This window comes from Flavobacterium sp. NLM (assembly GCF_002210235.1).
GTDB classification, from domain to species: domain Bacteria; phylum Bacteroidota; class Bacteroidia; order Flavobacteriales; family Flavobacteriaceae; genus Flavobacterium; species Flavobacterium panici.
Window position 1 is genome coordinate 173015 of sequence record NZ_LIAC01000001.1, and the last position, 115343, is coordinate 288357.

Genomic DNA, 115343 nt, shown 5'->3' on the forward strand with positions numbered 1-115343 from the left:
AAAGAATGTTCATCACATTTTTCACTTAAACATTTTTCAGAACTTTCTTTTTCATTGGTGTATAATTCTATTTCAAAATCTCTTTCTGATTTAAGAAAAACCAGCCGTAAGTTTTTAGAATAAATTACAAAATGCATCAAAGAATTTTCTTTGATTTGAAAGCCAATGTTTTCAAAAAAGAGCTTTGTCGTCTTAAGAACAGGTGTCTTGAAAACAATGGCTTTAATTTCAGATGCCATTATCTTTTTTTGTTAAGTTGAAAAGAATATCCAATGCTGACATTGACTACAAGCGGCGTAAATTTTGTTCCGGGATCCAGCGTTTTTATTTCTTCAACTTTTCCCGTTTCTCTGTTCTGATAAATAAATTCGCCGCCTTTTAAACTTGAACTTACCGTGGGCCAAAATCGAACACTTGGTGAAATAATAAATCCTTTTAGGAAATTGTCTTTCTTTTTAAACGGAAGATAACTGCCATAAACTCCTAATCCGAGACTGAAGGTGTTGTAAGAAGTAATTTCGTTGCTTTTTGTCTGCGGATCTCCTTCGTAATAAAACTCAAATTTGTGCCATTTTGGTTCAACGCGAATGTTGATCCATTCCTTAATTCTGTAACCAATACCAAATCCCGTTGTCCAGGGTTCGTGAACGGCAAGATGTTGGTTTTTTAAATCATCAGGCAGCAGGTTGCCTGTAAACTCAAGTGAAGCGCCGTGCGAATAATCAAAAATAAAGCGGTTGTGAATGTAGTTTCCTTCAACATTTATTCCTTTTGCTATCGCCGTTTGTGCTACTCCAAAAAGAAGATTAACTCTTTTCTCGGTTTTCCAGTCTTGTGTTTGCGCATTTGTGTGACTTACTACAGCCGTTATTACGACTATTGTTTTTAGTAGTTGTTTTTTAAAATTTTCCATCATTAATTTAGTATAAAAATTATGATGCAAAATTGGCAGCTACAGCGAACAGTTTCGTTCACATTTGTTAATAAAAAACGGTAGGTTTATTTTCGTATTCTGCTGAGGGATTGGGGTTTAATTCCTAAATAAGCAGCAATATAATATTGAGGAACGCGATTGGCAAGATCTGCTTTTTCTTTCATGAATTTATAATAGCGCTGTTTGGCGTCAAGCATGGCAAGATCGGCAGTGTGGCGTGTATTACTGATAAAAGAAAGCTCTGTATAATAATCTTTTAAGATCATAAATTTAGGTTGAAACATATAAACGGTTTCAAAATCTTCTGCAGATAAAAGAAGCAGCTGTGTATCTTCTAATACTTTGATATTCATATCAGAAACTGTTTTGTTTGTAAAGCTGTTTAAGTAACCCAGCCATTCATTTTCAACAGTAAAATCAGTCGGAATTTCTACGCCTTCATAATTCCTGTAATGCATTCCAATTCCCGAAACAATAAAGCCTAAATGCCTGCTGACTTGACCTTCCATCAGGAAATGTTCTCCTTTTGGAATAAAGCGTTCCTTGAGTTTGCTGATAAAAAAATCAATCTCTTCATCTGTAAAAGAATGAATGGTTTTTATCTTTTTTATCAGTTGGTCGTACATGGTAGTGGATTTATATTTCAAAGATAAAAAAACTAATACAGAAAATAAAAAAGCATTTTATTTCCCAATGTTAAGCCGGCATGCTGCAGCGATGCGGCTGTTTCATTAGGGTTGTTAGAAATTCGGATTAATTACCGGAATTTTTTAACTGCCATAAATTTCCATTTTTTGAAGTAATCTTTTTTAATTTATTCTGATGCGCCAATTCGCTTAAAAACTTTTCGGCTTCACGAGTTGATTGATTGCTTAAAACAGCATATTCTTTAGTTGTCAATGTTGCATATTTATCAAACAAATAACTATAACCTTTATTAAGATCTGTTTTTTCAGCATTTGGGTACAATTGCAAAATGGCATTTTCGAAATTTTGATAAGGCTGAAAACCATTAATTACAAGTTGATTATTCTTTTGATTGCTCAAAAATAAAGTTGGAAATCCTCTAACGTCGTATTTCCTGGTAACTTCTAAATCCTCATTGAATAATTCCTTTGCCGTTCCTTCATAATCGGTTTTGAATTTTTCGGTATCTAAACCAACTTCTAAAGCGGCTTTTTGAAGTATTTCAAACTTCGCAATATTCTTCTTTTCCAGAAAAACCATTTCTCTGATTCTTCTTAAATACTCAATTGCCTTTTCCTTGTTTTGTATTTGAGCGGCTTTAAAAGCGATAGAAGCAGGGTAGGAAGACGCTAACGGATCTTCTAACCAAACATCGCCGTCAATTGGCATTTCATAATACAAACTTACTTCGTCCCAATGATGCGCCACATCGCTTGGTTTACTTATTCCGCCACTGTTGTACGACCAGTCTTTTAAAAGTCCGCCCATGCGATATTCGATTTCAAAATCAGCCCCATATTCTAATTTCAATCTTCGCAATTGAGGTTCAATTCCCCAGCACGAAGAACAAATAGGATCAGTAAAATAAACTATTTTGATCGGTTTTTCAGTTTCTGTTTTTATTTCGTCTTCTTTACTTTTTTGATACGAAGGCATTTCGCATATTCCGCTTTCCGGATCACACAAAAGCGGATTGTTGTTTTCTTGTTTCATTTTTGAATTTTGACTGTTACAATTAATAAATAGGAATGTTGTGATTAAGATTAACTTATACATAATCCGTATATCCTTTTTCATCCGGCATATAAAAAGTACTTGGATCTGCCGGAGTCAATTCCAGATTATTTTCTAATTTATAAGGTAAATTCGGATTTGAAATAAAGCTTGAACCAAAAGAAATTAAATCGGCTTTATCATTTTCTAAACCAACTTTTGCTCTTTCTTTTGTATAACCGCCATTCAAAATCAAGGCGTTACTGAAATTGGTTCTTATTTTTTGAATTAAGTTCAAACCTTCTTCAGATGCTCTTGCCGCGTAATCAATAAGATGTAAATAAGCGATATCTAATTTGTTTAGTTCGGCAGACAAATAATCGTACGTTTTAAAGATTTCATCATAAACCGGCATCGTGTTAAAAGTTCCGTACGGCGAAAGTCTGATTCCAACTTTGTTTTTACCAATACGTTCTGCAGCAGCTTTCGTAATTTCTAAAATGAAACGGCTTCTGTTTTCAACACTTCCGCCATATTCATCCGCTCTTACGTTTGAATTTGGATTTAAAAACTGCTCTAATAAATAACCGTTTGCACTGTGAATTTCTACACCGTCAAATCCTGCTTCGATTGCATTTTGCGCCGCCTGAACAAATTCCTGAATCAGGTTTTGAATATCATCATGAGAAAGTTGTTTCGGCGTTTCTGTTTTTTGCATTCCGTTAGCATCTGTCCACATATCGGTTTCAGCAGAAATTGCAGAAGGCGCTACAATTATTCCGTCTGTAGGAAGATTGTCTTTGTGGGCGATTCTCCCAACATGCATAAGTTGCATAAAAATCTTTCCGCCTTTTTGATGTACCGCGTTTGTTGTTTTTTTCCAGCCTTCAATTTGTTCCTGATTGTAGATTCCGGGAATTCTCGCATATCCTAAAGCATTGGCAGATGTTGCAGTGCCTTCGGTAATTATTAATCCCGCTGTTGCTCTTTGTTCATAATACAAAGCCATTAAATCATTCGGAACATTATTAATTGCTCTTGAACGTGTCATAGGAGCCATTACAATTCTATTGTTTAGTTTTAGACCGCTAAGATCTAATGCACTAAAAAGTTTTTCAGTATTCATAATTCATTTATTTTAAATAATTTTACGCAAAGTTCCAGCAACAATTTATATTACACAATAAGTCAAAAATTTATGACTACTAAAAAAAATGAAGATAAAATCGATAACTGCCCAGCCGAAGAGGTTTTAAAGCTTTTTACAGGAAAGTGGAAACCGCAGATTTTTCGCTTGGTGGTCGATAATACCGTTCGGTTTAGTAGTCTTTTGCGGGAAATTGAAGGTTCAAACAAACAATCTATCGCTTCTTCATTAAAAGAAATGGAGCACGATGGTTTGCTTGAAAGAAAAGTAATTAAGCTGAAACCGCTTCATGTAGAATATGAATTGACAGAAAAGGGAAAAGAACTTACCGCAGTTTTCTATCAATTAGAGCGTTTTTTATAACAACAGCATTTCTTCTAAAAATAAAAAAATCGGAACAAACTGCGCTCCGATTTACTTATAATTATGATCTAACGTTTTCTTGGATCAATATTTTTATTTTTTTGTTTTAAAGTTTCAAACATTTCCAGATCAACAGGTTTTAGGATTATTTCTGTTTTTACAGGATTTTTTATAAGAGATTGTGCCGGACGCGTCGGCCTTTTTTCAAAACCACCTCCGCAATTAGGGCAGACATTTTCTAATACATTTGTTACACAGTCGCTGCAAAACGTACATTCAAAACTGCATATCATTGCTTCTGAACTATCGTTTGGCAAAGCTTTGTTACAATGCTCGCAATTGGTTCTTATTTCTAACATAATGTTTCGTTTTATTAATTAAAAATGGAATACAAAATTAGAAAATGAATAAATGCTTTTCGTTCACATTTGGTAAGAATATCAAATAAATAAGTTTAGTATAAAGCATCACATATTGAAATAAAAAATCTAATTTATTAACAAATGTGAATAAATTACTTTTAATATGCTGTTAATTTTGTGATCTAACCATGTAAATTTGAGCTATGTAAAAATCGCAATTTTTAATTGTACAAAAGCAAACCCCCGGCTTTTGAGCGGTTTTTTTACCGAATCTAACAAAAACAAACTTAACCAAATCTTTACACTATGAGGCATCGAACCTTAAAAACCACTATTTTAATTTTTTGTACATTTTTATCTTTTCAATCGCTGCTTTCTCAACCCTCGACATTTGTTTCGCGGGGAATTGGCGGAGGCGGTGCCATGTTCTCGATGGCATTTAATCCTGCTAATGACAATGAGTATTATGCTTCTTGTGATATGGGAGAATTGTTTCACACGACTGATTTCGGACTGAATTATTCTCAGGTTGACCACCGACAAATTTGGGGCGGGCACAACTCAAAAGTGTGTTATACTTCGACTCCGGGATTGGTGTACACGATTAGTTATGCTAATGATATGCAGCGCCCCATGAAAAGTACAGATAACGGAATTACCTGGACGCCGTTAACCGGAAACCCAAATAATTCTGAGGAATTATACAGCATAAACGCTGATTACGATAATCCAAACCGAATTATAATTTCGCAATACAACCGCATTTATTTTTCCAACAACGGCGGAACAAGTTTTACCAGCATTCATACTGCTGCAACCGGAAATGGTATAGTTGTAGGAGGTGTTTTCTTTGACGGAAACAATATTTATATTGGTACTAATAATGGTGTTTTGGTTTCTGCAAATGGCGGTACAACATGGACAACGGCTCCATTAGTTGGAATTCCTGCTACAGATAGAATCTGGTCTTTTGCAGGCGCAAAAGTGGGAGGTGTAACACGCTTTTTTTGTATTACGGCTTTAAATAATAGCATTTATGCAGGAATGCCGGGTTCTGATTATTGGGGATTTCCAAAAGGAATCTATTCTGTAGATTACGGATCAGGAAACTGGGTTTCAAAAATGACAGGAATTACGCCGGGTGTTGATTTCCCTATGTTTGTGGGAATGGCTAAAAATGACATTAATACGGTTTTTTTATGCGGAAGTAATTCGAGTGCAAGACCTACAGTGTTTAAAACTATAAATGCAGGAACGAATTGGAACAATACTTTTATAACAACGAATAATCAAAATATAACGACTGGATGGAGCGGGCAAGGCGGCGACCGTGGCTGGTCTTACGGTGAATGTCCTTTTGGGATGGCTGTTTCTCCAAACAATTCCAGTAAAGTTATTTTTGGTGATTATGGTTTCATACATAAAACTTCAAATGGAGGAACTTCGTGGCAGCAGGCTTATGTTGCCACTGCTTCACAAAATCCTGCAAATGCTGCAACACCGCAATTTCGTTCGTACCAAAGTAACGGATTAGAGAATACAACCAGCTGGCAAATGCATTGGATTAATGCAAACAAAGTTTGGTCTTGTTTCTCTGATATTAAAGGAATTAAAAGTGATGATGGGGGTTCGTCTTGGTCATTTAATTATACGGGACATAATGCTAATACAAGTTATCGAATTGCGGCGCATCCAACAAATGGAACTTTGTTTATGGCAACGTCTGACATTCATGATATGTACCAAAGCACGAGATTGTTTGATGAAACATTAGATGCCGATGATGCTAACGGAAAGATTGTTTATTCGACAAATCAAGGGCAGACATGGCAGAATCTTCACGTTTTTAATCATCCTGTTTTTTGGATTGCTATTGACCCAAATAACCCAAATACGGCTTATGCAAGTGTGATTCATTATGCAAACGGAAATGGTGTTGGCGGAATTTATAAAACAACGAATCTAAATCTTTTAGCTTCTTCAACCTGGACACTTTTACCGAATCCGCCGCGTACACAAAAACATCCGGCTTGTATTAATGTTTTGAATGACGGAAAAGTAGTTTGTTCGTATTCCGGACGTCGTGTTGAAGATTCTGGATTTCAGCCGAGTTCTGGTGTATTTGTTTACACTCCGGCAAATAATTCATGGACAGATGTTTCGCATGCAGGAATGCAATATTGGACAAAAGATGTTATTATTGATCCTAATGATGCGGCGCAAAATACGTGGTATGCGTGTGTGTTTAGCGGCTGGGGAGGTGCGCCAAATGGTTTAGGCGGTTTATACAGAACTACAAATCGTGGTACGAGCTGGACTAAATTATCTGGTTCGACAATTGACAGGGTAACTTCGATTACATTTAATCCAAAGAATGCAAATCAAATTTACTTGACTACAGAAGGGCAGGGATTATGGATTTCTTCTAATATAAATTCGGCGACGCCTACTTTTTCTATGGTGGATTCTTATCCGTTTCAGCAGCCGGAACGTGTTTTCTTTAATCCGTATAATGCCAATGAACTTTGGGTAACGAGTTTTGGAAACGGAATGAAGGTGGGTAATCTTTCTAACCTTGGGACTAAAGATGAAGTTTTTGAAAACGCATATTTGGTACTTCACCCAAATCCAACTTCAAATATTGTAACGATAGACAGCAGCGATGAAATTCGAAATGTAAAAATTTACAATTTATTGGGTTCGCTTATAAAAGAATATCCTTCAAATAGTTTTTCGGTTTCTGATTTATCAACGGGAATTTATTTAGTGGTTGCTAAAACAGATAAGGGATCGTTTACAAAGAAATTAATAAAACAATAAAGTACAGCCTGATTCAAACATTTTGCCCCAAGTAATGATTAATTAGGTCAAAGAGCTCAATTTTATATTGAGCTCTTTTTATTTAGAATTATTTCTTAACAATTGTGAATCAACAAAATGTGTTATGATAGTAACTTTGCATCATTCAAAAATCAAATTAACTTAATTCATAAAATCATGAAACCATTTCACTTACTTATTCTGTTGTCAGCAATTGTGGCAACACCTTTACTGTCTTTTTCTCAAGACTCTTTGGTAACTAATTATGTGAAGAAAAATGCCATGACTTTTGTCGTAAATGAAACAGCTTTTATCGGAAATGGCTGGGATAATCTGATTAATGAAATACAAAAATCAGATTATGTATTACTTGCCGAAGATCATTTTACAAATGAAATTCCATTTTTTACATCGGCAATAACGAATAAAGTTAAGTTTGATAATTTCTTTTGTGAAATAGATCCGTATTCGGCAGAAATAATTACCTCAAAAATCAAAATATTATCTAATGCACAATTAGAAAAGTATGTTGACGATTTTGGCAATGTTTTTTCTTTTTTTGCGATGGAACCGGAATTTAGACTGTTGAAAAAGCTCGTAAAAGCCAATACTTCTGTTTATGGAATTGATCAGGTTTTAATGAATGCCGACCGATTAATTTTCAGCGAACTTAAACTTAAAACGAAGAATGAAAAAGCAAGAAAGATTTATGAAGATATTGAACTAAAATCAAAAACATATTTTGCTGATTTCTTAAAAAATCCAAGTAAGCCAATGTATTTAATGACAGATGATTTTGAAAAACAAATTGCCGAATTACTAAAACTAAATGTAAGCCAAAAGGAAAAAGAACAAATCGAAGCGCTAAAACTAACTGCAAAAATTTATAAAGAGCAAAATCATCATTTAAGAGTTCAATTAATGAAGAATAATTTGATGAACGTATATGATAAATGGGCAAACAAAAAAAATCTTTTTAAATACGGAGCAGGACATTTGCCAAAAGGCGAAAGCTATTTGAAAATTTATGACATAGGTAGTTTAGTTAGTAATATTGCTGATAGCCAATTTAAAAACTCGTTACACATTTTGGTTGTTGGGAAATCAGGAGCGCTGGGTTCGCCATTTAAAGGATTTCCAGAACAACCAATAAACGAAAACAGCAACAACACAAAGGTTTTAAAACCAATATTTAGTGCTGTCGAAGGTAATCAATGGTATTGTGTTGATACGCTGCCTTTAAGAAATGCATTAGAAAATAAAGAAATAATAGTAAGTGATGTTACGCTGTCAAGAATTATAAATGGATTTGATTTTGTAGTGGCTATCCCGAAAGTTATGGCTGCAAAATTCCCCAAAACAGAATAAAATAGGATGTCATTAAAATTGGAATCATAGACCAGAAAATGTTTCATTAGTAGTCCAGTTTTGTTATATTTGAATGGCTGTAATTGAGTAATAAACAGACTTCAAAACTTTCCTATGCTTCCTTATAAAAACCTGATAATTATTGATAAAAAAGACAGTCTGCCGGTTTACAGACAGATTTCATTACAGCTTATTTCCTTAATTCAGGAAGGAAAACTTCCTCCCGGCGGTGTACTTCCAAGTACCAGAACGCTTGCTTTTGATTTGCAGCTTCACAGAAAAACGATTGTGGCGGCTTACGAAACCCTTGTGTCTGAAAACTGGATTGATAATTTACCCCGAAAAAGTTACACCGTATCGCCAGATCTGCCAATGGTTAGGCCGAGATCTTACAACAGTAAAAGAGTAAGCCCATTTGCAGAAGCAGGAACTTTTGATTTTGATCATTTTGAACTTGTAATGCCTTTATCTCGTTCCTTAAATAACCATCGCTTAGAGATTAATGACGGTTTTCCGGATATTTCGCTGCTTCCTGTTCAGGCAATATCAAGGCAGTTTAAGAAGACTTTAGAATCTTCTGCAACGAGCAAACGTTCTGGAGTAAATTTAGATGGCGGTTCTTCAAATTTCAAAACTTCGCTGCGTTCGTTTCTTAATCAGACACGCGGAATTGATATGGGAGAAGAGAACTTATTTACAACACGCGGCGCTCAAATGGCGATTTATATTGCGGCATCGCTTATTATAAAACCCGGTGACAAAGTTGTAGTGAGCGAACCGACTTATTTTATAGCGGAGGCGCTTTTTGAGAAACTGGGCGCCGAACTTATCCGTGTACCAATGGATAGCGACGGAATGTGTACAGAAAAACTGGAAGATATTCTGAAAAAAAATGTCATCAAAATGCTTTACATCATTCCGCATCACCATCATCCAACAACGGTTACAATGAGTGTGGAAAGAAGAAATCATTTGATGAAACTTATTACTGCTTATAATTTTGCGGTTATCGAAGATGATTACGATTATGACTTTCAGTTCAAATATGACCCTTATCTGCCTTTGGCCAGCGGTGATCATGGCGGCAGAATAATTTATATAGGCTCGCTTACCAAAGTTCTGGGTTCGCCTTTTCGTCTGGGTTATATAATTGCGACTGCTGATTTTTTACAAGCTGCTGCAAGATTGAGAACTCTTATTGATTTGAGAGGAGATTTTATAATGGAAGAAACGATTTCGGGAATGATTGCTAATGGCGATCTGGCGCGACATATTCAAAAAACAAATAAATTATATTCGCAAAGATGTGATTTTCTATCTGATTTGGTAAGTTCAGAAATGGGCGATATGATTGATTTTACAAAACCCACAGGCGGAATGGCTTTATGGCTGAGAGTAAAACCCCAATATGATTTATCAAAAATTATTAAAAAGGCCGATCTCAAAGGTCTTACTATAAAAGGCAGTACCTATTGTATTGGAAAAGATGCGCATTTTAATGCTTTTAGATTTGGTTTTGCTTCCTTAAATGAACAGGAACTCACAGAAGCAGTTCATATTATCAAAACGGTTGCTCAAAACCTGTAATTCTAAATTTATACTTCTGTTTTATTTTCGTCTTGGACTAGCTTATTATTATAATCTGGTCTCTGCACGGCGTTTCTATGGTATCTAATTTTGTGTCATTAATAAATAAAATGAAATTATGGATATATTAAATGTTCAGACAACAGCAGAAATAGAATTTGCCAAAGAAGCAATTTTAGAATTCAGAACCAATTTAGAAGCGGAAAATGTAGTTGAACAGGTTCTCGAAATGATTACCAGCGGAGGTTTTGAATTGGCCTGCATTCCATCAGACGATGGCAGTAAAGCCGCAGCGTTTGTAGGCTTCAGGGTTATAAATATGCTACGAACCGGAAAGATGATTTATATTGATGATCTTTTTACACTTCCTGAATATCGCGGACGCGGTTATGCCGGAAAACTTTTAGATTATGTAGATCAGCTTGCAGTAGAGAGAGGTATAAAATCTGTACACCTTGACAGCGGTTTTGCGCTGCATCCTGCTCACAGACTTTATTTGAGTAAAGGATATTTTTTGGCATGCCACCACTTTGCCAAAATGATGAAAGAATAATCAAATTTTAAATTGAGAGAAGTTCGATTGCTTCTTCAACTAGATTAACTTTTAAAATAAGCCGGGAGGCTAGATTTGCATTAAAATTATCATATGAAAAAAATACTAGTAATTAACGCAAGCCCGCGTGAGGAAAGATCCAACAGCAGAAGGCTTACGGATGTTTTTATTGAATATTACAAAGAGCATAAACCGGAATCAATTATACAATTCAGGGATTTAGGCAAAAGTAATATTCCGCATGTAAACGAAAAATGGATTGCTGGAGCCTTCAAGCACGAATCTGCCAGAACGCCTGAAGAAATTGAAACACTAAAATTCAGTGCAGAACTTATAAAGGAATTGAAAGATGCTGATGTTATTGTTTTAGGTTCGCCAATGTACAACTGGTCTGTTCCGAGTTCATTAAAAGCCTATATAGATCAGGTTTTGAGAGTAAATGAAACTTGGGAAGTCAATCATGAAGACCAGCGTAATCCGTACATCGGACTATTAAAAAATAAATCTTTGTTTCTGCTTCTTTCAAGAGGTGCGCAGGGATATGAAAAAGGAGGTTATAATGAGCACATGAACTTCCAGTCGGATTATTTGAGAACGGTATTTAATATCATTGGCATAACCGATATTCAGGAAGTAAGTGTTGACGGTGAAGCTTTTGGTACAGAAGCATTTGAATTGGCAAAAAACAATTCAAATGCAAGAATAAAAACGCTTATAAAAAGACATTTGTCATAATTCTTTTTTTGCCCGCAGCATACTCATAAACTGCGGTGTAAAACCTAAAAATGATGCAAGCATATATTGTGGAACAATCTGTACAAAATCAGGAAAGGAATTTATAAACTGTAAATATCTTTCTTCTGCAGATTCACAAAGAATGAGTTCCATTTTCTTTAAGGACGCAGTATATGCTTTCTGCATCATCAATCTGAAATAAGTATTCAGTACAGGAACTTCAGTAAACAGTTCCTGATAATCTGATCGCTGCAGAATCAGCATTTCTGTATTCTGAACTGCCTGTATAAAATATTCTGATGGCTTTTGAGTTTCAAAACTCTGGAAATCGCTTAGCCACCAACCTGGAATAGCGAACTGTAATATCTGCTCAAATCCATTCTCTGTATTTCGATAAAAACGCAGACATCCTTTGGTTACAAAATAATAACACGAACAGACTTCATATTCTTTTAGCAAAAAATCTTTACGGTTTACTTTGCGGTATTTTAATTTCGAAAGTAATAACTGTTCCTGATCTGGACTTAAGGTTGTAAATCTTTTAATATGATTGAATAGTAATTCGTGCGGATTCATAATGCTGAATGTTATTTGGTTGGCTTAAGATATTTCCTCGACAAAGGTATTTTTTGTCTAAAATTTATTTCTTAAAGTACTTTAATTTTTTAGAACGCTGCTATAACCAATTTTGATCATTAATAATTTAAATACATAAAAAAATGAGTAAAAGAGTAGTTATTAGTGAAGTGCAGCCTCAGGCTTATGAAGTAATGTTTGGGTTTGAAAAATATCTTGAAAAATCAAATCTGGATGCTTCATTAAAAGAGCTGATTAAAATTAGAGTATCGCAGATTAACGGTTGTGCGTTTTGTATCAATATGCATACAAAAGACGCCAGAAAAATGGGAGAGACAGAACAGAGGATTTATGCTTTAAACGCATGGAGAGAAACTTCTTTTTTTAGTGAGCTTGAAAAAGCAGTATTAGCACTTGCCGAAGAAATGACTTTTATAAACAAAGGCGTTTCTGAACAGACTTATAATACTATAGCTAAACTCATGGATGAGGTTACGCTTTCTCAAACAATTATGGCCATAATTACCATAAATGCCTGGAACAGAATCGCTATTACAACGCATCAACAGCCTGATCTGGATGAATAGTTTTTTTATTAGTTCTCAGTCGCAGTCGCAGTTTTCAGTATTTACTGTGACTGAAAACTGCGACTGAAAACTCATTAATTAATTAATTAATTAATTTGGTTTATTTATATAAGTATCAAGACTCCATTTAAAATTATCTAATGTTGAAAGCAGTAATGCGCCTCCTGTAAAAACAAATACCGGATATTGAAACGGAGCACCAATTCCTGATGCGAAAATCATAAATACAGCAAAAGTAGCTGTTATAAGCGCTGCACCAATCGCGGCTAGTTTTATCTTAAGTCCAGCTATTAAACAGATTCCTATAATAACCTCTGCAATAGTAGCGGTAAGTCCAAATATATTGGCAACAGATCTGCTGGCAAATGGAATAAGTGTGTTAGTATAATCTATAAAATGTTCCCAGTCGCCCCAGGCTACTTTCCCTGAGCCGGGCAGTCCCATTAATCCAATTCTGTCCATTACAGGTAAAATAAAACCTAATCCTAATGCGATACGAAGAAACAATTGTGGTATTCCGTTTGAATTTTTCATTTATTGATTTTTAAAATAGTTAGGAAATTTTTATGCTTTTTTATTTTGGCACATCAAAATTAAGAAGGCACAAAGGGAGCGTTTTAGACCAGTTTTGGTTTGTTAAGTAGTCCAGTGTTAAACTTCTGTCTGATTTTTTGAGAATATATTTTAATTGCCCATCAATTTGCAGTTTACATAATAGGGCCAGAAGATATTTTTTGTTAATGATTGCCGCAATAAGTAAAATAAAAGGAGAATTGTTTTGTATACTAAAACGTTTTAGTATATTTGTCCCAACTGTTAATTTATTTATTTAGAAACTAGTTATAATGTTATTTGTTTAATGATAACTAGTTTTTATAGTTAAAATATTACTGCTTTAGTGTAATGAGAGTGAAGTATGTTGTTTTTTCTGTCCGGTGACAAAATGCGTATAATCACTTTTTAATGTTTTAACCCAAAGTATATATATCCGAATAGCTGTGAGATAAAATTCTGATGTACGAGGTAAATAGTATTGCTTTTTGATAATAAAGTATTGGATTTTGTAATTCTTTCCTTTTAGGTTTGAACCTTACATCAGTACAAAAAAACTTTAGTTAACAAGTCTAATTAGTATTAAAAATAACTACTAAAAAATAATGAATAAATGTCAATAATAATAGGAGTAGATATTGGAGGAAGTCATATAAGCAGTGCAGCAATACAAAGCAATGTTTTTACAATAATTGACGGAACGTATTTCAGCGGAGCGGTAAACAGCAAAGCTTCCAAAGAAGTTATTTTAGAAAAATGGGCAGAAATAATTAACCATACCATCGATGTAGTTCACAATATCCCGGAATTTGATACTGATGAAAAAATAGGAATAGCTTTTTCTATGCCTGGGCCTTTTCAGTATCAAAGCGGAATTGCGATGTTTGAAGGAAATGATAAGTACGAATCATTATATAATGTTTCTGTGCCGGATGAACTTTTAAAATATTTAAAAACGCAAAATGTAAGTTTTAGATTTCTCAATGATGCCAGCTGTTTTGGAGTTGGAGGAGTTTTGAAACAAGAACAGGAACCAGAAAATAAAAAGGTTATCGCTATAACTTTAGGAACAGGTTTTGGGGCCGCTTTTTTAGATAATAAACTGCCTATAACACAAGGCGATAATGTGCCCGATAATGGCTGTCTTTGGGATAAAAAATATAATGACGATCTTGCAGATAATTGTTTTTCAACCAGATGGTTTTTAAATCAATATGAACAAAATACAGGCGAAAAGCTAACAGACGGCGTTAAGGAAATAGCAGATATTGAAAATGAACACGCAGTAAAAATCTTCAAGAATTTTGCTTTTAACCTGGCCGAATTTTTAGCGCCTTATATTATTGACTTTAATGCCGGGTTACTGGTTATTGGAGGAAATATAGCAAAATCACATCGTTTGTTTTTAGCTCCTTTTGAAGAAAGCCTAAAAAACAGAAACATAGAATTAGCGGTCAGCATTGTTGATAATACAGAGCAGACCAGTATTTTGGGTTCGAGTTATCTTTTTAATGAGTCGTTTTGGGAAAAGATAAAAGAAGAACTGCCGCTTTTTTAATCTGGCAGTAAGCAATTGAGAAGTCTGAAAATGTATTTTGAAAGTTCTGTTTTTTATAAGTATTTGTATCACACTAATTTAAGTTCCTGCTATTTAGGAAACAATAAACTTTACTATATTTGACGAAAAATTATAGGTTTTAAAGTAAAAATAATTCACACATGAAAAAAAAACCTGTTTCTATTAGGAATATCGCAGAAGAGCTGAAAATATCTGTTACAACTGTATCTTTTGTGCTAAATGGAAAAGCAAAAGAAAAGCACATCTCTAAGGAGCTTACAAAAAAGGTTTTAGATTATGCAAAACTTATAAATTACAGACCTAATCAAATTGCACAAAGCCTTAGAACAGGAAAGTCGAAACTGCTTGTTTTTATGGTTGAAGATATTTCGAATAACTTCTTCTCAAAACTAGCCCGAATTTTTGAAGACATCGCTTACGAAAAAGGATATAAAGTTATTTTTTGCAGTAACGAGAATGATGATGAAAAATCAAATGAATTAATCACATTATTCAATTTTCGTCAGGTTGACGGATTCATTATTGTACCGTCTCCGGGAATAAAAGACACAATCGAAAATTTAATAAAGGATAATATTCCGGTGATTTTACTGGACAGATTTTTTGAAGGATTAGATTGTAATAGTGTGGTTATTGATAATGAGCAGGCTTCTTTTGATGCAACGCAGCATTTGATTCAGAATAAATTTAAAAATATCGGATTTGTTACTACAGCTTCAGATCAAAGCCAGATGCACGGACGCTTGGTTGGATATGAAAGAGCGGCACAAGAAAACGGTTTAAAACCCAATACACTTCAAATTCCGTTTAATGAAATTATTAAAGGAAAAGGGAAGGAGTATATTAAGGAGTTTATAGATCAGCATGCTGATTTAGATGCTATGTTTTTTGCCACCAATTACCTTGCACAAAGCGGACTTGAGGTTTTGAAAGAAAACAATCCAAGATTAATTAAGGATTTAGGGATTATTGCTTTTGATGATAATGATATGTTCAAGATTTACGATCCTGCCATTACATCAGTTTCCCAGCCTTTACTGGAAATAAGTACAAAATTAATGGAAGTGATGCTGCCTCTTTTAAAGAAAAAAGATGTAACCGAAACAAGCCATAAAGTGATTTTAAAAACAGAATTAATAATTCGGGAATCATCATTACAGAAGTAGTTAATTACTAAACATCTTCCTAAAAAAAATACTTAATAAATCTGATTATCAATACTTCAATTGATAGTCAGATTTTTTTTTATGTCATTTCTTACTTAAATTTTAATTTTCTTCAAATATCCATTTTTTGAAAATTTTAAGATTCTTCTTTTTACTATTCATTTATAACGTTTTCGTAGATTTTCATTGAATAATACTCAATGAATAACCTGAAATAAACACATATCTTATAAAATTAACATTAAAATTATATTTAACAAAAAATATTTTTTTATACTAAAACGTTTTAGTATGTTTGTTAAAGAATTAATATGTTAATCTAACTAGATAAAATTTAACGATTAAAAATTACCGGACTTTTAATCGATGCGCAAAGATTTTTCTACGTTGATTTTTTTTTTAAATAATCAGGCTGGTGAGAGAAGCCTTTTTAAACTTCGGGATTAATTCGATAAAAACTAACTAACCAAATTTTTTACATGATGAAACAATCAAATTGCAGAAAGAAAAAGATGCTCTGTATGCATTTTTTTCTCACAATTATTCTCATTTGTGGGGGCCTTAATAATCTTGCTGCCCAGACCCAAAAAACTCAAGTTACGGGAGTTGTTACTTCTCTTTCAGATCACTTGTCTCTTCCGGGAGTTTCAATTAGTGATGTAAGTGATCCAAGAAATGCTGTTAATGCAGATTTTGACGGACACTATAGTATATCATTAAAAAACGGAACTGGTTCTTTGCGCTTTACAATGATTGGTTACAAACCAGTAGAAGTAAAAGTAAATAACAGAAGTGTTATAAATGTAGAAATGGACTTAGATGTATCGGCTTTAGATGAAGTTGTAGTAGTAGGTTACGGTACGCAGAAAAAGAGAAAAGTGGTCAGCGCCATCGATCAGGTAAATAAAGATGCATTTAATGGTAGACCAAACGTAAATGCAACACTGGCCTTACAGGGTAAAGCGCCTAGTTTAACTATTCAGCAGACTAATTCTGAGCCGGGTGCGGGTATAAACCTAAACATTCGTGGTATTAGTACATTAGGAAACAATAGTCCGCTGATTGTTATTGACGGTATAGTAGGAGGCGATATTAATTCGCTGAACCCTGCCGATATCGAAAGTGTATCAGTATTAAAAGATGCGGGTAGCGCGGCTATCTACGGATCAAGAGCAAGTAATGGTGTTGTTTTAATTACGACCAAAAGAGGAAGTAAAAGCAAACCAATGTCAATTCAGTACAACAGTTTAACCGGATTTAATACACCAAAATTCTTTACTAAACCGGTTCACGGATATGAAAATGCAATGCTTAGAAACGAAGCCGCATTTAACTCTGGTGAAACAACTGCCGTATTTACTGCTGCCCAAATTGCAGATTTAAAAGCAAAAGGCGACACAGAATGGTTTGCAGAAGAAATTGTAAAACCGGCAGCACAGTTAAACCAAAGTCTTTCGATCTCAGGCGGAAGTGAAAACTCAACCTATTTAGTTTCCTTAGGATATTTAAATCAGGGAAGCAACTTTGTTGGGCCTACGAAAGGTATGGAACGTTATAATTTTAGAATGAACCTTACTAATGAGTATGGTAAATTTAAACTAACGTCTACTTTGGCCTATTCAAAACAATTAATTAATGACCATTCATCAAACACAAGTACCTTAATGGTTGATGCCTTCAGGGTTCCTTTATATTATACTCAAAAAGATGCAAATGGAAATTATTTAACAAATGATGTTTTACAACAGTTTAACTCATTGGGTATTTTAGAGCAGGGAGGTTTTAGAAAATACGATAATGATGATCTTTTCGGGGCTTTAAATGCTGAACTTAAGTTAACAAAATCGTTCAAAATTAAAGGAGTTTTCGGAGGACGTTTATGGAACGGAAGTATGTTCAGCCGAGTGAAAAAAGTGCAGTTTTCTCCACAGGGAGTTTATGGTGCAGATCGCGATACCAGAGATGAAACTACAAAAGCGCTTGACCTGAATACACAGTTTATGGTAGAGTACAACAAAGCGTTTGGAAATCATAATGTAGGTGCTTTAGTTGGGGTTTCTAACGAAAACCATTCTGAAAGACGAATTGGTATCTACAAGAAATTTACAGATCCAGATTTAGGAACGCCAACGAGTGAAACCGTTATTGGACAAGATTCTTATAACTCAAACGGAAGCGACCCAAACAAGAATCCGGCTTCTCCTAAAAACAGCCTTAATTCTCTTTTCGGACGTGCTTCTTACGATTACAACGATAAATATTTTGCTGAATTCAGTTTCAGATATGATGGTTCATCAAAATTTAGAAAAGAAATTCGCTGGGGATTCTTTCCATCTGCCACAATTGGTTATGCTTTAACTAAAGAAGGTTTCATGGAAAACTACAGCAATAAAGTTGGTAATATTAAATTGAGATCTTCTTATGGACTTGTAGGGAATCAAAACGTTAATAACTACCAATATCAAACAACGTATTTTTCTTTCCAAAACGGTTACGGATTTGACAACAAACCAGTAAGCGGTGCAGGATTTAACTTTGCAAACGCTGATCTTCAATGGGAAAAAGCAGCAACTTTCAATGCGGGACTTGATGCAGATTTCTTTAAAGGAGCTTTATCGGTTTCATTCGATTTCTTTGATAAAGTAACATCAGATATTCTTGTTCCGCCGCAGGTACCAGGAGTTTACGGAACATCGCTTCCAGATTTTAACGCTGCTAAAGTAGGTAACAGAGGATGGGAATTCAGCGCTACTTACAGACATAAAGGAAAACAAGTAAATCAAAGTTTGACTGTAAATATTGGAGATTCTAAAAACAAAGTTTTGGATTATAATAACGGACAAGAAAAACTAACAGGGGTTGAGGAACTTCAGGTTATTCTTCGTGAAGGACTTCCTTTCAATTCATATGTTGGTTTAAAAAGAGACGGCTATTTCCAAAATGTTGAAGAAATTCAGGGAGCAGCAGTTCCGGCCGGAATTACAGTACATCCGGGAGACAACCGTTATGTAGATTTAAATAAAGACGGAAAAATCGATGACAATGATAAATTTATCTTTGGTAATCCTTTTCCAAGATACACATACGGAGCTACATACAATATAGATTACAAGAATTTTGATTTAAGCATTTTTATACAAGGAGTTGGAAAAAGAACCATGATGATTAGAGGTGAGCTTGTAGAGCCATTTCACTACAATTATGGTATGACAATGTACACACACCAATTAGATTACTGGACTCCGCAAAATCCTGATGCAAGATATCCAAGACTGGCAAACAACGGTACGCAGTCTAATACAAACAATTTCAGAAGAGGTTCTGATATGTATTTGTATGACGGTGCATATGCAAGGCTGAAAAATGTACAGATAGGATATTCATTATCAAATGATGTTGCAAGCAGTTTAGGAATGAGTGCATTCCGTGTTTACGTTTCAGGACAAAACCTGCTTACCTTATCTAAAGTAAAATTTGTTGATCCTGAACTTTCAGAATTCAACAACAGCATGTCGACTTCAGGAGCTAACAGCGGAAGAGCTTATCCAACGCAGGTGTATTACGGAATGGGTATTGATATCAGTTTTTAAAAAAAATCAAAATGAAAAATATATTTAAACACATAAAATTCATACCATTAGTATTCTTACTACTGGTAAGCTGCGAAGATCTTGATCTTGCACCAGAAGATCGATTTACAGATTCTAATTACTGGACAAGCGTAGAAAAAGCACAATTGATGTTGAATACAGCTTATTCGCAAATGCAAAAAAGCCAGTATTTCTTTTATAACGAAGCACTTTCTGATAATGCCTACAACGGAAGAGGCGATAATGCAGGTGCAGCATCTATTGGAGCAGGACTTTACGATCCTTCTTTAGGAAGAATAAAAGAAGAATGGAACGACAGATACGGCGGAATTAAATCCTGCAATCTTTTATTAGAAAATATTGACAGAGTGCCAAATGCAGACCCTGGAGTAATTACAAGAATGAAAGCAGAAGCCCGTTTTATAAGAGCATTTCAGCATTTTCAGTTAACAACATGGTTTGGAGATATTCCTCTTTTACAAAAAGATCCGTCTCTTTCTGAAGCCACTACAATTTCGAGAACGTCGCATGCAGAAGTGATTCAGTTTGTATTAGATGAATTGAATGCTGTCATTCCGGCATTGCCAAAAAACACACAGCTTGCCACTGCAGACAGAGGAAAAATCACAATGGGAGCTGCTGTAGCCTTAAAAGCAAGAGTACTTTTATACGAAGGAAAATGGCAGGAAGTAGTGCAGACATTAGAGCCGTTTTTAACAAATACTTACGGAACGTACAGTTTGTTCCCTTCTTATGAAGGTCTTTTTCAACAGCAAAATGAGTACAACAGCGAAGATATTTTGAGTTTACAATATGTACCAATAGACAGAACATGGAGTGAATTTTTTGACATGGCGCCAATTTCTGCAGGTTCAAGATTAAATGCTCTTGCTCCAACTCAGGAATTAGTAGACAGTTATTTAATGCTTAACGGAAAAAAGATCAACGAAACAGGTTCAGGATACAATGAAAATGATCCTTATGTAAACAGAGATCCAAGACTTACTTATACAGTAGTTTACGATCAATACAACTGGAAAGAAGCTGATGGAAGTTCACACATTATTTACATTAAACCGGGATCTTCTCCAACAAATGAGCATCCGGATGAATTTGCGCAAGGTTCTTCATCAACACCAACGGGTTATTTTACACGTAAATATTACGATGTACAACACGGAACTGATTTAAAATCAGGAATCAACTTAATGTTGTTTAGATATGCAGATGTTTTATTGATGTATGCAGAAGCTAAAAATGAGTTAAGCCAAATGACCAGCACAGTTTGGGATCAGACTATTAAATCAATTCGATCTCGTGCAGGTTTTACAGATGCAGCAGCTTTAAATTATAATGGTGCATTAGGACAAGCCGGACTTAAAGAAGTAATAAGAAACGAGCGTCGTACAGAATTTGGAATGGAAGGCTTAAGAATTTTTGATATCAGAAGATGGAAAATTGCTGAAAATGTTTTAAACGGATATGCACACGGAGCCAAATTTGGCGTATCGTCTGTAGACAATGGTTACTTAAGAGTAAACTTAAGAACTTTTGATCCCGGAAAACATTATTTATGGCCAATACCAAGAGACGAACGTTTGATTAACACCAATTTATCTCAAAACCCAAACTGGTAAAAACTAACTAACAACCTAAAATAAAAAACATGAAAAATATATATTCAAAATTAGTATTAATACTGTGTACAGTATTTCTTGTAAGCTGCGATAATGACGAAATGAGTCATACCAATGTAAGCGCAGTGAATACTCTTTATTCTCCGGCAAATAATAAGTTCTTTGATCTTAACGCGCAGAGTTCTGCGGTTTTTGAATGGGAAGCAGCTAAAGCAGAAGACAACGGAGTGGTGCTTTATGATGTGGTTTTTGACAAAGAAAACGGAGATTTCTCTAAACCAGTTTACACAATGCCATCTGATGGTAACGGATTTCAAAAAACACTAACGCTTTCTTTTTCAGATTTGAATAAAATTGCAGGATTAGCAGGTATTCCAACCGAAGCTGTCGGGAAATTAAAATGGACAGTTCATTCGTCTAAAGGAATTAACGTTCAAAAATCAGCAGCATCTGGTATTTTCGAAGTGCTTACAGCAAGCGGATTCCCAACTCCAGATCAGCTATTTATTACAGGAACAGGTTCTGAAAACGGAACAACAGTTGCTAATGCTCAGGCTTTCAAAAAAATAGGAACAACAAAATTTGAAATTTACACGAAGTTAAGTGCAGGTACTTACAAATTCATTACAACAAAAAATGGTACTCCGGTAGTTTACTATGTTGATAACGGAAAATTAAAAGAAAATGGTGAAACCACTGTTACTGGAGATGCAAAAGTGTATAAAATTGTACTTGACTTTAGTACAGGAGTAACAACTATGACAGAGATTAAGAAAATCGAATTATGGTTCCCTCCACTTAGCCAATATCTTTTTGAATATACATACGCAGGCGGCGGAATCTGGAAAGCAGCAAACAAACACATTTCTTTCAAACAAGAATCTTGGGGTAGAGATGAGCGTTACAAATTCAAATTTACAGTGGTAAACGGTGCTGCTACAACCGAAGAATGGTACGGAAGTATAAACGGAGACAACAACAGACCAGATGCAAATACAGCAGCATCATTCTGGTACATGGTTCCGGTAACAAGTGATTTCTGGAACAACTGTTTCAAATTTGCTTCAGCAGTAGACAATGCTAATGTAAATGCAGAAATTAATTTCAGTGCAGCTTCACCAGCATACACACACAGTTTCACAATTCTATAAATAACCCAAACGTCTCTTAAAAAGATGTTTTTAAGAGACGTTTTTATCAAATGAAATATATCATGAAAAAATTATTTTCAACACGTTATACGGTCTTATTGCTTTGCGTAGTAGGATTTGGGTTATTGTCTGTCTCTTGTGATGATGAAGCAATTCCGCTGCGTGACCCAAACGGACAAACAGGCCCTGAATTTAAATATACATGGGCTCAGACAGCCGATTCTTTACAGCTTTCAACCTACAATAATTACCTGGGATCAAACGGGACATTTGTACAAAACAATGCCGGAAACAGTACATTCAATTATTGGCCAAATGCACACGCTCTGGATGTTTTGGTAGACGGTTATTTAAGAACAGGCAATGAAAATTATAAAACCAAAATGAAAGCTTTGGTACAAGGAATCAAAATTAAAAACGGAAATAATACCTACAACAATGTTTTTAATGATGACATGCTTTGGCTTGCTAATGCCTGCGTTCGTGCTTACAATGCAACAAACGATCAGGAATACAAAGACGTTGCAGACTTTTTATGGGAAAGAATTAAGCTAAGCTGGAGTGATGTTTTTGGAGGAGGAATCACTTGGAAACAAGATACACCAAAACAAAAAAATGCCGTATCAAATGGTCCGGCCGTAATTCTTGCTTTAAGATTATATGAAATAGATAATGATCCGGATGATTTAGTTTGGGCAAAGAAAATTTATGCATGGCAGAAAAGCAATTTAGTTGATCCGGTTTCGGGAGCAGTTTGGGATAATATCTCAGAAGTAAATGGAGCAGTTGTAACCAACAAAGACTGGGTTTTTACCTATAACATGGGAACATGGATTGGTGCAGGTTTAAGATTGTACAAAGCTACAAACGAACAGACTTATCTTGACGATGCCGTAAAATCCGGAAGAAATGTTTTAACCAATCCAAAATTACTTTCGGAAGGACTTTTGAGAGACGAAGGACAAGGCGACGGAGGATTGTTTAAAGGTATTTTAGTACGCTATTTTACAGAACTTATAGAACAGCCAACCATCAACTCTACAGATACAGAAAAATTTGCCTCATTTTTGAAATTTAATGCAGAGACATTCTATAAAAAAGGAATTTTAAGACCTACAATGCTTTCCGGAAACAACTGGAAAGTAGCGCCAGCAGCAGGAGGAAGCGTTGATTTAACGACTCAGCTGAGCGGTGTAATGTTAATAGAAGCAGCTGCCAAGCTGGATAAAGATGGCTTTTTTGATTAATTAGTAAGTTAGTATTTGTTAGTAATTTTTGTAACACCTGAAGGAAATAAACAGCCTTCAGGTTTTATACTATTTAACCATTCAACAGAAAAGCAGTTCTGCAATTTCAAAAAAATAAAATATTATAATGAAGAATAAAATCACAATTATATTTTTTCTTTTGGTAAGCCTTACATCCTTTGCACAATGGAAACCACAAGGAGATAAAATCAAAACAAAATGGGCAGAGCAGGTAGACCCAAACAATCCGCTTCCTGAATATCCCCGTCCTATAATGGAAAGGAACCAATGGAAAAACCTTAATGGTTTATGGAACTACGCCATACAACCCGCAGGACAAACAGCGCCAAAAGGCTACGAAGGAAAAATACTCGTTCCTTTTGCTGTTGAATCAAGCCTTTCGGGCGTAATGAAAAAAGTAGGTTCAGAAAACGAATTATGGTACGAAACCAATTTTACAATAGACAGCAACTGGAAAAGTAAAGACATTTTACTGCATTTTGGAGCCGTAGACTGGAAAACAGAAGTTTGGATTAACAACGTAAAAATTGGAACGCATACCGGCGGATATGTTCCTTTTAGTTTTAATATAACACCTTTCCTAAATGGAAAATCCCAAAAACTGGTTGTAAAAGTTTGGGACCCAACAAGCGACGGAACACAGCCAAGAGGAAAACAAGTTAAAAATCCTGAAAGTATCTGGTACACACCTGTAACAGGAATCTGGCAGACCGTTTGGTTGGAACCAGTTAGCAAAAAACACATTACCAATTTAAGAACAACACCAGACATTGACCGCAATACCATCACTATCAATGCAGAAGTAGAAGGAACTTCAGCAGGCGATATTGTTGAAATTACCGTATTTGACGGAACAAAAACAATTGCCACAGAAAAAGCAGTTACAGGACAGCCTTTAGATATTGTAGTAAATAATCCAAAATTATGGTCGCCTGATTCTCCATTTTTATATGATATCAAAGTAAAATTAATCAGCGGAAACAAAGTAACCGACGAAGTGAAAAGCTATTTTGCAATGCGTAAAATTTCTTCAAAAAGAGATGATAAAGGCATCGTGAGAATTCAGTTAAATAACAAAGACTGCTTTCAGTTTGGCCCGCTTGACCAGGGATGGTGGCCTGACGGATTATATACCGCACCAACAGACGAAGCTCTAAAATACAATCTTGTGAGAACTAAAGAATTAGGTTTTAATATGATCCGTAAACACGTAAAAGTAGAACCGGCAAGATGGTATACACATTGCGACAGAATGGGGTTTTTAGTATGGCAGGATATGCCAAACGGGGATGACGGTCCAATTTGGCAAATGCACAAATACTTTGAAGGCACAGAATTAAAAAGAACTGCACAATCTGAAGAAACATACAAAAAAGAATGGAAAGAAATAATGGATCATTTATATTCTTATCCAAGTATTGTAGTCTGGGTTCCGTTTAACGAAGCTTGGGGACAATTTAAAACCGTTGAAATTACAGAATGGACAAAAAATCATGATCCAAGCAGATTAGTAAACTCATCAAGCGACGGAAACCATTTTCAAACCGGAGATATGTTAGACATTCACCATTATCCAGAACCAAACTTAAAATTGTATGACGCACGCCGAATCACAGTTTTAGGTGAATACGGCGGAATCGGTCTTCCGGTTACCGGACATTTATGGCAGACAGATAAAAACTGGGGCTACACTCAGTTTAAAAATAATGACGAAACAACAGCCAAATACAGAGAATACGCGGAACAGTTAAAAACATTAGCAAAAGTTGGTTTTTCGGCAGCAGTTTACACGCAGACAACTGATGTTGAAGGCGAAGTAAACGGTTTTATGACCTACGATCGTAAAGTTGATAAAATGAATTTTTCGGAAGTAAGTAAAATAAACAAAGAAGTCATTAACGCTATTAATAATTAAGTTTTGATAAAAGACAGATATAAACTTTTTAGCTTATTTGCGTTATTTGTTTTTACTCAAATCAATGCGCAAAATGTAACAGTATGCGAATCTAAACCTCCGGTAGATTGGGTAAATCCATTAATAGGAACAGATTCTGATTACGGAGTTTCAAACGGAAATACCTATCCCGCAATTGCAATGCCGTGGGGAATGAATTTCTGGACACCACAAACTGCCGGAATGGGCGATGGATGGGTTTATACCTATAAATCAAGCAGAATAAAAGGTTTCAAACAAACCCATCAGCCTTCGCCGTGGATGAATGATTACGGTCAGTTTTCGATAATGCCCGTTACAGGTGCATTAAAATTTAAGGAAGAAGAAAGACAAAGCTGGTTTTCGCATAAAGCAGAAATCGTAACGCCATATTATTACAGCGTTTATTTAGCAGATCATAATGTAACAACCGAAATTACGCCAACAGAAAGAGCAGCCAGATTTAGGTTTACATTTCCCGAAACAGATCAATCGTATGTTGTTGTTGATGCTTTTGATAAAGGATCGTATGTAAAAATAATTCCGTCTGAAAGAAAAATTATCGGTTTTACCACTAAAAACAGCGGCGGAGTTCCGTTAAATTTCAAAAACTACTTTGTCATTATTTTTGATAAAGATTTTGAAGTACATTCTACCTTCAACGGAGATATTTTAGGAAACGCTTTAGAAATGCAGGCAGATCATGCCGGAGCCGTAATTGGTTTTAAAACAAAAGCAGGAGAAAAAGTAAACGCACAGGTAGCTTCATCATTTATAAGCTATGAACAAGCAGAACGAAACCTGAAAGAAATTGGAAAAGACGATTTTGACGAACTTAAAGAAAAAGGAAAACAAACCTGGAATAAAGAATTAAGCCGAATAAAAGTAGAAGGCGGAACACAAGACCAAATGGGAACTTTTTATTCCTGTTTGTACAGATCGCTTTTGTTTCCGAGAAAATTTTTCGAATTTGATAAAAACAAAAAGCCAGTGCATTACAGCCCTTACAACGGAAAAGTTTTGTCGGGTTATATGTTTGTCGATACCGGTTTCTGGGATACTTTTAGAGCCTTATATCCTTTCTTAAATTTAATGTATCCGGAATTGAATGCCCAAATGCAGGAAGGACTTTCAAACGCATACAACGAAAGCGGATGGCTCCCGGAATGGTCAAGTCCCGGTTTACGTGATATTATGGTGGGAAATAACTCCGCATCAATTGTATCCGAAGCCTATTTAAAAAGCGGAAAAGGAAATAAATACCACATCGAAAATTTATACAAAGCCGTAATTCATGGCGCTAATAATGCCGGACCGCTGCGAGCAGTTGGACGTGCAGGAGTAGATGCGTACAATACTTTAGGTTATGTACCGCAGGATGTTGTAAACGAAAGTGCAGCGAGAACATTAGAATATGCATACGATGATTTTGCGATTTACCAATTGGCGAAAGCCCTGAACAAACCGCAGTCAGAAATTGATTTGTATAAAAAGAGAAGTTTAAATTATAAAAACCTTTTTGATCCGAAATACAATTTAATGCACCCAAAAAACAGCGACGGAAAATTCATGGAACCTTTTGATCCTTTTCAATGGTTTAACGGATTTACAGAAGGAAACAGCTGGCATTATTCATGGTCTGTTTTTCACGACGTACAAGGTTTAATTAATTTAATGGGCGGAAATCAGGTATTTGTTTCACAATTAGACAAAGTATTTTCTGCGCCTCCTGTTTTTGCAACATCAAATTTTACAGGCGGAGTAATTCATGAAATGCGAGAAATGCAGATTGTAAATATGGGACAATATGCACATGGAAACCAGCCAATTCAGCATATGATTTATCTTTACAATTATGCGGCAGAACCTTGGAAAGCACAATATTGGGTAAGGGAAACCATGAACAGAATGTACCACGCAGCGCCAGATGGTTATTGCGGAGACGAAGATAACGGACAAACTTCGGCCTGGTATGTATTTTCTTCTTTAGGTTTTTATCCCGTTACTCCCGCCTCAGATCAATATGTTGTTGGAGCGCCATTGTTCAAAAAAGTAACAATCGAATTGCAGAACGGAAAGAAAGTAGAAATCAACGCTCCTGAAAACAGCGATCAAAACATATACATTAAAGAGCTGAAATTCAATGGAAAATCATACACAAAAAACTGGTTAAGCCATTCTGAATTGATGAATGGAGCAACATTAGATTTTGATATGTCAACATCGCCAAATTTAAACAGAGGAACAAGTAAAGAAGACGTTCCATACTCATTAACAAACGAATAATAAAAGGTTTAGGCCTTTATAATTTTAAAATATACAACAAATGCAAAGAAGAAAATTTATCCAAAACGCGGCATTATTTGGCAGTTTAGCCCTTATCGATCCTATGGAAATTATTGCAGGAACTAAAATGGTCAAAGATTTCCCTATTGTAAGGGTTGCAAAAGGCAAAAGAAACTTTGAAAGTGATTTTATCGAAAAAACAATTGCAGAATTTCAAAAGAATGTAAAAGACAAAGAACTGGGCTGGTTATTTAATAACTGTTTTCCAAATACACTTGACTCCACAGTAACCTTTTCTCAAAAAAACGGAAGGCCAGATACGTATGTAATTACCGGAGATATCGATGCAATGTGGCTTAGAGATAGTTCTGCGCAAGTTTGGCCGTATATGGCTTTTGCAGGAAAAGATACAAAACTAAAAAACCTGATTGCAGGTGTCATAAATAGACAAACTGAATATATCCTGAAAGATCCGTATGCCAATGCATTTTATAACGATCCCAACAAAAAAGGCGAGTGGACAACAGATCACACCGATATGAAACCGGGAGTTCACGAAAGAAAATACGAAATAGATTCACTTTGCTACCCAATTAGATTGGCTTATAATTATTGGAAAAATACCGGAGATACCTCTCCATTTGATGAAAATTGGGTAAAAGCCATTAAAACAACATTAAAAGTATTTAAAGAACAACAGCAAAAAGACGGAAAAAATCCATACACGTTTCAAAGAACTACACAATTTGCAACAGATACAAGACCATTAAAAGGTTACGGATATCCGGTGAAACCAGTTGGTTTAGTGTGTTCGGCATTTAGACCAAGTGACGATGCAACTGTTTTTTCTTTCCTGATTCCTTCAAACTTTTTTATTGTAGCAAGTATGAAACAAGCTGCAGAAATGCTGGAATCCATTAAAAAAGATACCGCTTCTGCACAGGAATTAAGAGCTTTAGCACAAGAAGTAGACAAAGCAATTAAAGATTACGGAGTAGTAAAACATCCAAAATACGGTGATATTTTTGCTTTTGAAGTAGACGGTTTTGGCGGTCATTTATTGATGGATGATTCCAATGTACCAAGTTTATTAAGCCTTCCGTATTTAGACGCCATTGATGTAAACGATCCAATTTATCAAAACACAAGAAAATTTGTTCTTTCAGAAGACAATCCGTTTTTCTTTAAAGGAAAAGTAGCCGAAGGAATAGGAGGTCCGCACGTAGGTATGGATATGATCTGGCCAATGTCATTGGTTATGAGAGCCTACACAACATCAGACCAAAATGAAATCAAAGAATGCATCAAAATGTTGAAAGCATCGCATGGCGATACCGGATTTATGCACGAATCTTTTCATAAAGACGACGCTAAAAATTTCACCAGATCATGGTTTGCCTGGACAAATACCTTATTTGGTGAACTATTATGGGACACGTATCAAAAAAATCCAAAATTACTGGAGCTATAACTTATTTGTAAAACGTTTTAATTTTATATAAAATGATAAAATTCAACAAGAATATCGTTCTTGCAGCACTTTCCATATCATTTTTTGGCTATAATGCGGCGGCACAAAAATCGGGCGGCGGACTTGCAAAAGGAAAATATACAGCACTCGTAAATCCGTTTATTGGAACTGCACCTTTATTAGATACCAAAATAATTGGGTATACACCGCCCGCAGACATGCGTGTATGGGCAGGATTAGTATTTCCGGGTTCATCAGTTCCCAATGCAATTGTTCAGTTAAGTCCAATGACAAAATACAGATCCGGTGCAGGATATGAATACGAAGACACTGAAATTTTAGGATTTACACACACCAATAAAGGACATTGGAATTTATGTCATATTCCGCTTTTACCCGTTCCAGATGGAGCTTCATTTCCGTATAAATCATCCTTTAGCCACAATCAGGAAAAAGGAAGTCCTGCGTATTACGAAGTATATTTAAAAGATTATAATGTACAGGTAAAATTAACTTCGACATTACGCTGTGGTATTCACGAATATACTTTTAAAAACAACAAAGGACGAAAAGTACTTTTTGATTTAGGAAGAGCCAATAATCATGTAGACGACTGGCAGATTAAACAGGAAGGTTCAAATACCGTAAGCGGTTTTCAAAGAACCGGAGGCGAAAAAATATATTTCTACGCCACTTTAAGCAGTCCAATTGACAAAGTAGATATCAAAGATATCGCTAAAAGCAACGGTTATGCATTGGTAAACATAAAAGACGGAGATACAAAACCCGTAACGGTAAAAATCGCTTTATCATTTGTGAGCGTAGAAAATGCAAAAGAAAATTTAAAAGCCGAAGTAGGAGATAAAACCCTGACCAAAGTTTTTGAAGAAGGAAGCACACAATGGGAAAACCTGCTTTCTAAAATTCAGGTTAAAGGCGGAACAGAACAGCAAAATGTAATGTTTTACAGCATGTTGTACAGATCGTTTTTATGGCCTGCCTTACGAAGCGACATAAACGGACAATTTAAAGACGAAGCAGGGAAAGTAAGAAAAGAGAATTATCATTATTACACACTTCCTTCATTATGGGACGATTACAGAAATAAACTCGTTTTATTAAGTATTTTTTCTCCGGAAGTTACAAGCGATGTAATCAGTTCCATTATCAACGAAGGAGAAATAAAAGGTTTTATTCCAACATTTTTTCACGGAGATCACGCCGCATCCTTTATTGCAGGTTCATACATGAGAGGAATTAGAAATTACGATGTTAAAAAAGCATACGAATTATTGCTGAATAACGCTTATAAAGAAGGCGGAACAAGACCTCATATTGCAGAATATATTGCCAAAGGATATGTGCCGGAACAAGATATTAAAGATCCAAAGATAGAAACCGTAGCAAATGCCGGCGTTACAAAAACGTTAGAATACGCTTACGACGATCACGCGCTTTCCTTATTAGCCAAAGAACTAAACGATACAGAACATTACAATGATCTGGTAAAACGTTCTAAAAATTATGCAAACGTTTTTGACAAGTCGACCACTTTTATGAGAGGAAAACTGGCAGATGGTTCTTGGGTTACGCCATTTAATCCGGAGTTTCCATATTATGAATACATGTACAGAGAAGCAAATGCATGGCAGGTTTCCTTTTTTACACCGCATGATATGCCGGGATTAGTACAGCTTTACGGAGGCGCAAAACCTTTTGAAGCAAAATTGGATGAATTGTTTACAAAACCCTGGAACCCAAATTATATCGCCTGGAACATTTCTGGTTTTATTGGGCAGTATTGTCACGGAAATCAGCCGGACCACGAAGCTCCGTTTTCGTATTATTTTGTAAACAAGCCAGAAAAATCACAGCAAAGAATAGACGAAATATTAGAAACTATGTACGGAATTGGTCCTGAAAAACTGGCCATGAGCGGTATGGATGATGCGGGCGAAATGTCTTCGTGGTATGTGTTTGGAGCATTGGGACTTTACCCGTTATCACCAGCCGATCCTGAATATATTGTAACCGTTCCTATTTTTAAAGAAGTTTCGTGGACAACGCCGGCAGGCAAAAAAGTAACGATTAAAAACCCGAATGGAAAAAGAAATCTGGAAACGATTAAAGTTAACGGTTCTAAAATCGACGGTTATTTCATTTCTCATGATTTGTTTAAAAATGGTGGTGAAATACAACTTACAACAAAATAACAGCATTTTATAAATAAGAGATAACGTCCCATTTTTGTGGGACGTTATTCATATAAAAACGTTTTTTATGAAAAATATAAAATTATTTACGTGCTTATTATTGCTTTTGGGAATTTCAAATGTGCATTCGCAGCAAACTAATTTTGAAATCACATCGCCAAACGGAGAATTAAAAGTTTCGGTTAATTTGAGTGATAAAATTTATTATTCAATTACAGCAGGAAACGAAGTTTTAACCTCAAAAAGTCATTTGGCTTTAATTCTCAAAGATGAAACTTTAGGCACAAATCCAAAATTAAGCGGAAACAAAACAGGAAAAATAAAAGAAGAAATTAAACCCGTAGTTCCGCTGAAATTTTCATCTGTTTCTAATAATTATAATTATTTATTGCTGAATTTTAAAGGAAACTATTCCGTAGAATTTAGGGCTTTTGATGAAGGAATTGCATATCGATTTATAACCGCAAAAAAAGGAGAAATTGAAGTAGTAAACGAGGATTTCACAGTCAATTTCCCAGATGATTATTTGCTTCATTTACAGCAGACAGGAAATTTTAAAACTTCTTATGAAGAAGCCTATTCACAAACGACAGTCAAAGATTGGAAACCTTCGGATAAAATGTCTACACTTCCCATTTTAGTCGATTCCAAAAAACAATACAAAATCCTAATTAGCGAATCTGATCTTTCTGATTATGCAGGAATGTTTTTAAAAGGAACAGGAACTGGAGTTGTATCGACTTTTCCAAAAACACCTTTAGAATTTGGCCCAGACGGTGACCGAAGCCTTAAAATCCTTAAAGAAGCCAATTATATTGCAAAAACTTCAGGAACAAGAAATTTTCCATGGCGTTATTTTGTCATTACAAAAAATGACAAACAGCTGATTGAAAACACAATGACGCTGAAACTAGCTCCAAAAAGTGAACTCAAAGACGCATCCTGGATAAAACCCGGACAAGCAAGCTGGGAATGGTGGAATGGTGCAACACCTTATGGTCCAGACGTAAATTTTGTTTCAGGATATAACTTAGATACGTATAAATATTACATCGATTTTGCATCAAAATTTGGCATAAAATATATCATTATGGATGAAGGATGGGCAAATAGTACAGAAGATCCCTATTCGCCAAATCCGAATGTAAATGTTCAGGAACTTATTCGCTACGGAAAAGAAAAGAAAGTAGGCATCGTATTATGGCTTACGTGGCTTACGGTTGACAAAAATATGGAGCTTTTTAAAACTTTTAAAGAATGGGGAATTGCCGGAGTAAAAATTGATTTTATGGATCGCAGCGATCAGGTAATGGTCAATTATTATGAAAAAGTAGTAAAAGAAGCAGCCAAACATCAGATTTTTGTAGACTTTCACGGCGCGTTTAAACCATCTGGTTTAGAATACAAATACCCAAATTTAATCTCTTACGAGGGCGTAAGAGGAATGGAGCAAATGGACGGCTGTAAACCAGACAACAGTTTGTATTTTCCTTTTATGCGAAATGCAGTCGGCCCAATGGATTATACGCCGGGCGCCATGATCAGCATGCAGCCGGAAGTATACCGATCTGAAAGACCAAATTCGGCAAGTATTGGAACAAGAGCGTATCAGCTGGCTTTGTTTGTAGTGTTTGAAAGCGGTCTGCAAATGCTGGCAGATAATCCAACTCTTTATTATCGCGAAAAAGAATGCACCGATTTCATCACTTCTGTACCAACAACCTGGGATGAAACCAAAGCATTAGAAGCCAATGCCGGAAAGTACGCCATTGTAGCCAAAAGAAAAGGAACAAAATGGTTCATTGGCGGAATCACAAACAGCGCCGAAAAAGAGCGTTCTTTTGAAATAAAATTAGATTTTCTAACGTCAAAAAAATACAAAATAACCTCATTTGAAGATGGAATTAATGCCGGATATCAAGCGATGGATTACAGGAAAAAAAGTACCGAAGTCAGCAAAAATGATATCCTGAAAATCAAAATGGTTAGAAATGGAGGATGGGCTGCAGTTTTAGAAGAGATTTAAAATTAAAGAATTTTAATGGTTGTAGCCAATTTTTAATTGTATTTATTTCAGAGCTATATGTTTAGTCCCTAACGGGACAAATAATTACGGGCATTGATATATTTCTACCGATATTAAATCCCTACGGGATAAACTAGTCTGGGCGTTTGTGTTGTTATCGATATTAAATCCCCTACGGGACAAAGCAAATAAAATGTTGCATAATTTTTTGTAAACATTTCAATCGATTGTGTGCTATCCCGTAGGGATCTAATATCGGTAGAAATATATCAATGCCCGTAATTATTTGTCCCGTTAGGGACTAAACAAATAGTCTTGAAGTAAATACAATTAAAAAAAATAATTAATTGAGGTTTTATCCCAAAGGGATTTTATATGTGGAGCAATATGATAAGACTAGTTTATCCCGTTAGGGATTTTATATCGGTAGCAAACATCAATTACCGCAATTATTTTGTCCCGTTAGGGACTACACCTTTAAAACGTATTAAAAAATAAAACCTAATGATAATACAGAATAAAAAAATCAATAAAACGCTATATCTGTTTTTCCTTTTTCTGTTAATGAGTTTTGCAGGCCATTCACAAACGCCTGTAAATCTCAAATGCGAACATTTAGTAAATCCATTAGGAATTGATGTTCAGGAACCAAGATTTTCCTGGCAGTTAAGCGGTAACAAGAATAATGTATATCAAACCGCATATCAAATAGAAACCGCAACAGATTCAATCGCTTTAATAAAAGGAAAAGCAACAGTTTGGAATACCGGAAAAGTAATTTCATCAGATATTTTAATTTCTTATAAAGGAGAATCTTTACAATCTTTTACCACTTATTTCTGGAGAGTAAAAATTTGGGATCAGAATAACAAACTGCAAATTTCAAAAATTCAGCGTTTTGAAACTGCCATGATGCAACCCAATGATTGGAAAGGAAGTTGGATTTCAGATTCTCATGATATAAATTACAAGCCCGCTCCGTATTTCAGAAAAGAAATTTCCACATCAAAAACAATAAAAACAGCTCGTGTTTATGTTACAGCCGGAGGATTATATGAGTTTTATGTAAACGGAAAAAAAATTGGAAACCGAATGCTCGATCCAATGTTTACAAAATTTGACAGCCGAAATTTATATGCCACTTTAGACATTACATCGCAATTACAAAAAGGAAAAAACGCTTTTGGTATTTTATTAGGAAACGGTTGGTACAACCATCAATCGACCGCTGTTTGGAAGTTTGATAAAACAATTTGGAGAAATCGTCCGCGTTGTTTGGTAAACATCAGAATTACCTATTCTGATAATACAACGGAAACTATTGTTACCGATGAAACTTGGAAAACAGCAGACAGCACAGTAATTTTCAACAGTATTTATACAGGCGAACATTATGATGCCCGTAAAGAAATTAGCAATTGGAACAAACCTGATTTTGACGACAGCAATTGGAAAAAATCTACAATTGTAAAAGCGCCATCATCCAATTTGGTTTCGCAGCAATTGCATCCTATCCAGATTACAGCTCAGTTAAAACCAACAAAAATTAATCGGGTAAATGATACTTTAACCGTATTTTCATTCCCAAGAAATATTGCAGGAACCGTTCGTTTTTCGATAAAAAATGCTGCTCCGAAGACTATTTTCAGAATAAAACATGCAGAACGTTTGTATCAAAACGGAATGGTTGATCTTTCTAATATCGATTTACATTATCGTCCTACAGACAATTCAGATCCTTTTCAAACGGATATTTATATTGCAAAAGGAAATGCTGAGGAGAGTTTTTCTCCAAAATTCAATTACAAAGGATTTCAATTTGTAGAAATAACCACAAATAAACCTTTTAAATTAAATGAGGATTGTCTTTTAGCTCTGGAAATGCACAGTGACGTTCCTTCTGTCGGAAAAATAAAAACTTCAAATGAGGTTTTTAATAAAATTTGGGAAGCTACAAACAGCAGTTATTTGGCCAATTTATTTGGTTATCCAACCGATTGTCCGCAGCGCGAAAAAAACGGGTGGACAGGAGATGCGCAAACCAATGTAGAAACCGGATTATATAATTTTGACGGCATTACGATTTACGAAAAATGGCTTGCCGATCATCAGGACGAGCAGCAGCCAGACGGCGGAATTTCTAATATTGTCCCAAATCCGGGAGCTTTTGGATATGAATTTGCAACGGGTCCGGACTGGACGAGTTCGATTGCAATTATTCCGTGGAAAATATATGAGTTTTACGGAGATTCCAGTTTGCTGAACAAGATGTATCCCAACATCAAAAAATATGTAGATTTGATTGATCAAAAATATCCAACAGGTATTACAGATTGGGGATTAGGCGATTGGGTTCCTGTTAAAAGCCAAAGTTCTAAACCGCTGACTTCGACAATGTATTATTATGCAGATGCTTTGATTTTAGCCAAAACAGCAAAATTATTAGGAAAAACAAGCGATGCTGAACATTATTTTAAATTAGCAGCAAAAATTAAAACGGCATTCAATCAGGAGTTTTTTAATCCGTCAACAAACTTATATGCGAGCGGAACACAAACCGAATTATCAGGCCCGCTTTATTGGGGATTAGTTCCTGATGAATTCAAACAAAAAGTAGCCGATAATCTGTATAAAAAAGTACAGGAAACTAATTTTCATTTGGATGTTGGTTTATTAGGAACGAAGTCTTTACTGAATGCTTTAAGCGAAAACGGTTATGCCGATGCTGCGTATAAAATTGCTTCACAGGAAGATTTTCCTTCGTGGGGTTATTGGATAAAAAACGGGGCTACAACTTTGTATGAAAACTGGCCATTGCATGTTGAAAAAAACGACGCATCTTTAAATCATATTATGTTTGGAGAAATAGGAGCGTGGATGTACAAAGGTTTGGGCGGAATTTTTCCAGATGAAAATGCACCGGGTTTTAAGCACATTCTATTAAAACCAAATTTTGTAAACGGACTTGATTTTTTTGAATCGGAACACATATCTCCTTACGGAAAAATTGTATCAAACTGGAAACGGGAAAATAAAAATATACTTTATAAAGTAGTTGTTCCGCCAAACTCCAATGCGAGTTTTTATTTAGGCAAGAACAGCACTTTTACTTGTAATTCAAAAGATATTAATGTTGCAAATGAAGGAATATATAAAGTGATTCAACTTAAATCCGGTTCTTATTCTTTTAAAATTACCGAAGAATAAAACTTTAGATTCTATTAAAATAAAAAAAAGCATTAGTAACGATTACTAATGCTTTTTTTTATTTCTGGTTAACGGATTAAATTCTTATTTCGAATTCAAATCAATTTCATAATTAAACGAAGTTGCTTTTGCATAAACCAAATATTGTTCTAAAGGTTTTGGCCCGCAACCCCAGGAACCAACGCCTAAGGTTTTATGCGAAACACACAAAACAGTTCCTTTACTTTTAGGTAAATCTATTTTGTATTCTACATTTTCCATTTCTTCATCGCTGTAGGGCAGCGCAGCAACCTGCAGTAAATCATCGCCCTGTTTAACAGTTAAACCTAAACCATTTTGAGATTTTACATTTGCCCATCGTACATCTTCATGATTTCCGGCTTCCATAGGTTTTTCATAAGGCGTTAATTGTTCGTTTACAGAACTGTAATAATGACCAACATCAAAACCACTTTTTCTATCAGGATAATTTTCCATTGGCCCGCGTCCTAAATAATCAAATTGGTTTAAATCTTTATCTAAAAACATACGAACACCAATTCGGCCTAAAATTAAATTGGGATCATTAAAACTCACATCATTCGTGATTTTAATAGAACCGTTTCCGCTAATGGTATAAAAAACGTTGTGTATTACTCTAAAGTTTTGTTTGCCCGTTCCGGTTAAAGTCGCTTTAATTTCAAAACTGCCGCTTGATATTTTTTGCGTTTTTATGTTGCTTGCTGTCCATTTAATGTTTTGTAAACCATATTTGTCCCAATTTTCATAAGCCCACATATCATCTTTTCTGTGCGGTGCGCGCCATAAATGCAAAAGCGGTCCTCCGTTTTCCTGTAAAAGATTTTTACCGTTTTTTTCAATTTTAGAAAACGTCCCTTTGTTTTTATCAAATTCAATTTTAAAATTACTTCCAATAAGCTGAATAAAGTTTTTACTGTTTTTTACAGATAAATCTGCTTCTACAATATGTTGTAAAATTGGCGGAATATTTACCGGAAGTTCAAATTGCTGTGAAGCTACTTCGTAACCTTTATTTGCCCATAATTCATCTTCTGCAAGAGCAAATGAAATGCGTAAAAAATATTCTGAACCAGGTTTATACAAAATATCTAAAGGGATTTTGATCTCTTTTTCTTCACCAGGATTGATAGAACCGGTTTTTAGATCCCCTGAAGCTCTTAAATTGCCGTCTTGCGTTAATTCCCATTTGGCAGTAAGACTGTTTAAGTTCTTGGTTTCGTAACGGTTTTTAATCGTGAAAAGTCCATTTTTACTGTCTTTATCTACAATCGAAATCCATTGATATGCATGTTTTAATTCCGGATAATGTGGTTTTATTGATCTATCTGAAAAAACAACACCTTTATGAATAAAATACTGATCGTTTGGATATTCGCCAAAACCACCACCAAAAGCCGTTATAGGATGTTTAGGATCACGATTATTATAAATTCCCTGATCCTGCCATTCCCAGATAGCACCGCCAAGTAAAGCCGGATATTTATCAAATAAATCATTGTAGATATCTACAGAACCCATCGAATTAAACATCGCATGCGCATATTCGCATAAATAAAATGGTTTGTTTAAAGAGGCATCATTAGCATGTTTTTCTAAATTAAAAACATCCGTATACATCTGGCTGTCAATATCTGCCGGATTATTCAACGCAATGCCAAAACCTTCATAATGAGTAGGTCTGGTTGGATCAATTTCCTTAATTGTTTTTAGAGCCGTTCTAAAGTTTACACCGCCCGTTCCGTTTTCGTTCCCCAAAGACCAGATCAATACCGAAGGATGATTTTTAAAATTTTCTGTATTCGCCACATTTCGATCAACAATTGCCGCTTTCATTCGCGGTTCATCATTAAATTCATTCATCGCTCCGTGGCATTCAACATTGGCTTCGGCAACTAAATAAAGACCATATTGATCACATAATTCATACCATCGCGGATCATTAGAGTAATGACTCGTTCTGACATGATTACAATTGGCTTGTTTGATTAAAAGAATATCTTTTATCATTTGTTCTTCGGTAACGGCATGCCCGTCGTCTGGCCAGTTTTCATGGCGATTAACACCTTTCAGTTTTATCGCAGTGCCATTTACAGTAAACAATCGGCCTTTAATTTCAATTTTTCTAAAACCTGTTTTTGATGATAAGGTTTCGATTGTATTTTTTCCTTCTTTTAAATTGATGACGGTTGTGTAAAGAGAAGGCGTTTCTGCAGTCCATTTTTTAGGATTACTGACATGAAAAGCCACGTCAACCGTAATTTCCTGACCGGGTTTCAAAGCCGGAATATTTTTCTTCCCAGCAGCTTTACTCACAGGATTATCTCCATCATAAAGAACAGCTTCAATAAAGCGGGGTTTTGTTGCTGTATTTCCATAGTTTTTAATTTTTGTTGTGACCAAAACATCGGCATCTTTATAATTTTTATCCAGATTTGTTTTAATGAAATAATCTCGAATATGTTGCTGCGGCGTACTCCAAAGCGTTACATTTCTAAAAATACCGCTTAATCGCCACATATCCTGATCTTCTAAATAACTTCCGGTTGTAAAACGATATACTTCGACAGCAAGCGTATTTTTTCCGGCAACAAGATATTTCGTTAAGTCAAATTCTGCGGCATTACGGCTGTTTATGCTGTAGCCGACTTTTTTTCCGTTTACCCAAATAAAGAAACCCGCATCAACACCGTCAAAAGTGATTAAAATGCGCCTTCCTTTCCAGTTTTCGGGAACGGTAAAATCACGGCGGTAACTTCCCACAGGATTTCTTTCGTGAAACGCCGTAAATTTTTCAGGCGGAGTACTCATAACTTTTGGAAAGTCTTTCTGGAAAATATAATTGTAATTGCTGTAATAAGGCGTTCCGTAACCTTCAATCTGCCAGTTCGAAGGCACTTTTATTTCCTTCCAACTAGATACATCGTAATCTGTTTTGTAAAAGTTTACCGGACGTTTTTGCGGCCAGTCGACCCAGTTGAATTTCCACATTCCATTTAAACTTTTACTAAAAGTAGAAGCGTGTCGGTTAGCTGTAAGCGCTTCTTTAAGTGAAGCATAAGGCATTAAGGTTGCATGAGCAGCTTCTTTATTTATGCCAATGTTTTCCGGGTCTTCAATTTCTTTTGGAACTTTGGCAGTATCCTGAGCAGAAAAATTTTGTTCTAATTTTTGAAACGCAAAAATTGAATTTTGGTTCAGGATCAGAATTAAAAATAATAAAATTTTGGAAGCTTGATTTTTTAATAATGGTGGCATCATAAATTTAAAATTTCGGTCATTAGTTATCATTATGCTGTTTATTAATTTAAAGTAATAGTTTCTTTTAATCGAATGTCTTTTGATGAAGCACCAATTAAAATTTCAAACTCTCCCGCATCATAACCAAAATCTTTTAGCGCTGTTTTGTAATACGAAAAAGCACTTTCGTCCAGCGTTATTTTGAATTCTTTGGTTTCGCCTTTTTTCAGAAACATTTTGCTAAATCCTTTTAATTCTTTCACAGGTCTTTCGACTGGAGAAATGATATCGCGAACATATAATTGTGCCGCTTCTGCGCCATCTGCATTCCCTGTGTTTTTTACCTTAAAAGTAACATTAGCAGATATTTTACCCTCGTTTTGCTGTATGGAAACTTTAAGATCGCTGTATTGAAAACTCGTGTAAGATAATCCAAAACCAAAAGCAAACTGCGGTTCAATATTATTTTTATCATAATGTCTGTAACCTACAAATAAACCTTCTTTGTATTGCACTCTTTTATCATTATCGGTATCATAATAATTGTTGTAAGTAGCATTGTCTTTCCAGTTTTTTTCGAAACTTACCGGAAGTTTTCCACTCGGATTTACTTTTCCCAATAGAATATCCGCCAATGCTGCACCGCCTTCCTGCCCGGCATAAAAAGTATGAACAAGGCCTTTAATATTTGGAAGCCAGTTTTGCATATACACATTTCCTCCGGCATTTAAAACCACAATAGTATTAGGATTTGCTTTTGTAACCACTTTTATCAATTCTTCCTGAGCTTCCGGAAGTTCAAAAGGTCTTTCATCTCCTTCATGCTCAATCTGCTGATTAAAACCAACGCAGAGAATAGCAATATCGGCTTCGGAAGCTAGTTTTATAGCTTCGTTGAAATTTTCTTCTTTTGGTTCAAACCAGGCAAACGTTATGGAAGCGTCTCCGTTATTTTCATAATATTCAAGTCTTACTTTGTATTCTGTATCAGCATTTAAAGTAAGTTCAGCATTTTTTTCAATAGGGCCGTGATCGCTCCAGTAATCCAGCACAATTTTGTCGTTGATAAACAGTCTGTAGCCATCATCGCCTCGAACAGCAAATTTATAAACAGCAGTTTTTGTTGGTTTGATAACGCCTGTCCATCTTACAGAAAAATTATCCTGACCCATTCCGATAACATTTGGAGTCTGAACCCACGAAAAATCAACAATTTTATCCTTTCTAACTTCCAATGGAATTCCCGATAACTCTTTATTATTGAAATATTCTGCTTTCAAACCAACAGTTTGAGAACCCGGTTCTAAATAAAAAACAGATTGTTCAGACAAGGCATTCAAACTCGGAATCCCCATTGCATACGTTACAGTGCTGTTTTTTGCAGCAGTTTTAAATCCGTTATAATATGAGCTAAAATGAAAAGGTTCTGTTTGAGAACTTCCGCCGCCTGCATTAAATGAATTGGCATTTGGTCCGATAAAAGCAATTTTTTTAGTTTTTGCCAAATTGATAGGGAGAATGTTATTCTCATTTTTTAGAAGAACAATTCCTTCCTGAGCTATTTTTAAAGCAACTTTGGCACTTTTAGGATCATCTTTCGGAATACTTTCATCAGTTTGTTTTTGGTCAAAAAAACCGTAGCTGAAACAAACTTTTAAAATTCGTGAAACCTTATCATTTAAAGTTGTTTCCTGAATTTCACCATTTTTTAAAGCGGGCAAAAGTAATGTTGGAAGCATATGTTCATCGCCCGGCATTTCGAGATCTGTTCCGTTTTTAAATGCAGCGATTCCGTCATGAACGCCGCCCCAGTCAGACATTAAAATGCCGTCGAATTTCCAGTCTTTTTTTAGAATATCTAAATTCAAATGGGCATTTTGCGAAGTATGTTCGCCGTTTAGCAAATTATAACTGTTCATAACTGCGCCGACTTTTGCTTTTTGAACCGCGGCTTTAAAAGCAGGTAGATAGATTTCCTGAAGGGTTCGTTCATCAATATCCGAAGAAACAAAATTTCGATCGTATTCCTGATTGTTAGCGGCAAAATGTTTTACAGTTGCCACCACACGCTGACTTTGAACTCCTTTTATATAATTAACGGCTAACGCTGCTGAGAGAAACGGATCTTCTCCCAAATATTCAAAGTTACGTCCCGTCATTGGCGCGCGTGCAATATTTACGCCAGGCCCTAAAAGAAAATTGATACCTCTGGAACGTGAATCCCTTCCTAATGCAACGCCCAGATCGTAAACCAAACTGGTATTCCATGTGGCAGCATTCATTACGCTGGCAGGGTAGGCAGTGCTTTTTCCGTAGGATTTAGTTCCTACAGGGCCGTCACTCATTTTAAATTGTGGAATTCCTAACCGTTTGATTTCTTTGGTATACATCCAGTTGGTACCGTTTATGTAATTTACTTTTTCCTCCAGCGTCATGCGGCCGAGTAAATCTTTGACCCGCTCTTCAACGGGCGCTTTGGGGTCTTTGTAGACTTGTGCATTCAAGGCAAATGTTGTGGTTAACAAGCCTATGATAATTGTTTTTTTCATGTGGTTTATTTTGCGGTAGTAGTTTTAAGTTTTGTTGAACAGCAATTTTTTGGTTTTGAAAAATTAGACATTTAATAATTCAATAAAAATACTAAAACGTTTTAGTATTTGAAAATATTTTTTTTACATTTGATAAAAAATTATGTAATTTTTTTTAGTTACTATAGTTTTTTGTGAGTTTTTATATGGATGATACTAACAAATACTTATTATGAATAAAATACTATTATGGTCTGTTACCGCCGCATTGGCCGGTTTTTTATTTGGTTTTGATACCGTTGTGATTTCTGGTGCAGATACTAAACTACAGGAATTATGGCATACATCAGATGTTTTTCATGGTTCTGTTGTTATGGCAATGGCACTTTGGGGAACGGTTGTGGGAGCTATTTTTGGCGGTATTCCAACTAATAAATTAGGACGTAAAAAAACGCTGATCTGGATTGGTATTTTATTCCTCGTTTCGGCAATAGGTTCTTCGTTAGCAAATGATCCGTGGACTTTTGCTTTCTTTAGATTTTTAGGCGGATTAGGAATTGGCGCATCAACTATTGCGGCTCCGGCTTATGTTTCTGAAATTGCTCCGGCAAAAGACAGAGGACGTTTGGTTTCGCTCTATCAGTTTAATATTGTCTTGGGAATTTTAATGGCGTTTTTATCTAATTATTTACTGCGTGATGCGGGCGAAAATGCCTGGAGATGGATGATTGGAATAATGGCTTTTCCGGCATTTTTTTATACGATTGTTGTATTTACAATTCCCGAAAGTCCGAGATGGCTGCTTTCAAAATCCAGAATTTCGGATGCTAAAACAGTTTTGGAAAAAATAGATCCTAACGCCAAAATTGAAGATTTACTGCACGAAATGCATTTGGGAAACGATAATGAAAACAACAAAGGCGAAACTATATTTTTAAAGAAATACCGATTTCCGCTGCTATTAGCATTTCTAATTGCTGTATTCAATCAATTTTCGGGGATTAACGCTTTTTTGTATTATGCTCCAAGAATTTTTGCAGAAGCAGGATTGGGCGAAAGTGCCGCTTTAATGAGCAGCGTAGGCATCGGAATAACGAATTTGGTATTTACCCTTTTCGGTGTTTTTTTAATTGATGTTTTAGGAAGAAAAATTTTGATGTACATAGGATCAATCGGCTATATAATTTCCTTAGGGTTGGTTGCAGCGGCATTTTTCTTTAAGTGGGAAGGTCTGCAGGTTCCAATTTTTCTGTTTTTATTTATAGCTTCACACGCTATAGGACAAGGTGCGGTAATTTGGGTTTTTATTTCAGAAATTTTTCCAAACCATTTAAGAGCCAGCGGTCAGGCATTTGGTTCCTCCACGCATTGGGTTTTGGCTGCTATTATTCCGTCGATGATTCCGTTTTTATTCTCTACAATTGGAGCAGCCGCCGTGTTTTTGATTTTCGCCATTATGATGGTATTTCAGTTGTTTTTTGTCATTTTCATGATGCCGGAAACCAAAGGAAAAACGCTGGAAGAACTTCAGGAAACAATTCTAAAATAATGGTTAATTGTTAATGGTTAGTTGTTAATTATGGAAAAACAACTAACCATTAACAATTAACCATTAACAATTAATTTTCATTTGCGTTAATAAATTCCGATGGCGACATCGAGAAGCTTTTTTGGAAATTTCTGCTGAAGCTTGACTGCGAATTGTAGCCTACAATTTCCGCAATTTCATACACTTTGTATTTTCCTGAAAGCAGTAATTCTGCAGCTTTTTTCAAACGGGCGTTATTAATCAACTCGTTTGGACTTAGGTTCGAAATGTCTTTGATTTTTCGATATAAAGTCGAGCGGCTCATATGCAGAATATCGGCAAGAGATTCAACACTTAAATTCGTGTCAGCCATATTTTGATCGATAATATCATCCAGTTTTTTAATGAATTCTTCGTCGATGGTATTATGAGCAATAGATTTTAAATGTGACAGCGGAGAACTCGCATAATACTCCATAACGTGGCGTCTGTTTGATAGTAAATTATCAATTTGTGCCAGAATAAAATCCATTGAAAATGGTTTCGGAATATAAGCATCAGCTCCGGATTCCAGACCTTTAATACGTGTTTGGATCGCACTTAAAGCAGTCAGTAAAATTACCGGAATATGACTGGTTTCGATATTAGATTTAATACGGCTGCACAATTCAATTCCGTCCATTACAGGCATTGTAATATCGCTTATGACAATATGAATTGTTTGATTGTGAATAATCTTTAAAGCTTCTTCACCGTTTGCAGCTTTATAAATTTTATATTCTTTACTCAATTCTTTACTCATAAAATTGAGCAGTTCCAGATTATCTTCCACAATAAGGATTTGGGTTTTTACGTTTTTAGCCGTAATCTCATTTTCAAATTCTTCATTATTATCTTTTACCGTATCAGCGGAATCTTTATACAAATGAAATTCGCTTTGCTGACGCAGCGGCAGTCGCAAAACAAACGTATTCATCGAATCGTCTACAAACTGCAGTTTTAAAGTTCCGTTATGCAGTTCCGTTAAAGAGTGGGCAAGAGACAATCCAATTCCGGTTCCGGTTTGTGTTTCAGAACCTAGAATTCTAAAGAAAGGTTCGAAAATTTTACTTTTAAGACTTTTCGGAATTAAATTTCCATCGTTCTTAACGATAAATTCCAGTGAATCTTCATCTCGGAACAAAGTAATAATCACTTCTTTTTTAGCATATTTAATGGCATTGCTAATTAAATTGGTCAGGATTTTTCGAATGGCTTCTTCATCAACAAAAGCGTAGATGTTTTTTTCGCCCAATTCTAATTCCAGATGAATATTTCTTTCTTCAATTAAAGGTGTAAACTGCGAATGTAATTGTCTCACTAATAATGAAATATTTGTTTCCACAAAAGTTAATCCCAAACCTTCCATTTCTGTTTTTCTAAAGTCCAGAAGTTCATTAACCAAATTCAATAAACGGGAAGTATTTTTCTCCATTATGGATAAATTCGGTATAATTTCCGGAGACTCGTACGTTCTTTTTAGTAAGCTTTCTAACGGACTTTTAATCAGCGTTAAAGGCGTTCGTATTTCATGCGCTACATTCGTAAAGAATTCAATCTTAGCATGATAAATTTCTTTCTCTTTCTCGTTATTCAGATTGGCAATTTTCTGGTTATTTTCCTTGATATTCATATGATGATATCTACGCAAAAGCCAGTAAAGACATCCCGCAATAATTAAAAAATAAAAGAAAAAAGCATAACCGCTTGCCCAAAATGGCGGTAAAATAGTAATTTCTACCACAGCTTCTTTACTCCAGATTCCGCCAGCGCTTAACGATTTTACCCTGAATTTATAGCTACCGGAAGGAAGTTCCGTAAAAAACACTTTATTGTTTTTATTCAGATAAACCCAGTCATCGCTGATGCCGTCCAGTTTATACCAGTATTGTGTAAGTTCGGGTGCAGTATAACTTAACGAAGCAAAATCGATATTAAAATTAGATTGATAATTTTTTAAGGTAATTTTTTTGATATACGAAACAGATTCATCAAGCGGAGAATCTTTATCATTTACAATTACATCCTGATTATTAATTTGAAGTCCCGTGATGAAAATAGGAGGATTGTATTTGTAAGTGCTGAAATTTTTAGGATTAAAACTAATCATCCCGTTCAGGTTCCCAAAATACATATCGCCATTTGAATCCCTGAAAGCAGAGCTGTAATTAAACTGATCGCTCAATAAACCGTTTGCTGTCGTGAAGATTTTAACCGCTTTTGTTTTATAATTAAATTTGACTAAACCTTTTGAAGTGGTAATGCATAAATTCTGATTTTCATCTTGTAAAATAGAATAGATCACATTGCTCGAAAAACCATCTTTAGTCGTAAATTTTTTGAATGCTTTCGTTTTAAAATCAAATAAATTCAAACCATTTTCGGTTGCAATCCAAAGGTTGTTTTGCTTGTCCTGAAAAATCGAAGTAATAAAGTCATTGCTGATACTTTTATCCTCTTTAAAATCGTGTCTGTAAACTGCTTTTTCTTTCGTTTTTGGGTTATAATAAAACAATCCGTCGCGGTAAGATCCTGCCCATAAATTCCCGTCTTTGTCGTTAAACATACAGTTAAAATGTGTGCTTTCTGAAAAATAATCACAGATTTTAAAACTGTCATTTTTCTCATCATACAAATAAATTCCAACAGATGTTACTACGTATAATTTCTTATCGGGAGTTTCGTAAAACGTAACAATAAAATCACTTTTAAAACTGCTTGTCGTATGGTCATAATGTTTGATAACCCTTCCGGTTGCAGCGTCCATAACGTCCAGTCCGTGTTCAAAAGTTCCAATCCAGATTTTATTACCTCTGGGTAAAACGCCGTGTATATTATAAAACGAAAGTCCTGATTTTGTTCCGTCGGGTTTAAAATTTACAAATTTCTTAGTCTGCAAATTAAACTTGTTGATTCCGGCATCTTCCGTACCAATCCAGAGATTCCCTTGATCGTCTTTGTGAATTTCCCTAACGGCACTTCCAACAATGGCATTTTCACTTTTTCGCGGGAAATATTTCTTAAACTGATCGTATTGTTTTTGATGATAATTGACACCGCCAAAATAAGTCCCAATCCAGACACCGTTTTCTTTATCAATCGTAATACAATACGCCGCATTGTCTGAAATGGCGTAAGGATCACTCGGACTTTTGCGTAGATTTCGGGTTGTTTTATCTTTTAAATTATAAATATAAACACCGGATTCGCTGGCAATCCACAATTCATTTTTATTTCTTTTAAACTGACGGACAAAAACCGGTTTTTCGACATCATTGATAAAAGGTGCAGTTTTTCCCGTTGCGACATCATATTTGTAAATACCGTGATCACGCGTTCCAATTAAAATGGAGTTGGCATCTAAAGCATAAATTACAGAGATTGAAAAAGTACTGTTGGGCATTTGCACCTTAATCTTATCAAAACTCTGAGTCGCTTCAGAATATCGGTATAAATCATCGTAAGAAGAAACCCAGATCACACCATTTTTATCACAGGTTATCGAAGTGGCATAAAAGGAATTTCTGCCGTCGAACATTCTGGTTTCTTTCGTGTCAACATTATATTTTATTAATGTTCCAATAGAAATAAACCATAAATTATTCTTTAAATCATTATCAATATCATTAATACGGTTGTTGATCGCTTCATTTATAAAGGTAAATTTCTCCAGTTTTTTATCATAAGAATACAATCCTTTATCAGTTCCTACCCAGATATAATTTTTGAATTCATGCAGCGACTGAATGTAATTTATTCCTAAGGAAGTTTTAGGATCGGCGCCGCTTCGGAAGGTTTTAAAATGATAACCGTCAAAACGGTTCAAACCATCTTTGGTACCAAACCACAAAAATCCGTCTTTGTCCTGAATAGAAGCCAAAACGGTATTGTTAGACATTCCGTTTTCGACCTTATAATGTTTAAAATAATATTCCTGACTAAAAATGGTAGTAGACAAAAAGAAAAAGTAAGTTAATGTCCCAAGTTTTAAAAAACGCTGCATGTATATGTCTTTATTAATTTTTTATAAAAATAGTTTCCCCTTTTGTGTCACAAGCATTCATTTTGATTTTTATCTCGCTTTTGCCTTGTTTTTAAAGGGTATTTGAACCATTTGAACACAATTGTGAAACAAAATGAGATAAAAATAAAGTGAGCTGTGTGCTACTTTGGTCAAAAATTAAATTGATATTTTTTTAATATATAAATTATGGAATTGTTGAAAAATAAGCAAAATATTTTGAAAGGACTCAAAATAAACAGCAATAGAGCGATTGCAATATTACTTATATTTTTAATAATACAAATGAAATTCTTAAAAGTTATTTTTTAAAATCATATCAAATAATCTAACCTAAAAACCAAAAACAAAAACGACCAGCAATGGATCAAAAAAACACCAAAAGTTATTTATGAAAAGAAAAAAATCCATACTAAAACAAACACTGTTGTTAATGTTGTTTGGTATCGCAGGCAATATTGCATCGGCGCAGCAAACCTTTTCGAATCCTATTCTGGATTATGGACCAGATCCTTACAGTACGTATCATGATGGCTATTATTACTACACGCACACCATGCAGGATCGTTTGGTGCTTTTAAAATCTAAAAATCTGGCGGATTTAAAAAATGCCGAAAAGAAAACCATTTGGATTGCGCCTAAAAACACCGATTATTCTGCTGAAATCTGGGCGCCGGAATTTCATTTCATCAACAACAAATGGTACGTGTATTTTGCTGCTGACAACGGTTCTAACAATACACACCGAATGTATGTTTTAGAAAATGATTCGAAAAATCCGATGGAAGGAGAATGGGTTTTTAAAGGAAAAATTGCAGCCGAAACAGATAAATGGGCTATTGACGGAAATGTGTTTACGTATAAAAAACAGCTGTACATGATTTGGTCTGGCTGGGAGGGAGATACCAACGGACAGCAGAATATTTATATTGCCAAAATGAAAAACCCGACCCAAATTGACGGAGACAGAGTACGAATTTCAAGTCCGTCAAATCCTTGGGAATTATTTGGTGCATTGCATGACGATGTAAATCCGCCGCAGGTAAACGTAAACGAAGGCCCTCAATTTTTATCTCATAAAAATAAAGTTTTTATCGTTTTTTCTGCAAGCGGATGTTGGACAGACAATTATAGTTTAGGACTTTTAACCTTTACAGGAAAAGATAATTTACTGGATGCTTCGGCATGGGTAAAATCGGATAAGCCTATTTTAGGTCAATCCGATAAAAATAAGGTTTATGCACCGGGACATAATTCGTTTTTTAAATCGCCAAACGGCAAAGAAGACTGGATTTTATACCATGCTAATTCTAATCCGGGAGAAGGCTGCGGCGAAAAAAGATCACCAAGAATGCAGCAGATCAAATGGGATAAAAGCGGAAATCCGGTAATTGGAGATCCAATGTCAGAAGAAGCTGTATTGGCTATTCCGGCTATGTAAGAGCGCTAAATTTAATACAAAATAAAACTGCCTTTTGGCTTGTCATTTTTCGACGGGACAAAAGGCAGTTCATAGCTTATAATTGAAAAACACAAAATTTGTCAATATTTTTATAAATATACTAAAACGTTTTAGTATATTCGCATATGTTGATTCATAACCGTTTATAACATTTAACTTACTAACATGAATTTAAAACCTATCTTATTTTCCTTTTTTATTGCAGCAGGAATAACCACAACAACTGCTCAGGAAATTTCAGTATTAAAATCTTCATTAGTCGGGAACAGAATTGCAGAATTTATTCCTAAAGGATTTGATAAAAACAAAACGCCATCGTTAATTCTTGCTTCTGAACCAAAAGCAAAAGGAAAGCTTCCATCAGACTGGTCGCTGGTTCCTGAATTTACTTTCAAAAATGAAAAAGCAAGTGCCGTTCTTAATCTTAAAGGCGATGTAAGTCTTTATGGCGGAGGAGAAGTTACAGGCCCGTTGTTGCGCAACGGACAATCGATAAAATTATGGAATACTGATACCGGAGCTTACAGCGTTGAAGGCGGAAAAAGATTGTATCAAACACATCCGTGGGTTATGGGAGTTCGTGCAGATGGTTCTGCTTTCGGAATTATCTTTGACAGTACATGGAAAGCGGAATTAATTACAAACTCAAATCAGATTATTTATAATTCTGAAGGCGCTTTATTCAGAGTTTATATTATTGATAGAAAATCACCTCAGGAAGTTATAAAAGGGCTTTCAGAATTAACGGGAACTATAAAATTACCGCCTCGCTGGGCATTAGGATATCACCAATGTCGATTTTCTTATGACAGCGAAAAACGTGTTATGGAAATCGCCGATACTTTTAGAGAAAAGAAAATTCCGTGCGACGTAATCTGGATGGATATTGATTATATGCAGGGTTACAGAGTTTTTACTTTTGACAGTATTCGATTCAAAAATCCTAAAGTTTTAAATGATAATTTGCATAAAAAAGGCTTCCGTGCTGTTTATATGATCGATCCTGGGGTAAAAGTAGATAAAGATTATGCTGTTTATAATTCGGGAACACAAAGTGATGTTTGGGTGAAGCAAAACAACGGAGAAGAATATCACGGTAAAGTATGGCCGGGAGATTGTGCTTTTCCTGATTTTACAAGTCCGAAAACAAGAAATTGGTGGGGCGGACTTTACAAAGATTTCTTAGCAACAGGAATTGACGGCGTTTGGAACGATATGAACGAACCTGCCGTAAATGATAATGACTTCCCAGAAGACAAACGTTTGGGAACAATGCCATATGACACACCGCATAAAGGAGGCGGAAATTTACCACAAGGTTCTCATTTGTTGTATCACAATGCTTACGGCCGTTTAATGGTAGAAGCATCTTATAACGGAATTTTAAAAGCAAATCCATCAAAGCGTCCTTTCCTGCTTACAAGATCTAATTTATTGGGAGGACAGCGTTATGCAGCAACCTGGACAGGAGATAACTATGCGGGCTGGGATCATTTAAAATTATCGGTTCCAATGTCCCTTACTTTGGGATTATCAGGACAGCCGTTTAACGGACCGGATATTGGAGGTTTCCTTGGCAATACAGATGGCGATTTATGGGCAAACTGGCTTGGTTTTGGAGCTTTTATGCCTTTTGCACGCGGACATGCCTGCGCTGGAACAAACGATAAAGAACCTTGGGCTTATGGTGCAGAAATTGAAAAAACATCACGTATTGCTTTAGAAAGACGTTACCGTTTATTGCCGTATTTGTACACTCTTTTTTATGAATCTTCACAAACAGGATTACCTGTTATGGCTCCGGTATTTTTTGCAGATTCTCAGGATTCACGTTTGAGAGCCGAAGAACAGGCCTTTTTATTAGGTGAAAATCTTTTGGTAGTTCCGGCTTTCGCCAAAGACCCGATACTCCCTTCAGGAATTTGGGAAAAATTAAGTTTAGTTGAAGGAGATAAACAAGATAAATATCAGGCTAAATTGAGTATAAAAGGCGGAAGTATTATTCCGGCAGGAAAAATTATTCAAAACGCTGGAGAAAATTCATTCGATCCGTTGAGCCTTTTCGTATGTCTTGATAAAGATGGGAAAGCAAATGGAGATTTGTATCTTGATGAAGGAGACGGTTTTGGGTTTGAAAAACAAGATTACGCTTTGTTAACTTTTAGTGCTCAAAGAAAGGACAATTCTGTTGTGGTTAAGGTTTCTGATCAAATTGGGAAAAGAAATAGCAGCAAGGATGTAAAAAATATCATTGTAAATGTACTACTTGACGGTAAAACGTACACAGGAAATGGAACTCTTAAAGATGGAATTACGATTACTTTAAAGTAGATTTCATTAGAATAAAAAAGCAAATAGAATAATAAGATTTTAGATTATGAAAAACATTCTGGTAAAGCTCTGCATTATAACTGTTCTTTCATTCCTCAGTAATACAACTTTTGGGCAGTCGACAAAAAAGTGGTCTGATTATGTAAATCCGAATATAGGAACAGCACACAGCCGCTGGTTTTTTTATACTCCGGGCGCAATGCCGTTTGGACTTGCAAAACTGGGACCTTCTACAAATGGACATCTTGGAAATGTACAAGGTTGGGAAGCTACAGGTTATGATGACAGAGATACTTCTATCGAAGGTTTTGCTTGTCTGCACGAATTTCAGGTTGGCGGTATTGTGCTTGCACCGTCTGTTGGTAAACTTCAGACAATACCGGGAAGCCTTGAAAACCCTGATGAAGGTTACAGATCGAGATTTGACCGAAAAGATGAATATGCAACATCAGGATATTATTCAGTTTTGTTGAAAGATTATAAAATTAAAGCCGAATTGACAGCAACAAAACGTGTAGGTTTTCAGCGATATACCTTTCCAAAATCTTCACAATCGAATATAATTTTTGATATTGGAAACAGACAAGGCGAAAGCGGTGCTGTTAAAGAATCAAAAGTTACGATTACTGAAGACGGAAGAATTGAAGGTTATGTAATTACCATACCAGAATATGTGAAAAAATATCAGGCTGGAGCCGAGGTGTCGATGTATTTCTCGGCAGTTTTAGATAAAAAGCCAACTGGTTTTGGGACATTCAATAAGCAGGGAATTCAGGCCAATATAAAAGAAATTGCCGGAGAAGGCGCGGGAGTTTACCTCACTTTTGACACTAAAGAAAATGAAATGATTACCGTAAAAATAGGTTTATCGTATACATCTGCAGCTAATGCCAGACTTAATCTTGAAACGGAAGCCAAGAGTTTAAATTTCGCAGCAGCGAAAAAACAAAGTCTTGCAACTTGGAATGATTATTTAGGAAGGATAGCTGTAGAAGGTAAAAACGAAAATGATAAAATTAAATTCTACACAGGATTATACCACGCTTTATTAGGACGCGGACTGGGAAGCGATGTCAACGGCGCGTATCCGATGAACAATGGTAAAATAGGTCAGATTCCTTTGGATGCAAAAGGAAAACCGCAGCACAATTATTATAATACCGATGCTATTTGGGGAGGATTCTGGAATTTAACGCAATTATGGGCACTTGCATATCCTGAATATTATGCAGACTGGGTTCAGGGACAAATTCTGGTATACAAAGATGCGGGCTGGCTTGGTGATGGAATCGCGAATAGTAAATATGTATCTGGCGTAGGCACAAACTTTACCGGACTTGCAATAGCCTCGGCTTATAATTCTGGCATTCGTAATTTTGATGTAGAAAAAGGATATGAAACCGCTCTAAAAAATGAATTAGAATGGAAAGGCAGAATTGAAGGCGCAGGAAAAATGGATGTGAAACAGTTTGTAGAACTGGGGTATTCGCCGTATTTGGATAATATGGATTATCAAACGAATACCCAAGGTTCAGGATTTTCGGCTTCGCATACTTTAGAATATTCTTATAGTGCTTATGCGGTAGCGCAATTTGCTAAAGCTTTGGGCAAAACGCAGGACTATGAAAAACTTATAAAATTAGCCGACGGATGGAAACTAATTTACGATAAGGAAACAACATTTATCAGGCCTAAATATGCAAACGGAGAATTTATAAAAGATTTTGATCCGTCGCAGCCGTGGAGAGGTTTTCAGGAAGGAAATGCGTGGCAGTATACTTTTTATGTTCCGCATAATGTTCCGGAATTGGTTTCTGTTTTAGGAAAAGATATTTTCAACGAACGTTTGAATACTATTTTTACAAAATCTCAAAAAAATGTTTTTGGAGGAGGAACTACAATCGACGCATTTGCTGGATTATCTGGTTTTTACAATCATGGAAATCAACCTAATCTGCATATTTCATGGCTTTTTAATTTCTCCGGAAAACCTTATCTCACACAAAAATGGGTTCACGCCATTTGCGATGAATTTTACGGAACCGAAGGAATTCATGGTTACGGCTACGGTCAGGACGAAGATCAGGGACAATTGGGAGCGTGGTACGTTATGTCATCGATTGGATTATTTGATGTGAAAGGATTAACTGATATTAACCCGTCATTTCAAATTGGAAGTCCTTTGTTTGATAAAATCACCATTAAGAAATTAGGAAAAACGCGCAATACTAATTTTGTTATTGACGTGAAAAATAATTCTAAAACGAATATTTATTTACAAGAAGTAAAACTGAATAATACTGACTTAAAGCAGCTTTCAATTGACTTAGAATCCATTAAAAAAGGAGGAACTTTAAATATGAAAGTAGATTCAAATCCGGCAGATACGTGGTCTAATTAATTGTTAAACTTCGTAAATTGCTGTAACTAACCTTAAACCAAACCAAATGTTATGAAACAAGTATTATATTTTCTGCTGCTTATTTCGTGCACAAAAACAATCGCACAAGAAACAGTTTCAAATCAGAAAAAAAACAATAATCCCATATTTAAAGGCTGGTATGCAGATCCTGAAGGAATTATTTTTGATAAAACCTATTGGGTTTATCCGACATTTTCTGCCCGTTATGAAGATCAGGTTTTTATGGATGCTTTTTCATCAAAAGATTTAACCAATTGGACAAAACATCCCAGAATTATAGATACTTCGGCAGTTAAATGGGCAAAAAAAGCAATGTGGGCGCCATCGATTATTAAAAATAAAAACAAATACTTTTTGTTTTTTGGCGCAAATGATATTCAGAGCGATAATGAAATTGGCGGAATTGGTGTTGCCGTTGCCTCAAAACCAGAAGGCCCTTTTAAAGATTATTTAGGAAAACCGCTCGTTGATAAATTTTATAATGGTGCGCAACCAATTGATCAGTTTGTATTTAGGGATAAAGACGGACAGCATTATTTAATTTATGGCGGATGGAGACATTGTAATATTGCCAAACTAAAACCTGATTTTACCGGTTTTATTCCTTTTGAAGATAAAACGGTTTTTAAAGAAATTACGCCCGAGAATTATGTTGAAGGCCCTTTCATGTTTATCAGAAATAATAAATATTACTTTATGTGGTCAGAAGGTGGCTGGACAGGTCCCGATTATTGCGTAGCCTACGCCATCGCCGATTCGCCAATGGGACCGTTTAAAAGAATTGGAAAAATCCTGGAACAAGATTTTAAAATTGCCAATGGCGCGGGGCATAATTCCGTTATTAAAAAAACAGATTCTGACCAGTATTTTATAGTTTACCACCGAAGACCACTCACAGAAACCGATGGAAACTCCAGAGAAACCTGCATTGAAGAAATGCATTTTGATGAAAATGGTTTTATTAAACCCGTTGTTATCACCAACGAAGGCGTAAAAGCTAATGTGATTAAATAATTTTTAGTGATAGTTGTAGAACGTAAAAATAACGCAGTGATGCGTTATTTTTTTGCTTTGAAAGTTTTGAGTTATGATTTGTGTTAGTCTTTATTCCTTAATAATACTTATTCTGAAATCATTCTGCGTCTCAAATATCACATTCACAAATTATAGTTTTTAGCTGTAATTACTTACTTATAATTTACAACTCACAAACCCAAAATTACCAATTCACAATTTACATTTTATAATTAACAATCCATTTCGTCTCACATTTCTAAATTTCAGTGTTTTCAAGGTCTCGTGAATCATTTGAACACAATTATGACACGAAATGGGATTAAAATAATGTTACCAATGCGCTAATTTGGTCAAAAATTAAAATGAAATTTTTAAGAGATAAATTGAAGTATCAATAAAAAAGTATATGATATTTTATCATCTATTAAAAAATAAGAGGGTATAATCTATTATTTGTATTTACAAGATTAATCTTATTTTTTTTAAAGGGCACTTCAAAAAATCTTTAGAATGAATTTTTAATTCGATAAAACTAACTTTTAACCAACCAAAAAAATTAACCAAATGGAAATTAAAACGACTTGGAAAATGTCATCCAATCTTTTAAGCTTTTTTACCCCGGGTAAAATAAAGTTTAGGAGTGCCGGATTGATTTTTTTATTGTTCCTGGCGCTCTTTGCAGAGACCAGTTATGCACAAAATGGTAATTCTCAAAACCCCGTAAAAATTACCGGAAAAGTAATTGATTCAAAAGGATTAGCATTACCCAGTGCTACCGTGATTGAAAAAGGTACTAAGAATGCAGTCACGGCAGACTTTGACGGAACTTTTACCATTACAGTATCTTCTCCGCAAGCGATACTTGTATTTAGATTTATTGGAATGAAAGAGGTCGAAAAACCTTTAAATAATGGCAAAACAATAACCGTAACCATGGTAGACGAAACCAGCGACCTTCAGGCCGTTGTAGTTGTAGGTTACGGTACACAGAAAAAAGCCTCGGTTGTAGGAGCGATTGGAACTATAAAGCCTTCGTTATTGCAAGTAGGAACGGCACGTACATTAGGAAACAACCTTGCAGGTCAGATTACGGGAATTATGGCCGTACAGCGTTCTGGTGAACCGGGCTATGATCAATCTGATATTAAGATTCGTGGAATCTCTACATTTAAAGGAGGAACTAATCCGCTTGTATTGGTAGACGGAATCGAAAGAAACCTTAACGATCTTGATCCTTCAGAAATAGAATCTTTCTCTGTTTTAAAAGATGCGGCCGCAAGTGCTGTATACGGAGTGAGAGGAGCAAACGGAGTTATTTTGATTAATACCAAAAGAGGTTTTGTTGGTGCGCCAAGAATTCAGGTAAGAACAGAATATTCGATTCAGGAACCTACAAAATTACCGGAGTTCATTAAAGCAGGCCCTTATATGCGACTTTTAAATGAATTGGCGGTAGAGCAGGGAAAACCGCTTTTATTTTCTGAAGACCGTATTTCAAAAACAGAAAACAAATACGATCCGGATTTATATCCAGATGTAAATTGGGTTGATGCCATAACTAAAGATTATGCTTTTACATCAAGATCAAATTTAAATGTTGCCGGAGGATCAGAAATTTTAAGATATGCCTTAACCGCTTCTTATTACAGCGAAAAAGGAATCCTTGCCGCAGATCCAAAACAAACCTACGATTCTGAAACAAACTTAAACCGAGCAAACGTTCGTACCAATGTCGATGTTAACGTATCTAAAACAACTTTATTAAGAGTAAATATTGGAGGATTTTTGCAAAACCTTCAAAAAGGAAACAGCAGTACAGATGCTTTATTCAACACAGCATTTGAAACAACACCGTTTGTTCATCCTGCTATTTACTCAGACGGGACTATTCCGAGAGTTTTTGCACGTGAAAATCCATGGGCGATGAGTACGCAGCAAGGATATTACAGACAAGGCGGAAGTAAGATTGAAAGTCTGGTATCGTTAGAGCAGGATTTCAAAGATATTATTACACCGGGTTTAAAAGCAAAATTTACTTATTCGTTTGACTCTTATTCAGAAAACAGAATCACACGTGGTAAATCACCGGATTATTATAATGTAGCAACTCAAAGAGACCTTGACGGAAGTTTAATTCATGGAACGGTTCAGGCTTATGGACAGGAATATCTTGGTTATGAAAGATCGGCGGAGTTTGGTAACAGACGTGTTTATCTGGAAGCGAATACAACGTATAACCGCACTTTCGGGAAACATGATTTAAGCGGACTTTTATTGTACAATCAGGATAGTTATAATGATGGAACAGCGCCACAAGCTTTTAAACATCAGGGATTAGCGGGAAGAACTTCGTATACTTTTGATAGAAAATATATTGGGGAATTTAACTTTGGTTACAACGGATCAGAAAATTTCGCAAAAGGAAACCGATACGGATTTTTCCCTTCTGTAGCCTTGGGATGGATTGCATCTGAAGAAAAATTTATGGAACCTGTTAAAGATATTTTTAATAAAATCAAACTTCGTGGTTCTTATGGATTAGTTGGAAATGACAACATTGGAGCCAACAGAAGGTTTGCTTACTTAACTACAATCAGCGATAATAACAATTCTGATTACTGGTTTGGTACAGGACAGGGAGTAAAATTTGAAGGAATTGAAGAAGGTCAGATTGGAGTAAACGATTTGACTTGGGAGAAAGTGGCAAAAGCTGATATTGGTATCGAGTTAGGAATACTGAATATGATGGACTTAACCGTAGATATATTTCAGGAGAAAAGAAAAGACATTTTTGTAGAAAGAAATACGGTTCCTACTCAGGCAGGATTTATCAATGCGCCGTGGGCCAATTTTGGAAAAATGGAAAATAAAGGAATCGAGATAGGTCTTAATATCAATAAACAGGTAACTCCGGATTTCTTTATGAGCTGGCGTGCGAACTTCACTTTTGTTGAAAACAAAGTAACAGAAAGAGACGAAGCCGAAGCCGTAAAAGGGACTTACCGTTCTGGAACAGGAATTCAAAACAATACTTTATACGGTTATACTGCAACAGGATTATATACGAACGAAGATTTTACATCGCCGGGAGTTTTAGCGCCGGGACTGCCAATTCCAACTTTTGGTACAGCGTTACGTCCGGGTGATATTAAATATGAAGACAGAAACGGTGACGGAATCATCAGCGGTTTAGACGAAGGTTTTATTGGCGGAACAACAGATCCTCAGATTGTGTACGGTTTTGGAAACAATTTAAAATACAAACAATTCGATTTTAGCTTTTTCTTTCAGGGTGTAGCCAAATCGGAGCGCATCATTGGCGGAGCGAACTTTATTCCGGGAAGCGGAACAGGAACTTTAGGAAATATTTATTCTAATTACAACGATCGCTGGACAGAAGAAAATCCAAGTCAGGATGTGTTTTGGCCAAGATTAAGTTATGGCCCTAACGTAAACAATTCAGTTGCCTCAACATGGTGGAAAAAAGACATGAGTTTTGGACGTTTAAAAACGATGGAAGTTGGATATACATTAGATAAAAAACTAATTGAAAGATTCTATCTGCAAGGATTAAGAATTTACATCAGCGGAAATAATTTATGGTACGCTTCTAATTTTAAACTATGGGATCCGGAATTGGATACAGGAAATGGTTTAAAATATCCATCAACAAAATCAGTCCTTTTTGGATTATCAATCGGACTATAATTTAAAAAGAAATTAAAATGAAAAATATATACATTAGATCGATTTTCCTTTTTCTAGGATTATTATTATCGTCATCCTGTTCTGATTATCTGGACAAAGAAAGCGATACCGAACTTACTTTGGATGGTGTTTTTGAGAGTAAAACAAAAACAGAAAATTGGCTGGCAGGCTGTTATTCCAGAATTCCGGACCCTACCTGGGGATATGCACGAAGCTTAGGATGGGAAATTTTAGGAGATGATATGACCCCGTCAGAAAGATGGCGTCAGTACGACTGGCAGGTAATTCCTTTTATTTTAGGTGACTGGTCAGTAGGTTCACAATGGAGCCCTGGATATTGGAACAATCTTCCGCAAAGAATTAGAGAATGTAATCTGCTAATACAAAACATAAAACCATTACCGGAACAAAATTTAAATGAAGATGAAGTTCGTTTAATGATTGCTGAATGCCGCTTTTTAAAAGCGTATTATTATTCTTTATTGATCAATACGTATGGCCCAATTCCTTTTAGCCCGGATGAAATTACGCCTGTAAATTATAACCTTTCAGACTTACAAGTTGGACAAACTCCGTATGATGACATTGTAGCGTGGATTAATAAAGAACTGAAAGAGGTTGAAACAATTTTGCCCGCAAATTATTCAGACGGAAGAAAGTTTGGACGTGCTACATCAATTATGTGTAAAGCCGTAAGAGCCAGAATGCTGCTTTTTGCCGCAAGTCCGCTTGTTAATGGAAATTCAGAATATGCAAACCATGTTACAAAAGATGGAAAAGCATTATTCAACTCTACTTATGATGCCAACAAATGGAAAATTGCCGCAGATGCCAGTAAAGATTTAATTCTAAGTGCAGAAGCTGCAGGACATAAATTATACACAGAAACAAACGCTGCAGGAAAAATTGACCCGTTTTTATCTTGTCAAAACTTACATCTTGTTGAAGCAAGTAAAGGAAATGGAGAAGTACTTTTTGCCCGTGTAAATGTAGAATCTAAAGAATATGACAGACATACCGCACCGGGCGGAGCAGGTGGAGCCGGAGGTTATGGTGTAACTCAGTCTTTAGTTGATGCCTTTTTTACCGCAAATGGTTTACCAATAACAGATTCTAATTCGGGATATGTTGAAAATGGTTTCTCTTCTCAGGATGGATATTGGCCAAATGGAATAACCAAATTTAATGAAGTAAAAAGTCCGGGACTTGTAACGCTTGCAGGGACTTACAACATGTATTGTAATCGTGAACCAAGATTTTATCTGGCTGTAAATTTTGATGGTGCATGGTATACAGACGGTGATAATGCCGGAAAAGACAAAGGTAGAAAACTGGAATTTTTTAACGGTAAAAAAGACAATAACAATACTCATGATGCCCCACAAAATGGATATTTAGCCAGAAAAAGAACAGATCCAACAAGAAATCCTACTATTGGTTATTTTGCCCCTCGTCACGGAATTTTATACCGCTTAGGCGAAGCTTATTTAAATTATGCAGAAGCCCTTAACGAGTCTGATCCCGGAAATCCAGAAATCCTGCTTTATCTAAATAAAATTAGAACAAGAGCCGGAGTAAGAACGTATACAACAGGCGGAACAGATGTTGACAATATTCATGTAAACAGCGATCAGGAAAGTATTAGAAAAATTATCAGAATGGAACGCAGAGTAGAGCTTTGTACAGAAGGAATTCGCTACGATGATTTAAGAAGATGGAAACTGGCAGAAACAGTGTTGAATGGGCAATTCTACGGAATGAACTTTAACGGTAAAAATGCTGATGAATTCTATAAAAGAACGGCGTATCAAACGAGAGTATACAGAAAATCTTTCTATTGGTTCCCGATATACTTAGCAGAGATAGAAAAGAACCCTAATTTAATTCAGGCTCCTTTCTGGGACAAATAACTAAAAATCAAAACAAATGAAAAATATAAAAAATATTATCTCATTTATAATAATGAGTTTGGTTTTTGTCTCCTGTGAAGACAGCGGACTTGAAAATCAGGATTGGCTTAAGCAGCCTAATTTTGCCAATCCTTTGACTATGACACTTTCGAGCAAAGAAATTGTATTAACTAAAGAGAATGAAGCGGCAAACGCCATAACATTTACATGGACACAAGGAAATGACAGAGGAGCCGGAACCAGCCTGACGTATTTTTTCAGAATGGATATTGCAGGAAATAATTTTGGCGAAGGCGCAGCACCCGGAACAAGTACAACAATTACCGAAGAAATTCCAGCAGGCGTTTTTACCAAATCGTATACCGTAGGGCAGTTAAATGGTTTATTGCTCAAAAACTTTAAACGTCCGGGAGGTGTTGTTACCAATCTTGAAGTGCAGATTATTGCGAGAGTCGATAATTCAGCACAATATCAGCTGCCGGAAGTATCTACCTCAAGTTTTGCCGTAACCAGTTACAGCCCGGGGCCATTACCATTGTTTATGGTTGGAGATGCCATAAGCGGCGGCTGGGATTACAGTGCAGGTAAAATTTTACCGGAAAAAACAGAAAGAACCATTTACAATTTCATCGGAGATTTTTCAGTAGGTTCATTCAAAGTGATTGAAAAACCGGGCAGCGAATTACCATCTTATGATCCTATTGCCGGAAACAAAATTGTGTATAACGAAACCGAACCAAGAAACAATGATAATGTCTTTAAAGTAACTCAGGCAGGCCGTCATTCTTTCTATCTGGATATTGATCAGGGAACTTATGCTTTTGGATATGTGCCTTATGAAAATGTTTATATGGTTGGAAACGCCATAACCGGTATAGGCTGGGATATTGGAAAAGCAAAACCAATGAATTGGGATCCTAAAAACCCTGAAGTATTTACCTATAAAGGGCAATTTGATGCCGGAGAATTTAAACTTGCTTTAGACTTAGGCAACTGGGGCGGCAGATTTTTAATGCCTCCTGCAAACGGAACTGTGATAAAAGGAGAAGCATCGGATAATCCAACTGTAATGTTAATGCCAAATGGATCACCGGATAATAAATGGATTATTGAAAGCGCAGGACAATATGAGCTTACTATAAATCCGGCAAAAATGACTATTCTATTGAAAAAACTGTAATAAATTAAGTAGTTAAGTGGAAGAAGACAAAACTTTTCAGTCCCGGTTGGACTGGAGAGTTTTGAATTCTTTTTTTAACTTTTTTCAAGAACTAAATAAGGCATGCTTTATAGATTTCCGTTAAAAGGAAAACGAAAAAGTTAGTAGTAATTCTTATAAAAAAACAAGTTATGATACAATTTAAAATAAATAGTTTCTGTCTTATGGATTCCGTAAGACTGCGTTTTACATTATTTTTAATGTTTATAAGTTTAGCCAATACCGTTCAGGCACAAACAAGCGGCAATCCCTTGTTTACAGGAGCCGATCCCGAAATTCATTACTTCAACAATAAATATTACATCTATACCACAGCCATTTACGGCACACAATTTCACGCCTATTCCTCAACTGATTTGACCAACTGGCATGACGAAGGACTTATTTTCGATCTCTTTCCCGATAGTCCGTGGGCACAATACAACGGCTGGGCTCCGGCAGTAGTTTTTCGCAATAACAAATATTATTTCTATTATACTGCCGAAACCAAAATTGGTCTTGCAGTAGGAAATACTCCGATAGGGCCTTTTACAGATATTGGCGCACCGCTTATTGCCACAGATCCATACACCGATGATATTATCGATGCCAATGTTTTTGTTGATGATGACGGACAGGCTTATATTTATTACGGAGGATCAGGCAAAAGCCGAATGGTCGTTCGTAAATTAAATGCAGACATGGTTTCATTAGCCACAGGCCCAACCGATATAACACCTCAAAATTATACCGAAGGTCCTTATATGGTAAAACGAAAAGGAATTTATTATATGATGTATTCCAATGGATCCTGGTTTAATGATACTTACAATGTGCAGTATTCCACTTCAAATACACCAATGGGACCCTGGACTTATAGAGGAAAAGTATTAAGTTCTAATGTAGAAGATAAAGGCCCGGGTCATCATGGTGTAATCAAAATAGGAAACTGTGATGAATACTACATGGTTTACCATCGTTACGAAAATGGCACATCGGGAGATCGAAAAATTGCGATTGACAGAATGTATTTCAATTCTAATGATTTGATTGAACCCGTAAACATGACCAATTATGGTGTGGCACCAAGAATACCGGATCAATCATGTCCAACACAAAGTATCGTTTCGGGAGGAATTTATAAATTAACCCACAAAGGGACTAATCAATGTCTGGATGTTGTTAATAACAGCAGTCAGTCGGGAGCAAACGTGCAGCAAAGTACAGACAATGGTAATGATGCACAACGCTGGGTGATAACACTCGAAGCAGACGGATTTTATAAATTAACCCACAAAGGAACAAATCAGTGTCTGGATGTTGCTAATAACAGCAATTTACAAGGCGCAAACGTACAGCAATGGCTGGACAGCAACAATAATGCACAGCGCTGGAAAATTGAAATAATGTCTGATGGTTATGCAAAGTTAACCCACAAAGGAACCAATCAATGTTTAGATGTCGATAACAACAGCAGCCAGTCTGGCGCGAATGTACAGCAATGGACAGATAACCTGAACGCGAATAATGATGCCCAAAGATGGAAATTAGATTTAATTGAAGTGCCAATTGTTTCCGGCGGAGTTTACAGGCTGATTCATAAAGGAACGAACCAAAGCCTCGATGTGAGCGATGGCAGTACACAACAAGGAGCAAATGTGCAGCAATACACCAGTAATGAAACCGATGCACAGCGTTGGGTAATTACAAAAGAATCAGATGGTTTTTATAAATTAACGCATCGAGGTACAAATCAGGTTTTAGATGTAGATAACAACAGCAGTCAGCCCGGGGCCAATGTACAGCAATGGTCAGATTTGGGAACCGATGCACAGCGTTGGAAAATAGAATTAATGAGTGACGGTTATTTTAAACTGACCCATAAAAACACGAATTTATGTCTGGACGTAGTAAATAACCTTGCAGAACCGGGAACAAACGTACATCAGTGGACCGATAATAACAACGATGCACAACGCTGGAAACTGCAATTACTAAAATTCACCCCAACTTTAGGAACTGCCAAAATTTCGAAGCCTTTACCAAATGCTGCAGAAACTTTAAATGTATATCCAAATCCGGTAAAAAATACGCTCTTTTTTACTTCAGAAATGGCAGGAATAAAAGTTCAGGTTTATTCAGAAACCGGAAGTCAGGTTTCGCAGCAAATAGTAAAAGAAAATAGTATCGATGTTTCGGGCTTGGCAACAGGAATTTATTTTGCTGTTTTTGAAAAAGACGGAACAAAAGTTACAAAACGATTTATTAAAAAATAAACGGAGAATGAAAAGTAAATACTTCAAATAAGATCATTAAAATCATTATTTTAACGAAACGATTTGAAGTATTTATTTAAGATTAATTTTAAAATAAAATATGAAAACAAAACAATTTTTAGTTACAATTATTTGTCTTGCTTCCGCAGCTTTATCCGCTCAGGAATACAAACCCGAAGCCAATCCTAAAGCAATGGTAGTTTCAGGCAATGCCAGATTTACAGTACTTTCGCCGCGTGTAATACGTATGGAATGGAGTTCAGACGGAAAATTTACAGACAATGCTTCGCTGACCTTTGTAAACCGAAATCTTCCCGTGCCGTCGTTTACCAAAAAAGAAAGTAATGGTGTACTACAAATTGTAACCGATGTCGTAAAACTTAAATACAAAACAGGTTCAGGCAATTTTAACGACAAAAATTTAAGTGTAGATTTTATAGTAAACGGTAAACCTGTTTCATGGAAACCCGGTTTAGCAAACACTAAAAATCTGTTAGGAACAACCCGAACGCTGGATGGAGTTGACGGGCCGGCTAAGGAACTGGAAAAAGGTATAATTTCTCGTGATGGATGGTATTTAATAGACGACAGCGAACGCCCGCTTTTTGATAATTCAGAGTGGCCGTGGGTTATGGCGCGTCCGGGAGATAAACCACAGGATTTATACCTTTTTGCCTATGATTCTGATTATAAAGCGGCCTTAAAAGACTTCACTGATATTGCCGGAAAAATAGCCATGCCGCCAAGATTTGCCTTTGGTGCATGGTGGTCACGATACAGAGAATATTCTGATACTGAATTTCGTGATCTTGTTGGTGAATTTAAAATGCATGACGTTCCGCTTGATGTATTTGTAATCGATATGGACTGGCACGTAAAATCGTTACCTGAATTTTTCAAAAACGGACAAAGACAAAGAGATCAGGCCGGAGAAGATTCGGGATGGACTGGTTTTACATGGAATAAAAACTTGTTTCCTTCTCCTGAAAAATTCTTAAAATGGACAAATGAACAGCATCTTAAAACCTGTTTAAACCTACATCCGGCTTCAGGAATTCAGCCTTTTGAAGAAGTATATCCGGAAATGGCAAAAGCAATGGGAATTGATCCTTCTACCAAAAAATACGTGCCTTTTGATATTACCGATAAAAAATTTGCTACCAATTACATGAATTTGGTATTACATCCTATTGAAAAAGCGGGTGTTGATTTTTGGTGGTTAGACTGGCAGCAATGGGGAAGTACCAATATTCCCGGAGTTAATCCAACTATTTACTTAAATTATGTGCATTACAGCGACATGGAACGCCAAAACAAAGTGCGTCCGCTTATTTTTCATCGCTGGGGCGGACTTGGAAACCACAGATATCAAATAGGATTCTCTGGCGACACACACGTATCTTGGGAATCATTAAATTATCAGCCTTATTTTACTGCTACAGCTGCCAACGTTGGATTTGGATATTGGAGCCATGATATTGGCGGACACCAAGGCGACGCAGGAACTGCAGAACTGTATACAAGATGGATTCAGTGGGGCGTTTTTAGTCCGATATTCAGAACACATGCAACCGCTGCACCACAGCACGAAAGACGTATTTGGGCTTATCCGCTAGATAATTTCCTTATTATGAGAGAAGCGTATCAAATGAGATATTCTCTGGTTCCGTATTTATATAATGAAGCACGCAATACGTACGAAACAGGAGTTTCTACCGTGCACCCGATGTATTATGATTATCCAAAGGAAGAAACCGCTTATGCTACACCAAACGAATATATGTTTGGGCGTGATATGATTGTACATCCTATAACAAAACCTATCGAAAAAGGAAGTGTTTTCCTAACGCATGAAACATGGCTGCCAGAAGGTAAATGGTATGAATTGAGCACAGGAAATATTATAAAAGGAGGTAAAAAAGTTGCAATGCCTTTTACTTTAGGAGATACTCCGGTTTTTGTAAAAGAAGGCGCTATTATTCCGATGCAGTCAAAAGTGGAAAGAACAGATGAAAAACCTCTAAATCCTTTAATTCTTGCTTTCTATCCGGGTAAAAAAGGAAATTTAAAACTGTATGAAGACGAAGGCAATAACAACAACTTCAAGAAAAATGCTTTTACGTATACGCCAATAACTTCAGAACAAACTGGAAATAAAACCAATATTGTGATCGCGCCTGTAGAAGGTTCATTTCCCGGAATGCTGACTTCAAGAAGTTATGAACTGCGTTTTCCATGTTCATTTCCTCCAACAGCGGTATCAGTAAACGGACAAAATATTCCGTACAGCGAAGAACCTAAAGCAGGAACCTGGTCATATGTAGGAGACGATTTTGAAACCCGTATTTATGTACCCGAATCTTCAACGAATACAAAAATTTCTGTTGAGGTACAATTTCCAGATTATGATCAGCAGCTTCTTTCGGGGAAAAAAGGACAAATTAAATACATGAAAAATTTCGAAACATTTCGTTTGTTAAACAATTGGAATGATGGATTATACAGTCCATTCGAAATAATGTCACTTTCTCAATTTGGTCAAAATATTGAATATAATATTGCCGATATTAAAAAAGAAATTGATGGATTTAACACCCGCTGGAATAGTGCTTTATTGACTATTCAATCTATTAGTGAAACCAATAAAGTCTACAAACCTTATTACGAATTACTGAAAATCTACGGAAAAATTGCCGAAAGACCAGAATTTAAAAACAACGAAACAGAGTTAGAATCGGATACAAAAGCAAAAGTGGAGTTTATTCAAAAAGGAACTGATAAAATTTATTATACTACAGACGGTTCTGTTCCAACACGTAATTCACAGCTTTACACAAAAGCATTTGAAGTTAATGTTCCGGCGCGTGTAAATGCAATTGCAGTTCCGGTGGGCGAAGGTTCAGCGAGTTCTGTTATTTCGAAGATATTTTACAATAAAAAAACAGGTTTAAATTATAATTTATACAAAGGAAAATGGAGCAAAATACCTGATTTTAGTAAACTTACTCCAGTTGATAAAGGTTATGCCCCAGATTTTGATTTAAACAAAATTAACCATGACGACAACAATTATGGCTTGGTATATAATGGATTTATAAACGTTGCGGAAGATGGAAAATATACTTTTTATGTTTCGTCTGATGATGGAAGTAAATTCTATATCAATGATCAATTGCTTATTGATAATGATGGACTGCATGGTTTTGACGAAAAAAAATCGGAAATAATCTTAAAAAAAGGATTAGTTCCAATTCGATTAGAATATTTTCAGGAAAGTTATGGCGCAGGATTATCAGTTGACTTTTCATCAGACAAAATCGCTAAAACCAGTCTTTTTCCTTCTATTTAAAGAGAATTTTTTAGAAGTAAAAAAGACATAATACTATTAAAAAAGGATGAGCAAAATGTTCATCCTTTTTTACTATTTTTACTAAGGTTGGAAATCCAAAATCCAATCTTTACCCAATATTTAAGAATTTACTAACTGAAAAGACTGAAAATAAAATTCAGTTTATCAATAAAATAAACCACATGAAAAAAGTTATAGCAGCAGTTTTGATTTTATCTTTCACACAAATGATCCAGGCTCAAAAAGGTTTTAAACCTCTTTTTGACGGAAAAACCACCAATGGCTGGCATACTTACGGAAAAACTTCGGCTCTGGCCGGATGGAATGTTGAAGATGGATTATTGCATTTTAATCCCGATGCGGCAAAAGACGGACAAGGAGGAGATTTAGTAACCAATGCTGAATTTGAAAATTTTCATTTAAAATTAGAATGGAAAATATCACCAAACGGAAACAGCGGAATTATTTTTTATGTGAACGAAGATTCTCAAAAATACCCAAACACATTTAGTACAGGTTTAGAAATGCAGGTTCTGGATAACGACGGACATCCTGACGGAAAAATCACAAAACACCGCGCGGGAAATTTATACGATTTAATTGAAAGTAAATCAGAACCGGTAAAACCAGTGGGAGAATGGAATAAAGCCGAAGTTATCAGCAACAAAGGAAAATTAACCCTTATTTTAAACGGCGTTGTCGTAGTAGAAACAACACTTTGGGATGAGAACTTTAAAAAATTAATAGCAGGAAGTAAATTTGCCGACTGGGCAGGATTTGGAACATTCAAAAAAGGAAAAATAGCGTTGCAGGATCATGGAAACAATGTATGGTACCGCAATATTGAAATAAAACAATTATAAATAAACAGGAACAAAATGAAGAAAACGTTTTTTTTACTTTTTAGTTTAATCTTAATTACAAGCTGTCAAAAAGAGAGCAGTAAACCTGCAATTGTTAATCCTCCTTTAAAAGTTAAAAAAGAAGCTCCAAAAAAAGATGTATTAGAATATGGTATTGATGAAAATGACAAGGAAATTTATAATGCATCATCAGTGGATTCCCGGCCAGAATATCCGGAAGGCATGGATAGGTTTAATATTTTCCTGACGAAGACTTATGTTATGCCGAAAAAAGCAGTTGAAGAAGAAGCGATGGGCGGTATTTTTACAGTTATTTTAATAGAGAAAGATGGAACATTATCAAATATAGAAATTCTTCGCGATTTTGGTTATGGATCAGGCAAAGAAATGCTAAGGGTTATGAAATTATGTCCTAAATGGACGCCTGCAATAAAAAATGGAAAACGAGTAAGATGTTTGTACAGCTTTCCTTTTTATACTAAGTAGGTAAATTTTTTATAAGCAAAATTGCCTATTAACTGCGGTGTTTTAAAAAACAGCCAAAATTTCTCAAAGCAATAATAACAGGAATAATGCCTTTACCGTTTTCGGTAAGGCTGTATTCCACTTTTGGCGGTACTACAGGATAATGCCCGTGTGATAGGTGCAAAAGGTATAATTACCTGCGGATATAACAATACTACAAAACCAAACATAGCCTTTGTAGAAATCAAAAGAGGTTTAGACTGGAATTATGAGTTAGAAAAGATCGAAGTTGATTATGGAAGCGGTTTTCGTTTTGAAGCAGAAGCTTTTGCAAATCACATTAAAAACTATAATAAAAAGGAACAGGTTTCAATGATGAATGAATCTGTAGATAACATATCAACTATTTTGGATATTCTGAATATCATTAAAAAATAATAATTCTTTTATCTAAAAAAAACTGCTAAACCATTCGTTTAGCAGTTTTTATATTAATTATTACAGTGTAACTATAAATTTAATATGTCAACATTTACAACACCTGATTGTTCATCTTCTGCGGTAACAGTATACCATTTGAAACCTATCAAACCTCCTAAATTAAACCGTATAATATCACCCTCTTCTGCTGGAAGAACCCAACTGTTTTGAGGAGGAGGAAACACGAACCCACTGGCGCCTGTTGTTTGATTCCTAGGAATATACGTTAGTGAGGGAATAACAATAACACCTTGTGTCAATTTAAATTCGATGGGTTTTGTATAAAATTTGTTTGTAGTATTATCATGTTTTTGCTTGGGTGTCGCAGCATTAAATCCTGGACTAATGCATAATGATAATAATAGTATGGTAGTGATAATAATATTTTTTTTCATAGTTCTTAAAATTAATGGTTAATAATGGTTTGATTTATATAAAATTGATTTTCTAATTCTATAAATACTCCTTTCTGAGTATGAATTTTATTTGCAGTAATCTTTTGGTAGTGTAGATAATTGTCTAATAGTGAAATATATAGACGGCTTGTAGAAGAGCTTAAAGGTAAATAAAATATTACAATAACGATTAAAAAGAATAAGTTTTATTTGATTTTCAGATTATTACAGTCAATTTTACTGTAATACAAGATAAAGTCATTTATATACTTTCACACTAAAAACCGCTGCCATAGCGGTTTTTTTGTTTTACATCATTTTGATTTTACTTCTTATTAATTATCCGTTTGTCAAAATGTTGATTTGTCTCTTAAATAAAGCATGTTTAAATAAAACGAAATATTCAAGAATGCAGCGAAATGATCTTGTGCTTTTATTTCGACCTCTCATGGATAAAAATCCCGCACTCATGCCTTTTTTTTAATTTGAACTATGGCCTCACACTAATTTTATTACAGAAATGAGATAAGATACATGCGCTAATGTGCCTTAGAATCACTTTCCTAAACGAGACGTAACTAACCTGAAAAGGAACAAAATACATAACAAAATGGAAAATTTAAACGGTTTACAACAGCAAAAATGCCCTTATCAGGCTCAACAAGCAGCTGGTGCGGTAACAGCAGCACCAGCGGTAATTCCAGACATTACAACTCCGCTTGTATCAACAACAAATCAGCCGCCGGTTGTGGGCACTAATAATCTTGGTCTTATAAATAGTTTTATTGGCACCTGGAATAGTCCCACGGGCGCAAATGCCACAGGTTACAATGTTATGCCTTTGCCGCAAACAGATGCTCCAAGTGGTTATATCACTAAAAACTTTCCTTATTTCGAAGAAATCTCATTTTCGGCTATAGCCGGCGGGGCACCAAATAGAGAAGGACAATATACACAGGCAAGCAGCGTGTTGTTTTATGAACAAAGAGTCTACATTGCCAACAATGCCGATCCAAACGGAGCACAGCCCATTCAAAATACTTTAATTCATGCTGAGAACGGAACCTGGCTTTATCACGTAATACAAAACCAAGTTGAGGGCCCTTATGGTCCTGGTTTTGTTCCGGATTCAAATCCAATTCCTGTACAAAATCCGGCAACTCAGTACAACAAACAAATTTCAGTACCTCATGGTGTTTCGGTTTTAATGACGGGAGGACCAGTTGCTTCGGGAACAGGAAATCCGGTTTTTCCAACTGCAGACAGAACTAAATTACCATTTACAGACCCTACTATAATTGATCCGTCAACCTATTTGACACAGCAATTAAAGACATTGAACAGTCAGGGAATTACGGTTGACAGCTACTCAAGTATTACGGTAAGTACAAATAATGAAGGAGGTGCAGTAAGCAATATAAACTTTGAAACTTCTTTTGGAAAAGTGCTTTCAATGACCACCACTTGGTATGTTGAAAATTTAAGTAACGGAACTACTCAGTTACAATACATTCAAAATATTGTTTTACAATTTTTAATTAATGGTATGCCAACTCAGTTTTTGCATATCGATGCTAATACCCTGCAGCTGGTAGAAACGTTTGTTCCGGTTAATGCAAACCAGTCATGGCAAAACACCGGAATTGCCGTACAGCCAGGTAATACGATAACAGTAAGTTACGAATCTGGTCTATGGACAGCAGATCCGCAAACCAATAATGGTAATCTGTATGACGCAAATGGATGTCCGGGTATTATTGTAACACAATCAGGATATCCTATTCAAAATGTAAATATGGGTTCCCTTATAGGACAAGTTGGAAATAATGCTCCATTTTTTATTGGAAATGGGCCTGTTACAACTCCTGCAGGTCAAAGCGGACCATTGAAGTTATGCATCAACGATGATTTAAATGCTGAATACGGAGCCGGATTAGCTGATAATATTGGCAGTCTGCAAGTGCGTATCAAAATTTAAAAGACTAATATAAATCTCTTCAGTTTTATTGCTGAAGAGATTTATTACTGAAAACAAAAATACTCCTAATTCTAATAACCAAAAAATGAAACCTACCAAAGAATTTACGGTCGCAGATTATCTGCTAACCCGACTCAAACAATTAAATGTCACCGAGGTTTTTCAAATTCCGGGAGATTATGTAAAGCATTTTACACAGGCTCTGGAATACTTTGACGGAATTGAAACCATTGGAACTTCAAACGAACTAGACGCTTCTTACGCGGCAGATGCTTACGCACGTACCAGAGGTTTAGCTGCCGTATCTTTACAATACGGAGTAAGTACTTTTAGCGCATTAAATGCTATTGCAGGAGCTTATGTAGAACGCAGTCCAGTTGTTGTAATTAGTGCAACACCGGGAGCCGATGCACGAAAAATTGGAAGTATGTATAACGTACTTTACCATCACTCTACAGGCAATGTTAATGCAGATCAGGAAGTTTATGAAAGAGTAACTGTTGCTGCCGAGACACTAAGCACTTCTGCAGGAGCTCCTGAAAAAATTGATAAATTACTTATCGCAGCACTTACACACCAACGTCCTGTGTATATAGCGTGTTATAAAGAGGTGTGGGGCGAACCTTGCCCAAAACCTTCCAGTAAAAAACTAGAACCTGAAATAATAAAAAGTGAACCGGCAGCACTTGAAAATGCTGTTTCTCAGGCATGGTCACAAATTAGTCAGTCAAAAAATCCTTTGATTTTTGCCGGAGTAGAGCTTTTGCGACATAAACTAACAAAGCAATTAGAAGAACTTATTAAAGCAAGCGGAATGTTGTACACTACAACTTCACTTGGAAAAACGGTTCTCGATGAAAAAGGCGATAAATTTATCGGTACCTATTCTGATCAGGCTTCAATACCCGAAGTTATTAAGATAGTCGAAGCTTCAGACTGCATTTTATCGTTAGGAACTATTATTACCGATGATTATTTATGGCTGGTAGAAAATAAATTTTCGGATATGATTCAGGTAACTACTCAGGAAACGAGAGTTGGTTATTTTACCTATTCAGGAGTAACTTTAAAAGACTTTATCGAAGCCTTAACAGAACGATTTAAAAGAGCGTCAGGATATCCTTTAAAAGTAATAGCTCCGGCTCAGCCAAGATTCCCGCAACCATGGCGATCGAACTCAGATCCTAAATATGATTTAACTCCGGAAGTAATAACCTTTAACCGCTTTTTTGAACATGCTACATCTTTTCTAAAAAAAGAAAAAATGCTGGACGATATTGTAATGACTTTTGGTGTAAGTTCATCAATGTACGTGGCTACCAATATTTACGGATTATCTCAAAACGCTTATATTTCTTCGGCTGCCTGGCAGTGTATTGGTTTTGAAACAGGTGCAGCTTCAGGAGCTCAGTTGGGAAGCGGTAAACAAGCCTGGACTGTAGCCGGCGACGGTGGTTTTATGATGATTGCACAATCACTTTCGACACTTGTAAAATACAACATCAACTCTGTAATCTTCGTGATGAGCAATGGTGTATATGCAATTGAGCAGGTGTATGTCGACATGGACTCCTTTAAAGCAGGACCGGATCATAAGTTTGATGCATTTGATATTCTTCCAAAATGGGATTATCAGGCACTTGCCAAAGCATTTGGAGCAAACAGCTACCGTGCTGAAACTGTTTCAGAGTTAGACGAAGTACTTCTAAAACTTAAGAAAAAAACAAATCTTCCAACTCTGGTAGAAATTGTAATTCCTCAAAAAGATCTGGCACAGCAAATGGCAAGACTGGGAAATGAATAAAACCACTATCTATAACTACTAAAAAATCTAAAAACATACTATCATGAGCAAAAAAACATACTCTATTTTTGGAGCAGGTGCAGCCGGACTCTATACGGCGTGGAGATTACTTGATGGAAAATCTAAACTCGCCAAAAACGAAAAAATGCTCGTTAAGGGCGATGTATTAGAACTTTACGACTGGGGAAAATATGATTTTTCTAAAAAAAATCCGGGAACGAGAGAACCAGGTGCACGTGTTTGTACATGGCATTATAAAGATGACAAAGACAATTCGTACCTTGAATTAGGAGGTATGAGATATTTATATTGGGATGGAACTCCTGAAGGACCCGGACATCGTTTAGTAACTAAAACCATTGAAGAACTGGATTTAAAGAAAGATTCAGTTCCGTTTAATGAGTCAGCAGACCCATTGATGTCTTTGCGTTCAAAAAACATGTATATCTCAGATATCAATTCGAATCAGCCAGCTCCGTATTTCGCAAACAATTACGCTCAGGATGCTCCGCCAGATGATGGTTTTACAACCATACAATCTGTAGCGATCACACAAACATCTGGGCCAACTACCCGTAGAGAATGGTGTAAATTTTATGAAGAAGGAAGAATCAATATTGATATGCCTGATAGTTCAATCTACCAAAAAGGAGATTTACTAAAAGAAATTGGATATTGGAACCTGGGTTATGACATGCTTGACCAAGAAGGATTTAGCTACTTATCTGATGGAAATGGTTATAGTTCAAACGTAGTAAACAGTAATAGTGCACAGTCATTTAATGTGAATGATGAGTTTCTTCCGGGAACAGAATACAAAACTTTAATAAAAGGATATTCCAGCTTATTTGATTCTTTATTTGAAGAAGTTGAAAAACTGGCAAAACAAAAAGGGATTACTCTAAATTATTATCCAAACATTCGACTGCGCTCTATTGTACACACTAAATCTGGAGTGAATTTTACAACTGCAACACGCAAAGATCCAGATGCACTTGCAGAAAGAAAAAAATGTGATGCCGCATTTCTTGCTATGCCAAGAGCAGCAATTGACTTAGTAGCGCAGGCAAGCAGATACAGTGATGAAGAAGCAACCGATGTGTTAAATCATGAAAAAGTACAGTTGTATTTAGAGTCTGTATTAATGGAACCTTCATACAAAATAGGGATGTTTTTCGATACACCTTGGTGGAGAGTAACCGAGGCCGGAAGCCCAACTTATCCTGCTAAACTAACGAGTTATTTCCTAACACAAGAAGGAATTGAGAAATTAAAAAAAGAGGGTTTTCCTTCTAACTATCTTAAAAAAATAGAATCGGCTAAAAATCCGGCTATCATTGTTAATTCGTTTAACGATAAGGTAAGCTTTATAACTGCTGTAGAAAATGCAATCGAAGAACGTTTAACTTTTAAACAAGAAAAACAAATTTCGACTGTAGCCGAATTAGATACTATTGGCCCAAGTATTACCGATATGCCTATTCGACAAGTTGTTTATTTTGGTGATAATGCCAGAGACGGAAAAGGAAAAAAAGTATACGGTATTTTGGCCAGTTATGATGATATTCAATATTCAACATTCTGGAAACCTTTAGAACTTGGACCAAATGCTACGCGCGAAATTCCTGAATCCAGAGACTGTCAGCCGCTTGAAGGGCCTAGAGAAGCCACTCCTGTAATGGTGAAAATGCTTCGTTCACAATTAGCATCATTGCATTTTGGGCCGCAGGCTGATTATTCGTATGTGCCTGAGCCTTTAGAAACAAAATATATGGACTGGTCGCTTCCTCCTTTTAATGCAGGATATCATGCCTATAAATCGCATTATAATTTAGGTGATGTGCAAAGAAAAATTAGAAAACCATCTCAGCTCGTTCCAAATACAGACTGCGAAATTTTTATTGTAGGAGAGACCTATTCAAACGATCAGGCTTGGGTAGAAGGTGCATTTTGTACTGCTGAATCTGTGCTGAATGATTTCTTTGGAATCGAACCTATTATTGACGAAAAATACTATCCATTTATCAGTCCGGAATAATCTACTTTAACCAAAAATAAATGAAAACCAAAAAACTATTTAACTTTTCTACTTCGGTAACAAAAGACAATATCAAAGATGTAATGCAGCAGGCAATTGCACTGGAGCTTGCTACAATTCCAACGTATTTATCGACCTATTATTCGATAAACAGAGCACAGGATCAGGATAAACTGTATGCTAAACTTCATGCGCAGCTTTCAAAATCCGGCGTGCGTACTGCTGCCGAAATCGACGAACTGGCGCAAGAACTGAAACTCGATATATTAGTTTATTCGAATAAATCGGCTGCCTTAATTATGAGCGTTGTTATTGAAGAAATGCTGCATCTGGCACTTTCATGCAATGTGAAACAAGCAGTTTGTCAAACGGCACCTGATTTAATGGGAATTGGAAAAATTTTAACATTTCCAACACAATTAGACGGACATATTCCTGAATTTCAAATTGATGCAGCAAAATTGTCATTGAAGCAATTGACTACATTTTTACAAATTGAAAGCCCTGAACCGTTTAAAGATCCTTATGCAAATGCACAATTATTGGATACTGTTGAATATCAAACGATTGGGCTTTTATATGAAATGATTATCAAATGTATAAAAGAGGATTTTCCGGGACCTTATGAGCAAAGACCACAATTGCTTCCTCCGGATAATCCGGATCGTCCGAGACCGTATTATTCTCAAAATTCAATGAATACGGTACATTATGACAGAGATCACAATCCTCAATTTGCCAATACAGATGATAGTGAAGGACTTGTTGGCGTACACGACGCTTACTCGGCAATTGAAGCTATACATCGCATCATTGAACAGGGAGAAGGAAAAAGTAAATACAAGCAGCATACTTTAATTTGGGGCGAAAATAAAATGCCGGTACCAATGGATATTGTTGATGGCAAAGTAGTTTTTTGGGAAGGTGATTATGATGATTCCGGGAAAGAACCTGCTCATTTTGCCAAATTTCTTGAAGCCTACACACTTGGCGGGCATTATCAGCAAAAGTTCCGTAACATTCAGGGATTAGATGATTTCTTCAGCTATTTTGTATATGATACTGATGCTAATCCTAAAACAGCCGATTATATAGCTTCGGGTAATCAGGCACTGGCATTATGTTCACAATTAGGTAATGCAGTTTTTGCTTATATTCTTTTAATGATTGAAGCCTGTTATCATAAAGACGAAAGTACACAATATGATTTATTCATTTTTGGTATTCATAAATCAATGATCTGGCTTTTGAGCGGTGTTGGTAACCAAATTAACCAATACACTTATACTAAAGGCAATCAGGCTTATAAAGGCGCGCTAACATTTGAACCATTTTCGTTTGAGCAAAGTTTCTTAAGACCAAAAGCACAAATCATGAGTTTGGTTGATCAATTGGCGAAAGCCGATCCTGTTAATTGGGGTTGGGCAATTAAAAGCGAAAACTATTTCCCGTCTTTACCAGACGTAGGATTGGATTACAGCATTGAAGCCGATATTCCTAAAGTACCAAGTACACCTTATAGACATAATCATTAATATAAAAATATACAACATGTCAGAATTAGTAACAAAAGAACTTCATGTATGCATGGGGCTTAATTCATGCAAAAATGCGGGATATTCAGGAAATAATGATTGTGCAGGTCAAGGCGATTGCTCAACAGCAGTTGGTCATCCCTGCCACACCTTAAACGCTTGTAAAGGGCAGGGAGGCTGCGGGATTTTTGGTACAACAGAAGAACTCTGCCATCCCGGCGAAAATGATTGTCGCTACCAAGGCAGCTGCGGTGTGCCTATTTTGGCTTCCCGTTTTATGGCACAAGGCCCTAATAAAGGACTTAGTGTTTGGCAATTGGCCAGAATACGCTTTGAAGAAAAAAGAAAAGAAAGTGGAAAATCCTTTGGCGAAGCTCCCCAGCAATATGGACCAAGCGATGAATACGTAAACTCAATTCGCGGAACTTCAGGCGTAGATTATTCTTCTTGCGGACAAAGCGGTTCAAGATCTTGTTCCTATATCAACAACCCTGCTGAAAGAAAAGCTGCGGCAGCGGAAAGAGTTTTGAAAATGGAAGAAGAAAGCGCTAAAAAACTACCGGAAAGTCTTTCAAATTGTCAACCCAAAAATAATGGACACTAGACTTGGATTACCCAATTTAGGATTGGGATTAGGACTCAGAAGCCAGCATTTTGAACATATTCTGGAGAAAAACCCTGCCGTAGACTGGTTTGAGGTAATTTCTGAGAATTTCATGGATTCACATGGACGTCCGAGATATATTTTACAACAAATAGCAGAAAAATATCCCGTGGTAATGCACGGGGTATCGCTTTCTATAGGAAGCACTGATCCCTTAAATTTTGATTATCTGAAAAGTTTAAAACAACTTGCAAGTGAAGTCAAGCCAGCCTGGATTAGCGATCATTTGTGCTGGACGGGAGTTTTAACCACCAATTCGCACGATTTGTTACCGCTTCCGCTAAATGAAGATTCATTAAAACACGTTTGCAACCGAATCAGACAAGTTCAGGATTATTTAGAACGACCGCTGATTGTCGAAAACCCAAGTACCTACGCAGCCTTCAATAATTCGACACTTCCGGAATGGGAATTTTTGCGAATCATGACCGAAGAAACCGGCTGTGGATTACTCTTGGATGTAAACAATGTATATGTTTCTTCTTTTAATAATGATTTTGATCCTGTAGAATACATCAACGGAATTCCGCATGATAAAATAGTTCAAATGCATTTGGCAGGTCATCAAAATTGCGGTAATTATATTATTGATACACACGATAGAGAAGTAAACAGTCAGGTTTGGAAATTGTTTCAACAAGCTTATCAATTGGCCAATCAGGCATCAATTTTACTAGAATGGGATGGGAATATTCCGGCTTTTGATGTATATCATTCTGAATTACTGAAATCAAAGCAATATATGGATGCAGCGTTTGTTGGAGTTGAAAAAGAAATTTTTTCTATTGATAAAGAACAAGTTTCAAATCCATTGAATTTATTCGCTGTAGACAAATTTTTATAAACTCCAAAAATGCAGAAAACGGTAAAAATACCATTAAAAGACTTTCAGCAATGGATGCAGCAGCTTTTGCTCGATCCTTATAAGCAAACAGGAGTAAACCCTGATGATTTGCTTTCGAATGCAGAAAATGCAGCTTCAATTGAAGATGTAATTTGCCATTCGGAAAAACTTACAGCTCAGGAACATTTAGCTATTTACCAGCGAAGTTATATTGCGCGATTGCGAAATTGTATGTCACAGCAGTTTAGTGCTTTAGAATATGCTTTAGGCGAAGCTATTTTTTGCGCTTTCGCCGATGATTATCTGGCTTCAAAACCTTCTTATAATTACAATTTATCTTTTTTGGGAGCTCATTTTGCAGAATATCTGGAAAATAACAGACCCGACGCTGATGAAGATACCAAAGAAGATTGGATTGATTTTATGATTGAACTCGCCAGATTTGAATACGCCATTGGTGTTCTTTTTGATGAAAAAGCAGACGAAAATTACCAATTATCCACAATCGAAACACCAGAAAATGAATTAAAATTGGTACCTGTATTTGCATTATTTAAGTTCCAGTTTCCTGTTCGAAAGTATTATTCTGAATTCAAAAATGAAAAGAACCCTGATTTACCTCTTCAAAACGAAAGTTATTGCGTGGTTTTACGACACAAATTCAAATTGTCAATTTACGATTTGCACAAAGAACAATATGAGTTTTTATGTTTTTTGAAAGAGCATAAAGATATTGCTGCGGCAAAAGAATTGTTTAAAAATCAATATAAAGAAAATGATGTTCAGTTTGAACAAGTTTGGAACAGTTGGAAGGAGCGTTGGATTGGCGCTAATTTTTTTAAGGTTTAATAGAATAAACGAAATATAGTTATACCTCAAAACCTTCATTATTAAAAGCAACAGCAATCCTACCACTTTTTACAAATTCGATCAATTCAAATTTCTTTAATTCTAAAGCCAGATTCTTGATTTCATTTTCATGTCCCGTTGCTTCAAAAACCGTAAAATCTTTTTCGATAGTTATAAATTGAGTATTATATTTTCTAAGTAAATAATTCATTTCTTCGTTCATGATGCTCGAAGTTTTTATTTTAAATAATGCTATTTGTTTCCATACGATCTCATCATTTGTGCTGTAATAACACTTAAAAACCTCGATGATTTTTTCGATTTGAAGTGCTATGTTTCTAACTACTTCAAAAGTATCATTGATTACGAGCGTACATCGGTACATTTTGTCGATTTCGCAAGTAGAAATATTCAGGCTTTCCAAACTGATTTTTCTGCGGGAAAGTATAACGGTTATTTTATTCAGTAATCCCATTTGATCTTCTGTGTAGGCGGTTAAAGTATATTCTTGTTTCATTTAAAAGTTTAATATTATTTATAATAGATGTTTTTAGAAATAAAAAAAGCCTTTCTCGTTTGACAGAGAAAGGCTTTTATTATGCAATAGAATCCTGCCTCGTCACGGTTGACGAATAATGATAATTGCGTTAATAATTTGTACTGAATTTTTCATGTATATTTTAAATAAAAAAACCTCCCAAATAGGGAGGTTTTAAATTGTATCTGTGTACTTATTTATATAACATCCCTGATCATTATCGAATGATAATAATGCTGTTAATAATAGAGATGTTAATTAAGTTTTTCATTTTCTGTTCTGGATGAGCAACAAATGTATTGATTTTTATAAGATTACAAAAAGTTTTTTTCAGTTTAATAATCGGTTTTGAATGAAGTAAAAAATGATTTTTTAACACATAGAAACATAGGTTTTATGTGTGCAAAAGAATATAAAAAGAAACATGTTTCTAACACATAGTCCCGATAGCTATCGGGATGTGTTAATGCAAGTGAAACGCCTTTGACGACATTGAAAAACTATGTTCTATGTGTTTAAATTAAATATGTTCAAAGAGGCATTCTTTTAATAATCCAGCCACAATTTCAATAATGAAGCTTTTGTTCTGCTTACAATTACAGCCTCATCTTTGCTGTGTTTTATTTTAAGCTGTAATTTTCCGTTAAAATAATTATTCACTTTTTCAATTGAATTGATATGAATAATATACTGCCTGTTTGCCCTGAAAAAGCTTTTTGGGTTTAATTCCTGTTCCAGTGTTTCCAGCGTATGCGGTACAACAACTTCTTCACCATTAAACAAATAAGCATAATTAATATTCAGGTTAGAATAAAAACAAGCAATATCCTCTACATCAATTTTTCTGTAACCGTCTCTGTAAGGAATAAGAAAGCGATTTCTGTATTCTTTGGGCTGCATATAAGCAAGCAATTCTTCAATCTGTGAACTAGGATTGACAGGCTGTTGTAAAGAATTTTCTAATTTTAGTATAGCAGCTTCCAATTCGTTTTTCTCAATTGGTTTAAGCAGATAATCCACGCTATTGTATTTAAAAGCTTTAATGGCATATTCATCATAAGCCGTTGTAAATATAATAGGGCAGGTGAGATTGGTAAGATTAAAAATTTCAAAACTGAGACCGTCTGCTAATTGTATGTCCATAAGGATAAGATCTGGCGATGGATTTTCAGACAGCCATGAAACCGTATTTTTAACGCTCGACAAAACACCCACAATTTCTGCATCGGGCTTAATTTTGATTATCAAACGTTTAATTCTTTCCGAATTCGGTTTTTCATCCTCAAGGATCAATATTTTTTTTATAGTATTCATTTGATCAGTGGCACTTTTATGGTAAAAGTCTCTTTATTTTCTTCTATAGAAACTTTTCGATCACTTAATAAAGCATAACGATTTACAATGTTTTTCAATCCAATTCCGGTAGAATAAGCTTTTTTAATGAGCGGTAAAATCGTATTCGATATCACTAATTCATCATTATCATTAGAATATATCTTAACAAGCAATGGGTTTTCTTCTTCGGTACGATTATGTTTCAAAGCATTTTCAATGAAAAGTTGCAGCGTAATAGGCGGAATCTGCATACTTAATTTCGATTTGTCAATGTCAATTTGAAAAGTACAGCTATCGCCCATACGGTTCTGAATCAGAAAAAGATAAGCATCAAGAAAATCCAGTTCTTCCTGTAACGTAACCAATTTCTTTTTGGAATTAACCAGCAAATAACGGTACACTTTAGCAAAATTTTCGGTGAAGTCATATCCTAACTGCTGATCTTTGAGTATTAACTCCGAAAGTACACTAAGATTATTAAAAACAAAATGCGGATCCAGCTGTAATTTGAGTGCCTGTAGTTCTATTTCGGCTGCTATTTGTTTACTTTCGGCTGCTTTTACTTTATATTCTGCTGCTTTTAAAGTGGCATTCTTCCAATTTTTCAATAAAAAATCACCTGTATTCAGGGCACTTACCATTAAAGCCCATAATACAATTGAAATAATAGTATAAACTGCTTCTCTAACGCCTACATCAACAGGTTTTACTACAATTAAATATTCTCCGTAGATATAATAAATGGTGCTTAAAAAAATAGTGACAAACAATGCCCCAAAGGTTTGACATACAATTTGAATAATCAATCGTGTTATAGGTCGAACCATCCATGAGATTTTCTTATTTAAAATCCTGTCAATAAAAAGGCTGGTAACCAATATTGTGATACAAAAAAGGATATTAGTTGATATATCTATCAGCATTAAATGAGCTGGCAGGTTAAAATATTCTTTCCAATAAGCAAATGGAAATATGATAAAAAGGGTAGAGTATGAGCCTAAAAATAAAAACGTAATTAAGAGCAGACTCTTTAAGTAGCTCTTTTTTACAGGATCAGTTATTTCGTCGGTGTGGTTCACAAAATTTGTTTTTACAGGAAATCAAAAGTTGGTTAGATTCCTTTTTGAGAGTGCAAATAAAAGGATTTTAAAATAAAACAGCTGTACTTTTTATTTATTAATCATCTGTAAATGTACTGTATATAAAGGGTTTCGCAAAACAGAAACAATCCCATTTCAGTTCAATATCCCAAATTGTCGATTCACCGCACAGATTTGCCGCTTCACTTTAAAAATTCCCTGAAAGAGATTTACCAACAATATTTTTGCGCCATAATTATAACAATTAATATCACAAAAATGAAAAAAACAATGGTAATGACAAAGGAAGATTTCAGTATTGCAAAATCAAATTCTCAATTGCAAAATTATAAGCGTAATGCATTAATTCTTTTTTTTATGGTACTGTTTACTTCTGCGGTTTCGGCACAAAAATCAAAAATATTAGATACCTTTTTTAAATACGGAATTGACTCCAGTATTCTTAATCCCGAAAAAATAAAAAAGCCTGACAACTTTGCTTTCGATTTTAAACAAACCATTATAACGAGCGCGAAGGAAACGGAAACAATCGCCAAATTTGATCCTTCGAATGCAGGAACAGAACCATGGACTGTTGTTTCTATTGATGGAAAATCACCATCGAAATCAGAGGTAAATTCTTTTAGAAAAAATCAAAGAAAAGCTTCAGAAGCAGCTCCAACTCCAACAGATGATACCACTTATAAAATTGAAAAGGAAACGCCAGATCAATTGGTGATTAGTTATAAAGTCGATCCAGGCTCTCTTACCAAAGAAAATGCTTTTGTAAAAGACTGCCGATTTTATATGACAATCAATCTTAAAACTAAAAAATTGGAGCAAGTACAAACGCTAAACGAAAAGCCTGTAAAAGTGAACATTCTTACTGCTGATAAATTTGATATTGTCTTAAAATACAAGTGGAACGATCAGGCAAAACAATTTGTTCCTGTAAATGAAAACCTTACTATGGAAGCTAAATTTATAGGGCAGGCAACCAACATACAAACAATTACGGAATACTCCAATTACGTAAAAAAATAGTATTACGAAATTCAAATTTAAAAAATTAAAAAATGAAGAAAATTATTGCAGCCGCAGCCTTATTCATGTCTGTATTTAGTTATAGTCAGGTTTATCTTGGTGTTAAAGGCGGGGTAAATATGAATAAATTAGATGGTAAAAATTTTGACAGTGATTTTGAGCTGGGTTATCAGTTGGGTGGTTTTGTATATTACAATTTTACTGATTTTATAGGCGTTCAGGGAGAAGTATTATTCAATCAAACCAATACCAAAATTACAGATAGTTATAAAGACATTTTTAAAGATGCTTTCAAAAAAGACAAAATACTTAATTATTTAAGTGTGCCGGTTTTACTACGTTTAAACAGTGAAGGATTAATCACTTTTACGGCTGGGCCTCAGTTCAGTTTTTTGGCCAGTGGTAATCAAAGCGTTTTGGATAATAGTAAAAAGCTTTTCAAAAAAACCGATTTTGCCGTTGTTGCCGGAGCCGAAATCAATATAAGACCCATTACGATTTATGGAAGATATATCTGGGGATTTTCTGATGTGAGTAACTTTGGAGAAAAAGCTAACAGCCAGCAAATTCAGGCAGGATTATCTGTTCGTTTGTTTTAAAATGATGAACTCATGGAAAATCATAAAAGGACTTCTGGTTACATTGGTAATACTGATTATCTCCTTATTTTTTCTAATTAGCACAGCGATCACTTATATCCTGAAAGCGAGAATAGAACTAAATGAAAAAATAGACAGCAGTTTAGGTGTTAAAAAAGATGATTTGGTTCGCTAGCAATAGCGAACCTTTTTTGTTTTCTGCATCTATAATAATTATCCATCATAAAGTAAAAATTGTCCATTTCATATTACAATCTAATAGTTGAACTTTACAGTTAATTACAGGAAAGATTAAAAACAATTTAAATTTTCTATTATGAATTACGGACAATTAGCTTTTACAGATACTATTAAAAAAATGCAGGAAGAAGCCGGAAGCAGAAGTGCTTATGATCGCATGGAAAAAATGTCGGTTGTAGACGGATTGACAGAAAACGAAATTAACTTTATAAGTGACAGAGATAGTTTTTATATGGCCAGTTTTGGAGAAAATGAATATCCATACATTCAGCACCGAGGCGGCCCAGCAGGATTTATTAAAGTGATCGATAATAAAACAATTGGAATTGTTGACTTTTCAGGCAACCGACAATATATTTCTACGGGTAATATTTCTAAAAATGAAAAAGTAGCTCTAATTATGATTTCGTATCCGCAAAGAGCCCGATTAAAACTTTATGCAAAAGCGAAAATTGTTAATTTAGAAGAGAATAAGGAACTGTATGATCTTTTAAAACCAGAAGATTATAAGTTTCGTCCGGAGCGCATGATGGTTTTTGAAATTCAGGCTTACGACTGGAATTGTCCGCAGCATATTACGCCACGTTATTCAACTGAAGAAATTGAACAGGCCTTATTGCCGCAGAAAAAATATATTTCTGATTTGGAAAATAGGGTAAAAGAGCTTGAATTAGAGTTATCCAAAAAATAATTAGAGAAAAACTGTTATTCTTTTTGAAGAAGTCGAATTAAGTTCATTGTCTAACTTTTCGAACTTCTTTTTAGAGCATATCCCTTTCATTTTGAATAGCCTATCTTATCATTTTGATAGCTATTTAAAAATAAGAGGGTTATGCTTTTTTTGTAGTTTATTGATAGTTAGTATTTTGCTTTTGTCTAAAATGCTCTGGCATGTCATTTGTTTCTGTTAGAGAAATTTAAATAAATCAATATCAATTAAAACTAATATGAAAGCAGATAAAACAAGAAGTAAGGAGATTACGAAACAATATGTATCAAAAAAATCTTTGCAGAATAAAGATAGATTTATAAATTTAATGGTGTTTGCCATCGTTTTCTTTATTGCTGTTTTATTAATCTCTAAAATAGTTTAGGTTTATAGTAACAGAATTTATTTTAAAGATTATGAAAATTATAAATCCTATAATTGACCCTAAAATAAACTTAGCTAAGAAAAATTTCTTTTCGAATTCATTTAAAAATAAAATAGAAACATCAGCAGTTAAAGAAGCTAAGGAATTAGTTGATTTTACTATTGAAAAAAACAAAGCTGCTCATACTTTTTGGATCAAAAAATTTTTAAAAAACTGTTATAATTTGTTGATGAAAAGTGATACAGGAAAAATCTACAGAAACAATTGAAAAGATAAAAAGGATATTTACACGAGATGAATTTCCTGCTAAAACTTAAAAGCATATTATGTGTTCGTTACGATAAATCTTAGCAAATGATAACAGTTTCGATATAAAGAGTATAGTTTCACTCAATAATGATGCGTATATTTGAGATTATAAATTATAACAATGCTATCTATGAAAAAAATAGGATTTTTATCGTTTGGGCATTGGGCCAATCATCCATCATATAAAGCACGTACAGCAAGCGATACACTTCTTCAATCAATTGATTTAGCCGTTGCTGCAGAAGAAATAGGCATAGACGGAGCTTATTTCAGAGTACATCATTTCGCGCAGCAGCTTGCGTCTCCTTTTCCTTTGCTTTCGGCCATTGGTGCCAAAACAAGCAAAATAGAAATTGGGACAGGCGTTATCGATATGCGATATGAAAACCCTTTGTATATGGTTGAAGATGCCGGTGCCGCAGACATAATTTCAGAAGGACGTTTACAATTAGGAATCAGCAGGGGATCGCCGGAACAAGTTATTGACGGCTGGCGCTCTTTTGGTTATGAACCTTTAGAAGGAGAAACAGACGCTGATATGGGACGTAAAAAAGCGTTGGAATTTTTAGAGAGATTAGACGGTGTAGGATTTGCAGAGCCAAATCCATATCCGATGTTTCCAAATCCGCCCGGATTATTGCGTTTAGAACCACATTCCGAAGGATTACGCGATCGAATTTGGTGGGGAGCTGCCTCTAATGCTACTGCTGTTTGGGCAGCTGAAAACGGAATGCATCTGCAAAGTTCGACGCTGAAATTTGACGAAAACGGAAAACCTTTCCATATCCAGCAGGCAGAACAAATCAGGATATACAAAGAAGCCTGGAAAAAAGCCGGACATGATCGCGAACCAAGAGTTTCGGTAAGCCGATCTATTTTTGCTCTGATAAACGATCAGGATAAACTTTACTTTGGAAATCAGGGTAAAGCAGCGGATAGTTTTGGTTATATAGAAAGTGATAAACGTGCCATTTTCGGAAAAAGTTATGCCGCCGAACCGGATAAACTTATTGCAGAGCTTGCTCAGGACGAAGCGATTCAGGAAGCAGATACGGTATTGCTAACAATACCCAACACTTTGGGAGTTGATTATAATGTACATATATTATCTTCTATTCTAAAATATATTGCCCCGGAACTGGGCTGGCGTTAATTTTTTTAAAATAAATATAAAAGAGGCTGTCTCAAAAATTGAGACAGCCTCTTTTACTATAATTAATTTGTTTTAGTGACTAAATTGGTCACTTTCTGGTATTCGATTTATCATTCCGTAGGAATGTTTCGTAGGTAGAAAAAAATAAGGATCAGTAATTTTCCGTTCCGTAGGAACGTTTGACAGATCAGATTATTGAAAAACAATGTCAAAATCAAACGTTCCTACGAAACGTAAACCATTATTGCAATATAATTTTTCTACCAATGAGATGTTTCTACAGAACAAAGAAACATGTAAAATAACAAAAAGGATGTTTTGTCATCTATTTAAGAAATAATGTAATTTATAAAGGATTAAATCTATGTTAAAGCTTTACCTGCATTTCATTATTAGTTTGTAATTTGTATAACTGTTTAATTATTAAAAGATTGATTATGGAAACGCAAATTATTGAACTGGAAAAAAAATATTGGCAGGGAATGGAAAATCACGATTACGAAACGGTAAAACAGCTTACCTATTTTCCTTGTATAATTGCCGGCAAAAATGGTGTACAAAGTGTCGATGAAGCCAAATTTAAAAAGATGTTTGAATCAGGCGATGGTGATAAAATAAAAGTATTAAGTATTTCTGATGTCGAAGCAAAGTCGATTGAAAATACTGCAATAATAGGATACGTAATAGAATTAGGAATACAAGATGCTAAAGAAAAAGCTCCTGTAAAATGTGCCTGTACTTCGACCTGGATCAAACAAAATAATAATTGGGTTTGTGCTTTGCATACTGAAGCTGAGTTGTCTCAGTAATGATTATAAAAATAATTTAAATGCATTATAAAAACTCTAAATCATTGATTTGGAGTTTTTTTTATGGTAAGCGTTGATATCCTAATAATTAATTTCGCATTGAAAAATTAATATTCTATTTAAAATATAATATATACTTTTATTAGCTCATTTAAATTGACTAATACACTAAACTATTATGAATAACCAAAACCAAAAAAATGAAATAAACCGACGCAGATTTTTACAAAGCACTGCAGCTGCAGGAATTTACCTGGGTCTATTTGGAATGCCCAATCTATTCGGTAATGAAATAATGGATAATAATGCTAAAGAAATTACAAATGTTAAGCTGAACAATAGCGTAAAAATGCCGATCCTTGGATTTGGAACTTACGGATTAAGAGGTGAAGTATGCCAACAATCTGTAGCAGATGCTTTATCAGTAGGTTACCGCCTTATTGACACTGCAAAAATATATGGAAATGAAGAAGCAGTAGGCAAAGGAATAAAACAAAGCGGTATTAACAGAAAGGAACTTTTTGTTACCTCAAAACTATGGGTTGATGATGCCGGTTATGAAAATGCAAAAAAAGGTTTTGAAGAAACACTGACTAAATTGGGACTTGATTATCTTGATCTGTATCTTATACACCGTCCGAGAGGTGATGTAAAAGGATCCTGGAAAGCAATGGAAGAACTTTACAAAGCTGGAAAAATCAGGGCTATAGGAATAAGTAACTTCGATTCAAACCAATTGGCTGATCTTTTGTCTTATGCTCAGGTAAAACCAGTTATAAACCAGATTGAGACACATGCTTATTTTCAGCAGGGAGATGCGTATAATTTGTTGAAAAAACATAATATCCAGATGGAGGCATGGGCGCCTTTTGCAGAAGGCCGCAATGGACTTTTTACAAACGAAGTATTCACTCAAATTGCGAAAAAATACAATAAGACTGTTGCTCAGGTAAATTTGAGATGGCATTATCAACGCGGTATTGTTGCCATTCCAAGATCTTCTCAAAAAACACACATTGTAGAAAATCTTGGGATTTTTGATTTCAAACTAGATTCTGGAGATATGAAAGCGATTGAAAAGCTGGACTTAAATAAAACCCAGTTTCCAGAATGGAGTTAAGTAATGATATAGTAACTGTATTGCTCTGATCATATATTAAAAAAGCCTCTTTAATTAGAGGCTTTTTTTTATGTTTTTTGAGCATTATGTATACCAGAAAATAAGAGTTATTGTAAAAACTGGTCTATTAACAAGTTAGCAATCCTAACTAATTTTGTACTATAACTTAATGAATAATTATTTCACCAATGTCAAAATTTCATCTCAATATTCAGAAATTAGTTCAAGGGGAATTTAAAATAAAAAAGGTAAATATAGCATTTGTATTTCAAGTAAACTGCCCGGGGTGTTTTATATATGGTATTCCTATTATAAATAATCTTTACAGATTATTTAGCAGTAATGTTGGCTTTATTGGTGTAGCAACTGCTTTTGAAGACTTTGAATACAATAACGAAGCAAACTTAAAACTTTTATTAGATAACGGTAAATTAGTTGGAGAAACCAAAAAATATTTTAAATCAAATTATGGACTTTCTAACTATTCAGAAATTCCAAAATTTCCTGTAGCTTTTGACAGTATTATATCTTCTGAAGAGTTAATAAACTCAGATAAGATTGAAGCAATTTGTAATGCTATTCCAAATTTTTCAAATTTTTCAGAAAAAGAAAAAGAAATATTACTGATGAAAATAAAGTCATATTACTCTGAGATACCTTTAATAGCAGAAACCTTCACAATTAATCAATTACAAGGAACTCCTTCTTTTATTATTTTTGATGACAACTATAATATTTTAGGACATCATTTCGGTCATATAAATGAAGAAACACTAAAAACCAGATTAGAACATTTCTTGTCTTAATTCATTTTTTTAGAATTATTTTTCCCTCTTTCTCAGAAATTCTCATGAACTGAAAAAGCTGCCTAAACTGTAACAAATGCTTTGGCAATATTATGACACTCTTAAAAAATATCTCTTCCAGATACAAAATTGACAGTTTCCTATAATTAGCTTATCACACAGTCAGAAAGGTAAGACAGACTTACCAGAAAAATAGTTTATAATATTAAAACATCTGGAAAATAAAGTTTATCTGATCTTTTTTTAAAATAACATGTCTGAATCTGAGTAATTATTCAAACCAAAAACTAAATCAATTTATGTTTGATTTCTTTGTATTTTGAACGACCCACAGGCAATAATTCCCCATTTTTAAGTAACATATTATATTTTCCTCCAGGTTCTACAATCAGTTTATCTGCTTCCTGCCAGCAAAGAATATAGGATTTATGAATTCGTTCGAATTCAACCGGGAGGAGTTTTTCTAATGATTCCAGAGATTTATCATGCAGTTCAACACGGCCGTTTAGTAAATGTAATTCGGTATAAATTCCTGCGCCTTTTATGTATCTTATATCTTTAATAGTGATGAGTTTAATTGTTTTTGCTTTTTTTACGGCTAAAAACTGAATATCCTGACTATTTGTTTTTTCCGGTGTTGTAAAACGTGTAAAGGCCTGAGCAAGTCTGTTTGCATCAAATGGTTTAGGAACAAAATCCAAAACACCATAATTAAAAGCCATAATCGCTTTATCTGTATAAGCGGAAATAATAATAGTTTGAAAAGATTTTGCGACAACGGTCTGAAGTACTTCAAATCCGTCCTCGCCATTCAAATTCAAATCGAGAAGCAGTAAATCAATGGACTGTTTTTCGATTGTGTTTAGTCCGTTTTCAACAGAATCGCTAAGCAGAATCTGAACCTCTTTATCAAAAAAATCACGGGTCATTCTTTCGATTCGTTTAGCAATTCGGGCTTCGTCTTCAATAATTAGAATTTTCATTTTTTATCAAAAATTTTAATTGTTGTACACCATCCTTCTTCTACAGCAAAAGAATCAAATTCCCAATTACTGCCATAACTTTCATTTAATCGGGCTTTGATGTATTTAAAACCTGTTCCGTTGCTGTTTTCTTTTTTTCTGTTTCGGTTTTTTGCCACGGTTAACAAGGTATATTGTTTGTATTGCTTTTCTCTGGTAAAACTTAAACAAAAAGTAATACAGCCTTGTTTTGGAGGTAAACTGTGTGTAATTCCGTTTTCTATAATAGTATGAATAACAGCAGGCGGAATTTCTTCATTGGCATCAATATTTTTTTCTTCCCAATTATAACATACTTCTTTTCGAAAAGACATTATTTCTAAATGTTTTCGGCATAATTCGATTTCCTGCTGAATAGGAATCAAGGTATCCTCTGCAATAGCATTCATAATATCAAATTCATCTGCCAGTGCCCGAATAAATACAACGCCCTGCTGCGGAGATTCTTCGATCCAGTCTATCAATGAAGTCAGTGTGTTACGCAGAAAGTGTGGCTGAATATTTTTCTTAACCAGTTCTAGCTGTAATCTCGATGAAAGCAATAGCGAAGCATTATGAGCTTCTTCGAGCGCTTTTGCCCGGATAGTATGCAGATAAAGCATTGACAGGACAATAATCGTAAAGGCTATAAACAACCCAAAATCATAAAACATATATTTATTTACAATTACACTTGCCAGTAAACCCATCACGACTATTAAGCCGCCTTTAATTTTTCTAAATGCCGCATCGATGGCAATAATTAAAGATAAAGCACACATGGCATAACTAAAATAGATAGCCGTATAATCGTAATGACCATAGTAAACAATATAAATTGTGAGAAGGGTTAAAACCAAAAGAAATAAAAACAACCGCTTTCTTTTAAACCCAAACTGCAGCATAAAATACCATGGAACGAGTATAGAAATTATAAATGTCAGTAAACCGACAATCTGCAATCGGGTATAAAAGTGGGTATACGGAATATCGATATAAAATTTCACGTATTCTATAATAAGCAAACAGAAAAAGAGCAGACAGATTATTCCAAAAAGTAAAACCGTTGCTTCTTTACGTGTACTGTTTATGTAGAGAAAAAAATAATAAATAAAAGCAATTAGAAAAGCCCCTGCCATAAGGTTCATAAAAGACATGACAACAAGCGGAGCACGATGAAGTCTTAAAAAGCTCTCCAGTTTTAAGCCGATGCTGCGATTTGCCTCCCGAATTTTAGATTGTGTTCCAATTACCGTAACAATGTGTTTACCTGTATTAGCCAATTTTTCGGGTATTTGATAATAAGTCAGTTCAGTTCCCGGAATTTCAGGCTGTCCTGATTTTGCAATTTTACCGTTGCTTCCCACAAAAACACCATCCCAATAAACATCAAAAGAACCAAAAGCAGTTACCTGTAAACCTAAAGGAGTAGATTTATTTTCACGTTTAAGGATTTCGATTTCTATTGGAACTTTAAAAACAGAGTTGTCGGATTTGCCCAAATAATCATGAGGACGATTTTCATCATCAACATAATACGTTACATCCGATTTCACGTACTCTGTATATTGTTTACAGGATGAAAACATTAGCAGTAATAAAACTATAAAAAAGGGCGGTCGATACATGAGATAAAGATAAAATAAATATCGAATACCTAAATGCATTTCAAAAGCTCTTGGAGCCGTTTGCATGTTTTAAAAGGTAAGATTTTATTTTATAAAGTAATCTTGTATCATCAAAACCAATAAATATGAAAACCTTAATAGCCAGTATTTTAATTTTATTTATTCCAATGTTTAGCCTGGCGCAGAAAGCAGCTGTTTCGGGCAAAGTTCAGGACAATATAACTAAAGAAGCAATTCCGTATGTGACAGTTTCCATACAAGATAATACCTCAAAAACAGTAGCAGTTGGCGTAACAGACGACCAAGGTATGTTTAATCTCGAAGAACTGCCAAGCGGTAAAATGACCATTTCTTTTAGTTATATCGGATATCAAAATTATATTCAAACATTCGAAATCATTTCGGGGAAACCAAAAACAGAATTGGGAACTATTTTTTTAAATGCCGATGCTGTACAATTAAATGCAGTTGAAGTTACAGGACAAAAATCCAGCGTGAGTTTAAAACTGGATAAAAAAGTTTTTGAAGTAGGTAAAGATGTGCTTTCGCAGAATGGCTCTGCTCACGATGTTTTAAACGGAGTTCCTTCGGTAACTGTTAGTCCAACGGGAGGAATAAGTCTTCGTGGCAATAGCAGTGTTTTGGTGTTAATTAACGGACGCCAGTCTGGTTTAACGCAAAGCAATTCACTCGACCAAATTGCAGCCGACCAAATTGAACGCATTGAGGTAATAACAAATCCTTCGTCCCGATATGACGCTTCGGGGTCGGCAGGAATTATTAATATTATATTAAAGAAAAACAAAAAAAGCGGTTTCAGCGGTCAGGTTCGATTAGTTGCCGGATCACCAAATGACAGCCGACTTAATCCAAGCATCAATTTTAAATCGGATAAAATTAATATTTTTTCCAATTTTGGTATACGTTCTTCGGATTACGTTGGATTATATACTACAAATCAGTCGACTATGAATAACGGTTCTCCAAATTACCTTAACCATGTGCAAAATGAGGATCGCCACGACGACGGAAAATTGATGTATCTGGGTGCTGATTATTATATTGATGAACATCGCACTATTACTGCAGCTTTTTTAAAAAATGCCACGACAGATGATGATAAAACCCGTTTATTGTATGATTACAGCAATGCAAACCATGTACAAGACAGTCTTTTAACAAGACAAGGAAAATCATTAGAAAAAAGAGATTACAACCAATTCGAGTTTAATTATACCCAAACTTTTAAAAAACCTTCAAAAAAATGGACTATCGATGTTCAGTACGATTGGTGGAACAGTGATAAAAAGTGGGATCTTTCAACACAGCGTATTTATCCGGAAACGCAGGCTTATCCCGGTATTAGAACCAACTCAATAGGAAGCAGTAAAGATTTGCTTGTGCAGACTGACTTTGTCCAGCCAATTGATTCTGTTTCTGTATTTGAAATGGGTGTTAAAACAGAGATTCGTAAAGTTTCCAGTCAGTTTTTGGCAGAGCAGCAACAGGGGAATATTTGGTCGATTTATCAAAATATTGACAATGATCTGGATTATACCGAAACCATTTCAAGTGCTTATGCGCAATACAGTAATAAATTCAGGAGCTTTAATTATATGTTGGGATTGCGAACGGAATTCACCAAAATTTCTATTACAGATATTAAAAACACCTACAACGACGATAAAAAATACAACAGATTATTTCCAACCGTTAATTTAAGTTACAAGTTTGAGGGATCTACTTTGCAGTTAAATTACAGCAAACGAATTAACCGTCCGCCGTTATATGCTTTGTACCCTTTTAACGAGCTGACCGATTTGAATGCGCAATATGTTGGTAATCCAGATCTAAATCCTTCTTATTCTGATGTGTTTGAACTGGGTTTTCTTAAAGCGTGGAAAAAGCTTACGCTTAATCCTTCCGTTTATTATCAATGGGAGAGTGGTTATATTCAGGATTTTACGTATCGTGAAAATGATATATTTTTTACAACGCCTATTAATATTCAGCATGAAATACGAAGCGGTATAGAACTTTCGACCTTATATAATCCGCTAAAATGGCTTCAGGTCAATTTAGAAATGAATTTTTATAACTTTACTCAAAAAGGAAGTTATCAGGACGAAAACCTTGATTATAACGGACAAACTTTTACAGGACGTTTAAGTACTCAGATTAAACTTCCATCAAAATTCAGTTTTCAGGGTCGTTATAACTTTCGCGGCGCGCAGCAAAATGCGCAGACAAAAAACGATGCATTGCAATCGCTTGATTTTGGTTTAAGCAAAATTTTTTTAAAAGATAAAGCTACCATTGTATTTGATGTTTCAAATGCTTTTGACTTACGCCAAAATAAAAGCACAACAACGGGTACAGATTATTATATTACCGAAAACAGTATTCCAAATGCAGCCCGCTACAGACTTAGTTTTGTGTATCGTTTTAATTTAACAGATCCAAAAGCAATCAGGCAGGCGAGTAGTGCGAATCGTAATTAATACGGCTGTTGTTTATTTATTATATGCTTACATTTGCGTTTCTATTAAAAATCAAGATTGAAACTTTTAGCACATGATTAAAGAACCCGTCTACAAAATTTGTTCAGAAGATGATATACCGCAGATTTTGGAAGTATATAAGCAGTCCTATAAAGAACATTATCTCTATTTATGGACTGATAATGGTGAAAATTATATGAACGCCAGCTTTACAAAAGAAAAAATAATTTCAGAAATGAATGTGCCCCAAACTCAGTTCTATCTTATTTACGATCAGGAATTAGCTATAGGCGTATTAAAAATTAATAATAATAAATCTGCAGACGGAAAAAAAGATACTAATGCTTTAGAAATCGAGCGGTTGTATTTTCTAAAAGAAGCTGCAGGGAAAGGCTTAGGAAAAGCTACTCTTAAAATGGTTTTACAACTTGCAGCTCATGAAAATAAAAAGACGATTTGGCTCAAAGCAATGAAATGTTCAGATGCATTAAAGTTTTATGAAAAGCAAAATTTTAAAGTGACAGCCGAAATGGATTTGACGTATCCTTTTATCAAAGACGAATTAAAAGGTATGGTTGTAATGGAGAAAGAGGTCAAATAATTTTTGAATTTAAAGTTTTTTTAATTTGTGATTCAGCAGAAACTATGGCTGTATCATTTCTATTTTTTATTAGAGAAGTGACTTAATCTCTTAATATCATATTATGAATAATATATTTTCTGAAAACAGCCAAATTGGAGTTGTATCTACATTCTCAGATCTTGTACATACCAATTTCAAGGGAGAAATGAATGCGTTATGCTGGCACAGAAATTTAGATGGCGATTTTAACGAAATTGTAGCCAAGTTATCTTTAAAAGAAAATATAACCGAAGTTTCTCCCGAAGATTTAATCGCTCTCCAACTTTCAGAAAAGGGAAATACAGCAAGGGAAATAATTTTAAATGATTTGCAATTATTAACTGATTTTGGCGCTTCGCCTTCTCTTAATTTACTGAAATGTTATGAACGTGATGATGAATTTGATTTCATTTCGACCGATGTGTATTCGTTTCATGTTGATCGTTCGCCCATTGCAACAGATACTTTTTTATGCACCTATCACGGCGCGGCAAGCGATATTGTTGCTAATTCGCAGGCAGAACAAAAAATCCTGATTCCAGAAATACGACAAAAGCTAAAAGAGCTGCACGATGGACCAGCGGAAGAATTCGAAGACTTTTTAAAAGAAAATTATTTTGATTTGCATTATCAGCTACATGAAGATGCAAAACCTATTAATTTAGGATTAGGACATCTTTGGCGACTGGCTGTCGACCATCCAAAACAAGAAGTGCTGCCTTGTATTCATAGAGCGCCAATAGAAAATGACGGAGAATATCGGTTGTTGTTGATTTGTTGAGGGAATTGTTGCTTATAAATATTTTTTATTATAAAAATCACTCAGAAGAGTGGCTTAATTAAACCAAACAAATTCAGTTGCTTTGACAGAAACCGCTTTTTCTAATTTAACTTTTAAATTTTTACAAACTGACTGCATATCTACTAGTCCTTGTTTTGAGGACTTTGATTGATGCCATAAAGTCGTATTAGGTAAATGGTAAATTTTTTCATTGCCTGCGTTTTTCCAAGACTCTTTATAACCTAAAGCTATCAAAGCATCTTTTACTTCTTTGTTTTTGTCGCTGACATCATATGATATTAAAATTAATCCAACTGTTGTTCCCATATAAAATTATTTAAAGTTAGTTTCAAAAATATAACTATTAAGTGTTTGATAATTATGGTTTACCGTAATTGAAATGTTTTTTTTATGAAAATATTCCCGATTGCTCGGATATATACAACGATAGCGCGGAAATTTTTTCCGTGCCCGTTCCTAATATTAATAAAACTGGATTTTCTATTTTTTTTAATCTTTTAAGATATACTTTGCGGGCACGGATTACAAATCCGCGCGATCGGGTTTACAAATCCGCGTGATCGGGGTTGTTGTTGATTTGTTGAGTAGATCGTTGAAATAATAATTTACTGTAAGGATATTAATTTTTTTTACTTTAAGTAGCGTAATATGTGCTCTTAAAAGCATGATTCAAATATTATACGGAAACATTTGCTTCAACTTTAACTTCTGATGGTATCCTCACAGGTGAACTATAATTATTATCTTTAAGCCATTCATAATATAAATCTAGTTCTGAGTCGCCACAGTTAATTACATAATCAATACCAAATATAACAAGTATAAAATACATTATTTTGGATTCAAGATATAAGAATTCCATTTCGTGAAGTATCTCGTAAGGCTCTGGATGATGAATATGATCTATGAATCGATCTTCTTCATTGTAAATTCTTCTCTGGCTGTATATCCAAAATTTTCCAGTTCCATATCTTGCATAATTTCTTAAAGGATCAAGTTCTTCTTTGTTTATTATTTCGTCAATCCAAACATCATTTTTTACATAACTTACTAATAGTTCTAGTGCACATTTGGCTAAAAAACGAGACATTATTAGATCATTTTGTTCTGGTTCGTTATTCATTGGGATAATGAAGCTACCTGAGCCTTTGGACAAGACTTTTTCTGCTATTTCTTCATTTTCAAATATTATAAATGTGTTGTTCTTATCATGACCAATCTGAATTTTACCCATTGTAGGATTAAAAACCATGGCTTCACCTAATGGAATTTTATTTTTCTTGCTTTCTATAAAATTCCTGTTTCGAACATTTTTAAAGTATGGTTTTTCAAGCAATGGTTTTTCAATTTTTTTTGCGAAATACTGATTACACTTGTCACATACAATTCCTATAGGCAGAACATGTTCTTTATTTCCTAGGCTTTCTGGAATAATATGTTCAACACTCTTTGAATCACTAGAACTATTTTTACAAAAAAGACAAATCATACTTAAAATAAATCCAATGAATACTGTGTTTCAATTTTTGGATGAAATGTTCCAATAATCATAAACGGGTTTTTTGAAGTGTAGTGGTGGACGGCTGTAGTACCTAAGAAGAAGTACAAATCTTTAGTTTTAGCAAAATCTTCAAAGTATCTATTTTTAACATCTTGAATTGCTTTGCTTTCATCTCCTTCATGTTTTGCTAAGCAGTTCCAGAACAGCTGACCTGTCTCCCAGTCCTCAATCATCAAGCGACTTTGTTTTCCTGCATCATCTTCGAATATAAATGAGAATTTATAAGGCAGTTTTCGAACAACTTCAAAAGGGTCTTCAGGATGTTCAAACAAGTTTGTCTGATCACGGTTTGCTTTTAACTGCAGGATCTTTTTTTTATCCCAGTCACGCTCAACTTCCACAGCTATAAAATCTATGATTTTGGTTGGTTTAAAAACTGCTAAAGAAGTGCATATATCTTTGTTGTGGGCATTTTTAATTAATTTGGTCAGATTTGTGTACACATTTTTTAAAGCAATTTTTTTTCTTTCTGCCCAGTAATTTTTGGTGTCAAGCTTTCCAACTATTTTTATTTCGCTTTCATGCGAATATGGTCTGAAGCTTTCTGGTCTGAAATCACTTGTATTTTTGACCAAATCAATTTCAATCCAGTCATATTTACTGTACTGTTCGTTGTATGATTTTTTTCGAAAGGGAATCGGATATATTCTAATCAAAGAGCCGTCTTCAAGAAAGCCAGCAGTACAAACCAATTCATCGTACTTGCCAGAAATTGTAGGATAAGTTTTTACTGCAATGAGAACTCTTGTTTTAGCCATCTACAAATGTTTTATTTTGTAGTCAAATATAGGAAATTTCTCAATTGATTCAGCTAATGGTTTTCTATGACATTGACAAACATCAGCTTCAAAGCACGTTAAAGCTATTCGGTTATATTTTTTTAGTAATTCTATAATTTTTAGCTGGTACGAATCAGTTTCGGTTAAAGTAGTTTTTTTGTATCTCTCAAAAAGTTCATCATAATCTTTTTGAGTATTTAGTTCCTGTCTCTGGTCTGAATTAATTCCTACTTCAGGTATATGCAGATAATTAATTCCTAAACTTTCACAATATTTACTCAATAACGTTTTGCTGAAACCAAACTTCATACTTAATGGATTTTTTCTAACATCCACAAGTAATTTTACATCATTAAGTACGAGTTTATTTAAATAATGTTCAAGAGAGATGCCTTCATATCCTATAGTAAAAAGTATAGTTTCGTTACTTTGTTTTTTTTGAGAATTAATTTTATTAATCTGCTCTTTATTCAAAATACTTTCAGCGATAAGACTTTTAGTAGCATAATATGGATAGTTGATATAGGTATGTTTTATAAGTGTATCATTACTCATCTTTCCATATAATTTAACAACTTCGTCTAATTTCCTTTTATCATCTACTTTTAATAATTTAATAAAATCAACTAGACTGTTTTTAATATATAAATTTTCATTTTCGTCCAAAATTCCTTTCTTTAACATTGTATTCAAATCAGCTTTAGCTGAATATGAATAACAACCATATTTATAAGGGATAAAATCGTATTCAGATTTTGATTGTTTTTGGCTAAATAAAAACAGCAGTTTTTGGATGCGAATTTTTTCAAGTTCACCTCCAAGCATCTGTATTAAAGCTAAAATTATTTTTCTTCTGTAAAACATTCTGCAAATGTAAATAAATGAAACCCTAGCATGGGCAAATAATAATTAAAAATTTTAAAAATGTATGGAAAAGAATAATTTTGTGAATTGCGAAGATGAATTTAATATTTTTGATAGACTTTATTCTAAGACAATATAATATTAAGTATTGCCTAAATGGCTAAAAAACTTTAATTATGAAATGGATTTTTCAAAAGAACGGAGAAATAAATCATTATAAAGAAAAAATTCATTTTGGAACCCAGCCAGTAAGAGTTTTGCATCATATGATTGTATTTATTTTTCAAAATACCCATGTTGATTTTGAAAAAGAACTGACAAAAACAATTGCAGAAAACGGTATTTCAAAAAAGATTAATATAATATATGGCGAACAAAGAATAAAAAAAACACCATATATTAAATTTGAAGACAGAGCAATTTATATAGAAGAGTCCTTTTTATCTTATTTATGGTGTATATGTCATGCGTTATATACTATTTATCTTCAAAAGATAGATTTTCCAAAACATAATTTGACACATGGTAGGGAAGTTTATAAGATTGATGATATTATAACAGAAAATGCATATGAATTGTTCAGATATGCAAAATTTTTGATTGTTGATTTTGAAGAATGGGATAAAGAGAACCTTCCAAATCCAGAAAAATATTTAGCAGAGATCAGAGATTATGTAGAACAGCCCAACTGTTTTTACACAGAGGCCAATAAATTTATTTTATGTCATGAATATGTTCATGCTGTAAGACATATTGATGATATATTGGAAAATAATTATGAAAATTCTCATTTCATCGAGTTTGAAAAAGAAGCTGATTTTGAAGCGATTGAAATGATAAAAAAAGGAATATTTCCAAGTAAGATTAATGAACTTCCAATTCAGATTGGAATAACACTGGGGCTTTTGTCAATGTTCTTCTTTAAAGCAACAACAACAGGAACCAAACACCCCAACACGGAAGACAGGCTTGTTTCAGCATTGACACAACTAAATCTAAATGAAGATTCTGAATGTTGGGGTCTTGCTCTGTTAGGCTTGGAGTTTTGGGCTGAGCAGTTCGGTCTAAATTTGAAATGGAATAAAGAGCTTAAAGAAAAAAAAGCATTTGAGGATTTCGTCGAACAAATCAAACATAACACATAACTCTAATATCAGAAGAGTTGTTCAATTACTGAACTCTCAAAATCTTAATCAAATATACAAAATGATTCTGATAATTAGTTCCAATCAGAGTTCAGTCTTTAAATTTTGAAATATAACGGTTTGAATTTTAAAAGCAGAGGTAACATAATTAATGTAAACAAAAAAGAGACTTTCGAAAGTCTCTTTTTTGTTTTAATATATCTTCTAAAATAATTATTTACCAATCAATTTCTCAAGCCTCGCCATCATTTCATCTCTCTCTTTCAACATACGCTCGTATAACGCAATTTTTTCATCATATAATTGAACAATTTTGTCAACAGGATTGAAAGAAGGTTGGTAACTAAATCCAGAAGCGACAGCATTATCTTTAAAATCTTGGAATGAATAAGTATTTGCAATAACATTTACTGCTTGTTCTTCATCAAAATTCTGAAAAGCTTCAACAGGAATTTTTAAAATTGCAGAGATTTGTTTCAGCAGTTTTTCTTCAATTACATCTTTCTGCTCCAGTAAAGAAATTTTCTTTTGGTTCCAGTCTTCGCCCAAATCATAAGCTAATCCTTCCTGCTTTATGTTAAGCATTTCTCTGAAACGTTTTACGTTTCTTCCCTGATGTATTTTCTGTTCCATAATGAATATCAATTTTCTAAAGACTCAAAGATAAAGCCATTTTGCTTAAAAATCCTGAGTTTCAAAGATAAAAAAATATCCCATAATACATCTATTTTGTCAGATATTATACCATTTCTATTCTATTTTACGTCAATTTTTGGTATAATCCTAATGTGATATGAAATACAGCAATGCAATTGGGTTGTATTGAATATACAATAAGTAATATAGGTGCATTTCGAATTGATTATGCTTTTTAAAGAATAGAATTTCGCTTGATAATTTTAAATCTCATTATTATGAAAATGAATAAAATATCCTACGATACAGGATTTTGGGCAGGGTTTGAGGCAGGAAATCCATTTAAGGCAATTGAAGCCTTTTTTGACTTTGCAGTTCTTGATTATTATAAACAAAATTTAAGTGAGGCGGTAATTTACAGCTATAAAAGAAAAGTGCACAAAAAGGAAAATCCCAGCGATGTTTTTGTTTTGTATACAGCCTTCAGCTTTTTTATCAAGGTGTGTTACTGTCTGCAAAAGAAAAGTAAAAAATGGAAAATTACAGCGTCTTTGGGTAGTGAAAAGGTTTATCATTTTTCATCCCTAACAAAGGAAGAATACAATAATCCTTTTATTGTATTTCAAAAAGCATTTGATGAAAAAACGCTTGAAGAATTTGAATTATTTCTATTTCAAACCCTCGAGCATTCCTTGTCTCCAGATATTGGAGATCCGGAATCTGACATAACAACGCCTTATATTCATTTAATCAAAATGCTCGATGCAGCAGAAATTATAAGAGAAAGGGGCGTTGAAAAAATCAGGAAAAAGGATAAGATTGATTTTGTAACGGAATAAATAAAACATAGCGATCACTGAATAAATTTCTTTTTTTAAAGGCTTATTAATCTCCTGTAACATCATCTTTGCAATTTTTTTCTACTGGGAATTGTATAACTTCTTGCTGAAATTTAATACTTCATAGTCCGTTGTCATTTGTAACTTTATTATCAAGTTAAAATGTTGATAATCAAAAAAACATAAATTATGGCAGAAATTAAAATTGAGAAAAAAAAGCCAGTATGGCCATGGATTGTAGCTGTTCTGTTAATCTCAGCAATTATATATTATATCTTTTTGAGAGATAACGAGGTACAAAGTGAAAACAACGTACAAATCGAAAACACTACAAGTACAGATAACACGACAAACTAAAATGCATTTGTTGTAAAGAGGTAAGGGCTGACATAAGTGAAAAAGTTTCCTGCAGCGAGACTTACCATAAAAAAATAAATTATAATATTAAAAAAGAAAGTATGGAAAATAAAGAAAGAAATTTATACAGACTCGACGAACTTTCTGATTACAAAATTGCTTCTAACTATTCTGATGTTAGAGGTTGGAAAATAGTAGATTCTGATAACCGAACTATAGGCAAAATAGATAATCTTTGGGTTAATAAAGATATGCAGCGCGTTGTTTATCTGGATGTTAATTTAGATAAAGGATTAATAGACGACAGCCGCAATGAGGTGCATGATGCTATAGCAAACGAGAATGGAAGAGAGTTTATATATAAAGACGGAGACAGCCATATTATTATACCAATTGGATCTGTAAGTATAAATAAAGACACTAAAATTGTCATGGCTAACAGTATAGGATATGATACTTTTAGAAGCACAAGCAGATACAACAGACAACATAATTTTGACAGGGATTATGAAAGAAATGTGTTAAAGTCCTATTATCCTAAAAATGAGTCCGGTTTTGACAGTGATGATGATAATTTTTACAATCAAAGAGAATTTGAAAATCACTAATATTTATATTCCCTTGGGATTTTAATACAACGAATTCGAAACCTTATTAAAAAATCAATTAAAAAGATCAAATATTTAAAATGTTTGATCTTTTTTGATATTAAGAAAACCTCAATATTTATTTTCTCTTATGCTTGATAATAAGAAAGATAGAAAAAGTTTATTTACTTAAAAATGGATTTTAATGTGTTTTCTAATTCTATAAACAGTTTAAAAAACTGCAATTTTCCCTGTTTGAATTGCGCCCGAACTTGTAATTATTTTATAGATATAAATTCCCGAAGCCGTATTTTTAAGATTAATGTTATTGATTTTAGAAATTAGGGGAGAAGTAAATGTATTTTGTCCGCTCATGTTGTATAAATAAAAAACAGCATTTTCGTCTTTTTTGGCTTCGACAAATAATTCTTCATTTTTGCCTAATAAAGTAGGATGGATAAAAAACAAATCATCGCCTAAATAATTGGCATCAAGAATTGAAGAACTTATTATAGTATCGTTTTCTAAAATTATATTTATTTTATATCGATTACTGCCTTTTATGGGCGTGCTGTCGATAAAAGAAAATGTTTTTGAATCGATGTTATTTATGGTGTTAATGACCTCTTCGGTATTGTTAGTTATTTTTACCAGCTCAATTCTTTTAATATTGTACAAACTAAAAAGACTGGCATCAATCTTTACTTTATCCTCCTGATAAATTTCTGCGAAAGCGAGCTCAAAATAACAATTTGAGTTTTGGGCATACTGTAAAGTTGACTCACTTTTTATTCCTTCGCTATTGTCAAATACCGGAGTAACAGTGTAAATTTTTCCATCTGTATAGGTATAATTGGCGTTTGTTGTTTGTTCTTTAAATTCTAAATAATCTCCCGTGAGCTGATAAATATTAAAAGAAGCAACATTGGCAGGTTTTTCCCAATAAATTTCTGTTGTGCCATCACAAACTAAACTGGTACTGATATTTAAATCATAAGAAATAATAAAACTGTCCGAGATATAATCAGTAGTACCAATGGTCATTTTTAATTTTGCTTTCGAAAATTTTTGTTCAGAAGGAGTATGGAGAAATTGTTCAGAATCCAGATTAATACCTTTTGCGATAATTTCCCAAGTCTGTCCATTATCGTAACTAATAGACAATTCTCCCGAAGTACCAGAAAAAGAAGCATCCCATTTAAAAGGTGAAATAGTTTTACCATCATAAGGGAAATTATCATTTGCAATGGGGTAATTCCATTCAAATTGATTTTTCAACTCATATTCATAAGCAATGCTGTATTGCTGAGAAGTATTTGAAACATATGAACCCTTGATATTTATTGTATAAGATCCTGATATGGGGTTTTCAATAGTAACTTGTTCTATAGTATTAAGTTTGTCTTTTCCTCTAATAGCTTGCTGTTCTGGAATATCAGGATTAAGAATCCAGGGTAAAAAAGCAGTATTGTCAGCAGCGATAACTTCCAGGTCTAAATCGTTAACCAAACTTATATTACTGTTGATTTCGGCAGGCAGATCATTCCAGACTAATGTGATTTTTAAGTTTTTTGCATTTTCCGGAATATTAATAGTGTGTGAATTCGTCTGACCAGATGTCAAACTGCCGGATATAATTCTATTTTCGCTGATGGTTTTTAGGCATTTATCCGTATTAATATTTCCATAACCATAAGTGAAATCAGGTCCTGGAATACCTAAATCTTTGGCACTATTAATTAAAATTGCTTTTGTCATGGCATTATTCAGCGACACATTATTGATGTTTTTATAATGTTCTTTCATCAGCGTAATAATTCCTGTAGCCAATGCTGTAGAATTTGAAGTTCCCTGTGTACTAAACGCGACTAATTCTGGTTTTATTCGGCCGTCATAAGCCGGGCCTTTTGAAGAAAAAGACATAATTACTTCGTTTTGGTCAATACAGCCCAATACAATACTATTTTTAGATTGCTTAAAATTACCGGTTATAGATTTATAACCCTGAAGACCGGTATTTCCAGATGAAAAGCAATGGGTCAAATCTGAATTTGAAAATAATTGAGCGTCATAAGCATTAGCAAGCGAACCATAAAAATTTTCAATTTCTGTACCGTAGGAATGATTTTGAGTGGCGGCTCCTTGTAAAGTGGCTATTTCATCAGGATAAATATTTAAAAAATCTGATGATAATATCTTAGCCTTTTGCGCAACGCCTTTTCCTAATACAGAACTATTTCCTAATCCGCAGACTATAGTGGCCATAGCCGTTGCATGGCTCGATACAATATTAGATTGTGTGGTGGAAATAATGTGCTTATTTAAAAGATCAATATCATTTACATTAAAAAAATCATCTTTTATTACAGCAGTTTGATTTTCACCCTTTAAAAGAGGAAAATCAGCATGGGCTTTATTTATATAATTGATACTAAAGTTTTGATCTATTATTTTAGATTCAGCTTTTGGCAGCAGCGATTCTTGCGAAATAGACGATACACTGTTCAGAGCTATCACTTCATTCCTGATTTTTTGGGAATCACTTTTTATCCTTACAAGATGATTATCGAGTATTTCGATTCCAGAAATGTTGATTGATTTCAAATCTGTAATTAACGCTTTGAGAGAATCTGTTGCTATTATATACGGTTTGTTTTCATTATGATTTGAAAAATTGGAAGGTAGTTTCCATAAATTGTTAACCGGGAAAATTTTTTGTGAAGATTTTTGAAGCCCTCTACTTTGATTTTCAACAATGCAAAAAGTATTGTCTAGTTTTTTCACAATCTTGTAGTTGTTGTGATGTGCGTTTTCTAAAGACGTTAAGTAATATTTTTCAAATTTTCTTTCGATTTCCTTTTTTATGTATTGTTTCCATTTATCAGAGCTTTGTGAGAGACTGATTGTCGTTATCATAAGAATAAAAAAAGTAATTTTTGTCTTCATTTAGATAAAGCAAAGATGAAATTTATACATAATGATTTCTATTTGAAATAATTATTTGTCGTGGATAAATCAAAGTTATTAAAATATTTGTAAAAAAAATATGATTTTTTATTTCCTGCATAATCTTCAAAATCGGCAGGAATTATATTCTCTTTTAGAGCCGGTTTTATATTTTAAATGATGTTCAAAAACTATAAAATCATTTTTTAACACATTCAAAACAAAATAAAATTTTAAAATAATTTTTTATGCTTAACAAGCTGATTTGTGTTTTATTACTGATTTTACTGGGCTTGGATTAATATGAGATAATTTTTGTTAAAAACATTTATTAAATTATTATAACAAAAAGTGTTAAATTTGTTAAATAATTATTTTATAAGTATTTTAAGATTAAAATTTATATAAATTTGATAATAAATATTACAATATTTTGTAAAAGAGCCCCCTATTTATCAACTTATTTAACAAACTAAAGAACTTATTATGAAAAAAATTAAATCAATTTTAGCTCTGTCATTCATAGCGCTAACACTGTTTTCTTGTAACAAAGATGAAGCAGTACAATCAAATCAGGAATCTCTTAAAGTAACACCAGAGGTGTTAAATAAACTTAGATCACTGTCATTAAATACCTCAGATGTTCAGGTGATTAAGAATACTAATTTAGATGGTAATGTTGAGGATGCTTTCCTTATAGAAGGAGATATTATCGTGACACAAGATCAATTAAATAAAATGGATCTTCATGGTGGTATTACTACAGAACAATACCGTACTACTAATTTAGTATCTGCTCCAAGAACTATTAGAGTTGTTGGATTATCAGGAACTGGTACGACAGCCCTAACCACAAATATGCGCAACGGATTGCAGGCTGCAATAAACAGATACAATAATTTAGGATTGTCTATTAACTTTACACTAACCTTTAGTTCAAGTACTTCTGGAGCAAATATTGTTGTCCGGAGACAAACTGGGTCTGCCGGTGGAGTAGCAGGTTTCCCATCTGGAGGAAATCCATATAATTCAGTTACATTATATTCCGGATTAGATTCTTATTCAACAAATGTAAATGCACACGTAGCAGCACATGAAATAGGACACTGTATAGGTTTACGCCATACAGACTGGTTCAGCCGTCAAAGCTGCGGGCAAAATTCAAATGAAGGAACAGCTGGTGTTGGAGCAATCCAAATTCCGGGAACACCTTCAGGATATGATGCAACATCTTACATGAGAGCATGTTTTAGTTCAAACGAGACAGGAGCTTTCAATGCTAATGATGTTACAGCTCTGAATTATTTATACTAGAAGTTGAATTAGAGTTCTCTTACAAAATATAATAGGCTGCTTCATAATTTTATGAAGCGGCCTTTTTTTATTTGAAGTATTTTTTTTTAAGATGATTAAATAACTCGAAAAAACATAAAAAAAATCCCATTTCGTTAGAAATGGGATTTTAAAGTTTTACAGCAGGTTATAAAGAATTAACTTAAAAATTTATTTATCAGTAACGCTGTACTCTCGGGTTTTTCTTCATGTACAAAATGACCGGAATTTTCTATTTCTTCTATGCTAAAATCTTCAAGATAAACAGAAAAGAAAAAGCTAAGCATTTTTGCACCTTCATGACTTCCAATTCCCATAGCAGGGATGGATACTTTTTTGTATTTTTTTATATCCTCAATGTCTTGTGTAAAGGCTTGGTACCAGCCATTAGAGCTTCTAATTGCATTTTTATTGTTATAAGCCTCTGCATAGACTTTTCTGTCAAAGTCATTAATTGCTTCCGGATCGACCAAAAGATGGTTAAAAATGTAATTTTGTAATACATCATAACGTCCTTCCAGTAATTCTTCGGGCAGTTGTTTGACCTGGTTAAATGCCAGCCACCACGGAAACACCGGATTTCCTATTGGCATCATGGGCAGTTTGTATATGTTTTCATCTGGATGTGGAGTATCTAAAATGATAAGTTTATCTGTACTTTCAGGAAAGTTAGCGGCATAACTAAAAGCAACTGCAGCTCCAATATCATGACCTGTTATATTTATTTTTTGATGTCCCAAATGAGTAATCAATTCATGTATATCCTTAGCCATATTTTTTTTTGTATAGCCTTCTAAAGGTTTTTCTGATGATCCCATTCCTCGCAAATCTATTACGATTAGACTGTGTTTTTCTGCTAAAATGGGCATAATTTTATGATAACTCCACCAGGTTTCCGGCCATCCCGGAATAAGGACTAATGGACTCCCGTGTCCTCCGGTTACATAATGTATATTGACTCCGTTTACGGTAGTATAATTATTTTTAAAACCGGGCAATTGTTGTATTAAAGATTCGTCGCTGTATAGATTCATTTTTTATTTATTTGCTATGTTTGAAAAACTATCGGTTATTACTCTCATTCATGTAAACCAATACCTCCTTTGAAAGAAATCCAGGCAAATTTTTTGACATCGTTAAGTGATGTATTTCCTGATTGCACAGAAAGAACTGCTGTTTCAATTATTCCTCCAAATAAATTGTATATCCATCCAATAGTTAGTTCAGTATTGATATAACCACCAGACTGCAGATTTTCTATAAGCTTAAACCATTGCAGTTTAATGTTATTGTATTCAGATTCATTGTTATTTTTAATTTCAGAATAATCAGTATGCTGATATAATTTTTTCAAAAAGCAATATTGATTTCCTACTTCAATTGCAGCATACAGCATATATTCAATTTGAGTAATAGGATCCTGACTGGACTTATATGCATTAGTCATTTTTTCGTTGCATACAGTCAGCATATTCTCCTTGCAATGTTCAATTAAACTCAGTCTATCGCTAAAATAACGATGAATAGTACGTCTTGTAATTCCTGCTTCTGCTGCTATCTGTTCTATAGAAGCGGTTTCATTTTTATTAAGAATTGATATTGCAGATTCTATTATTTTGCTCTTAGTGTCCTTCATGTCACAAAGGTATAAAAAAATGTCTCAATAGTGAGACATTTTTTTATATGATGATGATTTTTTAATTAAGCTGCTTCTAACGTTGCTTATTTTTGAATATATAGAAGTAGAAGAGTAAAGAAGGAAATTAGCTGAATCCTGATCGTTTATCTTTAATTTTTTTAATTTATAACTTTTTACTCATTAGATATAAGCCAGCAGTGATGCCAATTCCCGCAAGCATGGCTAAACCTATTTTGGGAGCATTTTTTGACGGTTCATTTCCGTAAACTCTCAGCGGATCTTTAGAAATATTTAAAACATTTCCAGAATCATCTTGCTTATTGGTATTAAGTGCCATTTTAGTTCTAACAGCGGCAGAGGCTGTATTAATTACGGTCTTTGGAAATAATCGATAAAGGTTTGTGATTGCCGCAGCGCGCAAATCAGGAAAAAGGTCTTTTTGCGGTTCTTTGGCAAGCTGTACCATTTTGGCAGCAGTTTCACGCGGATCTGAAGCTATAAAAGGAATTGTCATGTTAAAACCGGAATACTTGGCTGAATGCAGATTTCCGGTAGAATTTTGCAATTGCGGATACAAATTGCAGATATGAATATGCTTATAATTAGAAATTTCACCTTGAAGACATTCCATCATGCCCCTTATTCCATATTTAGATGCCGAATATACGGCACTATATGGGGCAGGCATAAATCCGCCGATAGATACATTATTAATTAAAATACCTTCATTCTGTTTTTTAAAAATTTTAACAGCATTATAAGCTCCGTGCATATATCCAAACAAATTGGTTTTAAGGACCTGCTCATGGATTTCCATTGGTATTTCCTCAAATTTTCCACTAGCCATAACACCGGCGTTGTTCACCCAAATATCGATTTTTCCGTTTATAGACAAAGCTGTGCTGGCGATCTTCTCAACATCCTGAGCAATAGACATGTCTGCAGAAATACCAAAAGCCGGAACATTTAATGAACGGCAATACTGTACCACATCATCAATTCCTTTACTGCCTCTGGCTGCCGCAACAATAGTGCATCCTTCATTTGCAAAAGCTTCAGCTGCGGCTCTGCCCACACCGCTGCTGGCACCGGTTATCACGACAACTTTTCCTTTAAGGCTGTTTTTTTGTATTTGTATATCGTCCATATTGTAATTATTTTAATTAATACTAATGCTGGATTTCTAATTTTCATTAGATATCTAAATTAATACTTTACTACAATGGATCTGTTATACAATTTGTGCTGGGGATTATCCAATTTTCATCTTAAACTATTGCTGTGCATGTCCATAAAAAAACCTCCGAAGTTTAACTTTTAGAAGTAATATCTTTTTGATCATGAAAGTTTAAAATTATAGCAGCTCATAGAATTACAGATGATTTTTCCTTCATTTAATCTATCTGCGTTTCTTTGGCAACCAGACTAAAAAGCGGTTCATATTTTCGCATTTCAAGATCCAGATTTTGGTGCACAGAGACAGGACCAATACTGCCTTGCAGACAGAATAATTTCTGTTCATGAGCCAGCATATACTGCAGCATACGTACTTTCATTTTATTTGTTGGTAAATCTAAGATTTCCTCGATTTCAACCATTATGCCTGTCCTATTATCGATGATAACCGGCTCTGTGCGAATGAGTCTGCTTTGTGGCGGTATCATCTCCAAAACTGATTTTTCAGTAAGGACAAAGTTTTGGTATTCTTCAGGCAGTTCATGAATCAAGATGAGTATTTTTTCATTTCCTTTTCCATCACAGCTGGTAAATTCCTTCACGGTATCAGGCATTTCAGCTTCCTGGGCTGTCCAGCTTTTAGGTATTGGAAGTGTGAGTACAGTTTCTTCTGCTTTGGGATGGCCTTCTATAGTAAATTTTACAGAATGTCCATCAGTAACTTCCTGATGTGGGGCATCATGATAGGCGAAAGAGATAATTCCTTTGTGAACAGCGGCGTCTTGGCTAAACTCTATTTTGTCTTTGATATTCTCAAGAAATTTGTCTGCATATTTTTTCTTTTGTATGGGATTTTTTAGCTGTTCTTTTACAAGTGAGTCGATATGTTTTTCTAAATTGGTGAATTGCGAATCATTAAGTTCCTCCTGCAGAAAATGTTCGATGTTTTTCTCAGCCCTGCCAAATACCGCCTGAGCATTTTTTTCTAAGGATCTGACTTCTTTAGTAAAGCAAGGAAACTGCATGGCGACTTTTTTCAGGGCGGCACTTTGTGCTTTCAAAAAAGCGTATGTCTCAATGGCAAGCTGAACTTTGGGAGAATAATGCTGCTGTTGCTGCGGATGACAAAGGCATGCATTTAAAAAACAGAAAAAGATTAGTATTGTTCTCATGTTTTTGATTAAATATAAATCTTAGATACTGACAAAGCAGTGTGTATAACTAAAAAAGTATTACATAAACGCAAAAATAATTTTTGGAAAAGAACTGGATTTATATAATTTTTCTGTATTGTTGTAAAATTTCCACTTATAGTTTCTGCGTAATAGAAATGCCATATGTTTTTTATTATTATTTTTTTGTAGATTGCTAAACCGCAGCAGATTAAAATACGTAACTATAAATAACTGTATTTTGCAGCAGATTAAAAATGTATTTGAATGTCATATAAAAATATTTTACTCATTGATGATGACCCCGAAGATGCCGAGATATTCGAGGAAGCTGTTAAAGCACTTAATAGAGAAGTAAAGCTGCAATGGGCTGGAAATCCAGAAAGGGCATTTGATGAACTGCAGTCTGCAGAGCAGCTGCCAGATCTTATCTTTTTGGATTACAATATGCCCCGTATCAATGGAGGGGAACTGTTGCAAAAGCTAAAAAGTAGTGAAAGGCTTTCTGTTATTCCTGTAATTTTAATCTCAACTCCTTCTGAGGAGTTTATGAAACTAAAACTTGACCAAAATGAAATCATCAAGTTCTTTAGTAAACCTAACAGTTATTCAGAACTTATTGCCATACTGGATTCAATTTTATAATCACAGCCATTTTTTTCTTTTAAACCAGAAAAAAATCAAAACAGATATTACAATCATCGACAGGATTGTAAGGGGATATCCTAAAGGCGATTCTAATTCAGGCATAAATTTAAAATTCATTCCATAAATTCCCACGATAAAAGTAAGTGGCATAAAAAAGACTGAGAAAACCGTGAGGATTTTCATAACGTCATTAGTCTTACGGGCAGAGAGTGAAAGGTAAATATTGAGCAGGTTGTTGGCATCTTCCTGTACCTGGTCATAAAGCAGGACCAGTTTGGTATGAAGGTCGCGTACGTCACGCTGGGCAGGACGTTCTTCTCCCTCGGCTTTGATGGAGTTTACCACTTCGTTGCTCAGCAGGAGCAGTTTTTTGTAAAGGCCTGCACGATTTTTCAAGTAATAAATATCCTCGATCATATCATCGGGTATATTTTTCTTTAAAAATAGGGTGGATTCATAAGAATCAATATCGGCTGAAAGTTTCATGGCAGGTTCTTCAAATGAACGCAGGGCATCACCCACGATATGTATGGCAATTCCCGAAGCAGATTTATCTTTCCGGCACTCACCACATTCTTCATGATATTTTCAATCAGCGGCTGGGCAGAGCGGTGTATGGTAATGATAAAACTATCAGTAAAAAATACGGCGATTTTACTGCTCAGGCTTTGTATGGTTTGCAGTTTCTGACTCTCGTCGTGCAGGAGCCTAATGATTAAAAAATGGGTATCATTGTGCTCTTCGTATTTAGGAAGGTGATCAGGATCAAGTGAATCGAGCAGGGCGTAAGAATTCAAACTGTATTTACTGCTGACCGATTCGATTTCTTCTTCACTTGGATCGTATATGTCGATCCAGGTTATGTCGGTGCCTTTTATCCGGCAGGTGCTTAGTGCCATTTTCTTGTATATTTATTAAAGCATAGCGGCCGGTGTCAAGCTGGTAAGCCAGTATTCGACAATATTTTTCATCATGATTTTATAGACCGAAAAATCTTCTTCTTTTTTAAAATATCCCTGTGCGTTACAGCTGTAAGCTTTATTTACATTTTCAGGATTTCGGGAAGTCGAAAGGAAAATATAAGGCACGCACTTATGGCTGATCTCCGCAATGGAAGTGATCTGCTCACGGAGTTCAAAGCCGTTGATTTTCGGCATATTAATGTCGGAGATAATAAGGAAGGGGAGAACTGATGGCTTGGATAAATAAGGTATCGCTTCCATTGGGTCTTCTATAAACTTTATTTTGTTGGGATAATCCAGACTTTCAAAAATATCTTTCAAAAAAAGCCTGTCATCTTCATCATCTTCAATTATAATAATTTCACCATTTCTTCTCATGTAGTAAAGTTACATTTTAATTGTTACTCTTTTATCTATTTTTCTTTTTAAAATAAATTAATTGTAAGAAATTCTATCTGCTTGATTCATACGTTTTTTTGGAATCCTGAAAGAAAAGAAACCTTTTGGAAACCAGTTTCCAAAAGGTTTTTTAAAACAAACAAAGAACATTTTCTCTTTATTGTTTTGATTCAATATAGGTTTTAAACCCTATGATATCATCGTGTATGATTTTCTCAAAAAGTGGGTTCACTAGTTTTGCGGCACCCTGACCGGCAATTCCCAGAGGAGCACGATAAGATATTGTTACATCTATTTCAGTAGTATCACCGTTAGCTTTAAACAGCACTTTTCCAAAGTTTTTAACCGATGCACCATCGCTGGACTGCCAGCTTAACAGCTTTTCTTTCTGATCCTTGATGATTTCGGCTTTCCAGTTCAATGACCCAATACCGGCTGGTCCTTTAGCAGTCCATTCTGACTGTGTACTGCTGATAGTCTTCACTGATTCCAGATGGTTCATAAATTTTGGAAGGTTCTCCAGGTTGCGCCAAAAGGCATATACCTCACTGATAGGTTTATTGATAGTCACATTAGTTCTGATGTTAACATTAGAGCCTTTGTCATTTTTTAAATGGTCAACAGCGCTGTAAACAGGGCAGTAGCCGCTTATGCCTCGCGCGAGCATGGCGCCTCCAGATGTAATCTGCGAAATACTTTTCTTTTCCTGGGTCAAGCCTTTGTACAGCAGATAGGATCCTGCCGCTGTCATAAGGATACGTTCTAATGTAGAAACGTTTACGTTACTTTTTGAGTTGACCTTTCTATTGGATATAGTTGAAGTGTGCATAATGTATATTTTTAAAATTTATAGATTTTTATTTGTTAGCAGCCGCGCTTCCTGTTTTTCCGGAATTGTTGTTGAAGCCTTTTTCATAGCGGTTTGGATCTGTTCCGTCCTCATCGCGTTCTTCGCCCCAGTCTCCTGTGTTGATATGCTTACCTGGAGTCTTGTCAGCAGATGTATTTAACTGCTGATGGTACGGACATTTTTGAAGCTCTTCACTGCTGTAATTATGTAAATTTTCCATGACTTTTAAATTTAATATTTTTAATAATCCTAAAGCCTTCTGAATTAAGACCTGAATTTAATCTGCAATAAAATAGTCAGAATTATGATTCAGCAGGCTGTACATATTGCTTAAAACTTTCCAAATCTGATTTTAAAAGATCTTTGTATTTAGTAAGACCTATTCCCACTATGGGTACAGCTAAAGAGCCTATCGCAGCGGCAGCCTGTTTATTTCCTTTTTTTAATAGATAAGATGATAACAGTAAGGTGCCGAGTCCCCCAAGAAGAAGGAATTCTCCGGGAATATCTGCAATTTTATTTTCTATTAATTCTTTGATATCATTCAAATTTTCCTGAGTGAGTAAATTTTCCATAACTATATTTATTTGACGTTCTGTGTTTTATTTAAAATTACAAGCAATACAATCATTCAGCTTACAGAATAAGATGTTTTTGTTTGCATAATTATCAGTAAATCAGTTTTTTTTATTCTATTTGAAACTCTGTTGATTGCAGCTCATACTTTGGAGCCAGCTATTATTTGGAGATTATGGAAATAAAAATTTTTCCACCATTGAGTGCTGGGCCTGCCCATTAAGAAAAGTGCTTAAATGAGCTGAAGATGCGGTCTGATCTGCATGGTTACAATATCACACCTTTTGGGCTGGGAAAGACAAAATAATGTACTCATTGCAATATCATACGCCTCAAGCATCTCTAATTTTTCGATTTTTTCTTCTTGTTCGGCCTTAGTGTCCGGCTGCATATCACTTGTAACGGCTCCCGGCTCAATTAAAGAAACTTTAATGCCCAATGG

The 115343-nt window shown here is 34.8% G+C and carries 91 protein-coding genes and 1 pseudogene (2 of these 92 running past the window's edge); 58 read left to right on the top strand and 34 right to left on the bottom strand.

The annotated features are described in order from the left end of the window. From APR43_RS00775 to APR43_RS00795, 5 genes are all read right to left on the bottom strand, one after another. Nucleotides 1–239 carry the 5' portion of a hypothetical protein gene (locus APR43_RS00775; protein ID WP_053470447.1) on the bottom strand. It extends 85 nt beyond the left edge of the window, so only the first 239 of its 324 coding nucleotides appear in the window; the start codon lies at nucleotides 237–239; its stop codon lies beyond the left edge, outside the window. Beyond that, nucleotides 239–916, bottom strand: coding sequence for a hypothetical protein (locus APR43_RS00780; protein WP_053470448.1), 678 nt, complete (start codon nucleotides 914–916; stop codon nucleotides 239–241). Before APR43_RS00780 ends, APR43_RS00775 begins: the two co-directional genes overlap by 1 nt. Nucleotides 917–999: 83 nt before the next feature. Further along, complete coding sequence (locus APR43_RS00785) at nucleotides 1000–1560, bottom strand: Crp/Fnr family transcriptional regulator (protein ID WP_053470449.1); 561 nt, start codon at nucleotides 1558–1560, stop codon at nucleotides 1000–1002. Nucleotides 1561–1687: 127 nt separating this feature from the next. Continuing rightward, complete coding sequence (locus APR43_RS00790; protein WP_053470509.1) at nucleotides 1688–2614, bottom strand: DsbA family protein; 927 nt, start codon at nucleotides 2612–2614, stop codon at nucleotides 1688–1690. Nucleotides 2615–2669: 55 nt separating this feature from the next. Beyond that, nucleotides 2670–3740, bottom strand: coding sequence for an alkene reductase (locus tag APR43_RS00795; RefSeq protein WP_053470450.1), 1071 nt, complete (start codon nucleotides 3738–3740; stop codon nucleotides 2670–2672). A 72-nt stretch (nucleotides 3741–3812) separates the two neighbouring features. Between APR43_RS00795 and APR43_RS00800 the strand changes: the two genes are divergently transcribed. Then, nucleotides 3813–4124: a winged helix-turn-helix transcriptional regulator gene (locus APR43_RS00800; RefSeq protein WP_053470451.1), complete on the top strand. Its 312-nt coding sequence runs from the start codon at nucleotides 3813–3815 to the stop codon at nucleotides 4122–4124. A gap of 68 nt (nucleotides 4125–4192) precedes the next feature. Here APR43_RS00800 and APR43_RS00805 read toward each other — a convergent pair whose 3' ends face one another. Next, nucleotides 4193–4483 (bottom strand): DUF1272 domain-containing protein, encoded by a 291-nt coding sequence (locus APR43_RS00805; RefSeq protein ID WP_053470452.1) that lies wholly within the window; start codon nucleotides 4481–4483, stop codon nucleotides 4193–4195. Nucleotides 4484–4792: 309 nt separating this feature from the next. Here APR43_RS00805 and APR43_RS00810 point away from each other — a divergent pair, with 309 nt between their 5' ends. The 5 genes from APR43_RS00810 (at nucleotide 4793) to APR43_RS00830 (ending at nucleotide 11549) form a co-directional block, all read left to right on the top strand. Further along, on the top strand, nucleotides 4793–7306 hold the full coding sequence (locus APR43_RS00810) for a T9SS type A sorting domain-containing protein (protein WP_053470453.1): 2514 nt from the start codon (nucleotides 4793–4795) through the stop codon (nucleotides 7304–7306). A 177-nt stretch (nucleotides 7307–7483) separates the two neighbouring features. Further along, the gene (locus APR43_RS00815; RefSeq protein ID WP_123924608.1) at nucleotides 7484–8674 is read left to right on the top strand and encodes a hypothetical protein; all 1191 of its coding nucleotides are present in this window, start codon (nucleotides 7484–7486) and stop codon (nucleotides 8672–8674) included. 114 nt (nucleotides 8675–8788) lie between these two features. Then, nucleotides 8789–10261 carry a PLP-dependent aminotransferase family protein gene (locus tag APR43_RS00820; RefSeq protein WP_053470455.1) on the top strand — a complete coding sequence of 491 codons (1473 nt, stop codon included), beginning with the start codon at nucleotides 8789–8791 and terminating at the stop codon, nucleotides 10259–10261. A gap of 118 nt (nucleotides 10262–10379) precedes the next feature. Continuing rightward, a complete protein-coding gene (locus APR43_RS00825) occupies nucleotides 10380–10814 on the top strand; it encodes a GNAT family N-acetyltransferase (protein ID WP_053470456.1) in 435 nt (144 codons plus the stop codon). A 93-nt stretch (nucleotides 10815–10907) separates the two neighbouring features. After that, a complete protein-coding gene (locus APR43_RS00830) occupies nucleotides 10908–11549 on the top strand; it encodes an FMN-dependent NADH-azoreductase (protein ID WP_053470457.1) in 642 nt (213 codons plus the stop codon). On the opposite strand, the gene APR43_RS00835 is transcribed toward APR43_RS00830, so the two are convergent. Next, the gene (locus APR43_RS00835; RefSeq protein WP_053470458.1) at nucleotides 11544–12125 is read right to left on the bottom strand and encodes a Crp/Fnr family transcriptional regulator; all 582 of its coding nucleotides are present in this window, start codon (nucleotides 12123–12125) and stop codon (nucleotides 11544–11546) included. The two genes, APR43_RS00830 and APR43_RS00835, sit on opposite strands and share 6 nt — an antisense overlap. Before the next feature lie 143 nt (nucleotides 12126–12268). Between APR43_RS00835 and APR43_RS00840 the strand changes: the two genes are divergently transcribed. Next, the gene (locus tag APR43_RS00840; RefSeq protein WP_053470459.1) at nucleotides 12269–12712 is read left to right on the top strand and encodes a carboxymuconolactone decarboxylase family protein; all 444 of its coding nucleotides are present in this window, start codon (nucleotides 12269–12271) and stop codon (nucleotides 12710–12712) included. A gap of 90 nt (nucleotides 12713–12802) precedes the next feature. Here the strand turns inward: APR43_RS00840 and APR43_RS00845 are convergent, their stop codons facing one another. Continuing rightward, entirely contained in the window at nucleotides 12803–13246 is a 444-nt protein-coding gene (locus tag APR43_RS00845; protein ID WP_053470460.1) for a DoxX family protein, read from the bottom strand. Nucleotides 13247–13877: 631 nt separating this feature from the next. On the opposite strand from APR43_RS00845, the gene APR43_RS00850 reads away from it, so the two are divergent. The 12 genes from APR43_RS00850 (at nucleotide 13878) to APR43_RS00905 (ending at nucleotide 36791) form a co-directional block, all read left to right on the top strand. Beyond that, complete coding sequence (locus APR43_RS00850; RefSeq protein ID WP_053470461.1) at nucleotides 13878–14822, top strand: ROK family protein; 945 nt, start codon at nucleotides 13878–13880, stop codon at nucleotides 14820–14822. A gap of 161 nt (nucleotides 14823–14983) precedes the next feature. Next, nucleotides 14984–16009: a LacI family DNA-binding transcriptional regulator gene (locus APR43_RS00855; protein WP_053470462.1), complete on the top strand. Its 1026-nt coding sequence runs from the start codon at nucleotides 14984–14986 to the stop codon at nucleotides 16007–16009. 521 nt (nucleotides 16010–16530) lie between these two features. Beyond that, on the top strand, nucleotides 16531–19599 hold the full coding sequence (locus APR43_RS00860) for a SusC/RagA family TonB-linked outer membrane protein (protein ID WP_053470463.1): 3069 nt from the start codon (nucleotides 16531–16533) through the stop codon (nucleotides 19597–19599). Nucleotides 19600–19610: 11 nt separating this feature from the next. Continuing rightward, complete coding sequence (locus APR43_RS00865) at nucleotides 19611–21236, top strand: RagB/SusD family nutrient uptake outer membrane protein (protein ID WP_088636374.1); 1626 nt, start codon at nucleotides 19611–19613, stop codon at nucleotides 21234–21236. 29 nt (nucleotides 21237–21265) lie between these two features. Next, entirely contained in the window at nucleotides 21266–22387 is a 1122-nt protein-coding gene (locus APR43_RS00870; protein WP_082356360.1) for a SusE domain-containing protein, read from the top strand. A gap of 62 nt (nucleotides 22388–22449) precedes the next feature. Beyond that, nucleotides 22450–23634, top strand: a complete 1185-nt coding sequence (locus tag APR43_RS00875; RefSeq protein ID WP_053470466.1) for a glycoside hydrolase family 76 protein — start codon at nucleotides 22450–22452, stop codon at nucleotides 23632–23634. 127 nt (nucleotides 23635–23761) lie between these two features. Further along, nucleotides 23762–25570, top strand: coding sequence for a glycoside hydrolase family 2 protein (locus APR43_RS00880; protein WP_053470467.1), 1809 nt, complete (start codon nucleotides 23762–23764; stop codon nucleotides 25568–25570). A gap of 6 nt (nucleotides 25571–25576) precedes the next feature. Beyond that, complete coding sequence (locus APR43_RS00885) at nucleotides 25577–27874, top strand: GH92 family glycosyl hydrolase (protein WP_082356368.1); 2298 nt, start codon at nucleotides 25577–25579, stop codon at nucleotides 27872–27874. 40 nt (nucleotides 27875–27914) lie between these two features. Continuing rightward, on the top strand, nucleotides 27915–29345 hold the full coding sequence (locus tag APR43_RS00890; RefSeq protein WP_053470468.1) for a glycoside hydrolase family 125 protein: 1431 nt from the start codon (nucleotides 27915–27917) through the stop codon (nucleotides 29343–29345). Between the two features lie 32 nt (nucleotides 29346–29377). Further along, the gene (locus APR43_RS00895) at nucleotides 29378–31558 is read left to right on the top strand and encodes a GH92 family glycosyl hydrolase (RefSeq protein WP_053470469.1); all 2181 of its coding nucleotides are present in this window, start codon (nucleotides 29378–29380) and stop codon (nucleotides 31556–31558) included. 67 nt (nucleotides 31559–31625) lie between these two features. Next, a complete protein-coding gene (locus APR43_RS00900) occupies nucleotides 31626–33584 on the top strand; it encodes a glycoside hydrolase family 97 protein (RefSeq protein ID WP_053470470.1) in 1959 nt (652 codons plus the stop codon). Between the two features lie 504 nt (nucleotides 33585–34088). Beyond that, nucleotides 34089–36791 (top strand): glycoside hydrolase family 78 protein, encoded by a 2703-nt coding sequence (locus tag APR43_RS00905; RefSeq protein ID WP_053470471.1) that lies wholly within the window; start codon nucleotides 34089–34091, stop codon nucleotides 36789–36791. 84 nt (nucleotides 36792–36875) lie between these two features. Here APR43_RS00905 and APR43_RS00910 read toward each other — a convergent pair whose 3' ends face one another. Both APR43_RS00910 and APR43_RS00915 read right to left on the bottom strand, forming a co-directional pair. After that, nucleotides 36876–40070 carry a glycoside hydrolase family 2 TIM barrel-domain containing protein gene (locus APR43_RS00910; protein WP_205720320.1) on the bottom strand — a complete coding sequence of 1065 codons (3195 nt, stop codon included), beginning with the start codon at nucleotides 40068–40070 and terminating at the stop codon, nucleotides 36876–36878. Between the two features lie 41 nt (nucleotides 40071–40111). Continuing rightward, nucleotides 40112–42598 carry a beta-glucosidase gene (locus APR43_RS00915; RefSeq protein ID WP_053470472.1) on the bottom strand — a complete coding sequence of 829 codons (2487 nt, stop codon included), beginning with the start codon at nucleotides 42596–42598 and terminating at the stop codon, nucleotides 40112–40114. Between the two features lie 211 nt (nucleotides 42599–42809). Here APR43_RS00915 and APR43_RS00920 point away from each other — a divergent pair, with 211 nt between their 5' ends. Further along, a complete protein-coding gene (locus APR43_RS00920) occupies nucleotides 42810–44126 on the top strand; it encodes a sugar porter family MFS transporter (RefSeq protein WP_053470473.1) in 1317 nt (438 codons plus the stop codon). Between the two features lie 70 nt (nucleotides 44127–44196). On the opposite strand, the gene APR43_RS00925 is transcribed toward APR43_RS00920, so the two are convergent. Then, on the bottom strand, nucleotides 44197–48147 hold the full coding sequence (locus APR43_RS00925; RefSeq protein WP_053470474.1) for a hybrid sensor histidine kinase/response regulator transcription factor: 3951 nt from the start codon (nucleotides 48145–48147) through the stop codon (nucleotides 44197–44199). A gap of 409 nt (nucleotides 48148–48556) precedes the next feature. On the opposite strand from APR43_RS00925, the gene APR43_RS00930 reads away from it, so the two are divergent. The 11 genes from APR43_RS00930 to APR43_RS00980 all read left to right on the top strand — a co-directional run bounded on the left by APR43_RS00930 (nucleotide 48557) and on the right by APR43_RS00980 (nucleotide 69187). Continuing rightward, nucleotides 48557–49606, top strand: coding sequence for a family 43 glycosylhydrolase (locus APR43_RS00930; RefSeq protein ID WP_053470475.1), 1050 nt, complete (start codon nucleotides 48557–48559; stop codon nucleotides 49604–49606). Between the two features lie 186 nt (nucleotides 49607–49792). Continuing rightward, on the top strand, nucleotides 49793–51958 hold the full coding sequence (locus APR43_RS00935; protein ID WP_053470476.1) for a TIM-barrel domain-containing protein: 2166 nt from the start codon (nucleotides 49793–49795) through the stop codon (nucleotides 51956–51958). Between the two features lie 46 nt (nucleotides 51959–52004). Beyond that, nucleotides 52005–54359 carry a GH92 family glycosyl hydrolase gene (locus APR43_RS00940; RefSeq protein ID WP_053470477.1) on the top strand — a complete coding sequence of 785 codons (2355 nt, stop codon included), beginning with the start codon at nucleotides 52005–52007 and terminating at the stop codon, nucleotides 54357–54359. Between the two features lie 51 nt (nucleotides 54360–54410). Further along, nucleotides 54411–55394: a glycoside hydrolase family 43 protein gene (locus APR43_RS00945; RefSeq protein WP_053470478.1), complete on the top strand. Its 984-nt coding sequence runs from the start codon at nucleotides 54411–54413 to the stop codon at nucleotides 55392–55394. Between the two features lie 567 nt (nucleotides 55395–55961). Further along, on the top strand, nucleotides 55962–59105 hold the full coding sequence (locus APR43_RS00950) for a SusC/RagA family TonB-linked outer membrane protein (RefSeq protein WP_240514905.1): 3144 nt from the start codon (nucleotides 55962–55964) through the stop codon (nucleotides 59103–59105). A 17-nt stretch (nucleotides 59106–59122) separates the two neighbouring features. Beyond that, nucleotides 59123–61015, top strand: coding sequence for a RagB/SusD family nutrient uptake outer membrane protein (locus tag APR43_RS00955; protein WP_053470479.1), 1893 nt, complete (start codon nucleotides 59123–59125; stop codon nucleotides 61013–61015). 16 nt (nucleotides 61016–61031) lie between these two features. Continuing rightward, nucleotides 61032–62195 carry a SusF/SusE family outer membrane protein gene (locus APR43_RS00960; RefSeq protein ID WP_082356362.1) on the top strand — a complete coding sequence of 388 codons (1164 nt, stop codon included), beginning with the start codon at nucleotides 61032–61034 and terminating at the stop codon, nucleotides 62193–62195. A gap of 170 nt (nucleotides 62196–62365) precedes the next feature. Beyond that, nucleotides 62366–64489: an RICIN domain-containing protein gene (locus APR43_RS00965; protein ID WP_082356363.1), complete on the top strand. Its 2124-nt coding sequence runs from the start codon at nucleotides 62366–62368 to the stop codon at nucleotides 64487–64489. A 100-nt stretch (nucleotides 64490–64589) separates the two neighbouring features. Then, complete coding sequence (locus APR43_RS00970) at nucleotides 64590–67838, top strand: TIM-barrel domain-containing protein (protein ID WP_053470482.1); 3249 nt, start codon at nucleotides 64590–64592, stop codon at nucleotides 67836–67838. A gap of 182 nt (nucleotides 67839–68020) precedes the next feature. Then, nucleotides 68021–68701: a DUF1080 domain-containing protein gene (locus APR43_RS00975; RefSeq protein WP_053470483.1), complete on the top strand. Its 681-nt coding sequence runs from the start codon at nucleotides 68021–68023 to the stop codon at nucleotides 68699–68701. 15 nt (nucleotides 68702–68716) lie between these two features. After that, nucleotides 68717–69187, top strand: a complete 471-nt coding sequence (locus APR43_RS00980) for an energy transducer TonB (RefSeq protein WP_053470484.1) — start codon at nucleotides 68717–68719, stop codon at nucleotides 69185–69187. 28 nt (nucleotides 69188–69215) lie between these two features. On the opposite strand, the gene APR43_RS00985 is transcribed toward APR43_RS00980, so the two are convergent. Continuing rightward, nucleotides 69216–69308: a hypothetical protein gene (locus tag APR43_RS00985; RefSeq protein ID WP_240514906.1), complete on the bottom strand. Its 93-nt coding sequence runs from the start codon at nucleotides 69306–69308 to the stop codon at nucleotides 69216–69218. A 2-nt stretch (nucleotides 69309–69310) separates the two neighbouring features. On the opposite strand from APR43_RS00985, the gene APR43_RS00990 reads away from it, so the two are divergent. Next, entirely contained in the window at nucleotides 69311–69604 is a 294-nt protein-coding gene (locus APR43_RS00990) for a hypothetical protein (RefSeq protein WP_053470485.1), read from the top strand. 71 nt (nucleotides 69605–69675) lie between these two features. Here the strand turns inward: APR43_RS00990 and APR43_RS00995 are convergent, their stop codons facing one another. Further along, nucleotides 69676–70041 (bottom strand): hypothetical protein, encoded by a 366-nt coding sequence (locus tag APR43_RS00995; protein ID WP_053470486.1) that lies wholly within the window; start codon nucleotides 70039–70041, stop codon nucleotides 69676–69678. A gap of 610 nt (nucleotides 70042–70651) precedes the next feature. Here APR43_RS00995 and APR43_RS01000 point away from each other — a divergent pair. The 7 genes from APR43_RS01000 (at nucleotide 70652) to APR43_RS01030 (ending at nucleotide 79753) form a co-directional block, all read left to right on the top strand. Beyond that, on the top strand, nucleotides 70652–72019 hold the full coding sequence (locus APR43_RS01000) for a heme-binding protein (protein WP_053470487.1): 1368 nt from the start codon (nucleotides 70652–70654) through the stop codon (nucleotides 72017–72019). A gap of 85 nt (nucleotides 72020–72104) precedes the next feature. After that, nucleotides 72105–73823, top strand: a complete 1719-nt coding sequence (locus APR43_RS01005; protein WP_053470513.1) for an alpha-keto acid decarboxylase family protein — start codon at nucleotides 72105–72107, stop codon at nucleotides 73821–73823. Nucleotides 73824–73866: 43 nt separating this feature from the next. Next, the gene (locus tag APR43_RS01010) at nucleotides 73867–75861 is read left to right on the top strand and encodes a hypothetical protein (protein WP_053470488.1); all 1995 of its coding nucleotides are present in this window, start codon (nucleotides 73867–73869) and stop codon (nucleotides 75859–75861) included. Between the two features lie 20 nt (nucleotides 75862–75881). Continuing rightward, entirely contained in the window at nucleotides 75882–77396 is a 1515-nt protein-coding gene (locus tag APR43_RS01015) for a ferritin-like domain-containing protein (RefSeq protein ID WP_053470489.1), read from the top strand. A gap of 16 nt (nucleotides 77397–77412) precedes the next feature. Then, nucleotides 77413–78000, top strand: a complete 588-nt coding sequence (locus APR43_RS01020; RefSeq protein WP_088636375.1) for a hypothetical protein — start codon at nucleotides 77413–77415, stop codon at nucleotides 77998–78000. Continuing rightward, nucleotides 77990–78904 carry a DUF692 domain-containing protein gene (locus APR43_RS01025; protein WP_053470491.1) on the top strand — a complete coding sequence of 305 codons (915 nt, stop codon included), beginning with the start codon at nucleotides 77990–77992 and terminating at the stop codon, nucleotides 78902–78904. Before APR43_RS01020 ends, APR43_RS01025 begins: the two co-directional genes overlap by 11 nt. Nucleotides 78905–78913: 9 nt before the next feature. Continuing rightward, complete coding sequence (locus APR43_RS01030) at nucleotides 78914–79753, top strand: DNA-binding domain-containing protein (RefSeq protein ID WP_053470492.1); 840 nt, start codon at nucleotides 78914–78916, stop codon at nucleotides 79751–79753. A gap of 19 nt (nucleotides 79754–79772) precedes the next feature. On the opposite strand, the gene ilvN is transcribed toward APR43_RS01030, so the two are convergent. The 3 genes from ilvN to APR43_RS01045 form a co-directional block, all read right to left on the bottom strand. Further along, nucleotides 79773–80270, bottom strand: a complete 498-nt coding sequence (gene ilvN / locus APR43_RS01035) for an acetolactate synthase small subunit (RefSeq protein ID WP_053470493.1) — start codon at nucleotides 80268–80270, stop codon at nucleotides 79773–79775. A gap of 567 nt (nucleotides 80271–80837) precedes the next feature. Beyond that, nucleotides 80838–81605 (bottom strand): LytR/AlgR family response regulator transcription factor, encoded by a 768-nt coding sequence (locus APR43_RS01040; RefSeq protein ID WP_053470494.1) that lies wholly within the window; start codon nucleotides 81603–81605, stop codon nucleotides 80838–80840. After that, nucleotides 81602–82705 (bottom strand): sensor histidine kinase, encoded by a 1104-nt coding sequence (locus APR43_RS01045; RefSeq protein ID WP_123924576.1) that lies wholly within the window; start codon nucleotides 82703–82705, stop codon nucleotides 81602–81604. The genes APR43_RS01040 and APR43_RS01045 overlap by 4 nt, the downstream gene beginning before the upstream one ends. Before the next feature lie 279 nt (nucleotides 82706–82984). On the opposite strand from APR43_RS01045, the gene APR43_RS01050 reads away from it, so the two are divergent. The 10 genes from APR43_RS01050 (at nucleotide 82985) to APR43_RS01085 (ending at nucleotide 89879) form a co-directional block, all read left to right on the top strand. Further along, nucleotides 82985–83749 carry a hypothetical protein gene (locus tag APR43_RS01050; protein ID WP_053470496.1) on the top strand — a complete coding sequence of 255 codons (765 nt, stop codon included), beginning with the start codon at nucleotides 82985–82987 and terminating at the stop codon, nucleotides 83747–83749. A 32-nt stretch (nucleotides 83750–83781) separates the two neighbouring features. Beyond that, complete coding sequence (locus APR43_RS01055) at nucleotides 83782–84348, top strand: porin family protein (protein ID WP_053470497.1); 567 nt, start codon at nucleotides 83782–83784, stop codon at nucleotides 84346–84348. Between the two features lies 1 nt (nucleotide 84349). After that, entirely contained in the window at nucleotides 84350–84523 is a 174-nt protein-coding gene (locus APR43_RS24355) for a hypothetical protein (RefSeq protein WP_165590663.1), read from the top strand. Between the two features lie 141 nt (nucleotides 84524–84664). Beyond that, entirely contained in the window at nucleotides 84665–85279 is a 615-nt protein-coding gene (locus tag APR43_RS01060; RefSeq protein WP_053470498.1) for a pyridoxamine 5'-phosphate oxidase family protein, read from the top strand. A gap of 256 nt (nucleotides 85280–85535) precedes the next feature. After that, nucleotides 85536–85682 (top strand): hypothetical protein, encoded by a 147-nt coding sequence (locus APR43_RS24360; protein WP_165590664.1) that lies wholly within the window; start codon nucleotides 85536–85538, stop codon nucleotides 85680–85682. A gap of 31 nt (nucleotides 85683–85713) precedes the next feature. After that, nucleotides 85714–85950 (top strand): hypothetical protein, encoded by a 237-nt coding sequence (locus tag APR43_RS01065; RefSeq protein ID WP_053470499.1) that lies wholly within the window; start codon nucleotides 85714–85716, stop codon nucleotides 85948–85950. Between the two features lie 171 nt (nucleotides 85951–86121). Continuing rightward, nucleotides 86122–87144 carry an LLM class flavin-dependent oxidoreductase gene (locus APR43_RS01070; RefSeq protein ID WP_053470500.1) on the top strand — a complete coding sequence of 341 codons (1023 nt, stop codon included), beginning with the start codon at nucleotides 86122–86124 and terminating at the stop codon, nucleotides 87142–87144. Nucleotides 87145–87581: 437 nt separating this feature from the next. After that, a complete protein-coding gene (locus APR43_RS01075; RefSeq protein ID WP_053471192.1) occupies nucleotides 87582–87953 on the top strand; it encodes a nuclear transport factor 2 family protein in 372 nt (123 codons plus the stop codon). Between the two features lie 178 nt (nucleotides 87954–88131). Next, nucleotides 88132–89073: an aldo/keto reductase gene (locus APR43_RS01080; protein ID WP_082356393.1), complete on the top strand. Its 942-nt coding sequence runs from the start codon at nucleotides 88132–88134 to the stop codon at nucleotides 89071–89073. A 188-nt stretch (nucleotides 89074–89261) separates the two neighbouring features. Next, nucleotides 89262–89879, top strand: a complete 618-nt coding sequence (locus tag APR43_RS01085; RefSeq protein WP_053471193.1) for a hypothetical protein — start codon at nucleotides 89262–89264, stop codon at nucleotides 89877–89879. Nucleotides 89880–90166: 287 nt separating this feature from the next. Here the strand turns inward: APR43_RS01085 and APR43_RS01090 are convergent, their stop codons facing one another. Further along, on the bottom strand, nucleotides 90167–90862 hold the full coding sequence (locus tag APR43_RS01090) for a LytR/AlgR family response regulator transcription factor (RefSeq protein WP_053471194.1): 696 nt from the start codon (nucleotides 90860–90862) through the stop codon (nucleotides 90167–90169). Then, nucleotides 90859–92574, bottom strand: coding sequence for a histidine kinase (locus APR43_RS01095; protein ID WP_053471195.1), 1716 nt, complete (start codon nucleotides 92572–92574; stop codon nucleotides 90859–90861). Before APR43_RS01095 ends, APR43_RS01090 begins: the two co-directional genes overlap by 4 nt. 59 nt (nucleotides 92575–92633) lie before the next feature. Here APR43_RS01095 and APR43_RS01100 point away from each other — a divergent pair, with 59 nt between their 5' ends. From APR43_RS01100 to APR43_RS01110, 3 genes are all read left to right on the top strand, one after another. Next, nucleotides 92634–95009: an outer membrane beta-barrel family protein gene (locus tag APR43_RS01100; protein WP_053471196.1), complete on the top strand. Its 2376-nt coding sequence runs from the start codon at nucleotides 92634–92636 to the stop codon at nucleotides 95007–95009. A gap of 73 nt (nucleotides 95010–95082) precedes the next feature. Continuing rightward, nucleotides 95083–95610, top strand: a complete 528-nt coding sequence (locus tag APR43_RS01105) for a GNAT family N-acetyltransferase (RefSeq protein WP_053471197.1) — start codon at nucleotides 95083–95085, stop codon at nucleotides 95608–95610. Between the two features lie 103 nt (nucleotides 95611–95713). Next, a complete protein-coding gene (locus APR43_RS01110) occupies nucleotides 95714–96412 on the top strand; it encodes a DUF1826 domain-containing protein (protein WP_053471198.1) in 699 nt (232 codons plus the stop codon). Nucleotides 96413–96466: 54 nt separating this feature from the next. On the opposite strand, the gene APR43_RS01115 is transcribed toward APR43_RS01110, so the two are convergent. The 4 genes from APR43_RS01115 to APR43_RS01130 all read right to left on the bottom strand — a co-directional run bounded on the left by APR43_RS01115 (nucleotide 96467) and on the right by APR43_RS01130 (nucleotide 99637). Next, nucleotides 96467–96739 (bottom strand): hypothetical protein, encoded by a 273-nt coding sequence (locus APR43_RS01115; protein WP_053471199.1) that lies wholly within the window; start codon nucleotides 96737–96739, stop codon nucleotides 96467–96469. Between the two features lie 370 nt (nucleotides 96740–97109). Then, entirely contained in the window at nucleotides 97110–97922 is an 813-nt protein-coding gene (locus APR43_RS01120) for an HNH endonuclease (RefSeq protein WP_053471200.1), read from the bottom strand. Between the two features lie 2 nt (nucleotides 97923–97924). Next, nucleotides 97925–98752 (bottom strand): hypothetical protein, encoded by an 828-nt coding sequence (locus APR43_RS01125; RefSeq protein ID WP_053471201.1) that lies wholly within the window; start codon nucleotides 98750–98752, stop codon nucleotides 97925–97927. After that, the gene (locus APR43_RS01130; protein WP_053471202.1) at nucleotides 98753–99637 is read right to left on the bottom strand and encodes a DUF488 family protein; all 885 of its coding nucleotides are present in this window, start codon (nucleotides 99635–99637) and stop codon (nucleotides 98753–98755) included. 176 nt (nucleotides 99638–99813) lie between these two features. On the opposite strand from APR43_RS01130, the gene APR43_RS01135 reads away from it, so the two are divergent. Continuing rightward, nucleotides 99814–100782 (top strand): phage exclusion protein Lit family protein, encoded by a 969-nt coding sequence (locus tag APR43_RS01135; protein WP_053471203.1) that lies wholly within the window; start codon nucleotides 99814–99816, stop codon nucleotides 100780–100782. A gap of 213 nt (nucleotides 100783–100995) precedes the next feature. Here APR43_RS01135 and APR43_RS01140 read toward each other — a convergent pair whose 3' ends face one another. Further along, on the bottom strand, nucleotides 100996–101415 hold the full coding sequence (locus APR43_RS01140; RefSeq protein ID WP_053471204.1) for a helix-turn-helix domain-containing protein: 420 nt from the start codon (nucleotides 101413–101415) through the stop codon (nucleotides 100996–100998). A gap of 281 nt (nucleotides 101416–101696) precedes the next feature. Here APR43_RS01140 and APR43_RS01145 point away from each other — a divergent pair, with 281 nt between their 5' ends. The 3 genes from APR43_RS01145 (at nucleotide 101697) to APR43_RS01150 (ending at nucleotide 103222) form a co-directional block, all read left to right on the top strand. Beyond that, nucleotides 101697–102257, top strand: coding sequence for a hypothetical protein (locus APR43_RS01145; protein WP_053471205.1), 561 nt, complete (start codon nucleotides 101697–101699; stop codon nucleotides 102255–102257). 189 nt (nucleotides 102258–102446) lie between these two features. Beyond that, nucleotides 102447–102614, top strand: a complete 168-nt coding sequence (locus APR43_RS24365; RefSeq protein WP_165590681.1) for a hypothetical protein — start codon at nucleotides 102447–102449, stop codon at nucleotides 102612–102614. A gap of 101 nt (nucleotides 102615–102715) precedes the next feature. Beyond that, the gene (locus APR43_RS01150) at nucleotides 102716–103222 is read left to right on the top strand and encodes a PRC-barrel domain-containing protein (RefSeq protein ID WP_053471206.1); all 507 of its coding nucleotides are present in this window, start codon (nucleotides 102716–102718) and stop codon (nucleotides 103220–103222) included. Between the two features lie 210 nt (nucleotides 103223–103432). On the opposite strand, the gene APR43_RS01155 is transcribed toward APR43_RS01150, so the two are convergent. After that, nucleotides 103433–106117 (bottom strand): S8 family serine peptidase, encoded by a 2685-nt coding sequence (locus tag APR43_RS01155; protein WP_240514907.1) that lies wholly within the window; start codon nucleotides 106115–106117, stop codon nucleotides 103433–103435. A 516-nt stretch (nucleotides 106118–106633) separates the two neighbouring features. On the opposite strand from APR43_RS01155, the gene APR43_RS01160 reads away from it, so the two are divergent. Next, nucleotides 106634–107461: a M57 family metalloprotease gene (locus APR43_RS01160; protein ID WP_053471208.1), complete on the top strand. Its 828-nt coding sequence runs from the start codon at nucleotides 106634–106636 to the stop codon at nucleotides 107459–107461. A gap of 176 nt (nucleotides 107462–107637) precedes the next feature. On the opposite strand, the gene APR43_RS01165 is transcribed toward APR43_RS01160, so the two are convergent. From APR43_RS01165 to APR43_RS01180, 4 genes are all read right to left on the bottom strand, one after another. Next, complete coding sequence (locus APR43_RS01165; protein WP_053471209.1) at nucleotides 107638–108513, bottom strand: alpha/beta fold hydrolase; 876 nt, start codon at nucleotides 108511–108513, stop codon at nucleotides 107638–107640. A gap of 44 nt (nucleotides 108514–108557) precedes the next feature. After that, nucleotides 108558–109115: a TetR/AcrR family transcriptional regulator gene (locus APR43_RS01170; RefSeq protein ID WP_053471210.1), complete on the bottom strand. Its 558-nt coding sequence runs from the start codon at nucleotides 109113–109115 to the stop codon at nucleotides 108558–108560. A gap of 166 nt (nucleotides 109116–109281) precedes the next feature. Next, the gene (locus tag APR43_RS01175) at nucleotides 109282–110265 is read right to left on the bottom strand and encodes an SDR family NAD(P)-dependent oxidoreductase (protein WP_053471211.1); all 984 of its coding nucleotides are present in this window, start codon (nucleotides 110263–110265) and stop codon (nucleotides 109282–109284) included. Between the two features lie 247 nt (nucleotides 110266–110512). Continuing rightward, nucleotides 110513–111466, bottom strand: a complete 954-nt coding sequence (locus APR43_RS01180) for a hypothetical protein (protein WP_053471212.1) — start codon at nucleotides 111464–111466, stop codon at nucleotides 110513–110515. Between the two features lie 267 nt (nucleotides 111467–111733). Here APR43_RS01180 and APR43_RS01185 point away from each other — a divergent pair, with 267 nt between their 5' ends. Continuing rightward, a complete protein-coding gene (locus APR43_RS01185) occupies nucleotides 111734–112111 on the top strand; it encodes a response regulator (RefSeq protein ID WP_053471213.1) in 378 nt (125 codons plus the stop codon). Here the strand turns inward: APR43_RS01185 and APR43_RS24630 are convergent. The 6 genes and pseudogenes from APR43_RS24630 to APR43_RS01220 all read right to left on the bottom strand — a co-directional run. Beyond that, nucleotides 112112–113013: pseudogene (locus tag APR43_RS24630) on the bottom strand (CorA family divalent cation transporter). Nucleotides 113014–113028: 15 nt separating this feature from the next. After that, the gene (locus APR43_RS01200; RefSeq protein WP_053471216.1) at nucleotides 113029–113454 is read right to left on the bottom strand and encodes a response regulator; all 426 of its coding nucleotides are present in this window, start codon (nucleotides 113452–113454) and stop codon (nucleotides 113029–113031) included. Nucleotides 113455–113632: 178 nt separating this feature from the next. Further along, entirely contained in the window at nucleotides 113633–114304 is a 672-nt protein-coding gene (locus APR43_RS01205) for an SRPBCC family protein (protein WP_053471217.1), read from the bottom strand. Nucleotides 114305–114332: 28 nt separating this feature from the next. Further along, nucleotides 114333–114545 carry a hypothetical protein gene (locus tag APR43_RS01210; protein ID WP_053471218.1) on the bottom strand — a complete coding sequence of 71 codons (213 nt, stop codon included), beginning with the start codon at nucleotides 114543–114545 and terminating at the stop codon, nucleotides 114333–114335. 82 nt (nucleotides 114546–114627) lie between these two features. After that, nucleotides 114628–114900 carry a hypothetical protein gene (locus tag APR43_RS01215; protein WP_053471219.1) on the bottom strand — a complete coding sequence of 91 codons (273 nt, stop codon included), beginning with the start codon at nucleotides 114898–114900 and terminating at the stop codon, nucleotides 114628–114630. 233 nt (nucleotides 114901–115133) lie between these two features. After that, a protein-coding gene (locus APR43_RS01220) for an SDR family oxidoreductase (protein WP_053471220.1) crosses the window boundary here: on the bottom strand, nucleotides 115134–115343 show its 3' portion. It continues 549 nt past the right edge of the window; 210 of the gene's 759 nt are visible here — the last part of the coding sequence; its start codon lies off the right edge, out of view — the gene reads right to left on this strand; it ends in the stop codon at nucleotides 115134–115136.

Bases quoted from the DNA above. Each gene is read 5' to 3' on its own strand.
- APR43_RS00905 (WP_053470471.1), top strand. From the start codon at position 34,089: ATGATAATACAGAATAAAAAAATCAATAAAACGCTATATCTGTTTTTC.
- APR43_RS01090 (WP_053471194.1), bottom strand. From the start codon at position 90,862: ATGAAAATTCTAATTATTGAAGACGAAGCCCGAATTGCTAAACGAATC.
- APR43_RS00960 (WP_082356362.1), top strand. From the start codon at position 61,032: ATGAAAAATATAAAAAATATTATCTCATTTATAATAATGAGTTTGGTT.
- APR43_RS00780 (WP_053470448.1), bottom strand. From the start codon at position 916: ATGATGGAAAATTTTAAAAAACAACTACTAAAAACAATAGTCGTAATA.
- APR43_RS00865 (WP_088636374.1), top strand. From the start codon at position 19,611: ATGAAAAATATATTTAAACACATAAAATTCATACCATTAGTATTCTTA.
- APR43_RS00875 (WP_053470466.1), top strand. From the start codon at position 22,450: ATGAAAAAATTATTTTCAACACGTTATACGGTCTTATTGCTTTGCGTA.
- APR43_RS00845 (WP_053470460.1), bottom strand. From the start codon at position 13,246: ATGAAAAATTCAAACGGAATACCACAATTGTTTCTTCGTATCGCATTA.
- APR43_RS01010 (WP_053470488.1), top strand. From the start codon at position 73,867: ATGAGCAAAAAAACATACTCTATTTTTGGAGCAGGTGCAGCCGGACTC.
- APR43_RS00880 (WP_053470467.1), top strand. From the start codon at position 23,762: ATGAAGAATAAAATCACAATTATATTTTTTCTTTTGGTAAGCCTTACA.
- APR43_RS00980 (WP_053470484.1), top strand. From the start codon at position 68,717: ATGAAGAAAACGTTTTTTTTACTTTTTAGTTTAATCTTAATTACAAGC.
- APR43_RS00935 (WP_053470476.1), top strand. From the start codon at position 49,793: ATGAATTTAAAACCTATCTTATTTTCCTTTTTTATTGCAGCAGGAATA.
- APR43_RS00870 (WP_082356360.1), top strand. From the start codon at position 21,266: ATGAAAAATATATATTCAAAATTAGTATTAATACTGTGTACAGTATTT.
- APR43_RS01020 (WP_088636375.1), top strand. From the start codon at position 77,413: ATGTCAGAATTAGTAACAAAAGAACTTCATGTATGCATGGGGCTTAAT.
- APR43_RS01100 (WP_053471196.1), top strand. From the start codon at position 92,634: ATGAAAACCTTAATAGCCAGTATTTTAATTTTATTTATTCCAATGTTT.
- APR43_RS01155 (WP_240514907.1), bottom strand. From the start codon at position 106,117: ATGATAACGACAATCAGTCTCTCACAAAGCTCTGATAAATGGAAACAA.
- APR43_RS00930 (WP_053470475.1), top strand. From the start codon at position 48,557: ATGAAAAGAAAAAAATCCATACTAAAACAAACACTGTTGTTAATGTTG.
- APR43_RS01165 (WP_053471209.1), bottom strand. From the start codon at position 108,513: ATGAATCTATACAGCGACGAATCTTTAATACAACAATTGCCCGGTTTT.
- APR43_RS00860 (WP_053470463.1), top strand. From the start codon at position 16,531: ATGCATTTTTTTCTCACAATTATTCTCATTTGTGGGGGCCTTAATAAT.
- APR43_RS01185 (WP_053471213.1), top strand. From the start codon at position 111,734: ATGTCATATAAAAATATTTTACTCATTGATGATGACCCCGAAGATGCC.
- APR43_RS01000 (WP_053470487.1), top strand. From the start codon at position 70,652: ATGGAAAATTTAAACGGTTTACAACAGCAAAAATGCCCTTATCAGGCT.
- APR43_RS01125 (WP_053471201.1), bottom strand. From the start codon at position 98,752: ATGGCTAAAACAAGAGTTCTCATTGCAGTAAAAACTTATCCTACAATT.
- APR43_RS00830 (WP_053470457.1), top strand. From the start codon at position 10,908: ATGAAAAAAATACTAGTAATTAACGCAAGCCCGCGTGAGGAAAGATCC.
- APR43_RS01085 (WP_053471193.1), top strand. From the start codon at position 89,262: ATGTCAAAATTTCATCTCAATATTCAGAAATTAGTTCAAGGGGAATTT.
- APR43_RS00915 (WP_053470472.1), bottom strand. From the start codon at position 42,598: ATGAAAAAAACAATTATCATAGGCTTGTTAACCACAACATTTGCCTTG.
- APR43_RS01160 (WP_053471208.1), top strand. From the start codon at position 106,634: ATGAAAAAAATTAAATCAATTTTAGCTCTGTCATTCATAGCGCTAACA.
- APR43_RS00805 (WP_053470452.1), bottom strand. From the start codon at position 4,483: ATGTTAGAAATAAGAACCAATTGCGAGCATTGTAACAAAGCTTTGCCA.
- APR43_RS01055 (WP_053470497.1), top strand. From the start codon at position 83,782: ATGAAGAAAATTATTGCAGCCGCAGCCTTATTCATGTCTGTATTTAGT.
- APR43_RS00950 (WP_240514905.1), top strand. From the start codon at position 55,962: ATGGAAATTAAAACGACTTGGAAAATGTCATCCAATCTTTTAAGCTTT.
- APR43_RS01050 (WP_053470496.1), top strand. From the start codon at position 82,985: ATGAAAAAAACAATGGTAATGACAAAGGAAGATTTCAGTATTGCAAAA.
- APR43_RS01140 (WP_053471204.1), bottom strand. From the start codon at position 101,415: ATGGAACAGAAAATACATCAGGGAAGAAACGTAAAACGTTTCAGAGAA.
- APR43_RS00965 (WP_082356363.1), top strand. From the start codon at position 62,366: ATGATACAATTTAAAATAAATAGTTTCTGTCTTATGGATTCCGTAAGA.
- APR43_RS00825 (WP_053470456.1), top strand. From the start codon at position 10,380: ATGGATATATTAAATGTTCAGACAACAGCAGAAATAGAATTTGCCAAA.
- APR43_RS00800 (WP_053470451.1), top strand. From the start codon at position 3,813: ATGACTACTAAAAAAAATGAAGATAAAATCGATAACTGCCCAGCCGAA.
- APR43_RS00795 (WP_053470450.1), bottom strand. From the start codon at position 3,740: ATGAATACTGAAAAACTTTTTAGTGCATTAGATCTTAGCGGTCTAAAA.
- APR43_RS00785 (WP_053470449.1), bottom strand. From the start codon at position 1,560: ATGTACGACCAACTGATAAAAAAGATAAAAACCATTCATTCTTTTACA.
- APR43_RS00975 (WP_053470483.1), top strand. From the start codon at position 68,021: ATGAAAAAAGTTATAGCAGCAGTTTTGATTTTATCTTTCACACAAATG.
- APR43_RS01120 (WP_053471200.1), bottom strand. From the start codon at position 97,922: ATGATTTGTCTTTTTTGTAAAAATAGTTCTAGTGATTCAAAGAGTGTT.
- APR43_RS00955 (WP_053470479.1), top strand. From the start codon at position 59,123: ATGAAAAATATATACATTAGATCGATTTTCCTTTTTCTAGGATTATTA.
- APR43_RS00890 (WP_053470468.1), top strand. From the start codon at position 27,915: ATGCAAAGAAGAAAATTTATCCAAAACGCGGCATTATTTGGCAGTTTA.
- APR43_RS00940 (WP_053470477.1), top strand. From the start codon at position 52,005: ATGAAAAACATTCTGGTAAAGCTCTGCATTATAACTGTTCTTTCATTC.
- APR43_RS00995 (WP_053470486.1), bottom strand. From the start codon at position 70,041: ATGAAAAAAAATATTATTATCACTACCATACTATTATTATCATTATGC.
- APR43_RS01130 (WP_053471202.1), bottom strand. From the start codon at position 99,637: ATGTTTTACAGAAGAAAAATAATTTTAGCTTTAATACAGATGCTTGGA.
- APR43_RS24365 (WP_165590681.1), top strand. From the start codon at position 102,447: ATGGCAGAAATTAAAATTGAGAAAAAAAAGCCAGTATGGCCATGGATT.
- APR43_RS01095 (WP_053471195.1), bottom strand. From the start codon at position 92,574: ATGCAAACGGCTCCAAGAGCTTTTGAAATGCATTTAGGTATTCGATAT.
- APR43_RS01210 (WP_053471218.1), bottom strand. From the start codon at position 114,545: ATGGAAAATTTACATAATTACAGCAGTGAAGAGCTTCAAAAATGTCCG.
- APR43_RS00815 (WP_123924608.1), top strand. From the start codon at position 7,484: ATGAAACCATTTCACTTACTTATTCTGTTGTCAGCAATTGTGGCAACA.
- APR43_RS01065 (WP_053470499.1), top strand. From the start codon at position 85,714: ATGAAAATTATAAATCCTATAATTGACCCTAAAATAAACTTAGCTAAG.
- APR43_RS01040 (WP_053470494.1), bottom strand. From the start codon at position 81,605: ATGAATACTATAAAAAAAATATTGATCCTTGAGGATGAAAAACCGAAT.
- APR43_RS24360 (WP_165590664.1), top strand. From the start codon at position 85,536: ATGAAAGCAGATAAAACAAGAAGTAAGGAGATTACGAAACAATATGTA.
- APR43_RS01150 (WP_053471206.1), top strand. From the start codon at position 102,716: ATGGAAAATAAAGAAAGAAATTTATACAGACTCGACGAACTTTCTGAT.
- APR43_RS01175 (WP_053471211.1), bottom strand. From the start codon at position 110,265: ATGGACGATATACAAATACAAAAAAACAGCCTTAAAGGAAAAGTTGTC.
- APR43_RS00850 (WP_053470461.1), top strand. From the start codon at position 13,878: ATGTCAATAATAATAGGAGTAGATATTGGAGGAAGTCATATAAGCAGT.
- APR43_RS01205 (WP_053471217.1), bottom strand. From the start codon at position 114,304: ATGCACACTTCAACTATATCCAATAGAAAGGTCAACTCAAAAAGTAAC.
- APR43_RS24355 (WP_165590663.1), top strand. From the start codon at position 84,350: ATGATGAACTCATGGAAAATCATAAAAGGACTTCTGGTTACATTGGTA.
- APR43_RS00810 (WP_053470453.1), top strand. From the start codon at position 4,793: ATGAGGCATCGAACCTTAAAAACCACTATTTTAATTTTTTGTACATTT.
- APR43_RS00945 (WP_053470478.1), top strand. From the start codon at position 54,411: ATGAAACAAGTATTATATTTTCTGCTGCTTATTTCGTGCACAAAAACA.
- APR43_RS01025 (WP_053470491.1), top strand. From the start codon at position 77,990: ATGGACACTAGACTTGGATTACCCAATTTAGGATTGGGATTAGGACTC.
- APR43_RS00855 (WP_053470462.1), top strand. From the start codon at position 14,984: ATGAAAAAAAAACCTGTTTCTATTAGGAATATCGCAGAAGAGCTGAAA.
- APR43_RS00840 (WP_053470459.1), top strand. From the start codon at position 12,269: ATGAGTAAAAGAGTAGTTATTAGTGAAGTGCAGCCTCAGGCTTATGAA.
- APR43_RS00900 (WP_053470470.1), top strand. From the start codon at position 31,626: ATGAAAAATATAAAATTATTTACGTGCTTATTATTGCTTTTGGGAATT.
- APR43_RS01060 (WP_053470498.1), top strand. From the start codon at position 84,665: ATGAATTACGGACAATTAGCTTTTACAGATACTATTAAAAAAATGCAG.
- APR43_RS01080 (WP_082356393.1), top strand. From the start codon at position 88,132: ATGAATAACCAAAACCAAAAAAATGAAATAAACCGACGCAGATTTTTA.
- APR43_RS01200 (WP_053471216.1), bottom strand. From the start codon at position 113,454: ATGAGAAGAAATGGTGAAATTATTATAATTGAAGATGATGAAGATGAC.
- APR43_RS00835 (WP_053470458.1), bottom strand. From the start codon at position 12,125: ATGAATCCGCACGAATTACTATTCAATCATATTAAAAGATTTACAACC.
- APR43_RS00920 (WP_053470473.1), top strand. From the start codon at position 42,810: ATGAATAAAATACTATTATGGTCTGTTACCGCCGCATTGGCCGGTTTT.
- APR43_RS01180 (WP_053471212.1), bottom strand. From the start codon at position 111,466: ATGAGAACAATACTAATCTTTTTCTGTTTTTTAAATGCATGCCTTTGT.
- APR43_RS01115 (WP_053471199.1), bottom strand. From the start codon at position 96,739: ATGGGAACAACAGTTGGATTAATTTTAATATCATATGATGTCAGCGAC.
- APR43_RS00910 (WP_205720320.1), bottom strand. From the start codon at position 40,070: ATGATGCCACCATTATTAAAAAATCAAGCTTCCAAAATTTTATTATTT.
- APR43_RS00895 (WP_053470469.1), top strand. From the start codon at position 29,378: ATGATAAAATTCAACAAGAATATCGTTCTTGCAGCACTTTCCATATCA.
- APR43_RS01075 (WP_053471192.1), top strand. From the start codon at position 87,582: ATGGAAACGCAAATTATTGAACTGGAAAAAAAATATTGGCAGGGAATG.
- APR43_RS01135 (WP_053471203.1), top strand. From the start codon at position 99,814: ATGAAATGGATTTTTCAAAAGAACGGAGAAATAAATCATTATAAAGAA.
- APR43_RS00925 (WP_053470474.1), bottom strand. From the start codon at position 48,147: ATGCAGCGTTTTTTAAAACTTGGGACATTAACTTACTTTTTCTTTTTG.
- APR43_RS00820 (WP_053470455.1), top strand. From the start codon at position 8,789: ATGCTTCCTTATAAAAACCTGATAATTATTGATAAAAAAGACAGTCTG.
- APR43_RS01070 (WP_053470500.1), top strand. From the start codon at position 86,122: ATGAAAAAAATAGGATTTTTATCGTTTGGGCATTGGGCCAATCATCCA.
- APR43_RS01170 (WP_053471210.1), bottom strand. From the start codon at position 109,115: ATGAAGGACACTAAGAGCAAAATAATAGAATCTGCAATATCAATTCTT.
- APR43_RS01005 (WP_053470513.1), top strand. From the start codon at position 72,105: ATGAAACCTACCAAAGAATTTACGGTCGCAGATTATCTGCTAACCCGA.
- APR43_RS01215 (WP_053471219.1), bottom strand. From the start codon at position 114,900: ATGGAAAATTTACTCACTCAGGAAAATTTGAATGATATCAAAGAATTA.
- APR43_RS01030 (WP_053470492.1), top strand. From the start codon at position 78,914: ATGCAGAAAACGGTAAAAATACCATTAAAAGACTTTCAGCAATGGATG.
- APR43_RS01145 (WP_053471205.1), top strand. From the start codon at position 101,697: ATGAAAATGAATAAAATATCCTACGATACAGGATTTTGGGCAGGGTTT.
- APR43_RS01015 (WP_053470489.1), top strand. From the start codon at position 75,882: ATGAAAACCAAAAAACTATTTAACTTTTCTACTTCGGTAACAAAAGAC.
- APR43_RS00790 (WP_053470509.1), bottom strand. From the start codon at position 2,614: ATGAAACAAGAAAACAACAATCCGCTTTTGTGTGATCCGGAAAGCGGA.
- APR43_RS01110 (WP_053471198.1), top strand. From the start codon at position 95,714: ATGAATAATATATTTTCTGAAAACAGCCAAATTGGAGTTGTATCTACA.
- APR43_RS01105 (WP_053471197.1), top strand. From the start codon at position 95,083: ATGATTAAAGAACCCGTCTACAAAATTTGTTCAGAAGATGATATACCG.
- ilvN (WP_053470493.1), bottom strand. From the start codon at position 80,270: ATGAAACAAGAATATACTTTAACCGCCTACACAGAAGATCAAATGGGA.
- APR43_RS00970 (WP_053470482.1), top strand. From the start codon at position 64,590: ATGAAAACAAAACAATTTTTAGTTACAATTATTTGTCTTGCTTCCGCA.